The organism is Streptomyces sp. NPDC093586 (assembly GCF_044764905.1).
Classification (GTDB): Bacteria; Actinomycetota; Actinomycetes; order Streptomycetales; family Streptomycetaceae; genus Streptomyces.
This window is the reverse complement of sequence record NZ_JBIWJA010000016.1, coordinates 55,430-166,623: the sequence shown is the minus strand read 5'-3', so window position 1 is coordinate 166,623 and position 111,194 is coordinate 55,430. Positions and strand designations below refer to the sequence as shown.

The window sequence follows — 111,194 nt, the reverse complement described above, 5'->3', positions numbered from 1 at the left end:
GAATCCGCAAAAATCCTGCCGTCCGGCGTGCGGAAATCGTTGCCGCAGCGTCCGGTGTCGCTCTGACCGAAGGACTCGAGTGCATCACCCTGCGGCGGATCGCCGAGGAGCTCGACGTCCGTCCGGGACTGATCAGCCACTACTTCCCGGCGGTGGAGGAGCTGGTGGCCGAGGCCTACGGCGACGCCGTCGGCGGCGAGCTCGACGCCCTCCTCCCGGTCGGCCGGGCCGGCGCCACGCCGACGCGGCACCTGGCGCGCTTCTTCGCCCGGACGAGCGGGGAGACGTTCGACGACCTCAGCCGGCTCTGGCTCAACGCCCGGCACCTCAGCCGCTACCGGCCCGCGCTGCGCGCCCGGGTCGCCGTCCAGGAGGCGGCCTGGCGGGAGCGGCTCGAGGCACTCATCCGCGACGGCGTCGAGCTGGGCGAGTTCCGCACCGAGGATCCGATGGTGGCCGCCATCCAGATCCTGGTCGTCCTCGACGGCCTCGGCATGCTCGTCAACAGCGCCGGCGCCGGCGACGACCCGCCCGTGGTGCGGCGCATGCCCGCCGCCACCGCGGAACGCGAACTCGGCCTGCCTGTCGGCACGCTGGCACCCACCGACGTCAACTGACCCGCCCTCCAAGGAGCCTTTGTGCGCACCTCTCTCATCCTGCTCTCGGCCCGTCTGCTGGACCCGGTCACCGGCGGTCTCCTGCCGCAGACCGCGCTGGCCGCCGCCGGCGGACGCATCACCGCCCTCGGCGACGACCGGGAGATCCGCGCCCTCGCGGACGCCTCGACCACCGTGATCGACCTCGAGGGTGCCGTGGTGACACCCGGTCTGGTCGACGGGCACATCCACCCCGTCTCGGGTGCCGAACTGACCCACGGCCTCGACCTGTCGGCCTGCACCGACCTGGAGCAGGTGCGCGAGGCACTGGCCGGCGCGGTCCGGGACCTCGCCCCCGGTGCGTGGCTCCAGGGCTGGGGCCTGGACCCCAACGTCTTCGCGGAACACCCCGTCGAGACCGCCCCCTTCGACGCCGTGCTCGACGGCGTGCCCGCGTTCCTGCTGCTGTTCGACGCGCACTCCGCGCTGGCCAGCCGGCGCGCGCTGGAACTCGCCGGGGTGGACGGGCCGCGCACCTTCGCGCAGGCCACCGCCGAGGTGGTGTGCGACGCGGACGGCAGGCCCACCGGACTGCTCCTGGAGGACGCCGCCTGTGAGCTCGTGGAGCGCGTCATGCCCCAGCCCACGCGCGAGGAGCGCCGCGACCGGCTCGCCGCCGCCCTGCGCGCCATGGCCGCCACCGGCCTGACGGGCGGCCACGTCATGGACGCGAACGGTGACAGCCTCGCCTTCTTCGCCGAGCTCGACGCGGCCGGGCAGCTGCCGTTGCGACTGCGGGTGGCGCCCTGGTGCCAGCCCGGCATCGACGCGGAGGGCCTGCGCGCGCTCATCGAGGGACAGGGCGCGGGCGGCCGGCTCTGGCGGACCGCGGGCGTCAAGATCTTCATGGACGGGACCGTGGACAACGGCACCGCCTGGCTGGAGCAGCCGGACTGCCACGGCGAGTCGCGGCACGCGTTCTGGCCGGACCCGCAGGAGTACACCCGCGTCGTCGGCGAGCTGCACCGGGCCGGTGTGCCCACGGCCACCCACGCCATCGGCGACGCGGCGGTACGGCATGTCCTCGACGCCGTCGAGAAGGCCCGGGCGGGCGGCGGGAACGGGGTGCGGCACCGGGTCGAGCACATCGAGACCGTCCCCGACGACACCGTGCGCCGGTTCGCCGAGCTCGAGGTGATCGCCTCCATGCAGCCCACCCACTGCTGCGACTTCACCCGGGCCGACCACACCGACAACTGGTCGCGCCGCCTGGGTGAGGAGCGTGCCTCGCGTGCGTGGCGCTGCCGCGACCTGCACGACGCCGGTGCCGTCGTCGTCCTCGGCTCCGACTGGCCCATCGCCCCCTACCCGCCGCTGGGCGTGATGGCGGGCGCCCGCCACCGCCGGCCCACCCGCCATCTCGACCGGGCCCCGCACGGCCCGGAGCAGGCGCTCACGGCCCTGGAGGCGCTGCGGGGCATGACCGTCAACACGGCCTACGCGGCGGGCGAGGAGCACGAGGCCGGACGGATCGCCGTCGGTCACCGCGCCGACCTGACCGTCCTGGCCGCCGACCCGCTGACCGTCGCGGCCACCGAACTGGCCGACGTGCCGGTGCTGCTGACCGTCCTGGACGGCGAGCCGACGCACCGCGCCGCCGGTCTGTGACGCGATCCGGGGATTGGGCCCCTGCCCGGTGCGGGCAGGGGCCTGTTGTCCGGACGCGGTGAGGCAGGGGGTGGGCGGTTGTCACGGCTGCTGGTGGTACAGAACGGCCAAAGCGGCGGACCGGGCCGGTTCGGTGACTGGCTGACCGCGGAGGGGCTGGTGCTGGACGTGGTGCACGCGTACGCCGGGACGCCGCTCCCCGGGCGCCTGGAGCACTCGGGCGTCATGGTCCTGGGCGGCGGTCTCCTGCCCGACGACGACCGGCGCGCCCCCTGGCTGGCGTCCACGCGCGCGCTGGTCGCCGAGGCACTGGAGCGGGACGTCCCCGTGTTCGGGATCTGTCTCGGCGGCCAGCTGCTCGCGCACGTCGCGGGTGGCACGGTACGGGGACGGCACGGCGAGCCGGAGTTCGGCAGCACGCCGCTGCGTCTGCGCCCCGAGGCCGGGACCGATCCGCTGTTCCGGGGACTGCCGGAGCGGGTGAGCGCGATCGAGCGCCATGTGGACGCCGTCACCGCCCTGCCGCCGGGGGCGTCCTGGCTGATGGAGAGCGAGCGGTGCCCGTACCAGGCGTTCCGGATCGGCGACCGGGCGTGGGGGGTGCAGTTCCACCCGGAGGCGGACGCGGACCGGGTGCGGTCGTGGGACCCGGAGCGGCTCCGGGCCCTGGGCCTGGACCCGGCGGACCTGTACCGCCGGGCGGAACACGACGACCGGACGGCCACGACGGTCTGGCACGAGGTCGCCCGCCGCTTCGCCGCGGTCGTGAAGGAGTGAGACGGCACCCTGGAGCACAGGGCAGGGTCGCGGGGGTATGTCCCGCGGCCGGGCACCGGCCAGGAAATCACGGGACCATGTCCGGGGCGCGGAGGTCGGCCGGACACTCGCGGAGCTACGTCGCGTGAGCGGCAACCGGCCACCGGCACATGGGACGCGCCCCGGATCCCGGTGCCGGCCAGCAGCTCGCCGGCCGTCCGGGGCGGATGCCGGTCAGGAACTCACGGGGAGAGGCCCGGAGGGCGGAGGCGGTCGGACGCGCCGGGTGCGTCCTGGGAACGGTTGCCGGTCACACGCTCATGGGGTGCGTCGCGGGGCCGGACGCCGGTCACGCGCTCGCCGGGTTGCGTCCGGAGTTCGGGAGCCCGTCGGGGAGGGTGCGGCGGAAGGTCTCGGCCACCGCGGTGTTGGCGACCATCACGACCGCCAGGACGACGGCCGCGGTCGGCCGGCCGACCGCGTACACGGCGAGGGCACCGCCGCCGAGCACCACCGCCTTGACGACGAGCACCAGCGGAAGTGCCGGCCGCCACCGTGCCCGGGGCGCGGCGAAGAGCCCCCACAGCACGATCGCCGACGCCGGTGTCCCCACCCCGAGCAGCACACGCACCACGCCTTCGTGTCCCGCTCCGAAGCCCCACCAGCCGAGGGCCGCGAGCACGGCGATCTCCAGGAGGAACGCCAGCACCTCGTTGGCGGTGAACCAGCCCCGCGCGATGGCGACTTGGGCGTTCCTCGCCATGGTGTCCTCCCCCGTGTGCCGGACCTCGGCATGCCACGGCAGGAGCGGGACGTCGGGTGTCTGTGTTCCGAACGCCCGCGCGACGCACCGGTACCGGACAACACCCCCGCGAGCCACTGAAGGCATCGATGTGCCGGTGACGCGTATCACGGCACCGACTTGACGTGGTATACCGGCCCGGCAGCAAACAGGCGAACAACAGGCGCCGTCGTCCGTACCATTTGGGTGTCGACGCAGTCGGCAGCAGTACCGGGCACTCCGCTGCCCGGCGCCGATCGGACATGGCCCGCCATGTCCCACGACTGATGTCCCGTAGTCCTCCCGTGCCTTCACGGCCGCGAATCGAGGAGAGTCACCACCATGTCCGAGAGCACACCGCAGACCGCCACCGAACTCGCGTCGCAGTACAGCGTCCAGGTGACGAGCGACCTGGAGCGCAACGTCAAGGAACAGGAGCGGATCAGCGGGGAGATCGCCGACCTCCAGCAGCAGCTCGCCGCGCTGCAGCACGACCACGCCCTGCTGCTGAACATGCAGCAGGCGCTCGGCATCGCCACGCCACCGGCCCGGCCGGCGACCGACACGGCGTCGGTGCCCGCCCCGCGTGACAGTGCCGCCGCCGAGACGGCCACCGCGGGCAAGCGCACGCGGAGCGGGAAGGCCGCCGCACCCAAGCGCGCGGCCACGAAGTCCGCCGCGAGGTCCGCGGCCGAGCCGGCCACCAAGCCGGCGGCGAAGTCATCCGCGAAGGCGGGCACCAAGCCGACCGCGAAGGCGGTCAGGAAGCCGGCGGCGAAGAAGTCACCGGACCGAAACACCTCGTCCCCGGCCGCCGCCTCGTCCTCCGCGCCCGTGAAGCCGGCCCAGCCCACCCTGGTCGAGCTGGTCCGCAAGCACCTGAGCGAGCAGACGGAACCGCGCTCCGCCGCCGAGATCACCACGGCGCTCGACCAGGCCCACTCCGACCGCACCATCAAGACCACGGTCGTGCGCACCACCCTCGAGGGGCTCGTCGCCAAGAACCAGGCCCAGCGCACCAAGCAGGGCACCTCCGTCTACTACACCGCCTCCGACGCGCCGGAGCCGAAGCAGGACGACGCCGGGACGGAGGTGCGGTCCGACCGGGCCGACGACTGACCCGGCGCCTGGCGGGCCCGGCGGGCCTCGGCGCCCGCTCCGGCGGTGCCGCGGCGCGCGGCCGGGGCGAAACGGGGTGAGGATCGTTGGATGGGTGTTGTCCTGCCGGTGCTCTTCGCACTCGTCGCCGCGTTCAGCAACGCGCTGGCCACCGTGTTGCAACGGCGGGCCGCGCTGAGCGTGCCGCAGTCCCGGGGATTCCGTCCGGGCCTCGTCGTCGACCTGTTGCGGCGGCCGGTGTGGCTCTGCGGCATGCTGGCCGTCGTCGTCGCCGGGGTGGGGCAGGCGGCGGCCCTGGCGACCGGGCCGATGTCACTCGTCCAGCCGTTGTTCGTGCTGGAACTCCCCCTGGCCCTGCTGCTGGCCTCGCTGATGACCGGCCGCCGTCTTCCCTGGGCCATGTGGCTCGCCGTGGGCGGCGTGGTCGTCGGCCTGGGGCTGGCGTTGACGTCGGCCGCGCCGGGCGGCGGCAGCGACGACGTCTCCATGGACCGCTGGGTGCCGACGCTGGGGGCCTGTGCCGGGGCTGCCGTCCTGCTGGCCGCGACCGGGCTGAAGCGGCCCGTCGGCAAGGCCCGCGCCGGCTGCCTCGGCGCGGCCACCGCGGTCTGCTACGCCCTGACCGCCGGGTTGATGAAGGACTCCATGGGCGTCCTGAGCACGGACGGCCTGGCCGGCTTCCTGACCGTGTGGCAGACGTACGCGTTCGCCGCGGCCGGTGTGTGCGCCGTGCTTCTGCTGGAGCACGCCATGCAGGGCGGCCCCCTGGTCGCCTCCCAGCCGGCCCTTACCCTGGGGGACGCGGCGGTGAGCCTGCTGCTCGGCGTCGTCCTGTACCAGGAGGACGTACGCACCGACTGGTGGGTGCTGCCCCAGCTGGCCGGCGTCGCCCTGATCGTCGCCGGCGTCCTCACACTGGCCCGGCGCGGGGTGGATCTGCGTACCGGGCGGTGAGCCGCGGCCCGGCCCCCTCGCCCATGGGTCACCGGCAGAATCCGTAGGCCTGTTCCAGCCAGCGGCGGAGCGCCACGTGCACGCTGCCGGGGAGCTCGCTGAGCTGTTCGATGGCCGCCCGGTCCCCGGCCGAGGGCGCGATGCCCGCCGCGGTCAGGAGGGCGAGCAGGTCCAGGCGACGCAGGTCGACGGGGTCGATGCGGCAGGGGATGCGTTCGGCGGGGTCGGGCGGCTGGAGCAGGAAGTCGTCCTCGGTCTCGCAGGCGCGCGAACGCGTCGGGTCGGCGGCAGTCGGGGCAGTCATCGTGTGCATACCGCGGTCCTCCACTGGATGGGTCGCCGTTCTCGAGGGCATGAGACACCCGGGCGGCGACGCCGGTTGCGGGCCGCCGCGACGACCACACGGTGGATGCAATCGGCGTCTTGTCGCACGAACCGGCCCGGCACGGGCGCCGGCCGCCGGGCGCTGCTCCGTACGAGTGGTGCGTTCGCGAACACGGTCGTACCGTCGGTACGGGGAAAAGCGGAGGCAAGCGACCCCCGAGACGGCCGGGAGCAGACATGGGCAGGAACCCGATGAGAGCAGCGGCCACACTCTGTGCCGCCGCCGCGCTCGCAGTACCCCTCGGTGCCGCTTCGGCCGCCCCGCAGGCGGAGCGGGCCGTGAAGCAGCAGGGTCAGGACCCCGTGGTCGTCGACTGCTCGATGCGGGGCGACGTGCGGCCCGCGGCGTTCGTGCTGGCCTGCGGGGACGGCAACAGCCGTCTGGCCTCGCTGCACTGGGTGCGCTGGGACGCGGGCGCGGCGGTCGGACGGGGGTACAACGCGGTCAACGACTGCAAGCCCTACTGCGCGGCCGGCACGTTCCGCTCGTACCCGGTGACCGTGCGGCTCGACCGGCCGCAGCCCCGGGAGCAGGAGCCGGGCGAGCAGCACTACACCCGGGTGACGCTGACCTACACCGACGGCAGGCCGGACGGGTTCCCGCGCGTGGTGACCTACCCCCTGCCGGGCTGACGGGAGGATTCGGCCCCGGGGGGCATCAGTCCGGGAGCACGAGCCGGCAGGTGTCGCCCGGCTGGAGCTGGAGGGTCCGGTCCGGCAGCCGGACGTCGATCGGCAGCCGGTCCGAGGCCGGGACGGCGATCTCCAGCCGGCCGTGCTCCAGCCGGAGCCGTACGCCCCAGTGGCCCTGGTAGCGGATGCGGAATCCGTACGACGACAGCTCCGGCAGGGGAACCGGGTCCAGCCAGAGGGCGCCGTCGCGGGTCTCCAGTCCGGTCAGGCAGCGCTGGACCAGGTCGAGGGTGCCCGCCATGGCGCCGAGGTGGATGCCCTCGCCGGTGGTGCCGCCCTGCAGGTCGGCGACATCGCCCTTGAGCGCCTCCTGGCAGAAGGTCCACGCCTCGGCGCGGCGGGCGCGGGCCAGGATCCAGCCGTGGACGAGTCCGCTGAGGGTGGAGCCGTGGCTGGTGCGGGCCAGGTAGTGGTCGACGGTGCGCCGCCAGGTGTCGTCGTCCAGGCCGTAGCCCAGCCGGTCGAAGAGCGCGCGGAGTTCGGCCGGGGCGAAAAGGTAGCCGAGCATCAGGACGTCGGCCTGTTTGGACGCCCGATAGTTGTTGACGCTGTCGTCCTCGGCCTCCAGGATGCGGTCCAGTCGCCGAATGTCGTCGTAGCGTCTGCGGTAGTCCTCCCAGTCGAGTTCGGCGAGGTCGCCGTAGCCGTCGAACTGGCTGATGACCCCCTCGTGGAAGGGCACGTGGAGGGTGCGGGAGACGTCCTCCCACTGTTCGAGTTCGCCGCCGTCCAGGCCCGTGCGCTCCACGAGTTCGCGTCGGCGGGGCTCGGGCAGGGAGCGCACCACCTCCAGGGTGCGGGCGAGCACCCAGGAGGCGGTGACGTTGGTGTAGGTGTTGTCGTCGAGGCCCGGTTGCACGGCGCCTGGGTAGGCATCGTGGTATTCGTCGGGGCCGACGACGCCCCGGATGCGGTGCCGCCCCAGGTGGTCGTCCCAGGTGGCGGAGTCCGCCCAGAAGCGCGCGATCTGCAGCAGCATCTCGGCGCCCTTGGTGTGCAGGAACTCGGCGTCGCCGCTGGCCTCGTAGTACTGCCACACGTTGTACGCGATCGCCGAACCCACATGGTGCTGGAGGTGCGAGTGGTCGGGCAGCCAGCGGCCCGAGTGGGGGTTGAGATGGAGCCGCTGGGTCTCCTCGCGGCCGTCGCTGCCGCTCTGCCAGGGGTAGAGGGCGCCGCGCCTGCCGATCGCGCGGGCCGCGGCGCGGGCCCGGTCCAGGCGGCGGTGCCGGTAGTGCAGCAGGGCCCGGGACACCTCGGGGAAGTGCAGGTTGAGGTAGGGCAGGACGAACAGTTCGTCCCAGAAGACGTGCCCCCGGTACGCCTCCCCGTGCAGCCCGCGGGCCGGTACGCCGACGTCGAGGTCGGCGGTGTGCGGGGAGAGGGTCTGCAGGACGTGGAAGAGGTGCAGGCGCAGGATGGCGCCCGCCTCGCCGGGGACCTCCAGTTCGGCGCGGCGCCACAGCTGGCCCCAGGCCGTCCGGTGGGAGACCAGCAGGGCGTCGAAGCCGGGGGCGTCGGCGACCCGGTCCACGGCGGCCTGCACGGGGTCGCTGATCGCGGGGTCGCGTGAGGTGTGCAGGGCGACGACCTTGTCGACGGTGGAGGTGCGGCCCGGTTCCAGGCGCAGGGTGGTGCGCTGGGTGGCCCGCAGGTGTTCCCGGCCGGGGGCGACCGGCGCGGGGGCCGTCGTCCGGGCGGCCATGCCGATCCGGATGTCGGAGGTCCGGGTGCGGCAGCGCAGCCACACGGTGCCGTCGCCGACGCCGCCGGTGTGCACGTGGGTCAGGTGGCGGCCGGCGAGGTCCCGGTAGCGGCGGACGCCGGAGTTGGTGACGTCGCCGTCGAGGGCGGCCTCCACGTCGAGGTCCGTGGCGGCGCCCTCCACGGTGAACTCCGTGCGCAGGGCGGCGAGGTGGGGATCGGCCATGTGCACCAGGCGCAGCTGGCGCACGGTCAGCACACGTCCGTCGCCGAGTCCGAAGCGGGTGCGGCGTTCCAGTACCCCGGAGTCCAGGTGCACGGTCTGCCGGTGGTCCTGCACGGGCGCGGTGTCCGGGGTGAGCCAGTCCCCTCCGGCGGCCCGGAAGGACAGGGGCAGCCAGTTGGGGAGGTTGACCATGTCCTCGTTCTCCACATGCTGCACCTCTCGGCCGGCCACAGCGGAGGTGAGCCGGTTGTAGCAGCCGGCCACGTAGGTGCCCGGGTAGTGCACGTCGTCCGCGGCGCACTCGGGCAGGGCGCCGCGGGTGGCGAAGTAGCCGTTGCCCAGCGTGCACAGGGACTCCCGCAGCCGCTCCTCGGCGGGGTCGTAACGGACGTAGTCCCAGGTGGAGGCGGTCGCGGTCACGGGTTTCCCTTCGCTGGGCGCGGCGGCGGGGCGGCGCGGAGGTCAGCCGTCCCAGGTCCAGTCGGCGACCTCGGGCAGGTCGACGCCGTGTTCCCGGATCCAGTCGTGGTGGCGCAGCCGGGTGTCCTCCATGCGCTGCCGTACGGTCGCCGCGCGCACGGCGAGGCCGGGGACCCGGTCGATGACGTCCATGACGAGTCGGTAGCGGTCCAGGTCGTTGCCGAGGACCATGTCGAAGGGCGTGGTGGTGGTGCCGATCTCCTTGTAGCCGCGCACGTGCAGGTGGGCGTGGCCGGTGCGGCGGTAGGCGAGGCGGTGGATGAGCCAGGGGTAGCCGTGGTACGCGAAGATCACCGGCTTGTCGGCGGTGAACAGGCCGTCGTACTCGAAGTCGCTCATGCCGTGCGGGTGTTCCTCGCTCGGCAGCAGGCGGGCGATGTCGACGACGTTCACGACCCGGACGGCCAGCTCCGGCAGATGGTTCCTCAGCAGCTGGGCGGCGGCCAGCACCTCCTGGGTGGGCACGTCGCCCGCGCAGGCGAGCACCACGTCGGGTTCACGGGTGCCGTCCTCGGTGCCGGCCCAGTCCCAGATGCCGGCGCCGCGGGCGCAGTGGACGCGGGCCTGCTCCATGGTCAGCCAGTCGAAGCAGGGCTGCTTGCCGGCGACGATCACGTTGACGTAGTCGCGGCTGCGCAGGGCGTGGTCGGCGACGGAGAGCAGGGTGTTGGCGTCCGGCGGCAGGTAGACCCGTACGGCTTCGGGGCTCTTGTTGAGGATGTGGTCGACGAAGCCGGGGTCCTGGTGGGAGAAGCCGTTGTGGTCCTGGCGCCACACGTGGGAGGTGAGCAGGTAGTTGAGGGAGGCGATGGGGGCGCGCCAGGGCAGGCGGCGGGTCACCCGCAGCCATTTGACGTGCTGGTTGACCATCGAGTCGACGATGTGGACGAAGGCCTCGTAGCAGGAGAACAGTCCGTGCCGGCCGGTGAGGAGGTAGCCCTCCAGCCAGCCCTGGCAGGTGTGTTCGGACAGGATCTCCATGACGCGGCCGTGCCGGTCGAGGTCCTCGTCGACGGGCAGGATCTGTTCCTGCCAGGCCTTGCCGCTGGCGGTGTAGACGGCCTGGAGGCGGTTGGAGGCGGTCTCGTCGGGGCCGACGAGGCGGAAGTCGCGCCGGCCGGCGGTGGCGGCCATGACGTCCGCCAGCAGGTCGCCGAGGACCCGGGTGGGCTCGTGCATGCCCGCGCCGGGCTTGTCGACGGCGACGGCGTACGTCTCCAGGGGCGGCAGGGGCAGGTCGCGCAGCAGCAGTCCGCCGTTGGCGAAGGGGGTGGCGCCCAGGCGGCGCGGGCCCTCGGGGACGGCGGCGAGGACGGCGGGGCGGGGGGCGCCGCGCTCGTCGAACAGTTCCTCCGGCCGGTAGGAGCGCAGCCACCGCTCCAGCTGACGGAGGTGTTCCGGGTCGGTCCGTACGGCGGCGAGCGGGACCTGGTGGGCGCGCCAGGTGTTCTCCACGGGCAGGCCGTCGACCTCGGCGGGGCCGGTCCAGCCCTTCGGGGTGCGCAGCACGATCATCGGCCAGCGGGGCCGGTCGGTCGCCCCGTCCTCGCGGGCGGCGCGCTGGACGGCGGCGATGCGGTCGAGGCAGGTGTCCATGGCGTGGGCCATCGCCCGGTGGACCGCGGCGGGGTCGTCGCCGGTGACGTGGAGGGGGTCGTGACCGTAGCCGCGCAGGAGTTCGTCGAGTTCGGCCTCGGGGAGGCGGGCCAGGACCGTCGGATTGGCGATCTTGTAGCCGTTGAGGTGGAGGATCGGCAGGACGGCGCCGTCGTGCACCGGGTCGAGGAACTTGTTGGAGTGCCAGGACGTCGCCAGCGGGCCCGTCTCCGCCTCGCCGTCGCCGATCACGCAGGCGACCACCAGGCCGGGGTGGTCGAAGGCGGCGCCGTAGGCGTGCGACAGCGCGTAGCCGAGCTCGCCGCCCTCGTGGATGGAGCCCGGGGTCTCGGGGGCGACGTGGCTCGGCACACCGCCGGGGAACGAGAACTGCCTGAAGAGCCGGGCCATGCCGTCCGCGTCCCGGGTGACGTCCGGATAGGTCTCGGTGTACGAGCCCTCCAGCCAGGAGTTGGCGAGGACGGCGGGTCCGCCGTGGCCGGGTCCCCAGATGCACAGGGCGTCCAGGTCGCGGGCCTTGATCACCCGGTTGAGGTGGGTGTGGACGAGGTTGAGGCCCGGTGAGGTCCCCCAGTGGCCGAGGAGTCGCGGCTTGACGTGCTCCGGGCGCAGCGGCTCGGTCAGCAACGGGTTCGCCATCAGGTAGATCTGGCCGACGGAGAGGTAGTTCGCGGCGCGCCAGTGGGCGTCCAGGGCGGCGAGCTCCTCGTCCGGGAGCGCGGGGGGCGCCTGCTGCGTGTCGACGGACATCGGGGGTCCTTTCCGTGTCGGGACAGCGGTCGGGCCGGGGCTGGTGCGATTCCGGACGGCACGGGTGGTGCCCTGCAATCCCAACCCTGTGCGGGCCGGGCGGGTACCCGGCAGGGCCGTTCGGGTCACGTCGGTCCCCGAACGGGGGCGGCCGGCATGAGAGGGCGCGGGGCCCTGCCGGGGCCCGCCGGCAGGAGAGACGCGGGGCCCGCCGTGGGAGACGTCGCCCGACGGTGGTGGGGATTCGGACCCGGTGCCCCGGCACCTTGCCCCGGCATCCTCGTGAGCGGCGGGCGCGGCGCTTGGCGCGGGCAGTGCGGCCGACCCCGGCGCCGACCCCGGGGTCGGCCGCACTTCCGCCCCCGTCTACCCCAACTTCGCGCCTCTACGCCGGAGTTGTTCGCGGGGTCACCGAGGCCCCGTGACGGAGACACCGGGAGGCGCGCACCCGGTCGGCCGCGACGCGAATTTTGCAGGAAATGCATCTTTGCATACCATGCAACTTATGTCGGGGAAGGATGCCGCCGGGGGCGGTCTGCGGGAGCGGAAGAAGCGGGCCACGCGTGCCGCCCTCGCCGAGGCCGCGGTACGGCTCGCCGCCGAGCACGGGGCGGACAAGGTCACCGTCGAGGCGATCAGCGCCGCGGCCGGGGTGTCCGTGCGGACCTTCTTCAACTACTTCGACTCGCGCGAGGACGCCTTCTTCGTCATCGACGCGGACGCGGGCGCGCGGATGCGGCGCGCCGTCCTCGACGCGCCGGCCGCCCTCTCCCCGCTGGAGGCCCTGCGCGAGGCCATGGCCGCGGAACTGGCCGAGGCGGAGCAACAGCACGAGCTGTGGCGGCTGCACGCCGAGGTGCTGCACGCCTCGCCGCACCTCCTGGCGCGCGGCGTCGGGGCGCACATGGCGGCGGAGGCCGCCCTGGCCGACGCCGTCGCCGCACGACTGCGCGGCGCCCTCGACGACGAGGAGCGGCCCGCGGATCCCGGCCTCTACCCGCGGCTGCTGGCCGCGGTGGCGACCGCCGCGGTGCGGATCAGCGTGGACCACTGGTCGGCCCACCAGCAGGAGGCCCCCTTCCTGGACGTGTTCCACGAGGCGTTCACCCTCCTCGCCGCCGGTCTCCCGGCGCCTCCCGCGTGACCGCCGCGCAGGACGATCGCGACACCCATCCCACCATCACCCGAAAGAGATGCCGTGACCGCACCTCAGGCGCCCGACGACGCGCCTCCCACCTCCATGACCCACCGGCAGATACTCCAGGCCATGTCCGGTCTGATGGCCGGCATGTTCGTCGCGATCCTGGCCGGCACCGTCGTCTCGAACGCGCTGCCCACGATCATCGCCGACCTGGGCGCCAGCCAGTCCTCCTACACCTGGGTCGTCACGGCGGAGCTGCTGGCCATGACGGCGACGGTGCCCCTGTGGGGCAAGCTGTCCGACCTCTTCAACAAGAAGCTGCTGCTCCAGCTCTCGCTGGGCATGTTCGTCGTCGGCTCGCTGCTGGCCGGCTTCTCCCACGGCGTCGGTCTGCTGATCTTCAGCCGGGTCGTGCAGGGCATCGGCGCGGGCGGCCTGACGGCCCTCGCCCAGGTCGTGATGGCCTCCGTCATCCCGCCCCGCCAGCTGGGCAAGTACGCGGGCATCTTCGGTGCCGTCTTCGCCGTGGGCACCGTGGCCGGGCCGCTGGTCGGCGGTGTGCTGGTCGACACCTCGTGGCTGGGCTGGCGCTGGTGCTTCTTCATCGGCGTGCCGTTCGCGCTGCTCGCCATCGCCCTGCTGCAGCGCACGCTGCGGCTGCCGACCACCCGGCGCACGGTGCGGATCGACTGGCTCGGCGCCTTCCTGATCGTCGCCGGTGTCTGCGCGCTGCTCATCTGGGTGACGCTGGCCGGCAACAGGTTCGACTGGGCCTCCTGGCAGACCGGCGCCCTCGCGGGCGGTGGCGTCCTGCTGCTGATCGCCGCGGTCCTCGTCGAGGCCCGCACCGCCGAGCCGGTGATCCCGCTCACCATCTTCCGCAACCGCACGGTGACGCTGACGACCGTCGCCAGCCTCCTGGTCGGTGTCGCCATGTTCGGCGGGACCGTCTTCCTCTCCCAGTACTTCCAGGTCTCCCTGGGCAAGTCGCCGACCGTCGCCGGTCTGATGAGCCTGCCCATGATCCTCGGCCTGCTGGTGTCGTCCACCGTCGCCGGCCAGGTGATCAGCCGGACCGGCAAGTGGAAGCGGTACCTGGTGGCGGGCGCCGTCGTCATGACCGCCGGTCTCGCGCTGCTCTCGACGATCGACGCGGACACGCACTTCGGCCTGCTCAGCCTCTACATGGCGGTCCTGGGCATCGGCGTCGGCATGCTGATGCAGAACCTGGTACTGGCCGCGCAGAACGACGTGCCCGCCGCCGAGCTGGGTGCCGCGACCTCCGTGCTGTCCTTCTTCCGCAGCATGGGCGGCACCATCGGCACCAGCGTCCTCGGCGCGATCCTCGCCAACCGGGTCACCAGCGAGATGACCAAGGGACTCCGGGAGGCCGGCGTGACCGCGTCGACCGGTGAGGGATCGGCCGAGAGCAGCGTGCCGGACATGGCCACGCTGCCCGCCCCGATGCGGTCGGTCGTCGAGCACGCCTACGGTGTCGCCACCGCGGACCTGTTCCTCGTCGCCACGCCGTTCGCCCTGCTCGCGCTGGTCGCCGTCGTGTTCCTGAAGGAGAAGCCGCTGAAGACCACCAGCGGCATGGAACGCCTCGCCGAGGAATCCGGCGAGGCCTCCGCGGCACCGGCCGGCAAGGGACCGGCGGCGCCGGTCGGCTGAGCCGCCGCGGCACCGCGTGACGGAGCCGCTCGCCCCACGGGGCGGGCGGTTTCTTCGTGCGGCCGGGCCCCGCCCTCGCCGAAGCCGTTTGTTAGGCTGGTGGAGACGTTGATCGCGTATCGAGAGGTCCCGGACATGGTGGGTGACGACGACATCTGCGGGTGATACCCCGCACCGACGGCCACAGGCAGGCGCACAGGAGCGCCGCCGCGGTGGCCGCTTCCGTCGTCCCCTCTTCCCTGTCTGTACCGGGCGGGCGTGTCCCTTCCCCGCCCCCTCTCCTCAGCGAGGTCGCTCATGTCCGACGCCGCCGTCATCTGCTCGAACCTCTCCTTCTCCTGGCCCGACGACACCCCCGTCTTCGAGGACCTGTCGTTCACCGTGGGCACGGGCCGCACCGGCCTGGTGGCCCCCAACGGCTCCGGCAAGAGCACCCTGCTGAGGCTGGTCGCCGGCGAGCTGCGGCCCGGTTCCGGCTCCGTGTCCGCCACCGGCACCGTCGGCTACCTGCCGCAGACGCTCCCCCTGACCGGTGGTCTCACGGTGGCGGAGGTGCTGGGGGTCGCTGCCGTGATCCGGGCCATCGACGCCGTCGAGTCCGGGGACGTGGCCGAGGAGCACTTCACGGCCATCGGCGACGACTGGGACATCGAGGAGCGCACCCGTGCCCAGCTCGACCGTCTCGGCCTCGGCGGTCTCGCCCTGGACCGGAGCCTCGACACGCTCAGCGGCGGCCAGATCGTCTCCCTCGGCCTCGCCGCACAGCTGCTGAGGCGGCCCGACGTGTTGCTGCTCGACGAGCCCACCAACAACCTCGACCTGGACGCCCGGCACAAGCTCTACGACGTGCTGTCGGACTACAAGGGCTGTCTGCTGCTGGTCAGCCACGACCGGGCGCTGCTCGACCGCATGGAGCGCATCGCCGAACTCGACCGGGGTGACCTGCGCTTCTACGGCGGCGACTTCACCGCGTACGAGGAGGCGGTGCGGGCCGAGCAGGAGGTCGCCGAGAAGAACGTCCGCAACGCCGAGCAGGAACTCAAGCGGGAGAAGCGGGAGATGCAGCAGGCCCGCGAACGCGCCGAGCGCCGGGCGAGCAACGCCGCCCGCAACCTCAAGAACGCCGGCCTGCCGCGGATCTTCGCGGGCACCATGAAGCGCGGCGCGCAGGAGTCCGCGGGCCGGGCGGGGCAGACCCACGCCGACCGGGTCGGCGAGGCGCGGGCCCGGCTGGACGAGGCGGGTCGTGCGCTCCGCGACGACCAGCGCATCGTCCTCGACCTGCCGGACACCGACGTGCCCGCCGGGCGCACCCTCTTCCTCGGCGAGGGACTGCGGATCCGGCTCGGCGACCGGGACGTGTTCCCCGGCCAGGGCGTCGACCTGACCGTCCGGGGCCCCGAGCGCATCGCGCTGACCGGCCCCAACGGCGCCGGCAAGAGCACGCTGCTGCGCCTGCTGAACGGCGACCTGGAACCCGACGAGGGCACGGTCCGGCGGGCCGACGGGCGCGTCGCGTACCTCTCGCAACGGCTCGACCTGCTGGACGGGGACCGCACGGTCGCCGAGAACTTCGCCGCGTACGCCCCCGGCCGGACCGAGGCCGAGCGGATGAACCTGCTCGCCCGCTTCCTCTTCCGGGGTGCCCGCGCCCATCTGCCCGTCGGCGTGCTGTCCGGCGGCGAGCGGCTGCGGGCCACCCTCGCCTGCGTCCTGTGCGCGGAACCCGCCCCGCACCTGCTGCTCCTGGACGAGCCGACCAACAACCTCGACCTGGTCAGCGCCGAGCAGTTGCGCAGCGCCCTGAACTCCTACCGGGGAGCCTTCGTGGTCGTCAGCCACGACGAGCGGTTCCTGGGCGAGATCGGGGTCGGCCGGTGGCTGCGGCTGGCCGACGGCACCCTGACGGAGACGGCGGCTCCCGAGAGGTGAGCCGCCCCGCGGCGTCTGTTGCGGCCGGGGGGTGCCGGACGGCAGGCTTCGGGGTGTGGCCACTTTGCTGATCGTGCATCACACCCCGTCGCCGAACTGCCAGGCGATGCTCGAAGCCGTCGTCTCCGGGGCGACCGCGCCGGAGATCGAGGGCGTCCGGGTCGTCCGGCGGGCGGCACTGGCGGCCACGGCCGTCGACGTGCTGGAGGCGGACGGGTACCTGCTGGGCACCCCGGCCAACCTGGGCTACATGTCCGGTGCCCTGAAGCACTTCTTCGACCAGGTCTACTACCCGTGCCTGGACGGGACGCGGGGCCGGCCCTTCGGCTACTACGTGCACGGCGGCAGCGACACCACCGGCGCGGTGCGCGGCATCGAGTCGGTGACGACCGGCCTCGGCTGGCAGCGCGCCGCCCCGGCGGTGACGGTGGCCGGCGAACCCGCCAAGGCGGACCTGGAGGCCTGCTGGGAGCTGGGGGCCGCGCTCGCCGCCGGGCTGACGGACTGACCGTCCGCGCGGACGGGGACGGCTCGTTCCGTTCCCGTCCGCGCGGACGGGGACGGCTCGTTCCGTTCCCTCGTCGTACGTCTTCCCGTCATCGGCGGGGCCCCGGGGCGTCAGAAACCACGATCAAGATCATCGGGTGCGTTTCGTTGTCATGTCTTCGACTTGAGGAGCAACTGCATGACCAGGCACCACCTCGGCCGACCGGCCGCCTGCGCCCTCGCCGCGGCCGTCACCTTCCTGTCGGCGGCACCCGCCGTGGCGGACAGTGACGACGCGCTGCCGACCGTACGGCCTCGGGTCGAGACGGCTCCGCTGTACGACGACGAGGCCGGCGGGAACGCCGACGCGGACGACCCGGCCATCTGGCGCAACCCCGCCGACCCCGACCGCAGCCTCGTCGTCGCGACGGCGAAGGAGGGCGGACTGCGCGTCTACGACCTGGACGCCAAGCTGGTGCAGTCGGTGGCCGCTCCCGCGGCCCCGGGTGCCGACGACGCGCCCGGCCGCTTCAACAACGTCGACCTGGTGCAGGGCGTGCGGCTGTCCACCGGCCGGGCGGACCTCGCGGTCACCACCGACCGGGGAAACGACCGCCTGCGCGTCTACCGCATCGACCCGGCCGCCCCCGACCGTCCCCTCACGGACGTCACCGACCCGGCCGCCAAGCCGGTCTTCTCCGCCGACCAGGCCGAGATCAACGACCAGCGCACCGCGTACGGCCTGGCCACCTGGACCGACAAGGCCACCCAGCGCTCCTACGCGCTGGTCAGCCAGCGGGAACGCACCCGGCTCGCCCTGCTGGAGCTCACCCCGACGGCGGACGGACACGTCGGCTACCGCCCGGTGCGCACCCTGGACCTGCCCGCGTCCTTCCGCCTTCCGAACGGCAAGAACTGGTCTCCCTGCGCCGAGCCCGGCGAACTGCCCCAGGTGGAGGGCATGGTCGTCGACCCGGCCGACGGCACGCTGTACGCCGGTCAGGAGGACGTCGGCATCTGGCGTCTGCGCGCCGACCTCACCGGCACGCCCCAGCTGGTGGACAAGGTGCGCGAGTACGGCGTCCCGGGCACGTACGACGAGGCCACCGAGGAGTGCGTCGCCGGCACCGACCCCGGATACGGCGGCGACCGGCTGACCGCGGACGTGGAGGGACTGACGCTCCTGCAGGAGTCCGACGGCGACGGGTACCTGCTGGCCTCCAGCCAGGGCGACAACACCTTCGCCGCGTACGACCGCGAGCAGGACGACGACAACGAGTACGAGGGCGGGTTCCGCGTCGGCGCCGCCTCGGACCGGCTGGACGGCTCCGAGGAGTGCGACGGGGCGGCGGTGCTGAACCAGCCGCTGGGCCGCCGCTACCCCGAGGGTCTGCTCGTCGTGCAGGACGGCCATGACGCTCCGGACGACGGCGACCGTGACGCCACCAACTTCAAGTTCGTCGACCTGGGTGACGTCAAGGACGCGCTCGACGACTGATCGACGCCCGTCCGGTCCCGGCGCCGGCTGGGACCGGACGGTTTCGTCAGGGGGGTGACACCGGGTGCGCCGCCCAGTGCGGAGCAGCGGGCGTCCGGCGGCGAAGGGGGCGTCCCGGCCGCGGTGGACCGGAGCCCGAGGCCAGGGCCCGTCTCGGCGAGCCGCCCCGCGCCCTGCGGCTCGGACGTCTTCCCGTCCTGCGGTCCGTCCGCGCCGCCGCTCGGCGCGTCCCGCGTCGCGGCCTCGGTCCGCCGCACCGGTCCCCCGGCGCCGTCGACGGCGGTCCGGCCGGACCGCTCGCGACCGCCCGGGATCACGCCCCGGAGGTGCCCGGCCTCGTCCCGCCGGAAGGGCGGGCGCGGGATGTGGGCCCGTGGTGCGGTCCGGGGTCCTGTTAGGCGGCGGCGAGAGGGGAACCCGGGGCCCGTCGTGACCGTCGTGCGCCACCGCGCCCCTACCGAGGGAGTTCCGGGATGCAGTCACTGATCAAGGGCCTGGTCGCCGGCGCGGCGGGAACCGTCGCGCTGAACCTCACCACGTACGGCGACATGCTGCTGCGCGGCCGGGGTTCCAGCGACATGCCGGCCGAGGTCGCGGACCGGGTCGCCGACCGGGTCGGGCTGGTGCTCGGCGACGAGGAGACGAAGCCCCACCGCGAACAGGCCGTCGGTGCCCTGCTCGGTTACGTCACCGGTCTCGGGGTCGGCGCGGCCTACGGGGTGCTGCGCGGCCGGCGCGGACCGCTGCCGGACTGGGTGGCCGGGCCGGTGCTCGGTGCCGCGGCCATGGTCGGCAGCGACGTACCGGCCGCCGCGCTCGGCGTGACCGACCCGAAGCAGTGGGACCGGACGTCGTGGGTGTCGGACATCGTGCCGCACGTCGTGTACGGCTTCACCACGGCGTCGGTGTACCAGGCCCTGCACTGAAAAGGAGGTCCGGTGGACCCGGTGGACCCCATGGACATGGACAACGGCAGGCCGCTCGCCCTCGTCACCGGGGCGTCCAGCGGCATCGGGTACGAGCTCGCCCGGCTGTTCGCGGAACACGGTCACGACCTGGTGGTCAACGCCGAGGACGACCGGCTCGAACACGCCGCCCGGCGGCTGCGGGAGACCGGCGCCCGGGTACGGGCCGTCCGCGCGGACCTGAGGGACCCCGGCGACGTCGACCGGCTGGTCGCGTCCACCACCGGCCTGGTGGTGGACGTGGCGGCCCTCAACGCGGGCGTGGGGCGGGGCGGCGCGTTCGTGGACACCGACCCGGCCGACGACCAGTCCGTGATCGACCTCAACGTGTCCTCGACGGTGCGGCTCGCCAAGCCCCTGCTGCGGGACATGGTGGCACGCGGCGTGGGCCGGCTGATGTTCACCTCGTCCATCGCCGCGACGATGCCGGGAGCCTTCCAGCCGGTCTACAACGCGTCCAAGGCCTTCGTGCAGTCCTTCGCCCAGGCGCTGCAGGAGGAGGTCGAGGACACCGGCGTCACGGTCACCTCCTTCATGCCGGGACCGACGGACACCGACTTCTTCCGGCGGGCCGGAATGGAGGACACCAGGATCGGCACCATGGACAAGGTCGATCCCGCCGAGGTCGCCCGGCAGGCGTTCGACGCCGTCATGAAGGGCCGCGGGAAACTGGTCACCGGCTCGGCGATGACCAGGGCGCAGGGCGTCGCCGACAAGGTCCTGCCGGACCGCGTCAAGGCCGCGGTGCACCGCAGGATGGCGGCGCCGGGAACGGCGCCAGACGACGGCTCCCGGTAGGAACCGGGGCCGGCGCACGGCCCCTCGCACGTGCGCCCGGTCCGCCCGGCCGGGGGCACGAGGCGCAGTCACCACGCCCGTGGACGCCTTGTCGGCGGAAACCCGGTGAGAACACACGGATGGGAGCCCGGCAAGCTCGTCGACGGCCGGTGCCTCAAGGGCACCGGCACCTACTCGTTCGGCATCCGTCCGGACCTGTCGGTCGAGACGGGCACCGATCGACTTCTCCCGCTCCCCCGTCGTGCGCACGAACGCGTTCTCCAGGTCGATGCCGTAGTGGTCGACCGGGCCCACGAGGGCGGTGGGCTGCGCCCGGGGCAGCAGGTGGCGACCATGGCGGGCGGCATGGGCCGGTCCTTCGACGGCACGTGTCCGCAGGTTGCCGCCCGCTTTGCCCGCTTCGAGGAAAGGATGGGGACGTACCGCTACGACCGTGCGGCGTGCCGTCCGCGTCCTTGGCCGGCGCTCCTGCCCGCCATCCCCCGGGGAAGGAACCACTCATGCGGGGAAGGAACCACTCATGAACGGAACGACCCTGCAGACGTTCGCCGCCGAGTGCGCGGAGGAACTTCCCGGAGCCCGGCTGGAGCATCCCTTCGGCCCGGATCAGGAGGTGTTCGAGGTACGCGGCAAGGTGTTCATGCCGATGACCAGCGTGCCGGGCAAACCGGTCGTGATCCTGAAGTCGGAGCCGGGTGAGGCTGAGGCCCTGCGCGAGACGCATGCGGACGTCTCCCACGGCTACCACATGAACAAGAAGCACTGGATCACGCTTGAGGCGGGCACCTCGATCGACGAGAAGCTGGTCGAGGAGCTCGGCACCGAGTCCTGCCGTCTCGCGGTCGGCGACCTTCCCCGGTCGAACCAGCCGGTCGATCCGGAAACGTACGGCACCCGCGCCCGGGCTGCGCGACGATGACGATCACCGGAAAGCGGCTCCAGGATGTCGCGCGCAGCACCGCGAGGAAACTGCCCGGCGTCAGCAACGGCCGCCCGTTCACCGAGAAGCTGGATGTCTACAAAGTGGCGGGGAAGGTCTTCCTGATCGTCACGGACGACCCCGACGAGCAGATCATCACCGTCAAGGCCGAGCCCGACCGCGCGCGCTCCCTGCGACAGGAGCACGATTGCGTCGCTCCCGGACGGTACCTCGACAAACGGCACTGGATCTCCGTGAGCGCGGGTCAGGACATCACCACGGGGACGGTGGAGGACCTCGTCGGCTATTCCTACGACCTCGTCCTGGAATCGGTGCCGCGCAAGCGGTGGCCCCGGGGGACTGGACAGTAGCCGGCACGGCCGGACACCGCCCGGAACGCGCGGGAAGAGGTGACCCTGCACACCATGTCGGTGAGGAGTGGCGCGCGTTCGTCACGCGTGAGGTCCACACCGGGAAGTTTCCACCGAAAGTGCCGCCGCTCCTGACCACCGCCATCGGTCGGACCGGTATGGGGAAGTCAGGCAGGCCGCCGCTGTGGTCCACGTCCAGGTGGGGCAGGATGATGTGACGCACGTCGGACGGTGCATGGCCGAGCCTGGCGATCTGCCGGACGGCCGTCTCCTCCTCGTCGAGCACGGGTGGTGCGATCTCGGCCCGCTCGGCGCCGAGCGTGCCGCCCGGGTCCCGGACGTCGCCGAGGCCCAGTCCGGTCTCGACCAGGACCAAGCCGTCGGCGTCGGTCTCGACCAGCAGGCGGTGGTTCACGGCAGGTGTGGGCTGCGGGCCGTCGTAGGCGGCTTCGATCGTCCGAACCGATCCGCAGTTCAGGTGATGGGCCTTCACGACGACTGGGCTGCGACTTGAACCGCGATTCACGTCAAGGAAGCGTCGATGGACGAATCGCTGCTGGACATCGCCGAGGTCGCACACCGCTCCGGGCTGACGGCCTCGGCCCTGCGGTTCTACGAGAAGAAGGGCCTGACCGCCCCGGCGGGCCGCAACGGCCTCCGCCGTACCTACCACCCGGACATCCTGGAACGCCCGGGGCTGATCACGTGCGCGCGCAGCGCCGGATTCCCGGCCGCCGAGATCGGTCGGTTTCTTACGGCGCGGCCGTCCGACGCGGACCTGCGTTTCCGTACGGCCGCCAAGGCGCGTGACCCCGACGAGCGGACCGGCCGCCTCACGCGGCTCCGCGACAGCCTCCGGCACGCGGCGGTCTGCGACCACGAGCCGATCGTCGACTGCCCCGACTTCAAGCGGGCCGTCGGCAATGTGTCCGCATCGGCACTTACGCCGGACGAGCCCTCCTGAAGGGAGTTCGCCCATCGGTTCTGGACCGAGAACCGTCTCTGACATGTCCTCAACGGCAATGACCTGTCCGGACTCGAGTCCCAGGAACACGACTGCTTGCGTCACTACGCGCCGCCCGGGAGCCGACAGCTTCTGCCCGGCTCGCTTCGGCACCCTCGCGACCAGGGCGTCCGCGCGGAACTTCCCGGCGCCGGGGCTCCACCCGCGCGGACCGGCCCGCCGTCCGGCCCATCAGGACCTCGAACGCCTCCTGCCGGTGGGCAGGGTCTGCGCTGTGCCCTGCGGCCAGCCCATCAGCAAGATCACGCTCTACGGCTGGACCTCCAGGTCACGCTGATACCAGGTGCCCGCCTTACCGCCGAGATCGGCCGGGGCGGCCGGGCCGACCGGGACGAACCCGGCCTTGGTCAACACCTTCTGGGACGCGGCGTTGTCGTGGGAGGCAGCCGCCCTCAGTGTGCGCAGCCCGTGCCGCGCCACCGCGATCCGGCACAGCTCCAGGACAAACCGGGTCGCCACGCCGTGGCCGGCGACCTGCTGCGCGACCCGGTAGCCGAGTCCGGCGGTGCCGTCCTCGAGGTCGTACAGATTGAACCGGCCCAGAACCGAGTCGTCATCAGCGACGAGCACGTAGAAGGCGCAGATACCGGCCTCCTGCTCGGCCAGCAAGGCGCTGTACCGGTCGGTGAACCGGTCGAAGAACTCGTCGCCGCGGTCGGGGACCGAGGCGGCGAAGTAGGCGCGGTTCGCCAGCTCGAACGCCAGAACCGCCGGGGCATGGTCGGCATGCAGCCGTTTCAAATCGGGCACCGCCCGACTCTATTCGGATGGTGCGCTGAGGCCACCTGAATTTCCGCCGGCGGCAGACAGCCCCGAGACCAGGGCACACAACGGTCTCCGGCTGGAGGATCATCCGTGCAGGGCATGCCGGGGCGAAGACCGCCGAGATGACGTCCGCCGGCGCGGACCGGGCCCAAGACGTGATCCGCACCTTCGACACCGACGGCTTCGACTCGCTCCGTCCGAAGTACGAGGACGGCCGGCCGAGAACCTCCGGCCTCCCGGAGCGCCGGGAGATCAAGAAGATCGCAAGTCCAGGCCGGCCGAGCACGACCTGCCGTTTCGACCTGGAGCCTGGCCAAGCCGGCCGGCTCCCCGGCCGCCGAGGGGTGGTCGACGACATCAGCCACGAGGGCCTGCGGCTCCTGACTGAACCGCGTCGAGGCCCGGTTCGCCACCCTGCGCTGTTCCGCACCGGACGGCACCGGCCGTGCCGGCCACAAGGAGCAGGGCAGCATGATCCGCCGCTGCCTCACCTGGCGGAACAGACATGCCGCCGACGAACGGCTCCGCGAGGTGGTCAACAGGGCGGACGATGCCTGACACGGCATCAGTGATCATCGTCGGCGACGGTGTGCGGGGCGCGGACTCCACCCCGGTCGAGTGCAGACCGTCGAGCGTGTATTGGCCTGCAGCGTCGTTTACTCGACTGACGGGTGGCTGCCCGTCGAGCGCGGTGTGGCACCGGTGGTAGTTGTAGGTGCGGAGGAAGTCCGCCAGGGCTTCAGTGCGCTCGGTGTTGCTGGAGCAGGGGCGTACGTCAGCTCCGTTCGTCGAGGAGGGGGCGATGTGGCCGCTCCGCTTTTCCGTTCGTCCGTGGCCGGTATGGCCGGGTGCGTTTGTGGATGACGCCGGCCGCGCTCAGCGTCCGGGCGAACAGTCCGGACCGGTGGCAAGAGCCGTTGATCCGTGAGAACACGCTCGACGGTGATGCCGTGCGCGGTGCAGAAGGCGTTCGCTCGGCGCCAGAAAGCGGCGGCGGTCTCCTTGCGTTCGTCCGTGAGGACCTCGCTGTGGGCAAGCCGGGAGTGGTCGTCGATGGCGGTGTGGATGAAGCTGTGACCGATCACGGGGCTGCCACTCTTGCGCGCACCGGTGGTGGCCTGCCGAGGTCGGGCCAGTTGGCGCTGTCGAGGTCGGCCTGCACGGTCCGTACGCGCCCCTCGACCCCGCGGGCGCACGCCTTCTCGCACAGGAGCTGAAGGTGCCCGGCCGAGGTGTCGACGGCGGTGACGTGTGCGTCGGGGAAGCGTTCGAGGAGCGCGAAGGCGCCCGCGCCGGTGCCGCAGCCCGGGTCCACGATCTGGCGCGGCTCACTCTTCAGCGGCAGCCAGGCGGTGATCGACGCTATGTGCGCGGCGAGCATCTCGGCATCCAGATCGAGGATCTCCGCCTGGTCGGCAACACCATGCTCGTGGTGGCCATCATGACCGTGGTCGGGGTGGTGGCCGCCTTCGCCGCGGTGGAGGGTGTGCTGGTGCGCTTGGGTCATGGCCTCACCGCAAACCGGCCATGCGTTTGCCGCGCGAGTACTTGCGAAACGCGCGAGAAGGTGGCTTGCCGCGCTGCCCGCCACGCAAGATCGCCCACCCCGCCGGGGGTCTCGGCCGGCGACAGCCCGCTATTCGCAGGGGCCCTGGACGCCTCCGAAGTCGGCTTCGGCGCCGACGTCTTTCTGGTGGCCGCGGCGGGCGTCGCGGTCGAAGATGCCCATGATCTCGCACGGTCCGCCCTCGGCGCCGATGGCGTGCGGCATCATGGTGGGGAACTCGGCGGCCTGGTTGGTCTCGATGCGAAAGCGCCGGTGGCCGAGCATGAGGATGGCGGTGCCGGACAGCACGACGAGCCATTCGCGGCCGGGGTGGGCGCGCATGCGGGCCGGGCTGTCGGGCGGCGGGTCGGTCATCCGCTGTCGCATCACACTCATGCCGGGGTCGCCCTTTACGGGCCAGCGCATCAGTCCGTGAGCGCCGTCGATCATCGGGCTGATGACGACGTCGTCGGCGGCGTTCTCCACGAGCTGGTCCAACGTGGTGTCCAGTGCGCGGGCGAGGGTGACCAGCTGATCCAGGGCGAGGCGGCGCTGACCGTTCTCGATGCGGCTCAGCGAGGACTGGCTGAGGTGGGCGCGGGAGGCCAGTTCCTCCAGGGACCAGCCCTGCGCGACGCGCAGCGCGCGGATCCGTTTGCGTACGAGGCTGTCCAGCTGCCCATCTTCTTGCGTCATAGGCAACATGGTATGCCCTTGATGCAAAGCGGGCTTAACGTCGGACACCGATGGTCCGGCACGGGGCCAGGTACGACGAAGGGGCACGACATGTCTGCGCAGACCTCCTCCTACGAGAGCGACGCACTGCCCACCGAGACCGTGGATGCGGTGGTGATCGGCGGCGGCGCCGCGGGGCTGAACGGCGCGCTGATACTGGCCCGCTCCCGCCGCCCGTTCGTCGTGATCGACAGCGGCACCCCGCGCAACGCCCCCGCCACCGCCGTGCACGGCTTCATCGTCCTCGACGGTGCCCCGCCCCCCGAGATCCTCAAGCGCGGACGCCGACAGGTACGCGAGTACGGCGGCCGGATCGTCTTCGGGGAAGTGGCCGCGGCCGAACCTGCCGCCCCCTCGGCGGACGGTGACCTGCGGTTCGCCATCACCCTGGCCGAGGGCCGCACGCTGACGGCGCGCCGGGTACTGGTGGCCACCGGCCTGCGCGACGTGCTGCCCGAGGTGCCCGGCCTGGCCGAGCACTGGGGCCGCAGCGTGGTGCACTGCCCCTACTGCCACGGTTATGAGGTGCGCGACGAGCGCATCGGCATCCTCGCCACCGGCCCGGCCTCCGTCCACCACGCCTGGCTGTTCCGCCAACTGACCGACGACCTCGTCTACTTCACCCGCGGCACCGAACTGGACGCGGACACCCGCGCCCGCTTCGCCGCCCGCAACATCCGCATCGTCGAGACCGACGTCAAGGAAGTCGTCAATGGCGACGACGCCCTCGCAGGCGTCCGCCTGACCGACGACACCTTCGTGGAGCGGCGGGTCCTGGCTGTCGCCACGCGGACGCAGGCCCGCACCGAGGGCCTGGACGGCCTGGAGCTGCCCATGGAGGACCTGCCCGACGACATGGGCCGCCGCTTCGCCTCCGCCATGGCCGGCACCACCGAGATCCCGGGCGTGTGGGTGGCCGGCAACGCCACCGGCCTCACCGCCCGGGTCGGCGCCTCCGCCGCGGCCGGCGCCCTGGCCGGCGCCCACATCAACGCCCTGCTGGCCACCGCGGACACCGACGCCGTGCTCGCCGCCACGCAGAAGGCCACCGGCTGACACACGAGCTCCGCTGTCGAAGCACCGCGCGACCGCCACCCGGCAGCCGCGCGGTGAGCAAGTCCCCATCTCATCACCTTGGCGACCGGCCCTGTCCCGGCGCTGATCCTGCATGCCCTTTTGGAGGGAAACCATGAGTACCAATCAGCCTCCCCAGGCAACAGACACGCGAGGAGAGGGAACGCCGGATGCGCGTCAGCTGCGCTCGATCCTGATCGCTGTCTCGATCGCGCTGATGGCTGTCATCGCCTCGGTGTCCGGGCTGAACGTCGCCCAGACCCACATGGCGGTCGAGTGGGGCGCCTCGCAGACCACCGTCCTGTGGATCATCAACATCTACACCCTCGCCCTGGCCGCACTGCTGCTGCCGCTCGGTGCGCTCGGTGACCGTCTGGGCCGCAAGCCCATGCTGATCACCGGACTGGTCGTCTTCGGTGCCGCCAGCGTCGTCGCCGGCCTGGCCCCGTCGGCCGCGGTGATGATCGGCGCCCGCGTGGCCGCAGGCGTCAGCGCCGCCATGATCATGCCGGTCACCCTGGCCGTCATCACCTCCACCTTCCCCGTGGCAGAGCGCGGCAAGGCGATCGGCGTGTGGACCGGTGTCGCCGGAGGCGGCGGCGTCCTGGGCATGTTCCTGTCCGCCCTGCTGGTCGACGTCGCCGACTGGCGCTGGCTGTTCGTCCTGCCCGTGGTCCTGGTCGCCGTCGCGCTGGCGATGACGCTGAAGTCGGTGCCCAACTCCCGCGAACGCTCGGCCCATTCCTTCGACACCATCGGTGCACTCGTCTCCACGCTCGCCGTGATCGGTCTCATCTTCGTCCTGCAGGAAGGCCCCGAGCGCGGCTGGACCGACTCCGTCACCCTGATCAGCCTGGCCGTCGGCGTCGTCGCCGCCGTCGCGTTCGTGGCCTGGGAGCTGCGCCGCCGCGACGCCTCACTGCTGGACGTACGCCTGTTCCGCGAGCGTGGTCTGGCCTCCGGCTCGATCACCCTGCTGGTCGTCTTCGGTGTCCAGGCCGGTATCGCCGTCGTTCTCTTCCCGTTCTTCCAGGCCGTGCTGGGCTGGTCCGGTCTGCTGTCCACGGTGGCGATGATGCCGATGGCCGTCATGATGATGACGACCTCGAACCTGGCCCCCAAGATGGCCGCCAAGATCGGCGCCCGCTCCACCATGACCGTGGGCGTCGCACTGGCCACCCTCGGCCTCGCGCTGATGGCGCTGTTCGTGTCCGTCGACGGCGGCTACCTGTCCATCCTGGCCGGCATGCTCGCCATGGGCATCGGCATGGGTCTGTCGATGACACCCTCCACCGAGGCCATCACCAGCTCCCTGCCCCGTGCCGAGCAAGGCGTCGCCTCCGCGCTCAACGACGTCACCCGCGAGTTCGGCACCGCCCTCGGTGTCGCCTTGCTCGGCGCGCTCCTGGCCACCGGCTACCGCAATGCCATCGACACAAAGCTCGACAGCATCCCCACCGGTGCCGCGGACACCGCGCGCGAAGGCATCGCCAACGCCATCGAGGTCGCACCCAAGACCGGCGGCCACGCCCAGGACCTGATCCACGCCGCACAGCAGTCCTTCGTCGACGGCTGGCAGCGGGCCATGTGGATCGGCACCGCCGTGATGGGTCTCCTACTGGTCTACGTCGCCCTGCGCGGCCCGAAGCACATCACCCCCGCCGAAGCCGACGAGGAGGCGCCCTTGCAGGCTGGGGCCGCGGAGAGCGTCGCCGCCCGCTGACCTCGCAGGACCTGCCTTGCAGACGGCGTACGAACGCCGTCACGTGGCAGCCGGCCGTCGGGCGTACTTCGAGGTCGCAGTGTGCCCGACGGCCCACGCAGCCCCCGGGCGCAACCCATCACCCCCATCACATGCAGGAGAAGCACTCATGAGCACCGTCGAGCTGACCGCGGACAACTTCAACGAGGTCATCTCCGGAAACGACTGTGCGATCATCGATTTCCGGGCCGAATGGTGCGGCCCGCGCCGCAAGTTCGGACCCGTCTTCGAGCGAGTCCCGGACAAGCACGAGGGCGTCATATCCGCCAAGGTCGACACCGAGGCACAGCGAGAACCGGCGCAGGCATGCGCGATCACGTCGATCCCCACGTTCATGATCGTTCGCGAGCGGGTCGCCATCTTCCGTCAGGCCGGCGCCCTGCCGGAGGCTGGACTCGACGACCTCATCGACCAGGCCCGCCGCCTCGTCATGGACAAAGTGCGCGCTTCCAGCACCACAGCAGACACGATTCAGTAGCGCACCATCCCAGGCCATCAGAACCTGCTCCGTGCCAACAAGGCTTGTGGTCGGTACCGCAGGCCGCGGTCATGGTGAACCTCCACCCGGGCGAAACGGGCGCCCAGGACGACGACATGGCGGCCGCCGTCCAGACGGCGATCTGCGAGGGCCGCTCTTCGAGTGCGCGCTGACGGGCTCGTGCACGGCAGGCCTCGGGACGCCGAGAACTTCGGTGTGGCCCGGGTTCACGTCTGCCGCGCCGGGTGCAGGTCCACGGCCTGCTGGTGGGACAGCTGATCGACGGCGGTATGTCCTCGGCGGTCCCGCCGGTCAGCCCCGCTCGCCCAGAACGAGCGCCTCGACCTGCTCCGTCGGCTCCTCACCGACGACGCCCTCGGCTACCGCCAGGTCACCACAGCCCGCCTCACGCCCGAGGCCGGAGGCGCCTGGAGCCGCTGTGCCCCGGCGACCACACCATCACCAACGGGTCGGGTTCCACGGGAACCGGCGGCGGTCGGATACGAGAGCCCACCGGTATCGGCCCCGAGGGACCCTTGTCGGTGGCTCTCACGGGGTGGAACGATGAGGTCGGCACCGGCTCGGCCCATTGGAGGGACCCCGTGACCAACGGACAGCAGCGGTCGCCTGCCGCCACCGTGTTCGACGCGCTGGGCGCCGATTACGAGAAGGCGTTCGCCGGGTCGCCGGCACACCGCCGGTCGCTGGAGTGGCTGCTCGGGCGGCTGGCGCCGGGCAGCCGGGTGCTGGACGTGGGCAGCGGGACCGGGCGGCCCACGGCCGACACCCTCGCGGGCGCCGGTCACCGGGTCGTGGGCGTCGACGTCTCCCCCGTCATGGTGGACCTGGCGATGCGGCAGGTGCCGGCCGCCTCCTTCCGGTGCGCCGACATCCGTGACGTACCGCTCGCGGACGGTTCGTTCGACGCGGTCTGCGTGTACTTCGCGCTGCTCCAGCTGGACCGGCGGGAGCAGACGGACGTCGTGCGGCGCCTCGCGCGGGCGCTGACCCCGGCGGGGCACATGGTCCTGGCCACCGTTCCGCTGGACGTGGAGGGCGTCGACGCCGCCTTCATGGGGCAGCCCGTGCGCGTGACCAGCTTCAGCGCGCCGGGTTTCGTCGCCGTGGCCGAGGGCGCGGGCCTGGAGGTCCTGGAGCGTCAGGAGCTGCTGTTCACCCCGGCCCACCCGGACGCCGGACCCGAACCGCACCTCTTCCTGCACTGCCGGCGCCGGACCGCCGTGACGCCCGACGTCTGATCCCCACGCCGTCGGCGCCTCCTGGCGTCACCCCGCGGTGAGCGCGGGCCCACCCGTGCCCGGATGGGGTAACTGCGGACGCGCGGACCGGGACCCGCGGCCAGAGTGGGCTGCATGACAGAACCTGGCGATCGGCGGCGCGGCACGACGTCCACGGCCACGCGCGAGCGGGCCGTGCGGGGCGCCCGGGACGCCGCCCAGCGCGCCGCGGACTCCCTGTCCGAGCTGATCCGGCACCGCCTGGAGGGGGTCTCCGCGGTGTGCCGGAGCGAGGACGACGGCTGGATCGTCAACGTGGACGTGCTGGAGGTGGCGCGCATCCCGGACACCACCAGCCTGCTCGCCACCTACGAGGTCGAACTGGACGCGGCGGGCGAGCTGCTGCGGTACCGCCGGGTCGCCCGCTACCGGCGCGGTGCCCAGGACCAGTGACCGGGCCCGTGAGCCCGCCCCCGGAAGGACCACCGCATGATCACCTATGACGACGAGGTCGTCTGCGCGCCCCGCGCCGGAACGCTCTACGACGTCCTGGAACTCATCCTCGACCGCGGGATGGTGATCGACGTCTTCGTGCGCGTCTCCCTGGTCGGCATCGAGATCCTCAAGGTGGACGCCCGCATCGTGGTCGCGAGCGTCGACACGTACCTGCGGTTCGCGGAGGCCTGCAACCGCCTGGACCTGGAGCACGACGCACGGTCCAAGACCGTCCCCGAGCTGTTCGGCGGGCCGGTCTCCAAGACCGTCGGCAGGGCGGCCGCCAAGCGGGGCACGCGCTCCCTGACCGACAAGGTGCGGGACATCCTCACGCCCGAGGAACCGGAGCCGGAGGAGGAAAAGGAGGAGCCCCTCCCCCGCCGCGCCGGCTCCCCCGGCAGCGAGCGCGAGACGCAGCGGCCCCGGAGCCGTCCGGCGGGGCGTTCCCGCGGTGACGACGACCGCCCGCGCAGCCGACCGCGCCGACGCACGGGAACGGAGGAGGAATGACCGTGTCCGCCACACCCCCCGCCCCCACCACCGCCGTCGCGGAGGCCGGGGCGGCCCTGTACGTCTACGGCATCGCCCCCGCCGGGGTCCGCACGCCCGGCTCCCCGGGGGTCGGCGGTGCCCCGGTACGGCTGCTCACCGAGTCCGGCCTGTGCGCGGCGGTCTCGGCCACGCCCCCGCGACTGCGGCCCCGGCGCCGCGACCTGATGGCCCATCAGGCGGTGCTGGACGAACTGGCCGCGCAGGGACCCCTGCTGCCCATGCGGTTCGCGGTCCTCAGTCCCCGTCCGGACGTCCTGCTCTGCCGGCTGCGCTCCGATGCCGCCCGCCTGACACGGCAGCTCGACGGCGTCCGGGGGTGCGTCGAGCTCAACGTCAAGGGGACGGTCGTACCCGATGGCTTCGCCGACCTGGTGCGCCGGGACGAGAAGCTGCGGGCCCTGGCGCTGCGGACGCGGCGCCGACCGGACTACGAGGCCAACGTCCGGCTCGGCGAGGCGATCGCCCGGGCCGTCCGCCGCGAGGCACGGCACGCGGCCCAGGAGGTCCTCGACCGGCTGGCCCCGCTCGCCGTGCGCACCGTGAAAGGCCCGACCGACGACGAGCGGGTGCTGAGCGCGTCGTTCCTGCTGCGCTCCGCCGACGAACCCCGGTTCCGGCAGGCGGTGGACGCGTGCGCCCGTGACCGCGGGGACCGTCTGGCGCTCAGTGTGACCGGGCCCCTGCCCTGCTACAGCTTCGTCGACCCGGCTCCCGCGCCGGCCGGGCGGTGACGCGGTGGGCATCGTGAGCGGTCTCCTGCTGCTGCCCCTGGCCCCGGTGCGGGGCACGGCGTGGATCGCCGACCACCTGCTCCAGGAAGCCCGGCGCCAGACCCATGACCCGCGCGCCGTCCAGGCCCGTCTGGCCGCGCTCAACCGGGCCCTGGACGAGGGCGCCATCGACGAGGCGGCCTTCGAACGGGAGGAGGAGCGCCTGCTCACCCTCCTCGACCGCCCGGTCCGGCCCACCGGCCGCACCACCACCACGGATCCAGCGCAGGGAAGGCACGTATGAGCGACAGCAGGGCGGCCCTGGCGGCGGCCATGGCGGGCGGATATCTCCTCGGCCGTACACGGAAGGCCAAGCTGGCCTTCGCGGTCGGCTCCTACCTGGCGGGCCGGCGCCTCGGGCTCTCCCCCGCCCAGGTGCTGTCCCAGGGGCTGGGCAGACTGCAGCTGACACCGCAGTTCCAGGAGTTGTCGGACCAGGTGCGCGGCGAGCTGCTGACCGCCGGACGCGTGGCCGTCACCGCGGCGGCGAACCGCCGGCTCACCGGCCTCGCGGACACGCTCCGCGACCGCACCGACGCGCTCACCGGCGCGGGCCGGCGGGACGACCGGGACGAGGAACCGGACGACGAGTACGACGACGCGCCGGACGAGGCCGGCTACTTCGACGACGAGGAACGGGAGGAGGACCGCGAGCCCGCCCCCGCACCACCGCGGAAGGCGCCCCCGCGCACGGCCGCGTCCGGCGGGAAACCACCGGCGAAGAAGACGACCGCGAAGAAGACGACCGCGAAGAAGACCGCCGTGAAGAAGACGGCCCCGGAGAAGACCGCCGCCAAGAAGGCCGTACCGTCGGGGGACCGGCGGGGAGGTGGCCGAGGATGAGCCCCACCGGACAGGGGAACGGCGCCCCGTCCCCCCTGGGCGACGTGAAGGACGCTCTCGGCGGCTACCTCTCCGCCGCCGGGCACAGCCTCGCGGGCAGGGCGGGTGAGCGGATCGGAGGTCTGACCGACCGCCTGACCGACTCCGCGGGCGGCGGCCCTGGCTCGGGCGGGCGCGGCTCGGGAGGGCGCGGGCGCGGGTCCCGGGGCAGCGTCAAGGCGACGCACATCATGGAGACCGTCGACATCGGCGTCCCCCTGCGCACCGTCTACGACCAGTGGACCCGGCTCCAGGACTTCAGCTCCTTCACCAAGGGCGTCCGCAGCGTCAGCCCCCATGACGAGGTCACCTCCGACTGGAACGTCAAGGTGGGTCCTTCCAGCCGCAGTTGGAAGGCGACCGTGCAGGAGCAGGTCCCCGACGAACGGATCGTGTGGACCTCCGAGGGGGCCAAGGGCAGCACACGCGGCGCGGTCACCTTCCACGAGCTGGCGCCCCGGCTGACCCGCGTCGTCGTGGTCGTCGAGTACTACCCGGCGGGTTTCTTCGAGAAGACCGGCAACCTCTGGCGCGCCCAGGGGCGCCGGTTGCGGCTGGACCTGAAGCACTTCGCGCGGCACGTGACCCTCATGGGAGACGAGGAGGTGGAGGGCTGGCGCGGTGAGATCCGCGACGGCGAGGTCGTCCGGAGTCACGAGGAGGCGCTGGAGGAGGAGAACTCCGGCGGCGCCGAGCACGACGACACCGAGTACGAGGACGACGAGGGCGGTCCCGGCCCCGACTACGAGGACGAAGAAGAAGACGAGGACGGTGCCGAGTACGAGGACGAGGAAGGTGAGGACGACGAGGAGACCGAGGACGACGAGGACGACGAGGACGCGTACGACGACGACGAACGTGCCCGCCCGTATCGCTGACGCCGTGGGGAGTACGCAGTGACAGACGTCGACCGCGGATACCCGGGACCGGACACGCAGCTCGGTGCCCCCGCCACCGGCAGCCTCGCGGACCTGCTGGAGCGGGTCCTCGACAAGGGCATCGTCATCGCCGGAGACATCAAGATCGACCTGCTCGACATCGAGCTGCTCACCATCCGACTGCGGCTGTTCATCGCCTCGGTGGACACCGCGAAGAAGGCGGGCATCGACTGGTGGGAGACCGACCCGGCGCTGTCGTCCCGGGCCGCGCGCGACGCGCTCGCCGAGGAGAACGCGCGGTTGCGGACCCGGCTCGACGCGCTGGAGGAGGCCGTCGGGGAGACGACGGGAGCCGTCCGGTGAGCGGGCACCCCACCGGCCCCGCGGACGCCGGCCTGGTCTACGCGTTCGCCGTCACCCGCACCCCGCCGGACGCCGCCGGACTGGCCGCGGCGACCGGTCACGAGGAGGGCGGTCCGCTGCGCGTGCTGCGCACGGCCGGCCTGTGCCTGCTCGTCCAGGACGTGCCCGCGGCGCTGTTCGACGACGAGGCGCTGGCGGAGCGGCTGGGCCGGCCCGAGGACCTGGAACGGTGCGCCCGCGCCCACCACCGGGGCGTCGAGGCGGCGGGCGGGCGGGGCCGCTCCGTCGTTCCGCTGCCGCTGGCGACCCTGTACCGCGGCGACGGGAGCGCGCGGCAGGCGGTCGCCTCCCGTGCGGCGGCGCTGGGCGCACTGCTCGACCGCCTCCAGGACCGTACGGAATGGGCGGTGAAGGTGCACGCGGCGGAGCCCGCGCCGCGGACCGGCCCGCGGACCGGCGCCGACACGGGAGGACGTGCCTACCTGAGCCGGGCCAGCGCACGGCGGCGCGAGGGGCGGGACGCGCACGCGAGGGCCCTGGCCGAGGCGGAGGCCGTCGACGCGGAACTGCGGCGGTACGCCGTCGCGGCGACCCGGCACCGCCCGCAGAGCGAGCGGCTGACCGGCCGGCGCACCCCGCAACTGCTGAACTGCGCCTACCTCGTGGAGGACGCGGAGAGCGCCGCCTTCACCCGGACGCTGGCCGGACTCACCACGGACCGTCCGTATCCCGCCGTCGAGGTCAGCGCCTCGGGCCCGTGGATCCCGTACTCCTTCGCCCGCTGGGACGGGGAACCGGACCGGGACCTTCGGGAGCACACGGGGCGGGAGGTGCGCTCATGACCGCCGCGGACCCCCGCGCGCCGGGCCCGGCGCCCGTGCCCTGGGACGGGCCCGAGCCGTACGCGCCGGTCGGGGTGCCCCTGGTCGACCTGCTGGACCGCGTGCTGGCGACCGGTGTCGTCGTCAGCGGGGACCTGGTCCTGGCCATCGCCGACGTGCCGTTGGTGCGGATCTCCCTGCACGCCCTGCTGTCGTCGGTGAACGAGCGCGTGCCCGCCCCGTGGCCGGACAGCGGGCCGCTGTGACCGCGCCCCGCGCCCACTCCCTCGACCTGGACCCCGAGCGCGTCACGAACGACCTGGCCGCCCTGGTGCTCACCGTCGTCGAGCTGCTGCGGCAGCTCATGGAGCGCCAGGCCGTGCGCCGCTTCGACGAGGGCACGCTGAGCGCGGAGCAGGAGGAACGGCTCGGCACCGCGCTCCTGCTGCTCGACCGGCGCATGGACGACCTGTGCGCGCAGCACGGCCTGAGCCGCGCCGACCTCAACCTCGACCTGGGGCCGCTGGGCCGGCTGCTCGCGGACCCCGAGCCGTGACATCACGTACAGCACGTACCCCATGAGGCACGTACGCCCGACACGAGCGATCGTTATGATGGCGCCGAATCGCTCAAACGAACATCTGCGGGTGGGGAGTGCTCATGCGGGAGCCGGTCGATGTCAGGCGTCAGCGGATCCTGGCGGCGGTCCAGGCGCGCGGTACCGCGCGGGTGCGCGACCTCGCCGACGAGTTGCAGGTCTCGGTGGTGACGGTCCGCCGGGACGTGGAGGAGCTGACGCGGGAGGGCAGACTGCGCCGCGGACACGGCGTCGTCCGCTCGACGCTGCCCACCCCCGAGGTGCCGGCCGGCACCGTCGCCGACGGTGACCGGGTGGCCGTGGTCGTGCCGGAGCGGCACTCGTACCTGACCGAGACGCTGCACGGCGCCCGCACGGTGCTGGAGGAGGCGGGCGTGCGCCTCGCGCTGCACATCGCGCCCCAGGCCGTCGGCGCCGAGCGCCCGCTGGTCGAGCGGGCCCTCGAGGACGGCGCCCGGGGGCTGCTGCTCGCGCCGCGGTGGAGCAGCCTGGCCGCCGAGGAGGCCGACCACGGGTGGCTGGCCGCACTGGACGTGCCGACGGTGCTGATGGAGCGGCGGCCGCGGCGCGGCAGCGCACCGCACGTGCTGGACTCGGTGTGCTCGGACCACTGGTACGGGGCGCATCTGGCCGTGGAGCACCTGGTGGGGCTCGGGCACCGGCGCATCGTGTTCGCGACCCGGGACGACAGTCCGACGGCGCGCACCCTGCGGGCCGCGTTCGCCGAGATCGCCGGGGCGCATCCGCTGGTGGAGCGGTGGGCGTGGGCGCTGAGCACACCGGAGTCGGGGGCGGAGGGGCCGTACTCGGCGGGCGAGACGGCCGATCTGCCGGTGGTGCTGCGCGGGACGGGGGCGACCGCGGTCGTGCTGCACGGCGACGTGGACGCGCTGATGATCGTGCAGCGGCTGGCGGACGACGCGGTGCGGGTGCCGCAGGACTGCTCGGTCGTGGCGTACGACGATGTGGTCGCGGGTCTCGCCACGCCTCCGCTGACGGCCGTGTCCCCGCCCCGTGCGGAGGTCGGCCGGGTGGCCGCCGAGCTGCTCCTGGAGCGGCTGCGGGAGGGCGGGCGGCCCGCGCGGCGCGTCGAGCTGCTGCCCCGGCTGATGGTGCGGGGTTCGACCCGGCGGGCGTCGACGGACGCCGACGGAATGAGCGTTTGAGCGTTTTATTTTCTTCTGATCGATCTATTGACCGTTTGTGCTGGCCCGGTCCAGGATTCCCGTGTCCCCAACAGCCGTGTCCACAGCCGCGGACACGCAGGAGCCGTGGGAGCCGCCATGCCCGGACGACCCAGTCGTCGCTCCGTGCTCGCCGCGATGGCCGCCGTACCCCTGACAGGAGCCGCAAGCGCCTGCACCGGGGGGAACGGTGCCTCGTCGGCCCGCACGGGCACCACCACGCGCATCACCTTCTGGTCCGCCCTGCGCGGCAGCCAGCAGGTGGTCGACGCCTTCAACCGCACGCACCGGACCATCCGGGTGGAGTTCCAGCAGATCCCCTCCGGGGGGCAGGGCGGCTACGCCAAGCTGAGCAACGCCGCCCGCGCCGGCAACGCGCCCGACGTCGCCACCATCGAGTATCCGCAGGTCCCGGGGTACGCCATCGACGGCGTCGCCCGCGACATCACCGACCTCGTCAGCGACCGCCTGCGCCGCAGGCTGCTGCCGCAGGCACTCGGGCTGACCACCTTCGAGGGCCGGGTGTTCGGCGTGCCGCTGGACGTCGAGCCCATGGTGATGCACTACCGCGCCGACCTGTTCGAGCGGTACGGACTCCGGGTGGCGCGCACCTGGGACGAGTTCGCCGAGCAGGCGGCGACCGTGCGCCGCAAGGCGCCGGACCGGCGGCTGGTGCTCTTCCCGACCGACGGGATGACCCAGTTCGCCGCGTACGCCTGGCAGGCGGGTGCCCGGTGGTTCGACACCTCGAAGGGCGCCTGGAACGTCTCCCTCGCCGACGCGCCGTCCCGGCGGGTCGCGGACTACTGGCAGCGGCTCATCGACCGGGACGACGTCTTCGTGAACGCCGTCGAGAGCAGGCAGGCCGACGCACAGCTCGGCAACGGACTGGTGCTCACCCGGCTCACCGGCGCCTGGGACGCCGGAGCGCAGATGAACGCGCGGCCGGGACAGAAAGGCCGGTGGCGGATCGCGCCGCTGCCGCAGTGGGACACCACCGCCCCCTCCGTCGGGACGCACGGCGGCTCGACCTTCGCCGTGACCAAGGACAGCCGCAGTCCCGAGGCCGCCATGGAGTTCATCGAGTGGCAGGTCTCCCACCCCGACGCCCTGCGCGCCCGCCTGTCCAGCGGGACCAGCAGCCAGTACCCGGCCGCCCCCGGTCTGGTGGCGGTGGGACGGGAGGCCTTCGACCGGACCTACTACGGCGGACAGGACATCTACGGCCTGTTCGAGCAGGAGGCCCACAAGATCGGCGAGGGCTGGCTGTGGGGGCCTCGGATGAGCGCCACCCAGAAGGTCATGCAGGACTCCTTCGCCCGCGTCGGCGCCGGCCAGGGCTCGCTCGTCGACTCGCTGCGCACCGCCCAGGAGGGCACCATGCCCGACCTCAAGGCCCTCGGCCTGTCCACCACCCAGCACAGCACCTGAGCCGACGAAAGGCAGGTGACACCCCATGACCACGACCACCCGTCCCCGGGTGCCGGCCGGCACCGCGCGCGCCGGCGGCCCGGCCCCCTCCACCACGGGCACGCGCGCCCGCAGGGCGGCCGGACGCCGCCGGCTGACCGCGTGCGCCGTCCTCATGACGCCGTTCTTCGCCCTGCTGGTCACCGTCTTCCTGATCCCCGTCGGCACGGCCGTCTACCTCAGCTTCTTCAGCGACGACCAGCCCGGCCTCGGCTTCGGCCCCGAGCGCACCGTCTTCGTCGGCCTGCGCAGCTACGCCGCCGTCCTGACCGACCCCACCTTCCTCGGCGGGCTCGGCACGGTCGCGCTGTACTGCCTGATCTACATCCCCCTCATGGTCGCCGGCGCGCTCGCCCTCGCCCTGCTGCTCGACTCGGGCGTGGTGCGGCTGCGTGCCTTCGCCCAGCTGGGCCTGTTCCTGCCGCACGCCGTGCCCGGCATCATCGCGGCCCTGATCTGGCTGTACCTGTACACGCCGGGCATCAGCCCGGTGATCGACCTGTTCGCCCGAGCCGACATCACGATCGACTTCCTCGGCATCCACACGGTGGTCCCGTCCATCGTCAACATCGCCCTGTGGAGCAACCTCGGCTACAACATGGTGGTCTTCTACGCCGCCCTGCAGGCCGTGCCCCGCGAGGTGATCGAGGCGTCGGTGGTCGACGGCGCCGGGCCGGTGCGCACGGCGCTCCAGGTGAAGACGCCGCTGGTGCGCGCCTCGATCGTCATGGTCGCCATCTTCACCCTGATCTGGGCGCTCCAGCTGTTCACCGAACCCATGCTGCTCAGCCAGTCCTCCCCCATGATCAGCTCCCGGTTCTCGCCGAGCATGTACATCTACGACGCGGCGTTCACCCGCAACAACTACAGCCTGGCGGCGGCCGCCTCGGTCGTTCTGCTCGTCTGCACCATCGCCCTGTCCTACGGCGTCACCCGCTTCACCAGCCGCGCCGAGACCGCCGAGGAGGCCCGGTGAGCGCCACCGACAGCTCCCTGCTCCGCCCGGGACTGCTGGGCCGTGCGACCGTCAACGTGGTCGTCGCGGTCTCCGTCCTCTACACCCTGCTGCCCGTGCTGTGGCTGGTGCTCGCCACCACCAAGAACCGGGACGCCCTGTTCAGCAGCGACCTGCTGTCGCTGAGCGACTTCTCCTTCGCGCGGAACCTGCGGGACCTGTTCGCCATGGACGGCGGGCTCTACGGCCGCTGGTACCTCAACAGCCTGCTCTACGCCGTCCTCGGCGCCGCGGTGGGCGCGCTGCTGAGCGTCGCCTGCGGCTACGCCTTCGACAAGTACCCCTTCCGCCACAAGGAGAAGCTGTTCGGCCTGGTGCTGGCGGCGGTCATGGTGCCGCAGACCGTCCTCGCGCTGCCGCTGTATCTGATGGCGTCCGCGGCCGGCCTGGTCAACACCTTCTGGGCGGTGTTCGTCCCGGTGCTGTTCAACCCGTTCGGCGTCTACCTCGGCCGCATCTTCAGCCGGGGCTACGTGCCCGACGAGGTGCTGGAGGCCGCGCGCGTGGACGGCGCGGGCGAACTGACCACGTACGTGCGGGTGTCGCTGCGGATGCTCGGCCCCGGCCTGGTCACCGTGTTCCTCTTCCAGCTCACCGCGATCTGGAACAACTTCTTCCTGCCCATGGTGATGCTGTCCGACCAGGACCTGTACCCCGTCAGCCTCGGCCTGTACCAGTGGAACAGTGCGGCGTCCGTCTCGCCGGAGTACTACCCGGTGGTCATCATGGGGTCGCTGCTGGCCGTCCTTCCGCTGATCCTCGCCTTCGTCCTGCTCCAGCGCTTCTGGCGGAGCGGGCTGACCGCCGGAGCCGTCAAGTGACCTCGCACGCCCCCGACGTCCCCGGGCCGGGGGCCCGGCCCCGTGCCGTCGTGGCCATGTCCCAGGACGCCGCCGCGGCCGTCCTCGACCCCGAGTCGCTGGCCGCCTTCCGCCGGGTGTGCGACCTCGCCCCGCTGCCCGCGCTGGACGATCTGTCCACCCCGCGCGCCCGGTCGCTCCTGGCCGACGCCGACCTGCTGATCACCGGCTGGGGCTGTCCACCGCTGGACGCGGAAGTGCTGCGGGCGGCGCCGCGGTTGCGGGCCGTGGTGCACACGGCGGGCAGCGTCCGCGGTCATGTCACCGACGCGTGCTGGGAGCGCGGCGTCGAGGTCTCCTCGGCCGCCGCGGCCAACGCCCTGCCCGTGGCCGAGTACACCCTCGGCATGATCCTGCTCACCGGCAAGCGGGTCCTGGAGCGGGCTCGCGACTACCGGCTGTCCCGCTCCCGCGCCAACTGGCTGCGCACCCCGCGCTCCGTCGGCAACTACCGCCGCACGGTCGGCATCCTGTCGGCGTCGCTGATCGGCCGCCGGGTCGTCGAACTGCTGCGCCCGCACGACGTCGACGTCCTGCTGCACGACCCGTACGTCGACGACGCGGACGCCGCCCGGCTCGGTGTCGAACGCGTCGGGCTGCCCGAGCTGTTCGCGCGCTGCGACACCGTCAGCGTGCACACGCCGCTGCTGCCCGAGACCCGTGGCCTGGTCGGCCGTGCGCTCATCGACGCGATGCCGGCCGGGGGCGTGCTGATCAACACCTCGCGCGGCGCGGTCGTCGACCAGGACGCGCTGACCGACGCCGTCCTGGCGGGCCGGATCCGGGCCGTGCTGGACGTCACCGACCCCGAGGTGCTGCCGCCGGACCACCCGCTGTGGGACTGCGAGAACGCGCTGCTCACCCCGCACCTCGCCGGTTCCGAGGGCAACGAGTGGCGGCGCCTGGCCGACCTCGCCCTCGCCGAGACCGCCCGCTGGGCGTCCGGTGCCGGTTTCCTCCATCCCGTACGACGCGAAAGGCTGGCGTTCCTGGCATGAGCATCCCGTTCGAACTGCCCACCGAGGACCGGGCGCTGAGCCCGTTCACGGGGTACACCCGCGCCCACTGGGAGGCCGTCGCGGACGGGCTGCTGCGGGCGGCGTGGCGCTGGAGCACGCCGGGCCGCGCCCTGCTCGACCTGCCGGGCCGCCCCTCGCGCTCGGGGGTGCGCTCCGACGGGCTGGAGGGCTTCGCGCGGACGTTCCTCGCGGCGGCCTTCCGGGTCGCCGGAGCGGGCGGCGACGATCCGCACGGCTGGCTGGAGCGCTACGCGCGCGGCCTGGAATCGGGCACCCGCACGCCGGGCCGCGACGACACCGAGTCCTGGCCGCTGATCCTCGACCACGACGTGCAGGGTCAGCCGATGGTCGAGTCGGCGTCGGTCGCGCTCGGGCTGAGGCTGACCGCGCCCTGGCTGTGGAAGAACCTCGACGCCGGGGTGCAGGACCGGGTGGAGGAGTGGCTGCGCGGGGCGCTGCGGCACGTTCCGGCGCCGAACAACTGGTACCTGTTCCCGTACACGGTCGCCGGGTTCCTGGAGTCGGTCGGCCGCGGCGACGCGGAGACGGCGGCGGCACGGCGGCGGGCGCTGGAGCTGCTGGAGGGCTGGTACCGGGGCGAGGGCTGGTACGCCGACGGCGACGGACGCGCCTTCGACCACTACAACGGCTGGGCGCTGCACCTGTACCCGGTGCTCGACGCCCACCTCGGCGGCGACGGCGATCTCGCCGCGCGGTACGGCGAGCGGCTGCGCGCGCACCTGGAGGGTTTCGGGCTGATGTTCGGCGCGGACGGGGCGCCGCTGCACTTCGGCCGGTCGCTGTCGTACCGCTTCGCCGCGTCGTCGGCGGTGAGTCTCGGCGCGCTGACCGGGCACACGCCGCTGACGCCGGGCGCCTCGCGGCGGCTGGCCAGCGGCAGCCTGCGGTACTTCCTGGAGCGCGGTGCGCTGACCGGTGACGGGCTGCTGAGCCTCGGCTGGCACGGGCCGCACGAGGCGACGCTCCAGCCGTACTCCGGTCCGGCCTCGCCCTATTGGGCGTCCAAGGCGTTCGTGTCGCTCCTCGCGCCCGCCGGACATCCGCTGTGGACGGCCACCGAGGAACCCGCGCCGGTCGAGGAGGCCGACCGGGTGCTGGCCCTGCCCGCGCCCGGGCTGCTGGTGCAGTCGACGCACGGCGACGGGATCGTACGGCTGCACAACCACGGCAGCGACCACGTCCGGCCGCACGAGGGCGAGTCGGCCGCCGAGGACGACCCGCACTACGGCCGGCAGGCGTACTCGACCCGGACCGGCCCGACGGCACTCGGCAACGTCGCGGACAACCACCTGTCGGTGGAGGTGAACGGCCGGCGCAGTGTGCGCCGCCGGATCCACCCCCTCGGCGCGGGGCACGGCGACGGCTGGGGCTGGGCGGCGTCCTGGCACCGGCCGGTCTTCGCCGGCGGGCCCCCGATGGTGCCGGGACTGCGGGTGGAGAGCGTGACTGTGGCGCGGGGGCCGTACGAGCTGCGGGTGCACCGGGTGACGGGCGCCCCGGCCGGGGCCCGCCTCACCCACACCGGATGGGCCACCGGCCCCGACGAGCCGCTGGTCTCGGCGCTGCACGGCCTGCACGGCTGGGACGCCGGGCCGGAGACCGTCCGCGCCCCGCAGGGCACCGCCTACACGCCGTGGGCCGAGATGCCCCGGCTGTCCGGCGCCGCGGGCGGCACCTCGCTGCACGTCTGCCTGGCCGCGCTCACCGGTGAACCGGGCCCCGGGCCACTGGCGGACGCCGTCACCCAGACCGTGGCCGACGACGGCGGTGTCGAGGTGGTCTGGGCGGACGGCGGCGTGCGTACGCGGGTCTCGTTCGAGCCGGTGCGGGTCACGCACGGGTGAGCCGTGCGGCGTCCGGGAGGCCCCCGGCCGGCGCGATGCCGGCCGGGGGCCTCCCTCGTGCGCCCGCCTCCGGTGGCGTGCCGCCCCGGGGGCGGTGACGCTGGTACGGCCACCGGTGAGAAGGAGTCCCCATGCCCAAGGCGTCGCACGCCGTGCCCGGGCCGCCTGGTCGTGTCCGTGCCGTGCGCCGCCCCGGTGGAGTCCGCCGAAGTCCGCGCCGCGCGCCGTCCGGGCGGGGTGACGACGGCCGAGCGCATCGGGTGCGGCGCGGCGGTCGTCGTCCCGGCGGGCGGGACTTCGGCGTCCTGCCGCCATCGCGCATGTCTTGAGTCCCGGTGGCCGGGTACGCGGTCACGGCCCACGACAGTCGGTGCTCGAAGACGACCGGCCGCGTGAAGCGGCCCGCCCAGAACGGAGAAAAGGCTGATGAGCGACCCCAATCCCCTCAAGCGGGTAGCCCGCAAGGTCACCGAGAGCCTGCAGGGAGAGGGCGGTGGACCGGCGGACGGGGTGCCCGGCAAGCCCGGCCCCGAGTCGCCGCCGGTCGCCGAACCCACCACGCCCCGCGACCCGCTGCCCCCGAAGCCGGACCAGAGCGGTCCGGACACGGTGTCGCCGACCGGGCAGCCCACCGGCGCCGACCAGGCCCGGGTCGCCCAGTCCGGGAGCTACCTGACGAACGCGCAGGGCACGCGGCTGTACGACACGGACCACTCGCTGAAGGCCGGACCGCGCGGGCCGGTGCTGCTGCAGGACCACCACCTGCGCGAGAAGGTCATGCACTTCGACCACGAGCGCATCCCGGAGCGTGTGGTGCACGCGCGCGGCGCGGGCGCGCACGGGATCTTCCAGAGCTACGGCACGGCGGCCTCCGTGACCAAGGCGGGCTTCCTCGCCGCGGACGTGGAGACGCCGGTGTTCACGCGGTTCTCCACGGTGGTCGGTTCGCGGGGGTCGTCGGACACCGTGCGCGACACCCGCGGTTTCGCGACGAAGTTCTACACCAGCGAGGGCGTCTTCGACCTGGTCGGCAACAACATCCCGGTGTTCTTCATCCAGGACGCCATCAAGTTCCCGGACGTCGTGCACGCCGCGAAGCCGCACCCGGACCGGGAGATCCCGCAGGCGCAGAGCGCGCACGACACCTTCTGGGACTTCGTCTCGCTGCACACCGAGGCGACCCACCACACCATCTTCTTCATGGGCGACCGCGGCATCCCGCGCTCCTACCGGATGATGGAGGGCTTCGGCGTCCACACCTTCCGGCTGGTCAACGCGGCCGGTGAGACGACGCTGGCCAAGTTCCACTGGAAGCCCAAACTGGGCGTGCACTCCCTGGTGTGGGACGAGGCGCAGATCATCAACGGCGTCGACCCGGACTTCCACCGCCGCGACCTCGCCGACGCCATCGAGGCGGGCGCCTACCCGCAGTGGGAGCTGGGCATCCAGACGTTCCCCGACACCCCGGAGCAGACCTTCGAGGGCATCGACCTGCTGGACCCGACGAACCTCGTGCCCGAGGAACTCGCCCCGGTGCAGCCGGTGGGGCTGCTGACCCTGAACCGCAATCCGTCCAACTTCTTCGCCGAGACGGAGCAGGTCGCCTTCCACGTCGGTCACCTGGTGCCGGGCATCGACGTCACCGACGACCCGCTGCTCGCCGGGCGGCTGTTCTCCTACCTGGACACGCAGATCACGCGGCTGGGCGGCCCCAACTTCCCGCAGCTGCCGATCAACCGCCCGCAGGCGCCGGTCAACGACATGCTGCGCGACGGCATGCACCAGACGGCGGTGCACCGGGGCGTGGCACCCTACCGCCCCAACTCCCTGGACGGCGGCTGCCCGTTCACCGCCGGCGCGGACATGGGCGCGTACGTCGAGGCGCCGGTCCGGATCCCGGAGGCGTCGAAGGTGCGCGAGGCGCCGGAGTCGTTCGCGGACCACTTCAGCCAGCCGCGCCGGTTCTGGCTGAGCATGAGCCCGGTGGAGCGCGAGCACATCATCGGCGCCTACACCTTCGAGCTGGGCAAGTGCTACGAGCAGTCCATCAGGGAGCGGACGCTCCAGGTGCTGGCCAACATCGACCCCGAGCTGTGCGCGGGCGTCGCCGAGGGCCTCGGCCTGCCCGCCCCGCAGCCGACGGTGCCCCTGGCCGACGTCGAGCCGAGCCCGGCGCTGTCCCAGGTCGGAAAGACGTGGCCGGTCGAGGGCCGGGTCGTCGGCATCGTGACCAGCGGGGCCGACCTGGAGGGCGTGAACGCCGTGCGGGAGGCGGTACTGGCGGCCGGGATGGTGCCGCTCGTGGTGGCGCCGACCGGCGGCACCCTCGGTTCGGGCGAGGCGGCGCTGACGGTCCAGCGCAGCTACGTCACCGCGCGGTCCGTGGAGTTCGACGCCGTCCTCGTCGCGGGGACGCCCGCGATGGGCGGCGACGCGTACACGCCGCGGGACTACAAGGCGGCGCCGGCGCCCACGGGGCCGGGGTCGATCGACCCGCGGGTGAGCCTGTTGCTGTCGGAGGCGTTCCGGCACGGCAAGGCGATCGGTGTCTGGGCCGGCGGCGAGGCCGCCCTCGACGCGTCGGGCGTGCCGGCCGACGCCGCGGGCGTGGTCGTCGCCGAGTCGGGCACCGCCGCCCTGGAGCAGGTGACGCGGCTGCTGGGCTCCCACCGGGTGTGGGAACGCTTCACCACTCCCCGGGGCTGATCCGCACGCCAGGGGGGCCGGCCGCCGACACCGGCGGTCGGCCCCCCTGGCGTGGTCAGCGCAGGACGCGCAGTGCCCCGGGGAGCACCCTGGCCGTGACGGGGACGACGGCGTCCACCTCGCCGTCGGCGCCGTAGGGTATGGGCCGGTCGGCCTCGATCCGGACCTCCTTCCCGCGCAGGACGCGTACCTGGGGGCGGTGGACGTGGGCGCCGGTGGTGAGGTCGTTCATCAGGGCGAAGAACAGCCGCCGCGGCGCGTGCCGGATCATCACGACCTCCAGCAGGCCGTCGTCCACCCGGGCGGCGGGGGCGATGAGGCGGTCGGAGCCGTAGTAGCCGGAGTTGGCGGCCACCACGGTGTAGCCGGTGAAGGCGTGCTCCCGGCCGTCGACGGTGACCCGGTAGCGGGTGGGGCGCCAGGTGGTGACGGCGCGCAGGGCGCCCGCGTAGTAGGAGGCGGTGCCGCGCAGCAGGCGCGCGTGGTTGGCGTGCCGGTTGGCGAGCGCGTCGACCCCCGCGTAGACGCTGCCGAGCACGACGGTGCGGTCGTGGACGGCGGAGGTGACCTCGATGGTGTCGACGGGGCGCGGCTCGCCGCGCAGCAGCAGCCCGGCGAGGGCTTCGGGCTCGGTGGGCAGGCGCAGCGCGCGGGCGAAGTCGTTGCCGCGGCCGGCCGGGACGAGGCCCAGCACGGCGCCGGTGCCGCTGAGGGCGCCGCCGATGCCGCCGGCCATCCCGTCCCCGCCGACGGCGAGCACCACCCGGCCCCGCCGCCCGGCCTCCCGGGCGATGTCCCGGGCGTGGGCGAGGCTGCGGCTGTACTCGGTCTCCAGCCCGGCGCCCGCCTCCCGCAGCAGCCGGGCCACCGCGAGCAGCGCGGCGGCGGAGCCGGCGCCGCCCGCGGTGGGGTTGACGACGGCGGTGAACTGTCGCATCGGTGTGCCTCCGGGCTGACGGGTGGTGCCGGACTGTTGTCTCGGGGGGCGCGTCCCACGGGCGTGCCTACGGGCCGGGCGGCGGGCCGGCCGGGCTCAGTCGGCGGGCAGGAGGACACCCGGGTTGAGCAGTCCGGCCGGGTCCAGGCGCCGCTTGACGGCGCGCAGGGCCTCGATGCCGAGGGGGCCCGCCTCCCTCAGGTACCAGTCGCGGTGGTCGGTGCCGACCGCGTGGTGGTGGGTGATGGTGCCGCCGGCGGCGAGGATCGCCTCGTTGGCGGCGTGCTTGGCGCGGGTCCAGTGGGCCACGGCGTCGTCGCCCTGGGCCGAGACGACGGTGAAGTACAGGGAGGCGCCGTTCTCGTAGACGTGCGAGATGTGGCACATGACCAGCGGCGGGGTGCCGGCCTCGGTGAGCGTCGTGGTGAGCGCGTCGCGGACGGCCGTGTACAGCCCGGGGATCCGGGACCAGTAGGCCGCCGTCTCCAGGGTCTCGGCGAGCGCCCCGGCGTCCAGCAGGGAGTCGCGCAGGTAGGGCGCGGAGTACCGGCCGTGCGCCCACCGCTCCCCCGGTTCCCCGCCGGCGAACGTGCCGCCGTGCTCGGCGAGTACGGCCGCCGCCGCATCCCGGCGGTGCGCGGTGTCCTCCTCCGTGCCCTCGAAGCCGACGATCGCGAGGCATCCGGCGTTCTGTTCGGCGAGGGAGGCGCCGATGGCGTCGGGCTGGGCGAGGCCGATCAGGGTCTCGGTCTCGTCGGACAGCCGCAGCACCGTCGGGCGCGGACCGTCCTGGGCGAGGCGGCGCAGGGCGGCGGCGCCCTCGTCGAAGGAGGTGAAGCGCCAGCCCTCGTAGCGGCGGACGTCCGGCACCGGCCGGATCCGCACGGTCACGGAGGTGATGACGCCGAACGCGCCCTCCGAGCCCAGCACGAGCTGGCGCAGGTCGGGGCCGGCCGCGGAGCGGGGGGCGCGGCCCGTGTCGAGGGTGCCCTCGGGGGTGGCGAGGGTCAGGCCCAGCACCATGTCGTCGAAGCGTCCGTACCCGGCGGAGGCCTGTCCGCTGGAACGGGTCGCGGCGAAGCCGCCGATGGTGGCCCATTCGTAGGACTGGGGGAAGTGACCGAGGGTGTGGCCGTGCTCCACGAGCAGGGCCTCGGCCTCGGGGGCGCGCAGGCCGGGCTGCAGCGTGGCGGTGCGGGAGACCGGGTCGAGGCCGAGCAGGCGGTTCATGTGCCGCAGGTCGAGGGCGACGAAGGGGCCCGGCCGGCCGGGGGCGAGACCGCCGACGACGGAGGTGCCGCCACCGAACGGGACGAGCGCCAGACCGTGGTCTGCGCAGACCCGCATGACCGCGAGCACCTCGTCGTGGCTGCCGGGCAGGACGACGGCGGCCGGGGTGTCGCGGACGTCGCCCCTGCGCATGCGCAGCAGGTCGGGCGTGGACTTGCCGCGGGTGTGCCGGACACGGGTCTCGGCGTCCGTGCGCACCCGGTCGGCGCGGTCGCCGACGGCGGCCAGCAGCGCCTGGCGGGCCGGGTCGTCCAGAGCGGCGGGGACGTCGATCTCCTCCAGGCGGACGGGCGCACTGCCGCTCTCCTCGACGCCGAGCAGATCGCGCAGCAGCCCGGTCACGGTGTCGGGCAGCGGCGTCGCGCGGGCCGGGTCGCCCCAGCCGTTCCACAGCATGTCCATCGCCTGTCGTCCTCACCGGTCGATGCGGGGGATGCCGCCCGTGCGGCCTCACTGGCGTTACACTGTTACACATGACGCCCAATCGTCACAACCACTCGAGCCGGCCGAACTCCTCGGACAACGACACGGTGCTCGACGCCGTACGCGACTGCGTCCTGGCCGTCGGCGTCCGCCGTACGACCATGACCGACGTGGCCCGCCGCGCCGGCGTCTCCCGGATGACGCTCTACCGGCGCTGGCCCGACGTGCGGTCCCTGGTCGGCGACCTGATGACCCGGGAGTGGATCGCCGTCGCCACCGGGGCCGTCCCCGAGCCGGGGCCCGGGCTGGAGACCCGCTCACGCATCGTCGAGGGGCTGGTGACGGGGGTGGCGGCGTTCCGCGCCCACCCGCTCTTCCGCAAGATCGTCGACGTCGATCCCGAGCTGCTGCTGCCCTATGTGCTGGACCGGCGCGGGGCGAGCCAGGAGGCCCTGCTGGAGCTGCTGGCCGCCGCGCTGCGGGAGGGGCACGCCGACGGGTCGGTGCGCGCGGCGCCCCCCGAGCGGCAGGCGCGGTCCGTGCTGCTGGTCGTGCAGTCCTACGCCCTGTCCCTGCGGACCATGACCGACGAGGACGACCCCGACCTGACCGCCGCGGCCTTCCTCGCGGAGCTGCGGACCATCCTCGAGAGGACCCTCACGCCATGAGCCCCGACGGCAGCCCCGACGGTGCCGCCCTGTCCGCCGCGCGGCGCTCGCGGGAACTGGCCGGCACGGTCGGCGGCCCGGTCGTCGACGTCCTGGTCGTCGGCCTCGGCGCGACCGGCGCCGGCGCCGCCCTGGACGCCGCCGCCCGGGGCCTGAGCGTCGTCGCCGTGGACGCCCACGACCTGGCCTTCGGCACCTCCCGGTGGAGCTCGAAGCTCATCCACGGCGGTCTGCGCTACCTCGCCTCCGCCCAGCTCGACGTCGCCCACGAGAGCGCGGTGGAGCGCGGCGTGCTGATGGAGCGCACCGCCCCGCACCTGGTGCGCGCCCAGCCGTTCGTGCTGCCGCTGACGCCGCTGGTCTCCCGCGCCCAGGCCACGCTGGCCCGGGCGGGGTTCCGGGCCGGCGACACGCTGCGGCTGGCCGCGCGTACGGCCCGGGCGACGCTGCCCGCGCCGCGCCGGCTGTCCGCCGTGGAGACCCGCCACCTGGCCCCGGCGCTGCGCTCCGCCGGGCTGCGCGGCGGCCTGCTGTCCTGGGACGGCCGGCTCACCGACGACGCCCGGCTGGTGACCGCCCTGGCCCGCACCGCCGCCGCGCACGGCGCCCGGATCCTGACCCGGGTGCGGGCACTGGAGCTCACCTCGTCCGGCGCCCGGATACGGGACGAGGTCACCGGCGAGGAGGGCGGGATCCGCGCCCGGGCGGTGATCAACGCCTCCGGGGTGTGGGCCGGCGACCTCGTGGACGGCGTCCGGATCCGGCCCTCCCGCGGCACCCACCTGGTGCTGCGCTCGGAGGCCCTCGGCCCGCTGCCCGCGGGACTGCACGTCCCGGTCCCCGGGGAGACCAACCGCTTCGTCCTCGTCCTGCCCCAGGGCGACGGCCGGGTCTACGTCGGGCTGACCGACGAGCCCGTGGACGGCCCGGTCCCGGACGTCCCCGAGGTGCCGGAGGCGGACATCGGCTTCCTGCTCGACGTGCTCGGCTCGGTCCTGGACGTGCCCGTGCGCCGCGAGGACGTGGCCGGCGCCTTCGCGGGCCTGCGTCCCCTGCTGGACACCACCCCGCGGGACCGGCCCGGCGCCGGGGCCCGGACCGCGGACGTCTCCCGCCGGCACGCCGTGCTCACCTCGCCGGAGGGGGTGGTCACCGTGGTCGGCGGCAAGCTCACCACGTACCGGCGCATGGCCGAGGACGCTGTGGACGCCGCCGTCGCCGCCCGCCGCCTCTCCGCCGGGCCCTCCCTCACCGCCGCGCTGCCGCTGGTCGGCGCCGCCGCGCCGCACGTCCTCGCCGCGCTGCGGGCGCCGCGCCGCCTGGTGCGGCTCTACGGCACGGAGGCACCGGCCGTGCGGGCCCTGGCCGACCGGGACCCCCGGCTCGGCGAGCGCGTGCTGCCCGGCCACCCCGTCACCGGGGCGGAACTGGTGTGGGCCCTGCGGCACGAGGGGGCCCTCGACGAGGCCGACCTGCTGGACCGGCGCACCCGCATCGGGCTGGTGCCCGCGGACCGGGCCGCGGCACTGCCCGCCGTACGCGACCTCGTCGGCGAGGCCGCGGCCCGCCGGAGCTGACGCGGGCCGCAGGCCCGGAGGCTCGCCCCGGCCCGGACGTCGAAGCCCGGCCGGGCCCGGGGCACGGACACAGGCGGCCACAGGGCGCGTGGCCGCCTGTCCCATGATGTGCGTCAGGTCCCCGGCCGCCCGTCCTGGACGGCCTCGCGGACCTCCTCCTCGAGCTTGTGCCGGGACTGTCCCTCCTCCTTCACGTACTCCGTCATGGCGGTCTGCGCGTCCCGGTCCAGGTCGCGCCATGCCCGTACGGCGGTCTCGTACGTGTGCGACTGCCGTCGGGTCCACTCGTGCTGCGTAGGAGGCCCGTACGAGTCGCGCAGCTCCTCGACCCGGTGGTGTGCCTGGTCCGCCGCGTGGCGCTTCTGCACGAGCTCTTCGAATGTGTGATCCACCACATCTCGACGGTAGTCAGAGGACGGCCATCGCGCGCGTCGAGCCGCCACGGCCGGCCCGGCCCCCTTCCGGTCTGCGCAAGTGGCCCACACGGATCCCGAAGAGCCTTAACATCAAGGCCACCAACGACGGCCGGGCACATGCGAGAAGCGAGGGAAGCGTGGCGGACACCGAGGGAGCGGCAGTACCCGAGCGGCTGCTGATCACCCGTACCACCACGGGCGGCGGCGTCAGCATCGTCACCCTCGCCGGAGAAGTCGACCTCGACGGCAGCAGTCAGCTCCGCGACGTCCTGCTGTCCTGCGTCCGGACGACGCCGGGCACGGTGGTCGACCTCTCGGAGGTCGCCTTCCTGGACTCCAGCGGCATCAACGTGCTGATCTCCACCCACCAGGCCGCCGAGTCCCACGGCGTCTTCTTCCGGCTCGCCGCACCCCAGCAGGCCGTCCTGCGCGTCCTGCAACTCGTCGGGGTGGACACGCTCATCGCCTGTCATCCCACCGTCGAGCAGGCCCTGGCCGGCTGAGGGCCACGCGTCCGGTCCGCCGGCGTCGGCGGGTCATCGCAGGGGCAGACGCACGAAGACGGTCTTGCCGGTCGCGTGCGGCTTGGTGATGACCTCGTCGCACAGACGCGTCACTATCTCCAGGCCGTGCCGGCCGACGCGCAGGGGATCGCTCGGCAGGAACGTGGGGAAGCCCTCCCCCGTGTCCGACACCGCGATCTCCACGCCGTCCCCCACCAGTGTCAGCATCAGCCGGCACGGGCCCGGCGCGTGCCGGAGCGCGTTCGTCACCAGTTCGCTGGCGACCAGACGGGCGGCGTCCAGGAAGGTGTCGGCGGTTTTCACACCGGCCTCGCCGAGTCGCGCGACGAAGCCCTGGACGACGTCGCGGGAGGCCGGGATCATCGCGGATCCGCCACTGAACTCCACCACGGCGGACATGGCAGGGGCGTCCGCGGCATCGGGTCCGTGCGCCGGAGTCATACAGAGCCTCACCGTCCGGTCCGGGGCCGAGGAGGAGGAGCGAAGGCCCGCGCTGATTCACGATACGCACCGAACCGGCGCCGTCCCCTCCTTTGACCCAACTTCCGCCGGACGCACCCCGTTGAGGGCGGACCGCGCGGCCCGCGGCCCACCGCGGAACGCGGTCCGCGGTCCGCGGTGGGCCGCGGAACGGCGTTGCCCCGGCCCTCGACGGACAGTGGGACCGACCGTGTGACCGCCGGGTCGGCCATGGGCCACGCACAGGTGGGGATCCCTGCCCCGGTGTGAGTGCGCGGCGGGCCCGCGGCCCGCCCCCTTTCTCCGTTCTCCGCGTCCCCGCTCCAGGCGCCCGCACGCCGGGCGCCGCGCCACCGGACCCGAGCCCCGGAGGGTTCCGGCACAGGTCCGACGCCCATCGGTACCTCCGCGCCGGGCGCCCGCCACCGCTCGTGCGCCACCCGGACGGGCGCACCCTGGTACGGGGCCTTCCCCGTGGGGCGGTGCCGGGCGTGGGTCCACGGATCCACCACCCGCCGGGTCCGGCTCGGCCCGGCGCCGTCCGCCTCGACGACATCGTCCTGTTGCTCGCCGCCCGGCCGCCCGGCCTCCCGGCCGCGGAAGCCCCCCGGTGAGGGCGGGGCCCGCAGCCGTCCCTCCGGATGTCCCTCGCCTCCGGCGGCCCGGCAGTGTAGACATGGGCACATGGTCCGACTGATGGGTCGATCGGGAGAGCGGTCGCCCCGTCGTCCCATCGGTTCGCTCGCCCGGCAGCGAGACGCGGACCGGTCACGGCGGGCAGCGGCGGCGGGACGGCGGGGCCGGGTCGCGGCTCTGCGGTCGATGCTGTCCGGACGCAGCGTCGCCGGACAGGTCTTCGTCCTGAACGTGGTCATCGTGCTGCTGCTCGTGGTGGTGGCGGTGGTCTCGCTCGTCCTCCAGGTACAGCACGACAGCACGGTGGAGGCGCGTAACCGGTCGGTCGCCGTGGCCGCGACGTTCGCGAACTCCCCCGGCATCCTCGAGGCGTTGCGCAGCCCCGATCCCACGGCGGTGCTCCAGCCCCGGGCCGAGGCTGCGCGCAAGGCGACGGGCGTCGACTTCATCGTCGTCATGAACACCGACGGCATCCGCTACACCCACCCGATACCCGACCGCATCGGCAAGAAGTTCGTGGGGAACACCGCCCCCGCGCTGGCCGGGCGGACCGTGACCGAGGAGATCGACGGCACCATAGGCCGGCTGGTCCAGGCCGTGGTGCCGGTCGAGGCGCCGGGCGGAAAGGTCGTCGGCCTGGTCTCGGCAGGCATCACGACGGAGAACGTGGGCGGCGTCGCCGACCGGCAGCTGCCGATGGTGCTGATCGCCGCGGGCGTCGGACTCGCCCTGGCGACGGCGGGCACGGCGCTGGTCAGCCGGCGGCTGCTGCGGCAGACGCACGGCCTGGGCCCGCACGAGATGACCCGGATGTACGAACACCACGACGCGGTCCTGCACTCCGTGCGCGAGGGCGTGCTCATCGTCGGCGGCGAGGGCAGGCTGCTGCTTGCCAACGACGAGGCGCACCGCCTGCTCGACCTGCCCGCCGACGCCGAGGGCCGACACGTCCTGGACCTCGGGCTGCCCGAGGACACGGCACGGCTGCTGGACTCCGGGCGGGTCGCCACGGACGAGGTGCACCTGGTCAAGGACCGGCTGCTGGCGGTCAACCTGCGGCCCACGGACGAGCGGGGCGGTCCGCCCGGCAGCGTCGCCACCCTGCGCGACTCCACGGAGCTGCGGGCCCTGTCCGGTCGTGCCGAGACCGCCCGGGAGCGGCTGGACATGCTGTACGACGCCGGGGTGGGCATCGGCACCAGCCTGGACGTCACCCGGACCGCCGAGGAACTGGCGGCACTGGCCGCGCCCCGGTTCGCGGACCACGCCACCGTGGACCTGTTCGACGCGGTGCTGAGCGGCGGCCGGCCGGAGGCGGTGACTCCGCTGCGCCGGACCGCGCTCAGCGGCGCCGACGAGGACGTACCGCTCTACCCGGTGGGCCGGCAGATCCACTTCGTGGCCACGTCCCCGCAGGGCCGGGCCCTGAGCACCGGCCGCCCGGTCCTGGAACCGGACCTCCGTCGCGCCCAGGGGTGGCACGCGCAGGACCCTGAACGCACCACCCGGGTGCTGGAACACGGCATCCACTCGCTGATCACCGTGCCGCTGCGCGCGGGTGCCCTGGTGCTCGGACTGGTCACCTTCTGGCGCTGCCGCCGGCCCGACGCGTTCGACGGGGACGACCTGGCCCTCGCCGAGGAGCTGGTCGCGCGCGCCGCGGTCTCCATCGACAACGCGCGCCGCTACACGCGCGAGCACGGCATGGCGGTGACGCTCCAGCGGAGCCTGCTGCCCCGCAGGATGCCCGAGCAGAACGCCCTGGACGTCGCCCACCGCTATCTGCCCGCGCAGGCGGGGGTGGGCGGGGACTGGTTCGACGTGCTGCCGCTGTCCGGGGCCCGGGTCGCGCTCGTGGTGGGCGACGTCGTCGGCCACGGACTGCACGCCGCGGCCACCATGGGACGGCTGCGGACGGCGGTGCACAACTTCTCCACGCTGGACCTGCCGCCCGACGAACTGCTCACCCTGCTGGACGAGCTGGTCGCCCGCATCGACCAGGACGAGACCGCCGAGGACGGCAGCGCCCCGGTCACCGGCGCGACCTGCCTCTACGCGGTCTACGACCCGGTCGCCGGCTCCTGTGCGGTCGCCCGGGCCGGTCATCCGCCGCCCGCTCTCGTCCACCCGGACGGCCGCGTGGAGTTTCCCGAGGTGCCCGCCGGTCCCCCGCTGGGCCTGGGCGGTCTGCCGTTCGAGACGGCCGAGCTGCGCCTGGCGGAGGGCAGCCGGATCGTGCTGTACACCGACGGGCTCGTGGAGGACCGGGAGCACGACATCGACGTCGGCCTCGAACAGCTGCGCAGGGCACTGGAGATCGCGGGTGAGACGCCGGAGGAGACCTGCAGTGCCGTCCTCGACGCCCGGCTCCCGGACCGGCCGGGCGACGACATCGCCCTGCTCGTGGCACGGACCCGCGTACTGGGCCCGGACCGGGTCGCCGAGTGGCGGGTGCCGAACGACCCGGCCGCCGTCGGCGACGTGCGTGCGCAGGTCACGCGGCGGCTGGCGGAGTGGGGACTGGACGAGCTGGCGTTCACGACGGAGCTGATCCTGAGCGAGCTGGTCACCAACGCGATCCGGTACGGCGGTGAGACCGTCCACGTACGGGTGCTGCGCGACCGTAGTCTGATCTGCGAGGTGTTCGACAGCAGCAGCACCTCACCGCACCTGCGCTACGCGGCGATGACCGACGAGGGCGGGCGCGGTCTGTTCCTCGTGGCACAGCTGGCCGAGCGGTGGGGCACCCGTTACACGCCGGACGGCAAGGTCATCTGGGCGGAGCAGCCGGTGTCCTGACGGGGCCGGCCGCCGTCCGTCGGTCCGAACACCAGGAGAATCCGTGAACGACCCGTCCCCCGATCCGGCGCGCCCCCGGGGCGTCCTGCGCCGCGTCCTGCGCGCCCTGACCTCCGCGTCGTCGGCGACGGCGCTCCCCGTGCCTCGGCCGTCGCGTGCGGCGCCCGGGCGTCCGGCGGGGCTCGGCGACCCGGCGAAGAAGGAGATCGCCATGCGTCTGGTGTCGAGCGCCGAGAACTCCTCGCTCGACTGGAAGGCGCAGTACGCGTACATCGAGGACATCGGTGACGGCCGCGGGTACACCGCGGGCATCATCGGCTTCTGCTCCGGCACCGGCGACATGCTCGACCTGGTGCGGCTCTACACCGACCGCAGGCCGGACAACCCGCTCGCCCGGTACCTGCCCGCGCTGTGCGCGGTGAACGGCACCGACTCGCACGCGGGCCTGGACCCGGACTTCCCCGGCGACTGGCGCCGGGCCGCCCGTGACCGGGAGTTCTGCCGGGCACAGGACGACGAACGCGACCGCGTGTACTTCGGCCCGGCCGTCCGGCGGGCCGTGGAGGACGGGCTGCGGACGCTCGGCCAGTTCGCGTACTACGACGCGATGGTGATGCACGGCGGCGGCGACGACCGCGCCGGCTTCCCCGCGATCCGCGAGCGGGCCCTGCGCCAGGCCCGGCCCCCGGCCCTCGGCGGCGACGAGGTGACCTACCTGCACGCCTTCCTCGACGCGCGGGTGTGGGCGATGAGGCAGGAGGCGGCGCACAGCGACACCAGCCGGGTCGACACGGCGCAGCGCGTCTTCCTGCGCGCGGGCAATCTCGACCTCGATCCGCCGCTGCACTGGCGGGTGTACGGCGACAGCTACCGCATCGACTGACCGGAGACTGACCGGACCGGGCACCGCGACGGGCCGCGAAGGGGGCCGTACGCCCTCCTCCGCGGCCCGTGTGATTGCCGCTCCGCCGCTGCCGGATCAGTCCCGGAAGATGTCCTTGCCCTTTTCCTTGGCCTGGCGTGCGTCGCCCTTCGCCTGCTCGGCGCGGCCCTCGGCCGTCATCCTCTCGTTGCCGACGGCACGGCCCGCCGCCTCCTTCGCCTTCCCCTTGGCCTGTTCCAGCTTGGACTTGGACTTCTCATTGCCGGCCACGGCTGTTCTCCTCACGGCGTCGGGTTCGATGTCCTGTCCTGCGGGTCACCCGCCGCGACGGCGTCAAACCCGGCGACCGGAACCCGGGGGCGGCCGACGGGCTGATCAGGAGTCCGCCGGGTAGAAGGACGGCGTACGGACAACGACACGGCAGAGCCGTCGACCCGGAGGATGTCATGGCCGGAATGCTGGACCGGATCAAGGAGTTCGCGCGCAGCCCGCAGGGCCGCCGTGCGGCGGAGCAGGTGCGCCGCGCCGCCTCGGACCCCCGGCGCCGCGCGCAGGCGCAGGAGATGCTGCGGAAGTTCGGCAAGCGCCGCTGAGGCCGGTCCCTCAGCCCCGCCCCGCGTGGGTGCGGCGGTGGGACGTCCTGGGCGGGCGGCGGTCGCGGCCTGCGCGGTCCCGGCGCCGGTCGAGGACGGCGACGGTCAGCGCGCACAGCATGGCGGCGACGCCGGAGCCGACCGACAGGGCCATGGCCCGGTGGTGGTCGCCGTGGGTGGCGTTCAGCGTCAGGTAGAACAGCCCGGGCAGCGCGGCGGTGCCCACGGCGGCGCCGAGGCGCTGTCCGGTCTGCAGGGCGCCGCCGGCGGCGCCCGCCATCCGCACCGGCACGTCCCGCAGCGTCATCGTGATGTTCGGGGAGATCACGCAGCCGCTGCCGAGCCCGCCCACCAGCAGCGCCGGGGCCGCGAACCAGGCGGCGCGGCCGGACGGCGCGAGCCACAGCACCAGCGCGGTCGTGCCGAGCCCGGCCATGACGGCGACGAGTCCCCAGACGGTCAGCAGCCGTCCCAGCCGCTCCACCAGCCGGCCCGCGACGGCCGCCGCGGCGGCGGAGCCCACGGCGAACGGGGTCACGGCCAGGCCGGACATGAGGGGGGAGAAGCCCAGCCCGTTCTGGAAGAAGAGCGCGAACACGAGCCACACCCCGCTGAACCCGACGAAGTACAGGGCGCCCAGGCCCGCGCCGGTGGCGTAGCCGCGGGTCTCGGTGAGCAGCGCCGGGTCCAGCAGGGGTGCCCCGCCGCGGCGGGCGACGCGGCGTTCCCACCGGGCGAACCCGAACAGGATCAGCAGCCCCGCCGGGAACAGCCACCACGTACGGCGCACCCCGCCCGCCTCGGCGAGCACCAGCGGCAGCATCACGGCGAGGATCCCGGCGCCCAGGAGCACGACGCCCACCGGGTCCAGGCGGCCCCGGCCGCCTGGGGCGACCCGTGGCAGCAGGCGCAGGCCGAGCAGGAAGGCGACCACGCCGACGGGCACGTTCACGTAGAAGATCCACCGCCAGCCCCCGGGACCGGCCAGCGCGAGGATCGCGCCGCCGACGACCGGTCCCACGGCGCTGGAGACCCCCACCGTGGCGCCGAAGAGGCCGAACGCGCGTCCGCGTTCCGCGCCGCGGAAGAGCTGCTGGATCAGCGCCGAGTTCTGCGGCGCGAGACTGCCCGCGGCGACACCCTGGGCGAGCCGGGCGGCCACCAGCAGCCCGATGCCGGGTGCGGCCCCCGCCGCGGCGCTGAACACCACGAAGGCGGCGAGGGCGGCGAGGAAGACGCGGCGCCTGCCGAACGCGTCGCCGACCCGGCCGGCCGTGACCAGGGTCAGGGCGAACGCGAGGGCGTAGCCGGAGACGACCCACTGCACGGACGCCGCGGAGGCGTGCAGTTCCCGCTGCAGGGACGGCAGGGCGACGGCGACGATCGTCACGTCCAGCAGGCTCATGAAACCGGCGACCAGCGTCACCCACAGGGCCCGCCACCGGTTCGGTTCCGGGCGGTCGTCCGGACGGTGCACGGGGGCTCCCCTCACGCGGTGGGCGGGGACGCGTACGCCGCGTCCCACGCCTGCGTCACCCGTGCCCGGGGATTCAAACCCGGGCCGCAAAGCCGGACCATGGGATCCCATAAGCCGCCCTTATGACCTCATAGACCGGACCCGCGTACCGACTTAGGCTTGCCTTAGCTTAGGCTTCCCCGAGAGTCGATCTGTCACCGCTCGAAGGGAACCTGAACATGCCCCGCCCTCTGCGGGTAGCCATCGTCGGATCCGGCCCGGCCGGGATCTACGCCGCCGACGCCCTGCTCAAGTCCGAGGTGGCCGCCGATCCCGGTGTGTCCATCGACATCTTCGAGCGCATGCCCGCCCCGTTCGGGCTCATCCGCTACGGCGTCGCGCCCGACCACCCGCGGATCAAGGGCATCATCACCGCCCTGCACCAGGTGCTCGACAAACCGCAGATCCGCCTCTTCGGCAACGTGGACTACCCGACCGACATCGGTCTGGACGACCTGCGCACGTTCTACGACGGCGTGATCTTCGCCACGGGCGCCACGGCCGACCGGGCGCTGTCCATACCCGGCATCGACCTCGACGGCTCCTACGGCGCCGCCGACTTCGTGTCCTGGTACGACGGCCATCCGGACGTGCCGCGCACCTGGCCGCTGGAGGCGGAGAAGGTCGCCGTCCTCGGTGTCGGCAACGTGGCCCTCGACGTGGCCCGCATCCTCGCCAAGACGGCCGACGAGCTGCTGCCGACCGAGATCCCGCCGAACGTCTACGAGGGTCTCAAGGCCAACAAGGCCCTGGAGATCCACGTCTTCGGACGGCGCGGCCCGGCGCAGGCGAAGTTCAGCCCGATGGAGCTGCGGGAGCTGGACCACTCCCCGAACATCGAGGTCATCGTCGACCCCGAGGACATCGACTACGACGACGGCTCGATCGCGACCCGGCGCGGCAACAAGCAGGCCGACATGGTCGCCAAGACCCTGGAGAACTGGGCGATCCGCGACGTCGGCGACCGGCCGCACAAGCTGTACCTGCACTTCTTCGAGTCGCCCGCCGAGATCCTCGGTGAGGACGGCAAGGTCGTCGGCCTGCGCACCGAGCGCACCGCGCTGGACGGCACCGGCAACGTCAAGGGCACCGGCGAGTTCAAGGACTGGGACGTCCAGGCGGTCTACCGGGCCGTCGGCTACCTGTCCGACCGGCTGCCCAAGCTGCCCTGGGACCTCGACTCCGGCACGGTCCCGGACGAGGGCGGGCGCGTCGTCCAGGAGACCGGCGAGCACCTGCGGTCGACGTACGTCACCGGCTGGATCCGGCGCGGTCCGATCGGCCTGATCGGCCACACCAAGGGCGACGCCAACGAGACGGTGTCGAACCTGCTGGACGACTACGCGAACGGCCGCCTGCACACCCCCGCCTCTCCCGGCCCGGAGGCCGTGGACGCGTACCTCGCCGAGCGGAACGTCCGCTTCACCACGTGGGAGGGCTGGTACAAGCTCGACGCCGCGGAGAAGGCGCTGGGCGAGCCGCAGGGACGCGAGCGCGTGAAGCTCGTCGAACGCGAGGACATGCTCCGGGAGAGCGGCGCCTGAGCCTCGGACACCCGGGCGCGGGGGGGGGGGGGGCCCCCCCCCCCCCCCCCCCCCCCCCCCCCCGCGGGGGGGGGGGGGGGGGGGGGGGGGGGGGGGGGGGGCGCCCCCCGGCGCCCGGGGGGCGGGTCTCGCCCCCCCCCGCCGCGCCCCGGGGGGGGCGCCGCGGCCCCGCCCCCCCCCCGGGGCGGGCCCGCCGGCCCCCCCCCCCCCCCCCCCCCCCCCCCACTGCCGTGCTGTCGTGCTGTCGTGCTGTCGTGCCGGAAGGGGGTCAGACCTCCAGTTCACCCTCGATGCGGCGCAGCTGGTGGCGGGCCATCGCCAGGTTGGCGCGGCTGCCGTCGAGGACGAGGTAGAGGAACAGCCCGTTGCCGCCGCGGCCCTTGAGCAGGCGGATGAGGTGGTACTGGGTGCTCAGGGTGATCAGGATGTCCTCGATCTCCTCCTTCAGACCGAGCAGTTCCATCGTGCGCAGTTTGGCCCGTACGACGTCGGTGTTGCCGGCGGCGGCGACCTCCAGGTTGAAGTCCTTGGTCCCGCCCAGCGTGCCGAGCGCCATGCCGCTGGTGTAGTCGACCAGCGCGGCGGCGGTCGCTCCGTCGATGGAGCTCAGGCATTCCTTGAGCGCGGTCTCCAGGTTGGCCATGCGTGGGTTTCCTTCCGTACGTGATCGGTGGGCACCTGACGGTGGGTCAGGTGGGCCGGCGGTGACCGCCGGCCTGGGGACGCGGTGGGTGTGCGGGCCGTTGCGGGGTGCGCACCGGCAGGGTGCCGATCGGCCGCGCCGGGTCGGCGGGCGCCGTCGCGGTGTGCTCACCCGGTGCCGGCCGGTCGCCGGGCACCGTGCGGTCGTGGCCGATGCGGGCGGCGACCAGGTCGCCGATACGGGCGCCGCTGCGCCGGCCCTCCAGGTGCAGCCGGCCCACGTTGACGCGGCCGTCGGCGAGCAGGGTGAGCACGGCGGCCGGGCCGGCCGCGTAGGTGGCGACGTAGCCGTCGGCCCCGCGCAGCAGCAGTTCGCGGAAGCCGCCGCGTGCGGTGGCCTCGGCCATGCGGTGGGCGACGCCGAGCGCGGCGGCGGTGAGCGCGGCGAGTCCCTCGGGTTCGGTGCCCGGCGCGTCGTGGGCCAGCACGAGCCCGTCGACGGTGGCCGCGAGCGATCCGGTCAGCTGGGGCACGCGGTTGCGCAGGCGGTGCAGTTCGTCCAGGACGTCGCTCTCGACGGCCATGATGAGCAGTCTCCTTTCGGCACGCCGACGGCGCGCGCGGATCACAGGGCCTCCAGGGCGTCTCGGAGCCGTCGCAGCAGTGCCGTGTCCGGGTCGTCCCACGCGGCCGGACACGCCTCCTGGCCCACCGCTGCCGGGGCGGGAACGGTCGGGGCGGCGGTGACGAGTCCGTCGGCGGCCAGGCGGCGCAGTTCGACGAGGGTGTGGTAGGTGCGGCAGGCGAGGGACGCGGCGATGTCCGCGGCGGTGCGCACGCCGTCGACCTGGGCCAGGGTCCGGCCGCGCCGGGCCGGCAGGTCGCGGGCGTCGGCGCCGGGCACCCGGGTGAGCGGCACGACGTCGATGCCTGCATCCGGCCAGATGCGCTCCAGCAGGGCGCGGCGGCGTCCCGACTCCCGTAGGACGGTGTCCACGGGCACGGACCGCACCGCGCCGAGCCAGTGCAGGGCGCCGGGCCGGAAGCGCCGCGGGCGCGTGTCGTGGGTGAGGACGAAGTAGGCGGCGTCGAAGAGCGCGCCCAGGTGGCAGACCTCCAGGGCGCCGGCGGCGAGCCGGCCGCTGTCCACCAGCCGGTGCCCCACCCGGTGGTGGACGCCGCCGGCGTCGACCGCCTCCCACCAGGTGTCCGGCGGGACGGCACCGCTGCGGGTGAGCAGCGCGCCGAGGTCCGGGGTGAGGGCCGACTCCACGTGCACGACGCGGCCTCCGGAGAGGTGGACGATGCCGCGTTCGCCCGACAGGGCGCCGGTCGCGCCCTCGGCCGCCAGGGTGCCGAGTGCCTCGGACATCGTGCCGTGCGCGGCCCAGGCCGTCGTCGCCGCGGTCATCCGAGCACCAGGCGGTCCGCCATCTCGGCCAGCCGGATGCGGGCCAGGGCCAGGTTTCCGTCGTTGCGATCCAGCCAGAGATGGAGGAAGACGGTGCTGTCGAAGGGTGTGCTGACGAACCTGAGCAGGTGGTAGGAGTCGGCCGTCGTGACGATCATGTCCTCGACGGGCGTCTCCGTCTCCGGCGCGGCGGTCTCGCCGGCCGGTGCCAGGGACCCGCTCTCCGCGACGTGCCTGGCGAGTTCGGCCGTCTCCGCGGCCGTGGCCTCCGGGTCGCCGCCCGGCGCGTCACCCACCGCGCCGAGGGCGAGCCCGCTGATCCAGTCGACCAGCGAAGCGCCCCGCGCGCCGGGCAGCCGCATGGCTTCCAGCAGACTCTCGTCGATTCCGGGCACGCCGGATCCCCTCCCCCTGCACGGCTGTACCGCGAACGTGACGCCGAGACTACGGAAGGTGCACGCATCCGGTGAGCGCTTTGGCATTTTCCAGAGGAACGTGCCCGCGGTGCGGCATACTGCGGTGTTTCGGCCGCGCGAGGCCCGGGAGGGCGGGGGCGCGGACAGGCCCGCGCCCCGGTGCGGACGGCGGACGGGACCTGTCCGCGCGGACCGGGACGCGGGCGGCCCGTACTCCTCGGCCACGCGTGAGCGCCGCCGCCCCGGGTGCGCGCCGCACACCCGGTGCGGGCTCCCGCACACCGGCGCGAACGGGTGCGCACAGGCGTGGACACGCCGGTACGGGCAACCCGGCGGGCATGGCCGAACAGCCCCCTCCCCACGACGGAAAGCACACACCGGACGACCGGGACCGCCCGGCGGACGGCAAGGCGCCCGAGGACTACGGTCCCGGCGCCTCCACCGAGCGGGCCGCTCCCGACTCCCCCACGGAACTGCCGAAGCGCTCCTGGTCGGCGCTGTTGCGGCGCGTGCTGGCCGAGTTCAAGGACGACGAGCTCACCGACCGCGCCGCCGCCCTGACCTACTACGGGATCCTGGCACTGTTCCCGGCCCTGCTGGTGCTGGTCTCCCTGCTCGGGATCGCCGGGCGGTCGGCCACCCAGGAGGTGCTGGACAACATCCAGAAACTCGCGCCCGGGTCCGCGCGCGACGTCATCACCGACGCGGTCAAGCAGTTGCAGTCCAAGGCCGGTCTGGGATCCGTGCTGGCGGTCGTCGGCGTGCTCGGCGCCGTCTGGTCGGCGTCCGGCTACGTGGCCGCGTTCATCCGCGCGGCGAACGCCGTCTACGACGTGCCGGAGGGCCGGCCGGTGTGGAAGGTGCTGCCGCTGCGGGTGATCCTGACGGTCGTGCTGCTCGTGCTCGCCGTGGTCAGCGCGCTCATCGTCGTCTTCACGGGCAGCCTCGCCCGGCAGGCGGGCACCGCGCTCGGCATGGGCGACACCGCGATGACGGTGTGGTCGATCGCCAAGTGGCCCGTGCTGGTCCTGCTCGTCACGGTCATGATCGCGGTCCTGTACTGGGCCACCCCGAACGCCAAGGTGCGGGGCTTCAGGTGGATCACCCCGGGCAGCCTCGTCGCCCTGCTGATCTGGATGGTGGCCTCCGCCGGCTTCGCCTTCTACGTGGCGAACTTCGGCTCGTACAACAAGACGTACGGCACGCTGGCGGGCGTCATCATCTTCCTGGTCTGGCTGTGGGTGACGAACCTGGCGATCCTCCTGGGTCTGGAGTTCGACGCCGAGCTGGCCCGGCAGCGCGTCATCGACGGCGGCCACCCGCCCGAGGACGAGCCGTACGTCGAACCGCGCGACACCCGGACCTGGGACGCCGCGGACCGGCGGCGCGCGGCGTCACCGGACGAGTGAGGCCACATGGCCCGGCCCCTCACGGGTACGCGGACGCCATGACTGACGGCAAGACTCCAGAACCCCGGGAACCCCAGGACACGGCCCGGGCCGAGCGGACCGAGGAGGAGCGCGCCGCGGCCCGCCCCTTCGACTACCCGTACCCGGAGCGGCGCGCGGGCGTGCGCGCCACCCGGCACATCAGCCGCGAGCAGGCCGACGCCGACAGCGTCCCCGGTGTGCCGGGCGGCTACGGCACCACGGGCGGCGGGCAGCCCGGCGGCCGGAGCACGCCCCGGCACGGTGACGACACGGCGGACGAGTCCGGTGTCACGGACATCGTCGGCGGACGCGAGCCGCACCCCGACCGTCCGAACCTCAGCGGTGGCGCCGACCGGGAGTAGCGCCCGCGGGCACCGCCTCCGTCCCGTCCGGCGCCCGGGCTACGGGAGGATCGAGTCGACGTATCCCCCGTCGACGCGCACCGCGGCGCCGGTCGTGGCGGACGCCTGCGCCGAGCTCAGGTAGACCACCAGGTCGGCGATCTCCTCGGGCTCGATCAGCCGCTGGAGCAGCGACTGCGGGCGGTGCTCGCGCATGAAGACGCGCTGCGCCTCCTCCCAGGGCAGGTCGCGGTCGACCAGCTGGTACACGAAGTCCTCGACGCCCTCGGTGCGGGTCGGACCGGCGATGACGGAGTTCACCGTGACGCCGCTGCCGGCCGCCTCCTTGGCGAACCCGCGGCTCACCGCGAGCAGGGCCGTCTTGGAGACGCCGTAGTGGATCATCTCGGCCGGGATCACCACGGCCGAGTCACTCGCGATGTACAGCACGCGGCCCCAGCCCCGTTCCCTCATTCGGGGGAGGTGGGCGCGCGTCAGCCTGATCCCCGCGAGGACGTTGATCTCGAAGTAGCGGCGCCACTCGTCGTCGCTGATCTCCAGCGCGGGTACGGCGCCGAAGATGCCGAGGTTGTTGACCAGGATGTCCACGTCGGGCAGCGTCCGGACGGCCCGGTCCGCGCCCTCCTCGGTGCCGAGGTCGGCGGCGACGGCCACGAACTCGCCGTCGGGCACCGCGGCCCTCAGTTCGTCGACGCTCGCCGCCAGCCGGGCGGCGTCGCGTCCGTTGACGCCCACCGTGGCGCCGGCCCGGGCCAGCTGGGCGGCGATCGCCGCACCGATGCCCTGTGAAGAGCCGGTCACCAACGCGGTCCGCCCGTCGAGGTCGATGTTCATCGGGTCTCGCTCCCTGTCGTGCCGTACGGTCTTCCTGCCGTCCTTTCGCCCAGCCTCGCGCACGATCCGCCGCCGGCACCCGCGGACCTCGCCGGGCGCGGCGCGCGGCACGCCCGGTCGGCGGACCCCGGGTGCTCCCGGGCGGCCCGCGGCGACGATACTGGCCTTCCGCCCGTACCTCCGCCTCACAGATGGACTCATGCCGACCTCTCCCAGCGCCCGCCCCACGACTCCACCCACGGTGTGGCCGGCTCGCGGCCGCCACGTCGGATCCGCCGCGGAGGACACCGTCCGGCGCACCCTGCGACGGAACAAGGACGGTCACGTCCTCGACGACTTCCAGGAGCTGCCCGACGAGCGGGCCGGGGACGGCGCACCCGGCGCGCGGATCTTCGAGGCGCGCTGGAGGGCCGGCGGCGCCGTCACCGTGCGCGCCCGGCTGATGCTGGCGCCCCGCTCGGCGGGCGGACAGGAATGGACGCTGCTGGCGGAGGCCGAGGAGGCCTGGGACCCCGCCTGGCCGTCACCGGCGACCATGTTCTGGCCCGATGATCCCGACGTCACCTGGGACCGCGACATCGCCACCGGTCTGCGGCTGCGCGGGATCAACACGCTGCCGGACGACGACAAGGCCGTACGGCGGGTGATCAAGGAGGCCGGGCGCGGTGCGTGGAACATCCACGTCGTCGTGCACGAGGCGATGACGCCCGACCACCGCGGCCGGGTGCCGCTGGCGGGGCGGCTGCCCGCGAGCCTGCGTCACCGCGTGGTCGAGCACCGCGCGGCACCGCAGCAGCTGCGGGTCGTGAACTGGGCCCTGGAGGACTTCGACGTCCAGGTGCCGCGCGGCGGCGCGGTGATCCTGCCCGGCACCCCGCCCCCGGCCGACTACGACGCCCAGGCCTTCTCCGTCCGCACCGTCTTCCTGGACGGCACCGAGCCCACCGAGCTCATCGCGGCGGTGACGGCCTTCGCGGCGCTGCCCCGGCCGCTCGTGGACGGCGCCGAGGAGGCGCTCAGGACGCTGCGGGAGGACTGGCGGCTGCTGACGCTGGAGGAGGAACTGGCCCGCGAGCGCAAGCTGGTGGCCATGTACGCCGAGGCGCTGGAGGCGATGACGCAGTCCCGCGACCTGTACCGGGAGGCGGCCGAACGCGCGGCCGAGGCGCTGGCGGCGTACCGGGAGTCCGCCGGCTCGGCCCCGGCCCTGCCGTCCCCGTCCGCGGCCCCGGTGCCGTCCCCGCTGCGGGGACTGACCCGCGCGCTGGAACGGTTCAGGCTCCCCGGCAGGACGCCCCGGCCCACGCCGGGGCCGGCCACCGCCGGGACGGACGAGGCGAACGAGGCGGGCAGGGCGGACGAGGCCGGCGGGCCCGGCGGTCCGACCGGGACGGACGAGGCCGGCGAGGCGGGCGGATCGAGCAAGGCGGGCGGAGACGGCGGGGCGGTGACCGACGGCGGCCGGTGAGGGGGTCCTCACGTGTCAGTCGGCGTGACGTGGATACGCGGTCTGCACAGCAGCACGGCCCGTCCCGGAAGGTCATCGACGCCATGGACAGCCAGTACCGGAGCGCCTCCCCCGCTTCCCGCACGTCCGGGTCACCCCGCTCGGACACCACCCTGCGGGTCAACGGCAAACCCCACACCCTCTCCGTCGACCACCGACGCGTCCTGCTGGACCTCCTGCGGGAGGATCTCGGGCTGACGGGCGCCAAGAAGGGCTGCGACCACGGGCAGTGCGGCGCCTGCACCGTCCTGGTGGACGGCCGGCGCGTCAACAGCTGCCTCCAGCTGGCCGTCGCCCTGGACGGCCGCGAGGTCACCACCGTCGAGGGCCTCGCCGGGGACGGCGAGGAGCTGCATCCGCTCCAGCGCGCGTTCCTGGAGCGCGACGCCTTCCAGTGCGGCTACTGCACCCCCGGCCAGATCTGCTCCGCGGTCGGCGCGCTCGCCGAGGCCGAGGCCGGTCACCCCTCCCACGTCACCGACCCGGCGACCCCCTCCGGCGAGCCCGTGCCGCTGGACCGGGACGAGATCCGGGAGCGGCTCAGCGGCAACCTGTGCCGGTGCGGGGCGTATCCGCGCATCGCCGACGCGGTCGAGGACGTGATCCCGTGAAGCCCTTCGCCTACGTGCGGGCGGGCAGCGTCGAGGAGGCCACCGACGCGTTCGCCGCCCACCCCGGCGCCCGCTACCTGGGCGGCGGCACCAATCTGGTCGACCTCATGAAGCTCGGCGTCGAGACGCCCGCCGCGCTCGTCGACGTCACCCGGCTGCCGCTGGACGCGGTGGAGGAACTGCCCGACGGTTCGCTGCGGGTCGGCGCGATGGTGCGCAACAGCGACCTCGCCGCCCACCCCGCCGTCCGCGACCGCTGGCCCGCCCTGTCCCAGGCCCTGCTGTCGGGTGCCTCGGGGCAGCTGCGCAACGCCGCGACCACGGGCGGCAATCTGCTGCAGCGCACCCGCTGCCCCTACTTCCAGGACCTGTCCAAGCCCTGCAACAAGCGTGAGCCCGGCACCGGCTGCGGCGCGCTGGCGGGGGTGCACCGCGACCACGCGGTGCTCGGGCACTCCGAGCTGTGCATCGCCACCCACCCCTCGGACATGGCGGTGGCGCTGGCCGCCCTCGACGCGCGCGTGGAGCTGTACGGCACCGAGGGCGCCCGGAGCGTGTCCGCCGCCGAGTTCCACCGACTGCCCGGCGAGCACCCCGAGCGGGACACCGAGATCCGCCCCGGCGAGCTGATCACCGGCGTGGTCCTGCCCGCCGCGACGGCCGGGCTGCCGTCGGCCTACCGCAAGGCCCGGGACCGGGCGTCGTACGCCTTCGCGCTGGCCTCCGTCGCCGTCGTGCTGCACATGAGGGACGGTGTGGTGGACCGGGCCGGCATCGCGTTCGGCGCGCTCGCGCACCGGCCCTGGCGGGCCCGGCGGGCCGAGGAGGCGCTGCTCGGCGCGGCGCCCACGACGGCCGCGTTCGAACACGCCGTCGACCTGGAGCTGCAGGCGGCCGAGCCGCTGCGGGACAACGCCTACAAGGTGCCGCTGGCCCGTCGGCTCGCCCTGGACGTACTGGGCCGGCTGGCGCCGCCCGCCACCACCTGACACCGGCGTCCACGAGGAGGACTCCATGACCGGCACCGAGACCGTCCTGGGCGCTCCCGCCGAGCGCCGGGAGGGGCGGGAGAAGGTCACCGGCACCGCCCGGTACGCCGCCGAGTACGACTTCCCGGGCCGCGCGCAGGCCTGGCCCGTGCCGGCGACGGTCGCGCGCGGCCGGGTGACCGGCGTGGACCCGGCACCCGCGCTCGCGCTGCCGGGCGTGCTCGCGGTGCTCACGCACGAGAACGCGCCCCGGCTGGGAGAGCCCGACGACCCCACGCTCGCCCTGCTGCAGAACCCGCACGTGCCGCACCGGGGCTGGTTCGTGGGCCTGGTGGTGGGCGAGACGCTGGAGGCGGCCCGGGAAGGCGCCGCCGCCGTCCGCGTCACCTACGAGGCGGAGGGCCACGACGTGACGCTCACCGCCGACCACCCCGGGGGGTACGTCCCCGAGACCGCCAACGGAGGCTTCCCGGCCGTCACCGAGCACGGCGACCCCGACGGCGCCTTCGCCTCCTCGTCGGCCGTGGTCGACGTCGAGTACCGGGTGCCGCCGCTGCACAACCACCCGATGGAGCCGCACGGCAGCACGGCGGCGTGGGACGGCGAGCGGCTGACCGTGCACTCCTCCAGCCAGGGCGGCACCGCCGTACAGAAGGAACTCGCCCGGCTGTTCGGACTGACCGAGGACCGGATCACGGTCCTCGCCGAGCACGTGGGCGGCGGTTTCGGCTCCAAGGGCACGCCCCGTCCCGACGTGGTCCTGGCCGTGATGGCGGCACTGCACACCGGCCGGCCCGTCACCGTGGCCCTGCCGCGCCGCTACCTGCCCGCCGCCGTCGGCCACCGCGCGCCGACCCTGCACCGGCTGCGCCTGGGCGCCGACGCCGAGGGGCGGCTCACGTCGCTCTCCCACGAGGTGACGACGCACACCTCGCGGGTGAAGGAGTTCGTGGAGCAGGCGGCGGTCCCCGCACGCGTCATGTACGGCGCCCCCGCCCTGCGCACGCTGCACCGCGTGGTGCCGCTGGACGTGCCCACGCCGTCCTGGATGCGTGCCCCGGGCGAGTGCCCCGGCATGTACGCGCTGGAGTCCGCGGTGGACGAACTCGCCGTCGAACTCGGCGTCGACCCGGTGGAGCTGCGGATCCGCAACGAGCCGGAGACCGAGCCGGACAGCGGCAAGCCCTTCAGCAGCAGGCATCTCGTGGACTGTCTGCGCGAGGGCGCGCGCCGCTTCGGGTGGGCGGAGCGCGATCCGCGCCCGGGGTCCCGCGCCGAGGGCCCCCTGCTGGTGGGCAGCGGGGTGGCCGCCGCCACGTATCCGGTGATGGCCTCGCCCTGCCGCGCCGAGGCCCGGGCGCTGCCCGACGGCGGCTTCCTGGTGCGGGTCAACGCGACGGACATCGGCACCGGGGCCCGGACGGTGTGCGCGCAGATCGCGGCCGACGCCCTCGGCGTCCCCCTGGACCGGGTCCGCATCGAGGTGGCGAACAGCGACTTCGGGTTCGCGCCGATGGCGGGCGGCTCGTCCGGCACCGCCTCCTGGGGCTGGGCGGTGCACGAGGCGTGCGTCCGGCTGGCCGACCGCCTGGCCGGCCCCGTCGGACCGCTGCCCGACGAGGGCATCGCGGTCGAGGCCGACACCTCCGGCACCGCCGACGCCGAGAGCGCCTACGCGCGGCACGCGTTCGGCGCGCACTTCGCCGAGGTCACCGTCGACACGGTCACCGGGGAGGTGCGGGTGCGGCGGATGCTGGGTGTCTTCGCCGCCGGGCACATCCTCAACGCCCGTACGGCGCGCTCGCAGTTCGTCGGCGGGATGACGATGGGTCTGGGCATGGCGCTGACCGAGGACAGTACGGTGGACCCGGCGTTCGGCGACTTCACCGAGTCCGACCTGGCGTCGTACCACGTGCCCGCGCACGCCGACGTCGCGTCCGTGGAGGCGTACTGGGTGGACGAGGAGGACACTCACCTCAACCCGATGGGCAGCAAGGGGATCGGTGAGATCGGCATCGTCGGTTCGGCGGCGGCCGTCGGCAACGCGGTCCACCACGCCACCGGCATCCGCTTCCGGGAGCTCCCGCTCACCCCCGACCGGGTGCTCTCCGGGCTGCTCGAGCACGAGCACCCCGCGGGCATGCTGGGGGTGTGACGGCGGCCCGGCGCGGTCCGCGCGGGTGTGCGGCGCGGACCGCGGCGGGCCGGGCGGACGGTCAGTCCGCGGCGCGGCGCGCCGCGGTGACCGGGCGGGCCGGCCGGGCCCTGGTGGGTGCCTGCGAGGCGACCCGTACGCACAGGGCCGTCAGCGCGACCAGCGACGTCAGTACGGCGACCCCCACGGCGGTCCAGGTGGGCGCGAGGGTGAGGTCGACGGTCCGGGACACCTCCGCCGAGGGAGTCACGGTGCCGTAGAGCTTGGCCGCGGCGAGCGCCGCCGGCAGCACGACCGCCACGGCGAGCACCGGCACGGCGGCGCGCACGGTCAGGAGCAGGGCGACGACCAGGCAGAGCGCCGACGTCCCGAGCGCGAACGCGTAGCCGCGGACGGACGCGTCGTTCTGGTGCAGCGGGAAGTAGGCCACGCCGCAGCCGGCGAGCGCGGCGACGGTGAGCCATGTCGGCCACTGCGCCCGCCGGGCGGCCCGCCGGGCCGCGGGTCCGCGGTCGCGCGGGGCGCCCTGAGCCCCGCGGTCGCGCGGGGCTCGGCCGCTGGCGCGGGTGCGGTCCCTGCGGGCCGGACGCGGGAAGCGGCGCCGTTCGCGGTGCCGTTCGCGGCCCCGGAGGCCGGCTCCGGCGGGTGCCGCCGGCCCTTCGGGGGGCGTCGGCGCCTCGATCCCGTACGGGTCCTCCGGGGCCGGCTGCGCGAGCCGGGGCTCCGGTCGGCCTGCGTGTGCCTGCTGCTCCTCGGCGAGTCGGCCGATCAGTTCCACCAGTTCCTCCACGGGACGGCCGGTGGCGGCGGCCCGTACCGCCTCCCGTCCGCAGTGCGGCTCCAGGGGGGTGCGGTGGAGCAGGGCCATCAGCCGGGTCACGTCCTCCACCGACCTGTGCTCCGCCGCGGCGCGGATCGCCTCGTCCGCGCTGTCCGGATGGCGGGGCGGCCGGGTCAGCAGGCCGACCAGCCGGGTGACGTCCTCCACCGACCGGTCGACGCCCACCGCGCGGAGCGCGTCGCCCGTGGCCCGCGCGTACTGGGGGGACCGCTCCAGCATCGTGATGAGGTCGACGACCTCTTCCAGCGGCCGGTCCGCCACGGCGGCGCGCACCAGGTCGCCGACGGGGTCGCCGTACGACCGCGCCACGTCGTGGTGGCCGGGGAGTTCGTGGCCGGCGGGTCCATGGACAGCGGGGGCCTCGGCGAGGAGCTCCTCGTCCGTGAAGAGGTCCTCGTCGTCCGGTCCGGGAACCGGCCCGTGGGCCTGCTCGTGCGGGGCCGGCCGCCGGGCGTCGGCCGGCCGGCCCCCGCGTGCGCGCGGGGCGGGTTCCCGCGGCACCGGTTCCCGTGGGACGGGCGAGCGGGCGGCCGAGGGCCGGACCGTGGCGGCCTCGGCGTCGGACCGCGCGCTCGCGGTCCGGACCGTGTGCGTGCCGGTGACCGCGGTCGTCTCCGCGGCCGGCGAGGCCGCGGCGGGTATGTCGTACTCGGGCGTACGGGATGATGAGGAGCCGGTGGTCATGGTCTTCTCCGTGGGATGGGGTGCGGCCGCCCTGCGTCCCCGACGTGCGACACGCGATGTGTGGTGCCCATTACTAGGCGCGTCCACCGCACGCTGCCACTCGGGCGGTCCGCGGGGATGAGGGATACGGCGCACAGCCTTATCGCCGCGTCGAGCGGGAATCCGACGGACAAGGCATGTGCCGCGAGGCAGGAGGAGGGGCGGGGTGGACACGACCACAGTGGTGATCGCCGCGACGGTGTCGCTCGCGGCGGTCGTGCTCTGCGTGGCCGTCGGGGTCCTGGTACGGCTGGTCCGTACCCGACGGGCCCTCAGGAGGGCCGGACTGCCCGTCGGGCCCCGGTGGGTCTTCTGGGGCGCCGTCCTCTACTTCGTGCTGCCGGCGGACCTCGTGCCCGATCCGGTGTACCTGGACGACATCGGCGTCCTGCTCCTCGCTCTGCGCTCCCTGCGCGGCTCCCCCGGCGCGCGGGAACGGGACGCGAGCCCGCCCCGCGACTACGCCGCGTAAGGAAACCATTCACTCGTTCGATTCGTATAAGTCTCTGGAAGCCGAAGGAAGTCGGCGGACCAGGCGACGGCGCACAGGGACCATCGCTTGATCGGCGCAGCACCGACCAGGGAGAGACGATGCAACCGTTCGCGCTCGACTACGCACGTCCCGCAGTGGAGCGGGAAGTCACCACTCCCTACGTCTACGACTCCGGGCTGCAGTTGAACGTGCTCCTCGACGGGCGGGTGGCCGCCGGCGACCACGCGCTGCTGAGAGAACTGGGGACCACGACCTCCACGGCGGGGTCGAAGACTCACTTCGACGACTGAACGCGGGCCGCCGAGAATGACCGTGCTGATCCTGACCTGTGAAGAGGACGTCACGGCGGACATGGTGGTCGTGCACCTGAACGCGTCGGGAGTGCCGGTGGTCCGTCTGGACCCCGCCGACCTGACCCACTCCGTCGCGCTCTCCGGTGAGTTCGCGCACGGCTCCTTCCGCGGCCATCTGTCGTCGGGGGGCCGTCTGGTGAGCATCGGCGGACTGCGGTCCGTCTGGGTGCGCAGGCCGGGTGGTGCGGCCACGCGGGCCGCCCGGCCCTCGGCTTGGCTGACCGAGGAGTCCGCGCAGGCGCTCTACGGCATGCTCCGCGGCTGCGGGGCACGGTGGATGAACCAGCCCGACGCGGCCCACCGGGCCCGGTACAAGCCCTGGCAGCTGCGTCTCGCCCAGGAGTGCGGTCTGCCCGTGCCGGCCACGCTGATCACGACGTTCCCGCGGGCGGCGCGCGAGTTCGCCGAGCGGTACCCGGATCTCGTGGTCAAGCCGGTCTCCGGCGCGCATCCGCAGGATCCGCCGTTGGCGGTGCCGACCAGCCGGGTCCCGCCCGAGGCGGACTTCTCCGCCGTCGCCCACGGCCCGACGCTGCTGCAACGCCGGGTCGCCAAGCGTGCCGACGTCCGCCTCACCGTGGTCGGCGACCGGCTGCTCGCGGCCCGCAGGACGGCCCTCACCGGCCGGGACCCGGAGGAGGTGGACGTCCGTTTCTCCTCGTCCGGTGAGCCGTGGCGACCGGCTCAGGTGCCGCAGCGCGTCGCCGAGGCCGTCCTGGCCTACATGCGGGGGGCGCGTCTGGCGTACGGGGCCTTCGACTTCGCCGAGGACGGGGACGGCACCTGGTGGTTCCTGGAGTGCAACCAGTCGGGTCAGTTCGGTTTCGTCGAGGTGGACACGGGCCAGCCGATCGCCCGCACCATCGCCGAGTGGCTGGCCCGGCCCGGCGGCACGGAACAGGCGGCGGACGGGGCGGATCCGGCGGTCGTGGGATGAGCCCCGTCAGTGCGGGCGCGGGCCGGGCAGGAGCGCGGTGCGCTGCCAGCCGGCTCCCGGGGACGGAGTGCGCTCCGCGCCGGGCAGGTGACCGGGCGAACGCAGGGGGCGCATGACGACCTCCAGTTCCCTGTTCACTCGCTCGGCCTCCCGGCGCACCTGCGTGGGGACGTCACCGCATTCGGCGACGAGTCGGTCGTAGATGGGGGAATCCTGGAACACCCGTCAACGTGCCTTTCGTGTGGTCCGCCCCCGCACGGAGGCGCGACTGTGCAGTCTAGGCGCCCGGACGGGCGGTGGTGCGTTTTCCCCCGAGGAGGCACCGGGGGCTCGGGCGGCCGTCATCGGTTCCGGAGCGGGCCGGCGCGGCCGGGGGGGGGCGCCCGTCGTCCCGGCCGCTCACGCGGCGGGGCCCGTCCCTCCTGCCGGAGGGACGGGCCCCGTGCACGGCGGTGTCACACGGCCAGCGACAGGCCGCTCTCCCCGTCCGGGTCCGCCGTCCGGACGGCGTCCGGTGTCCGCCCCTTGGCGAGCAGCGCGTCCGCCTTGGCCACCGCGTCGTGGATGCCGGTCGTCGCCATCATCACGCACAGCGTGTAGCTGACGTCCGCCAGCTCGCGCGCCGTCGCCGGCCGCTCCCTCTCCGCCTGAGCGATCCGCAGTGACGCGTACCGCGTCAGCAACTCCCTGACGACCTTCGGGTCCGGTTCCAGCACGAAGCGCCCCTCTCTCGATTTTCGCTGCGTATGCCCGAACCCTGACGAAACATTCACCCCATGACCGACCCCGCTCGCAGTTGACGAAATTCTTTCGATTCATGTCCGGCCGACGCTCCCACACGTCGTAAAAACGGTGGAAAAGGTACAGACTTCCGGGAGGGTGGTCAGGCGGCCTGACCACTGTGCAGAGCCGTGTACGCCCCTCCCCTGCGCAGGAGTTCCTCGTGGGTCCCGGTTTCCAGGATGCGGCCCTCCCCCATCACCACGATCCGGTCAGCGCCCCGCACGGTGGACAACCGGTGCGCCACGACGAAGGTGGTGCGTCCGCTCAGCAGCCGGGCGAGGGCCTGCTGGACGAGCGCCTCCGACCGGGTGTCCAGGGCGGAGGTGGCCTCGTCCAGGACGAGCACCCTGGGGTCGCGGATCAGGGCCCGCGCGATGGCCAGGCGCTGGCGCTGCCCGCCGGACAGCCGGGCACCGTGCTCCCCGACCAGGGTGTCCAGGCCCTGCGGCAGCCGCTCGACGAACTCCAGCGCGTTGGCGTCGCGCAGCGCCGCGCGCACCGTCTCCTCGTCGGCGTCGTCCATGCCGTAGGCGACGTTCTCCCGGACCGTGCCGTCGAAGAGGATCGACTCCTGCGGCACCACCGAGACGAAGCGCCGGTAGGTGCGCAGGTCCAGGGTGTTCATGTCGGCGCCGTCGAGCAGCAGCCGGCCGCTGGTGGGGCGCAGGAAGCCGATCACCAGATTGAGCACCGTGGACTTGCCCGCGCCGGACGCACCGACCAGCGCGACGGTCTCGCCGGGGGCGACCGCGAGGGTGAAGTCGCTCACGGCGGGCCGCCCGTCGCTCTCGTAGACGTGGCCGACGTTCTCGAAGGTGACGGCCCCGCGCAGGGAGGTGAGCTCCGCCTTGCCCTCGTTGTCCTCCAGTTCGGGTGCCTGGAGCACCTCGCCGACCGAACGGACGGACTCCAGGCCCTTGGTGATGACCGGGGCCAGTCCCGCCAGCGTCGTCGTGGAGTTGGTCAGCGTGGTCAGGAAGGCGCTGAGCATGACGACGTCGCCGGCGCTCACGCCCCACACGTCGTAGTACGAGATCAGCGCCGCGCCCGCGAGGACCACGACGCCGACGACGTTGAGCACGACCCAGGACAGCGAGCCGAAGCGGCCGTTGACGAGGTCCAGACGCATCCCGGAGGTGAGCAGCCGGTCCAGGGTGCCGTCCATACGGCGCAGCGCCTTGCCCTCCAGTCCGTGGGCGCGGGTGACCGGGATGAGCCGGGTCATCTCCGTGACGCGGGAGGAGAGGGTCTCCACCTCGTGCCGGAAGTGCTCGTTGTGGGCGCGCAGCCGGGCGCGCAGGCGCGCGACGAGGAGGGAGGCGGCGGGCACGACGACGAGGAAGACGGGCAGGAACTCCGGTGTGCGGACGGCGATGATGACGAGGCCGCCGGTGAGGACGGTGAGCGCGCCGAGGCCGGTCTCGGCGGTCTGCTGCACCATCTGCTCCACGGTCTCCACGTCCCGTACGACCTTGGCCTGCAGGACGCCGGCGCTGACGCGCGAGTGGTAGCCGATGGAGAGCTGCTGCATGCGCGTGCACAGTGCGGAGCGCAGGGCGGTGCCCATCCGGCGGACGCTGCCGTACAGGAGGCGGACGTACAGCAGGTGCAGCGGGTAGTTGACCACCAGGATGAACATGATGATCCCGGTGCTGGTCCACAGGGTGCCGATCGGCCGGTGCTGGACGACGGTGTCGATGATGGACGCGGTGATGAGGGGGAGCAGCCAGACGGGACTGTGCTTGACGGTGAACACGGCGACCGCCCCGGCCAGTCGGCGGCGATCGGCGCGCAGCAGGTAGACGAGTGTGCGTATCGGGTGCTCGCCCCGGTAGCGGTGGTCGAGCGGCATTTCCAACGACGACGCCATCGGCGTGGTCCTCCTGGTGACCGAGGGGGAGGGGCAAGCGCTTTCTCGCCTCGCGCTTTCTTACCCCTTCGGCCAGGACCGCGCCACATCGTTCCGTACGCCGGGCATCGCGTGGGTCCGGAGAGACCCGCGCCTTCTCCCCCGTGGAGGGCGCGGGTCTCAGTCTTCGAGGGTGCGGGCCAGTTCGGTGGTGGCCCGCGTGATCTCGCTGTCGTCCTCGGCCAGCAGCCGCTCCAGCTCGTCCCGCCGGGCGCGGACGGCCTGGCGTGCGGCGCGCTCCCACGCCACCGGGTTCTCCCGGCGGTTGAGGAGCTTGGGATAGGCGGTGGCGGTGGTCTCCCACTGCCGGGCGTCGGCGATGTTCTTGAGCAACTCGATGATCTGCGCCCGGCAGTTCACCTGGGGCCACTGGGCCAGTTCCCAGAGGAAGGGCACGGTCGCGGCGGTGGCCTGTTCGACCACGAAGCCGTACTGGCAGATCCGCTTGCGCAGTTCGGCGAGGGCGGTCCGGGCGGTCTCGGCGTCACCCCGGGCGACCTGGTCGAGCAGCCGGGGGACGGCCGCGGCGGAGCCGGTGGAGTCCTGGATCTCGCTCCAGGGCACCCGGTCCAGACCGGCGAGGAGGGGCGCGGTACGGAGCGGACCGGCCGACGACGTGTGCCGTTCGGTGCGCCGGGTGATCGGCCGAGGTGTCGGAGCGCTGCGCATGGTGTGGGGCCCTTCCGCGGCAGTCGGGTCAGATGAGGGGGCTGGTCGGCAACGTGGCCCAGACGGCCTTGCCCGCCGGAGGTCTCGGGGTCCAGCCCCACTCCTCCGCCAGGGCGTCGACGATGCCCAGGTCGCGTCCGTGTTCGCGCAGGTCGCGGTCGTCGGGTGAGGTGCGTACGGGCGCGTCGTCCCCGGAGTCGGAGACGCCCAGCGTCAGACGGCCGCGGTCCAGGGCGAGTGCCGGCCTGATCTCCGGCCGGCCCGTCGCGGCCGACGGCACCGCGTGCGCCACGGCGTCGGCGGCGAGTTCGGTGACCATGAGGGACGCGTCGTCACCGTGGTGGCCGAAGGACCAGCGGCACAGCGTGTCCCGGGTGAACACCCGGGCACGGGCGAGGCCCTCCCCGCTGCAGGCGATGCGCAGCACCGCGGGCGCGGGACGGACGGGCGGTGTCGCACGGGGGCGGGAGGACGGTCGCTCGGCGGGGCGGACGGCCGTTCGCGCCGTGCGCGGGAGCCCGCCGGACCGGCTCGCCGCGCCCGCCTCCGGCACGGGTCCGCCGGACGATCGGAGCGTTAAGTGCGCAGGTGACGACACGGCATCTCCCTGATGCGACGTCAATACAGGGCGTCGACCGAGGGGTTGACGCCACGGCTATTATCCACGCAGACAGCGCTCGCGTGCAATTGCACGAGAAATTGCGCGGAAAAAATCGGGTGGGAGCACGTGAGGGCCGACGTGACGCGGCCCGCTCCCCCGGACGGCAAGGAGATTGCGGTGCCATCAGTACGGAACGGAGTGCGCGCCAGTTCGCTGGACGCCTGCTGGAAGAAGAGCCGGCACAGCAACGCCGAGGGCAACTGCGTGGAGGTCGCCCTCGTGGACGGGGGCATCGCGATGCGCAACTCCCGTGATCCGGACGGCCCCGCGCTCGTCTACACCTCCGCGGAGGTCGCCGCCTTCCTGGCCGGCGCGAAGGACGGCGAGTTCGACCACCTACTGTGACCGGCCACCTTCCGTGACGGCGCTCGGGGAGTGGTCGCCGCAGCGCACGCCGACGGTGAAGCGGAGGCCAACTACCCGATTATCACGGGCTCATGCGCTGGAGGCCGGAAGGATGAGATAGTGTGTTCATCAAGTCTGCCGGTCTGCTGGGAGTCAGGATGTCCGCCGCGTCGCCCCGCGTCTCCCGTCTCGAACCTTACCTGGACCGGACCGAACCGGCCCCCACTCTGCTGAAGATGCTCGTCGGGGTGCAGCTGGCGGGGTACCGCGAGGACGCCGGTCTGTCCCAGGACCAGGCGGCGCGGGAGCTGCGGTTCAGCCCGGCGAAGCTGTCGCGCATCGAGTCGGGCAAGGGCCGCAGGCCTCCGACGGAGAACGACGTCCGCGCGCTGCTGAAGCTCTACGGCACCGACCCCTACGAGGCCTCCGTGCTGCTGAAGCTGTTGCAGCGCGCCGGCGAGCCGGGCTGGTGGCAGCGGTACGACAAGCGTCTGATGCCCGAGTGGTTCGACCGCCTGGTCGGCCTCCAGGAGGCCGCGGCGACCATCCGCACCTTCGAGATCCAGTACGTTCCCGGACTGCTCCAGACCCCGGCCTACACCCGTGCCGTCGTCGAGCGCGGCCTGCCGAACGCCCCGGCCGCCGAGGTCCAGCGGCGTGTCGAACTGCGGACGCGCAGGGCCGAGTTGTTGCACCGCGCGAACGCGCCGCAGATGTGGGCGATCATCGACGAGTCGGTGCTGCTCCGTGTGCTGGGCAGTCGCGACGTCATGCGGGAGCAGCTCGAGCACCTGGTCACGATGGCCGGGCGGCCCCATGTGACCCTGCAGATCGTGCCGTTGGACGTGACCAACGCGTCGGCGCCCGCGATCCCGGTGACGTATCTGCGCTTCGGCGGCAGTGACCTGCCCGACGTGGTCTACCTGGAGCACATCAGGAGCGCCAATTTCCTCGAGGACCGCGACGAGACCGAGGAGTACCGGGTCGCCCTGGACCGCCTGGCCGACGAGGCGCTGACTCCGCGCGAGTCCCTGGAGATGCTGCGCGAGACGGTGTCGGGTCGTTACGCCGCGAAGTGAGCGGGCGAGAGCGGGTGCGGTGACCGCAGGGCTCGGGGAACTCGGCAGCGAGCGGGCCGTGCGCCGCGTTTCCGCCGCCGCGCACGGCCCGGTGTTCCGTGTCGGCTAGCGGATGCGGCCCAGGCCGCCGAACTCGATCCACTCGTCGGTGAGCTGCCGGGGAACCACCTCACTGTCCGGACGCCAGGTGGAGACCTCCACCAGGCCCGGCTCCAGGATGTCCATGCCCTCGAACCAGGCCTCCACGTCCTTCGGCTCGCGGACGCGGCCCCAGTGTCCCTGCGTGGCCTGGTCCATGAACTCCGTGACGAACTTCCGCACTTCGGCGTCCTCGCTGACCAGCTGGCACATCACGGCGTAGCTGCCGGGCACGAGCCGCTCGGTCACACGGCGGACCACGGCCATCGGCCCGTCGGTCTCGCTGTCCGGGATGCAGTGGAAGACCGAGTTGAACAGCACCGCCACCGGCTGCGAGAAGTCGATCAGGCGCTGCGTCTCCGGGTGGGAGAAGATCTCCTCGGTCGAGCGCATGTCGGCGTGTATGACCGCGGTGCGGTCGTTCTGGTCGAGCAGCGCCCGGCCGTGGACCAGCACCATCGGGTCGTTGTCGACGTAGACGACCCGCGAATCGGGGTCGACGCGCTGCGCGACCTGGTGCACGTTGTCCTGCGTGGGCAGGCCGGACCCGTGGTCGAGGAACTGCCGGATGCCGTAGTCCTCGGCGAGGACCCTGACGACGCGCTGCAGGAAACGCCGGTTGTTCAGGGCCAGTCGGCGCGTGCTGGGGACGACCTTGTCGAGTTCCGCCACCGCCGACCGGTCGGCCGCGTAGTTGTCCTTGCCGCCCAGGTAGTAGTCGTACATGCGTGCGGCCGTTGGCACGTTGGCGTCGATCTTCGTGGACAGCTGCTTGTCGGCTTGCATCGTTCCCCCAGCTCCGTACCGCGCCAACTGCACTGGCATGACAGAGAGTACATCCTAGAGACCCGGTGGTCAGGCGAACCAGATGTCGGACCGAGGGGCCGCCAAGAGGGCGCCTGACGACGGCCCTTGACGGCCTCTCCCCCGCGTCAGCCGCGTGCGGCCAGGTACGCGTCGACGCCGGCTGCCCGGTGGGCCTCCTCGACGCCGACCAGGCCGCCGACGGCCTTGGCGTCGGGCTTCAGCACATAGGTGGAGCGGCTCGCGGGTGCGGAGACGTCCGTGAAGTCCTGCGGGGTGCCGAGGCCGGTGTCGGCGTCGTGCTGCGAGCGGTGCGCCTTGACCACGTCCTCACGGGTGAGGCTGCCGCCCTCGCAGGCCTTCTTCAGGTCCGCGCCGATCAGCTGGGCGGCGTTGTACCCGGAGAGCACACCCGAGTCGACCGGGGAGCCCGGGTACTTCTTCCCGTAGGAGGCGACCATCTTCCGGACGCCCGGCAGGTCCGAGCTGGTGGCCGGTGCCGCGCTGACCACGTGCACCATGGCCTCCAGCGCCTTCGCCGCGGGCGTCTTCATCAGCTGCGGGGCGTACCCCGGGGCACTGCTGACGATCGGCACGGTCAGCCCCTTGGAGGCGGCCACGCCGGCGAGGGATGCGGTCTGGGCGGGGCCGGCGCTGATCAGGACGGCCTTCACCCCCGCCTTGCCCAGCGCCGAAACCTGCGCGGACAGGTCGGTGTCGGTGGCCTTGATCTTCTGGCCGACGACCTTCATCCCGGTCTTCTCGGCGGCCCACGTCGAGCCCTCCAGCGCGTTGGCGCCGTAGTCGCCCTCGAAGTAGACGTGGCCGATGGTGTCGCCCTCGGCGATCTTCTTGGTGCGCGTCAGGAAGTCGACGGCGGCGATCATGTCGATGTCGTAGGTGGTGCCGAGGACCTGGACGGAGTCCTTGCCGAGCAGGGAGGCGGCCCAGGCCTGCGGGAAGGTCAGCACGTGGTCGCGTTCGATGTCGTCGAGCAGGGCGGCGACCACCGGGGAGCCGATGACCTGGGGCAGGGCGACGACGTCCGGGGAGATGTCGGCGTAGGCGGTGACCGCCTTCTGCACGTCGTAGCCGTGGTCCTTGACGACGATCTCCACCTTGCGCCCGCAGATGCCGCCCGCGGCGTTGGTCTCGTCGGCCCACATCTGCTGGGCCTGCACGATGCTCTTGCCGAGGGTGGCGTAGGGGCCGGTCAGGTCGGTGAGGGCACCCAGTTTGATGGCCTTGTCGCTGACTCCGGGACCGGCCTTGACGCCGTCGGCCCCGTCGCCGGTGCTCTTGCCGTCCGCCTTGGAGCTGCAGGCGGTGCCCGCGAGGAGCACGGCGGCCAGGGCCGCGGCCAGGGCGGCGGTCCGGGTGGTGCGGTGCCTGGGGTGCGTGACGTTCACGGGGTGTGCTCCTTGGCTCGTGCGGTGGTGGCGGAGGTGGTCCGGGGCGTGGGCCCGGTGTCGGGCGGGCCGGTGACGGAGGGCCGTCGGCGCAGGCGGGCGCGGGTCCGGCGGGCCAGGCCGTGGAGGCCGTCGGGGGCGTGGAGGAGGATCACGACGATCGCCGCGCCGTAGAGGTAGCGGGCGGCCTCGGTGGGTCCGATCGTGCCGTCGCCGGAGCCGGGGGCCGCGACCAGGGGCAGCTGGTCGGCGTAGCGCGTCATCAGCAGGGGCAGCGCGGTGACGAAGACGGCCCCGGCGGTGGCCCCGGCGACGGAACCCAGGCCGCCGATGACGATCATGGCGAGGTAGTCGACGGAAAGGGCGAGGGAGAAGTAGTCGGGCACGACGCGGCGGAAGGAGAGGGCGAGCAGCACGCCGGCGAGGCCCGCGTACATCGAGGAGACGACGAACGCCGCCGAGCGGTACCTCGCCACGTGGACGCCCATCACGGACGCCGCCGTCTCGCTGTCGCGCAGCGCCACCAGGGCGCGCCCGGGGCGGCCGCGCAGCAGCCCGCGCGCGGTGAACCAGGTGACGGCGAACAGGGCGAGGCCCAGGTACCAGAGCCGTTCCTCGGCGCCGAACGGCACGCCCAGGACCGTCAGTTCGGGGCCGGACCCGTCGAACGTGAACCCGCCGAGCTCCAGCGGCGGCACCGACCGGCCGTTGAAGCCGCCGGTGACGGAGTCCGCGGTGAGCAGGACGTGGTGGCCGAGGAAGACGAGGGCGAGGGTGGCCACGCCCAGGTAGATGCCCTTCACCCGGGCGGCGACGGGGCTGAACAGCCCGCCCGCGACCCCGGCGAGCAGGACCGCGAGGACCGCGGCGAGCGCCGGCGGCAGCCCCGGCCCGGGCTCGCCCGCCAGCCACACGTAGCCGTAGGCGCCGACGGCGAGGAAGAAGGCGTGCCCGAGGGAGAGTTGTCCCGCGGTGCCGCTGAGCAGGCCGAGTCCCACGGCACCGATGGCCGCGGCCATCGAGAACAGGCCGATACGCAGCCAGAAGGCGTCCAGGTAGAAGGGCAGGGCGCACAGGAGGAGGGCGGGCAGCAGGAATCCGCCGCGATCGAGGAGGGCGCCCGCCTTGCGGAGGTCAGACACGGGCCGCTCCCTTCGCCGCGAACAGTCCCGCCGGGCGGATCAGGAGGACCAGCACCATCACGGCGTACGGTGCGACGTCGCCGAAGCCCTCGCCGAGGACGTGCAGATCGGACTGGTAGCCGGCGACGAACGCCTCGGTGAGGCCGATCAGCATGCTGCCGACCAGGGCGCCGACCGGGGAGGCCATGCCGCCGAGGATGGCGGCCGGGAAGGCCTTCAGGGCGATCTGCCCGGTGGTGCGTTCCAGGCCCGGCGCCGGGAAGGCGACGAGGAAGACCGCGGCGAGCGCGGCGAGGCCGCCTGCCAGGCACCAGGCGACGGTGCGGATCCGGGTCAGCCGTACGCCCATGAGGGCGGCGGCCTCGGCGTCCTCGGCGGCCGCGCGCAGGGCGAGGCCCCAGGGGGTGAACCGGAAGAGGGCGAAGGCGCCGGCGATGGCCACGGCGGACACCAGGATCGCGGCGAGGCGGCTGTCCGCGACGGTCACCGGTCCCAGGTCGGTCACCGCGTCGCCCCAGGGGTCTCCGAGGGGCAGCAGGTCGCCGCCGATGCGCCGGGCCAGGTCGGTGACCAGGACGATGTCGATGCCGATGGTCACGATCGTCTGCACATGGGCGCCGTGGGCGTCCTGCTCCCCGCGCTGGAGGAGCAGGCGGTCGAGCGCGCCGGCCACGGCGGCCGTGGCGACGACGGCGAGAGCCAGCGCGCCGGCGAAGCCGAGGTTGTCGTGGAGGACGGCGACGAGGTAGCCGCCGAGCAGGAGCAGGGAGCCGTGGGCGAAGTTGAGGACGCCCGAGGCCTTGAAGATGGTGACGAAGCCGAGGGCGATCAGGGCGTAGACCGAGCCGAGGGCGAGGCCGTTCAGGAGGTTGTCGAGGAAGCCGCTCATGCCACGTCCTCCCCGGTGGTGTCGGTGCCCAGGTAGGCGCGCAGCACCTCGGGGTCGCGGCGGACCTCGTCGGGGGTGCCGTGGGCGATGGCCCTGCCGAAGTCGAGGACGGTGACGTCGTCGGCGAGCCGCATGACCAGGCCCATGTCGTGCTCCACCAGGACGACGGACAGGCCGAGTTCGGCGCGGACCTCCCGGACGACCTCGGTCATGCGGACGCGTTCGGCGGCGTTCATGCCGGCCACGGGTTCGTCGAGCAGCAGCACACGGGGCTCCAGGCAGAGGGCGCGGGCGAGTTCGACCCGCTTGCGGTCGCCGTAGGAGAGCAGGGCGACGGGTGAGTCGAAGTGGGCTCCGAGCCCGGTGAGTTCGGCGATCTCCCGGGCCTTGGCGAGGTGTTCGCGCTGTTCGCGCACGGCGCGCGGCAGGCGCAGGGCGCTGGCGGCGAAGCCGGCGCGGGTCAGGGCGTGGCGGCCGAGCATCAGGTTGTCGGCGACGGTGCCCTGGGTGGTGACGATGTTCTGGAAGGTGCGGGCCACGCCGAGGGCGGCGATCTTGTGCGGGGCGAGCCGGGTCAGCTCGGCGTCGCCGAGCCGTACGGTGCCGGCGGCGGGCCGGTACAGACCCGACAGGACGTTGAAACAGGTGGACTTGCCGGCGCCGTTGGGTCCGATGACGGCGTGCACGGTGCCCGGGGCGATCGTGAAGGACACGTCGTCGAGGGCGGTGAGTCCGGCGAAGCGCACGGTGACGCCGCGGACCTCGAGCGCGGGGGGCGCGGTGGTGCGGGTGGTCACGCGGCCCCCTGGTCGTCGGTGGTCTCGCCCAGGTACAGGCGGCGTACGGCGTCGGTCCGCGCGAGTTCGGCGGCCGGGCCGGACAGGCGGATCTCGCCGACCTCCAGGACGTGGGCGTGGCCGGCGAGGGAGAGTGCCATGCCGGCGTTCTGCTCGACCAGGAGGACTGCGGTGCCCTGGGTGTTGATCTCGCGGACCACCTCGGCGATCCGGTCCACCATGAGCGGGGCGAGTCCGAGGGAGGGTTCGTCGAGGAGGAGCAGGCGGGGGGCCGCCATCAGGGCGCGTCCGATGGCCAGCATCTGCTGCTCGCCGCCGGACAGCAGGCCCGCGGCCTGGCGGGTGCGTTCGGCGAGCCGGGGGAAGAGGGCGAAGACGCGGTCCCGGGCCTCGCGGACCTGGGCCGGGGCGCGCCGGGAGAGGCCGAGGCCGCCGGCCCGCAGGTTCTCGTCGACGGTGAGTCCGGCGAACACCCGCCTGCCCTCGGGCACCTGCACCACTCCGGCGCGCACGGCGGCGACCGGGTCGCGGCCGTCGAGGGTCGTGTCGCCGTAGCGGACCCGGCCGGCCGTGATCGCGCCGCGGTGCAGGCGCAGGGTGCCCGAGACGGCGCGGAGCAAGGTCGTCTTGCCGGCGCCGTTGGCGCCGAGCAGGGCGACGACGCCGCCGTGCGGGACGGTCAGGGACACGGAACGGAGAGCGGACAGGGCGCGGCCGTACGTCACGTCGAGGCTCTCGACGCGCAGGGCGGGCTCACCGTCCGGTGGTGCTGCGGGCATCGCGGCTCCTGAGGACCGGGCCGGGAGGGGCACGGTGACGGGGAAGGGGGGCTCACCACAGCACGGAGGGCGGGGGGCGTACAGGGGGTGGGCGGTGGGTCGATGCGGCGTCCCAGTGTGGGGGCGGGGAGTCTGTGCGAATGCCCAGGGGCGGGCGGGTGGGCGGGTGGGTCACGTGGCCCGGCGCCACGGGGTGCCGCTGCGCCCACCCGTGCCGCCCCTGGGGGTACCTCCCAGGCCGTTCAGGCACTGGGGGCGGCACGACTGCCCGCAGCTGGGGCGGTACGGCTGCGGGCAGTCACGTCGGTCGGTCAGGCCGGGAGGAGGCGGTGGGCTGTCAGGGACAGCGTGATTTCGACCAGGTCGGCGGGGCGGGACAGGGAACGGCCCGTCAGTTGTTCGCAGCGGCGCAGGCGGTTGAGGACGGTGTTGCGGTGGCAGTAGAGGCGTTCGCCGGCCCGCTGCGCCGAGCCGTCGCAGTCGAGCCACGTCGTCAGGGTGTCCAGCAGGACGTCCCGGTCGGCGGGTTCCAGCCGCAGCAGCGGGCCGAGCACCCTGTCGGCGAGGGCCCGGCCGAGGTCGGGGCCCGACACGACCAGGGCGGCGGGGAGGTGCTCGGTCAGCCGGACGGTGCCGCCGTCCGCGGGGCAGATGCGCAGGGCGGTGTCGGCGAGCCCGCGCGCCTCGCCGACGGCGGCCAGTCCCTCGACGGGGCTGCCGACGCCGATCCGCAGACCCGGGACGGCGTCTCCCGGTACCGGCGGCTCGTCGTCCCCGGCACCGAGCAGCACGATGCCGTAGTCCACCTCCGCCCCGGTGTGCCAGTGGACGCGCGTCCCGTCCGGTACGACGGCGGCACGGGCGGCGGCGGAGCGTGCGGGGTGCACGCCGGTGACGGCGACGACGACGTACCGGCCCTGTTCCGGCAGGTCCAGCGCCTGCGCCGCCTCGGGCAGGTCGGCGATGCGGCTGGTGCCGTCGAGCAGACCGGCCGCCAGCAGCCGGGCCCGGTTCTCGCGGCGGCGGCTCAGCTGCCACTCGGTCTGCCGGTAGGCGTCCGCGACGAGGGTGCAGTGCTCGTCGACGAAGTTCCACACGTCGGCGGCCACGTGCACCAGCAGCCGCACGTCCTCGGATGCGGTGCGGGAGGTCTCCTCGACCAGCCGCTGCCACACCAGGGACCCGCCGAGGCGGAAGGCGTGCAGCAGGGCGTCCAGCGGCAGCCCCTGTTCGGCGCGGGTGGTGCCGATCCGCCAGGAGCAGCGGCGGGCCGCGTCCCGGGCGCCGCGCGGGTCGAGCAGCGAGGCCACGCCGTGCCGCAGCGAGCGGTGCGCCTCCTGCCAGGTCGCGCTGGGGTCCTTCGCCAGAACGGCGCGGTACGCCGGCTCCAGCTCCCGCAGCAGCGACACCAGCCGGTCGGTCAGCTCCGGCAGGTCGTCGAGCAGCCCGCGGGCCGCCCGGTGCAGGACCCGCAGGGCGTCGGCGTCCATGAGCGAGGCGACGCCCGGTGTCCGGGGGCGCGGAACGGGCGTCAGTGCGGCGGTGCGGATCGCTGCTCGTGACCGTACGGCGTGTTGCATCGCGGTCCTCCCCGGGCCAGGGCTCACGGGGGAGACCACGGCGGGCCGTCCGCCCGCGCCCGGCCTGCCCCCTGACTCGTCCTGCCCCGAAGGATGGCATACCGTCCGGTCGGTCCCTAGGGTTGTGCACCGGTCTTTTCGGCCCGTTCCCCCTGTTCCGCCTGTTCGACCACGCGCGCCAGCTCCAGCCGGGACCGTACGCCGAGGGCCGCGAAGACCTTGCGGAGGTGGTAGTCGACGGTGCGGGTGCTCACCGCGAGGGTCAGCGCGACCTCCCGGTTGGTGGCGCCCTCGGCGACGTGCCGGGCGATGCGCAGTTGCTGCGGCGTCAGCCGGGTGAGGGCGCCGGCGCCCGCGAAGGCGCGCGAGGCGGCCCCGAGCGCCCGCAGTTCGCCGCGTGCCTGCTCGGCCCAGACACCGGCGCCGCACCGTTCGAAGCCGGCCAGCGCGGCGCCGAGGCGGTCGCGGGCCTCGCGCGGCCGGCGCCGGCGGCGCAGCCACTTGCCGTACAGCAGCGCGGTGCGGGCCCGTTCGAAGTCGCCGCCCGCCTCGTCGTGCCGGGCGAGCGCGCACACGTACAGCGCGTCGGTGTCCTCCGGCGGAGCCAGCAGGGCGTGGCAGCGGGCCAGTTGGGCGGCGGCCTGCGGATCGGCGCCGAAGGCCGCCCAGCCGGCGAAGTCCGCCAGGAGCGTCCGGGCGTCCTCGTGCCGGCCGGCGAGGACGGCGGCCTCCACGAAGCAGGGCACGGCGAGCCGCCACACCGCGAAGTGCCCGCGCCGGGGCCCGGGGAGGACCAGGAGGCCGAGCCGGTCGGCGGCGTCGAAGGGACGGCCGCGCCCGAGGTCGGCCCGGGCCGCCGCCCACTCCGCCAGGGTGGCCGCCTGGGCCAGTCCGTGCCGGCGGGCGGTGGCCAGCGCGGCCGCCACGTGCCGGGCGACGACGTCGGGCTCGTCCTCGATCGACGCCGCGAGGGCCAGTACCGCCCGGTGCTGGGCCGCCGTGTTGCGCTGTCCGGCCCGCAGCGCGGTGCGCAGGCCCTCCTCGGCGTGGGCGCGGGCCTGCGGGTGCCGACCGGCGCGCAGCTCGGCGTAGGCGAGGTACTCCAGTGCCCGCGGGAGCAGGGCGTCCGACCCTAGGTGGCGCGCGGCGGCGAGGGCCCGCGCGCCGGCCCGGCGGGCGGCGTCCACCTCGCCCAGCAGCAGCGCTGCCGCCGCGGCCCGCAGCAGGGCCTCGGGGCTCTCCTCGGTCCCGGCGCGTTCCACGACGCGTCCGAGCGGTGCCGCCGCGCGGTCCAGCCGCCCTTCGAGCAGCGCCCGCATGCCGACACGGTGGTCGTGCACGAGGTCGGCGGGCGGAACGGCGGCGGACGCGTGCGGCTGCCCGGCGTCGCCTGGGCCGGGGGTCCGGTCGGGTGGCTGCGGGCCGAGGGCGGCCAGGCACGCCGGCAGGTCTCCGGCCGCCCAGGCCGCGTCGGCGGCGGACAGGGCGGCGGCCGCTGCCTGACCGGGGGCCTCGGCGGCGAGCAGGGACGCGGCCAGCAGCAGGGACTGGTGCGCGTCGCCGACGGGGCCGTCCCGCAGTTCCGTCAGCCCGCGCACCAGCTCGGCCCGGCCCCGCACCCCGGCGGGCGCGGCGCACTCCCGCGCCGTGGTGAGCAGCGGACGCGCACGGTCCGGCCGGCCGGCGAGCAACTCCTGTTCGGCCGCGGCCGTGTACCGCTCCGCCCGGGTCGGGCCGTCGGCCGACAGCTCGGCGGCGCGGGCGTACGCCGTCGCGCGCAGCCGGTGCGGCGCGGCGGGCTCGTCGGCCGCCCGGGCCGCGAGCCGGTCCGCGAGGGCCGGCTCGGGAGCCGCGCCGGTCAGGGACCAGGCGTGGTGCAGCAGCGCGGGGAGCCGCCGGCCTGCGGCCTCCAGGACGTCGGCCAGCGCGCGGTGGGCCGCGCGGCGGCGGTCCGGTGCGGCGGTGGCGTGGACGGTGCGGGCGACCAGCGGGCTGTGGAAACGGAGCCGTCCCTCGGCGTGCGCGAGGAGTCCGGGCACCGGTTCCGGGCACGACGCGGGCGCTGCGGCCGGACGCAGGCGCCGTACGGCGGCCAGGACGAGGCCGGCGTCGACGTCCGGGGCCTCCGACGCCCGTGCGGCCGCCGCCACCGTCAGCAGCAGGTCCCGCACGTCCGGCGGCAGCCCGGTCAGGGCCGCGCCCGCCACGCCCGCCAGGGTGCCGGCGTCCGCCAGGGGCCTGGGCAGCGGCCGGTGCCCGCGCAGTTCGGCGGGCGACAGGCGGCGGACCAGGGCGAGCAGCAGGCCCGGGTTGCCCTCCGCCTCGGCCAGCAGTTCCGCGCGCACGGCCGGGTCGGCGGTGCCGTCGGTCGCGTCGTCGAGCAGGGCGTCGGCCTGCGGCGGCGTCAGCGGGTCCAGGCGCAGGGCGGGCAGATGGGCGTACTCGGGGTCGACGGCGCGGTGTCCGGCCACGGACAGGAGCAGGCCGACCCGGTCCGCCGGGTGCAGGTGCTCCGCCGCGCGGCCGAGGGCGGCCCGGGCCGGCGGGCCCCACCGATGCGCGTCGTCCACGCACACGAGCAGCGGGCCGTCACCGGCCGCCGTCCGCAGGGTGGTGAGCAGGTCCTCGGCCGGCGCGGGTGCGCACCGGTCCGTCGGGGCGCCGAGGCGCAGTACGGGACCGGCCGTGAAGGACCGGGCGGCCCACTGGAGGAGGGTGGTGCGGCCGAGCCCGGGTTCCCCGGTCACCACCAGGTGGCCGCCGCGGGCGGCCAGGCCCTCCAACAGCTCCCCCACCACGCGTCGTTGCGCGCCGCGGCCGTGGATCCGCACGGCCGTGCGTACGGTCGTCTCTCCGGTCATTCCCGGGAGGTTACGCGCGCGTAACCAGAGGCGGAAGGCACCGGTCCACGCCCGCCGCGCGCCGGTTCGGCCAGGTGTCGGCCGCCCCACCAGCGGTTCCTTCACGATGTGCGCGGGACAGCGCTGTGCGGGTGCCCAGGGCGCACGGCCCGCGGCCGTGCGGCGGCACAGCGCACCGGCGGCGGCCGCCGTACGCGCGACCGCCGCCGGACCGTGCCGTGGAGCATCAGGAGCCGTGCGGGCAGTTGCCCCGGTACTCCTCGATGGTCAGGCTGGGCCGCGGCAGCGGGCACAGGAACTGCTCGTAGCGGGTGTCGTTGTCGATGAACCGCTTGAGCCAGGAAATGCTGTACTTCGCGATCGTCGTGTTCGACGTGTTCGGCGAGAAGTGGGTCGCGCCGTTCAGCTCCAGGTACGCGCGGTCCGTGGTGGACGGCAGGCTGGAGTAGAAGGGCTCGGAGTGGGAGGCGACCGGTGCGACGGTGTCGCCGTCGGCGCCCACGATCAGGGTCGGGGTGGTGACCTCGGGCCAGGTCTTGTCGAGGTTCCAGGGGGTGAGGGGGATCGCGGCCTGGAGCGAGGGCCGGGACTTGGCGGCCTCGAGCGTGCCGCCGCCGCCCATCGAGTGGCCCATCACGCCGAGCCGGCTGCTGTCGATCCGTCCGCGCACGGAACTGCGCTCGGTGAGGTAGTCCAGGGCGGCGAGCAACTGCCGTCCCCGGGAGTCGGGCTGGTCCATGGTGGTGAGGGTGTCGATGGTGAGGACGACGAAGCCCTGCGAGGCCAGGCGCGGACCGAGCCAGGCGATGGAGGACTGGTACGCGGTGAAGCCGGGCGAGATGACGACGGCGCCGAACGTGCCGTCACTGGTGCTGGTCGGGTAGTAGATCGTGCCGCCGCCGAAGCCGGTGACGGCGAGTGGGGAGACGCTCGTCTCCGACACGGCGTAGGGGCCGCGCAGCGCCTCGATGCTGGAGGTGGTCGGCGCCGGGCCGCGCTCGTACGGGTTGTCGGCGGCGTGGGCGCCCGGGCCGGTGAGGGTGCTGAGCGCGACGACGGCGGCGAGTGCCGCCGTGACACCGGCCAGCCGCCGGCGCGCGCCGCGGGGGGCGGCGTGGGTGTGGGGGTTCTGCTGCACGAGGAGTCGTCCTCTCTGTCGTGGCGGGTCGCCCGGCCGGTGGTCGCACACGGTCCCGGACACGTGGGGTCGCTGTCCCGGGACATCCGCCGGTCGGACCTCGCCGATGAACTGCTGTGCCACTGTCGACGGGCGGGGCGCTCGGGGGATCGGCAGAATCACCGGTCTCGTGGGACGCGGGCGAGGAGGGCGCCACCGGTACGGGCTCGGGTGCTTCGATGTGTCGCGCGGCGGCCGGTGCGCCCTCGGCGGCCGGACCGGGTGCCGCGGTGTCAGAGGACACCGGCCGGCTCGGCGGGTGCGTCGTGTCCCCCGGCCGAGGACTTGCGGGGGCACCCGGGGCGTGTGTCACGCTCGGTGCCGGCCGGCCGGCGGTGGTCCCCGGCCTGCGTCGGTCAGGCAGCGTGGAGAGGCGGCGGCATGCGCATCGGACTGCTCGGTACCGGTCCCTGGGCGGAGATGACGCACGCGCCCGCCCTGGACCGGCACGACGACGTGGACTTCGTGGGCGTGTGGGGACGCCGGCCGAAGGCCGCCGAGGAGTTGGCGGAACGGCACGGCACGCGCGCCTACGACGACGTCGACGCCCTGTTCGCCGACGTGGAGGCCGTCGCCGTGGCACTGCCGCCGGCCGTGCAGGCCGAGCTCGCGGTGCGCGCGGCGCGTGCCGGGCGTCATCTGCTGCTGGACAAGCCGCTCGCGACGACGGTCGCGCAGGGGCGGGCGGTGGCCGAAGCGGTGCGGGAGGCCGGTGTCGCCTCCGTCGTCTTCTTCACGGCCCGGTTCCAGCCCGGGACCGAGGCGTGGATCACCGAACAGGCCGAGGCGGGTGACTGGTTCACGGCGCGGGCGCAGTGGCTCGGCGCGGTGTTCGGCGGCGACAGCCCGTTCGCGCGCTCGCCGTGGCGCCGCGAGAAGGGCGCTCTGTGGGACGTCGGCCCGCACGCCCTGTCCGTGCTGCTGCCGGTCCTGGGGGACGTACGGCGGGTGGCGGCGGCCGTGCCCGGTCCCGGCGACACCGTCCAGCTGGTCCTCGACCATGCCGGCGGGACGTCCAGCACACTCACACTCAGCCTGACGGCACCGCCCGCCGCGGCGGGCGCCGCGGTGGAGCTGCGGGGCGGTACCGGGGTGACGCTGATGCCGGAGAGCCCGGAGGGCCCGGTGCCCGCGCTCCGACGGGCCGTGGACGCCCTCCTGGCCGCCGCGCGGACCGGGCGCCCGCATCCGTGCGACGCCGTGTTCGGTCTCCGGGTGACGGAGATCCTCGCCGAGGCGGAAGCGCTGCTCGGCGACGGAGGGTGACGGCGGTCAGCCGTCGCCGCCCCTGTCCCCGAAGGACCCGAAGCTCCCGAACGGTTCCTCGCTCCACCGGAACCAGGCCCGGTCCCCGTCGATGTGCAGAAGGAACTCGGCCACCGGACCGTCGGGCGAGACCAGCGACACGCGCGCTCCGATCTCGTCGCAGGTGGCCTCCCACTCGTCCCCATGCCCGTCGTCGTCCCGCTCGGCGAGGGCGAGTTCGCGGACGAACAGGTCCCGGACGGCGTCGTACGCCGGTCCTGGGGTGAACCTGCCGGAGAGCCAGGGGAAGTCCGCGTCCTCGATGAGGATCTCCCCGACCCGCGCCTTCGCGTCCGTCCGGCCACGCACGTGCCAGACCTCGCCCTCGAACCCCACGTCGCCTCCGCCGTCCGTCCCGGTGACCGCCTCGCCGGCCAGCATGCCACCGGACGCCGACACCGACGCCGACACCGGCACCGGCACCGGCACCGGCACCGGCACCGGCACTGGCACTGGCACTGGGCGGGAGCGTGCCCGGCCCGGCCCGGCCCGGGGCACCGGGCCACCGGGCCACCGGGGCCATGGGGGGGGCGACCGGTCAGGCCACCGGCCGGATGCGCCCGGCCGTCCGCTCCCCGAGCGCGGCCGCCAGCCGGTCGCGGACCTCGGTCTGGGCGGCGATGCGTTCGTCGAGGACCGCGAGCCGTTCCCGTGCCACCCGCAGGCCCTTGTCCGAGGGCGGTGCCGCGGCCACGTCGCCGTCCAGGCACGGCAGGAACACGCGCACGTCGTCCAGGGTGAGTCCGACGGACAGCAGGTGGCGGATGTTGCGCACCCGCACCACTACGCCCTCGTCGTAGACGCGGTAGCCGTTGGACGCCCGCTCGGAGGAGATCAGCCCGGCCTGCTCGTAGTGTCTCAGCGCACGGGCGGTCGTCCCCGTCGCCCTGGCCAGCTCACCGATCCGCACCCGTCGCACCTCCCGGAGCACTCCTATCACGCCACGACCGCCCCGCCGTCGACCGGGAGCACGACCCCGGTGACGAACGACGCGGCCGGGGCGGCGAGTCGGGTGATCGCCCAGGCCACCTCCTCGGGCCTGCCGATCCGGCCCAGCGGGGTGTGTGCCAGCTGCCACTGCCGCACCGCGGCCATGCGCTCCGGCGTCAGTCCCTGGTGCTCGCCGATGGGGGTGTCGACGGCGCCGGGGGCGACGGCCACCACGCGGATGCCGCGAGGGGCCAGTTCGACCGCCCAACTGCGCGTCAGCAGTTCGAGGGCGGTCTTGGTGGCGGCGTAGACCGAGCTGCCCGGCCAGGCCCGCTGCCCCACCGACGTACTGACGTTGACGATCACGCCGCCCGACGCCTCCAGAGACGGCAGCGCAGCCTGGGCGAGCAGCACGGGGGCGACGAGGTTCGTGTCGAGCTGATCGGTGATCACCTCCCGGCCCAGCGTGCCGAGGGCTCCGCCGCGCACGATGGCGGCGTTGTTGACCAGCACGTCCAGCCGACCGTACGCCCCCAGCACCTCCCGTACGATCCGCTCGGGCTCCCCGTCGCCGGTGATGTCGGCGGGCAGCGGCGTGATCCGGCCGTCCGCCGCGGCGGTCTCCTCCAGTGGTCCACGTCGCCGGCCGACCACGACCACGCGGGCGCCCTCACCGGCGAAGGCCCGCGCGGTGGCCCGCCCGATCCCGGTACCGGCCCCGGTGACGACGACGACCCTGCTGCTCTGCGATGCGGTGATCTCCACGCGGGCCATCGTGCGACCTTGCCGCCGGTGTCAAGGTCAAGCATGCCGGGACGATGATGTCCGTATCCGTGGGATACATGGCCCCGTGGACATGGCGAGCGCGCCCCCGGCGAAGAACACTGGTGCTGTGCCGACCCGGCACGGCATCCGGAGAAGAACGAGGTGACACGTCATGACCACGGACACGACCCGCACTGCGGGAATTTCCGTGCCCGACACCAAGCTGGCCCGCGAGGCGACGGAGCTGGTCCGCGACAGCACGAGTGAGCTGATCTACCACCACTCCCGCCGCGTGTACTTCTTCGGCAGCCTCCAGGGCCGCAACCGGGACCTCAGCTTCGACCCGGAGCTGCTGTACGTCGGAGCCATGTTCCACGACCTCGGCCTGAACGAGCAGTTCCGCGCCGGCGGGCGCCGCTTCGAGGTCGACAGCGCCGACGAGGCCCGTCGCTTCCTGCAGTCGCACGGCGTGCCCGAGGACAGCGTGCGGCGGGTGTGGACGGCCATCGCCCTGCACACCACCCCCGGCATCCCCGAGTTCATGGAGCCGGAGGTCGCACTGGTCACCGCGGGCGTCGAGTACGACGTCCTCGGCATCGGATACGCGGACGTCCCCGAAGCGGACCGCCGGGACGTCGTCGCCCTGCATCCCCGCCCCGACTTCAAGCGGCGCATCCTCGCCGCGTTCACCGACGGTGTCCGCCCCCGGCCACAGACGACTTTCGGCAACGTCAAGGCCGATGTGCTCGAGCACTACGTGCCCGGGTTCCAGCGGGGGGACTTCGTGCGCACCGTCCTCGACTCTCCGTGGGCGGAGTAGCACGGCCGGACGGCGGGGACGTCGTCGTGATCGTGGCCTTCGACCGGGTGCAGCTCCTGGACGTCGCCGGGCCCCTGGAGGTCTTCACGACGGCCAACCGCTCCGGCGCCCGTTACGACGTACGGGTCGTCTCCCCGGACGGCCACGACGTCGTCACGTCCTGCGGGCTGCGGATCGGTGTCGACACCTCCCTGGAGGAGCTGCCCGGGAGCCCGCACACGCTGGTCGTTCCCGGCCGCAGGGACTGGCGGAGCGCCACGGCCGAACCCGGTCTCGTCCCGCTCGTGGCCGCGCTCGCCGCGCGCACGCGCAGGGTGACCTCGGTCTGCGCGGGTGCCTTCGTGCTCGCGCACACCGGGATCCTGGACGGGCGGCGTGCCACCACCCACTGGGAACTGGCGCCCCAGCTGGCCGCCGCCTACCCCGGGGTGCGGGTGGAACCCGATCTGGTGTTCGTGCGCGACCGGCACCTCGTCACCTCGGCGGGCGTCACGGCGGGCATCGACATGGCGCTCGCCCTGGTCGAGGAGGACCACGGCGCCGACGTCGCCAGGGACGTGGCGCGTCAGCTCGTCGTCTTCATGGCCCGCCCCGGCGGTCAGTCGCAGTTCAGCGTCCGCATGACTCCGCCGAGCCGGCATCCGCTGGTGCGCCGGGTGATGGACGAGGTCACCGCGGACCCGTCGGTCCCCGCCGGCGTCGCCGCGCTCGCCGCGGGCGTGGGCATCAGCACCCGGCACCTGACCCGCCTGTTCCGCCAGGAGACGGGCATGACGCCCGGGCAGTACGTCGACGCCGTCCGCCTGGAGGCCGCCAAGGTCCTGCTGTCCTCGGGCACCGCCCCGGTGGAGGAGGTCGCGCGGCACGCCGGCTTCGGATCCTCGGAGACCATGCGGCGTCTGTTCCAGAACACCCTCGGGGTCTCTCCCACGGTGTACCGGGCCCGGTTCCGGACCACCGCGGTGAGCGCCTGACCGGTTCGGCGTCGGGGCGGGTCCGGGCGCGCCGGTGCCGGTCGGCCGGGCGGTCCTCGCGTTCAGTCCTCCGCGACGCGGATGACCGTGCGGCCGGGGACGCGCTCGCGCCGGGCGAAGGCGGCGGCTGCCTCGGCCAGCGGCCGGACCGCGCCGATCCGTACCCGGAGCCTGCCGTCCCGCACCCGCTGGGCGAGATCGGCCAGGCGTGCGCGGTCGGGTTCCACGACGAAGAAGACCACTCGTCCGTCCTGGGGGCGCACGGTGGGCGGCCGGGCGATGGTGACGAGCGTGCCGCCGGGCCGCACGAGGGCGGCCGAGCGGTCGAGGACGCCACCGCCGATCACGTCGAACACGACGTCGGCCCGGCCTGCGTCCTCCCACCCGTCGGCCTCCAGATCGAGGAACGCGTGCGCGCCCAGGCCGAGGACGGTGTCCCGGTCGGCGAAGCGACCCGTGCCCACCACGCGGGCTCCCGCGTCGTGGGCGAGCTGGACGGCGATCGAGCCGACCGCGCCGGCGGCGCCGTGGATCAGGACGGTCTGTCCGGTGGTGAGCCGGCCGTGGTCGAACAGGCCCTGCCAGGCGGTCAGTCCGGAGATCGGCAGCGCGGCCGCCACCGTGTGGTCGACGTCGGCGGGGAGCGGGGCGAGGTTGCGGGCCTCCACGGCCACGTACTCGGCGAGCGAGCCGTCGCGGGCCCAGTCGGTCGGTCCGAAGACCCGCTGGCCGATGGTGAGGCCGGTCGTTCCGTAGCCGAGTTCCGTCACCACGCCCGAGACCTCGTGCCCGGGCACGCTCGGGGTGCGGTCGCGGCCCGCGCGGTCGGTCCAGGTCGCGGGCCAGTCGAGTTCTCCCCGGGTGAAGCCCGCGGCGTGCACGCGCACGACGACGTCGTTCTCGGCGGCGTGGGGACGGGGCAGGTCCTCGAGGCTCAGCCCCGTGACGCCGGCCTCGCGGTCCCGGACAGTAATGGCTTGCACAGGCGTTCCCTTCTGGGTGTGTATGACACCGTTTCAGTCGGTGCGATCTTGCGGCGGTCCGGGGTGATGACCGCCGCGCCTGTCGAGCGGTTGGCGCCGAAAGTCCTGTGGGAGTTGTCCCAGCGGGTGGTCCCGCCGGCTCCTGGACGCCCGCGGGGCGGAGGACACCGTCGACGGGGGAACCGCGAGATGTCTGCCGCGATCGTCTTCGTGGCCACCGCGGGCCGCATCGGGAACCGGCTGCCACCGAGCTTCGGACGGTCGGGCGTGACCGCCTTTCGCCGGTTCACCGAGTGGACCCAGGCCCGGGTGTGGGGCGAGCCCCCGGGGCGAGGGGGGTCACCGGGGCCAAGGAGCGTCCATGACGCGCTGCACCATGGACGTACGGCGGAAACCGGGGACGAAGTGTTCCAGGACGTCCGCGTTGACGGTTCCGTAGGTGGTGTCCGGGCGATATGCGAGGCCGTCGACGAATACCCGCAGGAATTCCTTCTTGAAATCACCGCGAGGGTGTGCGGCGACGATCTCGTCCACCCGGCCGCCGTCCAGTCCGCCGAGTCCCCAGCCGATCGCGTCGGTCAGCACGCCGTGGTTCGTGGCGGCGACCTCGGGCTCCATCCGACCGGGGATCCCCGGTGTCGTGTGCAGGGCGATCGCCCTCCAGACCACCTCGGCGGCGTCCTCGGAGAACCCGCGGTCGAGCAGGAATCTCCGTGCGTGGTCGGCACCGTCCAGCTCGAAACGCTGCTGCGTGCCGGAGAACGGGACCAGCAGACCCGCGTCGTGGAACATCGCCGAGACGTAGAGCAACTCGGGATCGGGCTGCAGGTCCATTTCGCCCGCGTGGAGGGAAGCGAAGAGGAAAACCCGCCGGGAGTGGTGGAAGATCAGGGGATTCGTCCTCTCCCGGAGGAATTCCGTGGCCTCCGTGACGGCCGGGGTACCGGGTATTTCCACCCCTGCGATGGTGTCGGTCATGATCTCCTCGCCTTCCGCCGCGATGTGCTGTGAGTGGACCGTGCGTCCGTTCTCCACCAAGCCGGCCACGCGGCCCCCGGCGCCGCCTCGGTCCGACCGTGAACCACTCGAATCCGGTCACTCCAGGATGGGCCTGCGAACCCCGGCACGCATCGGGTGGCGACCCTCGTCCACGACGGGGTCGAACTCCTGGACGCCGTCGGCCCCGCCGAGGTCTTCGGCGAAGCGAATCCGCTCGGTGCCGACCACCGCATCGTCCTGGTACCGGCGTCGGGTGCCGGCGTGACCTCCTCGACCGGGATGCGGATCGCCGTGGTCGGCGGTGCCGCCGCGGAACCGGCCACCGACATGTTCCTGGTGCCGGGCGGAGACGACTGCCCAGGACCTCCGCCACTCGCGTCCCAGCCGGAGCCGCCGGGGATCCGGCGGCCCGGTGCGTCGAGTCGGTCCGCTTCGACAACGAGCAGTCCCTGCTCGACCAGGGGCACACGCCACACGAACGGTCTCCCTGGCCGGTTTCCCGGGTTACGAGAACCTGCGCCACGCCTTCGCACGCGAGTCGTCGATCAGCCCGGCCGCCCACCGGCGCCGGTTCGCGACCGCCCGCCGGGAGCAGGCCGAACAGCGTCCGACGCACCGGCACCGGCACCGGCACCGGCACGGGTGCGTCTCGGTCACCGCCCTGGGCACGCCACCCGGACCCGGGCGGAGCCACCCCAAGGGGCATACCACACGCAGCAGTTGGCGCGTGTCCGGACTGTTGGCCCCGGTGGGGCTTCTGCGTACCATCGGGCCACGGCCTGAGAGCGCTCTCAGAGCTGTTCAGATTGTCATGCCCCGATCATGCAGGAGACCCCCCACATGACTCCTCGTCATCACCGCCCCCTCGGTCGCCGCAAGCTGCTCACCGCGTTCGGCGGCGCGGTCGTGGCCGCGCCCGCCGTGGCCGCCGTCGCCCCCCAGGCCCTCGCCGGCACCGGCACCGGCGCGGACAGCGACGCGTCCGCGCCCGAAGCCGGCGGCGCCCTGCCGCTGACGATCGTCAACAGCACCGGTTCCTTCGGCAACGCCGACGTCCACGTCTACATCGTCGGCAACCAGGACGGCCGCCAGGTGCGCGTCGCCCCCGACGGCACCGCCGTGCCCGTGGCCCTGTCGGACAACGGGGCCGACGGCTACACCGACTACGCGATCGGTCTGGCCGACAGCGGCGCGACAACGCTGTCACTGCCGTACCTCTCCGGCCGGATCTACGTGTCGCTCGGCGCGAAGCTGAAGTTCAAGGCGGTTACCGACGGCAACGGCAACCCCGCACTGCGGTACCCGGCGGGCTGGGTCGCCTCCGACCCCGACTACGGGGTGCTGCACGACTGCGCCGAGTTCACGTACAACCCGGCCGGGATGTTCTGCAACACCACCATGGTCGACATGTTCAGCGTGCCGCTCAGTATCCGGCTGACCGGGGCGAAGGAACAGATCACGGGCACCCTGCGCCCCGGCGGGCGGGCAGCCGTCTTCGAGGCGGTGCGGCAGGTGCCGGAGTTCGCCCCGCTGGTCGTGGACGACCGCCGCGTGATCGCCCCGGGGCACGGCCTGGACGCCGGTCTGTTCCCCGAGGACTACCTCGCCCCGTACATCGACGAGGTGTGGAGCGCCTACACCGGCAGGGACCTCACGGTCACCACGAACGCCGGGACCTTCACGGGCCGGGTGCGCGGTGACCGGCTGACCTTCGACGGGCCCGCCCAGGTGTCCTTCGCCCGGCCGTCCACCCGGGACGTGCTGTTCTGCGACGGCGCCCTCGCCGCGCCCAACGACGGCACGACCGGTCCAGTCGCCGCGGTCCTCGGTGCCGGGTTCAACCGCTCCACCCTGCTGTCCTCGGCCGCCCAGCCGACGACGGACGCCGCGTCGTTCTACCGGACCGCCCTGACCAACCACTACGCCAGGGCGGTGCACGCGGCCACGCAGGACGGCAAGGCGTACGGCTTCGCCTTCGACGACGTGGCCGACTTCGCCTCCTACGTGCAGGACACCGCGCCCACCGGCATACGGCTCACCCTCACGGCGTTCTAGTGCCGCGGCAGGCGACGTTCGCCCCGTCGCGACGCCCGGCACGCTCCCCCGGAGGGGGTGCCTCCGCTCGCCGCACCGGACGAACGCTCGCCGCACCGGACGAAAGCCCGAGTACGTGCAGTACGAGGGCACGCCGGGAGCACGCACCGGACGCCGCTCCTCACCGGGCGAACGTCGCCTGCCGCGGCACCAGGCGCGCTTCCCGGCGTGCGCCGGGAAGCGCGCCGTAGGAGCGTGATGATGTGCGAAAGATGCTCGCCGTGCCGCCGCGCCGGAGTGATGACCGGCGCGGCTGGCTGCGGGGGGCTCCGCCGCCCGGCTGGGTGCGGGCGCTGCCGCTCGCCCTGGTCGTGGCGGTCTGCGCGGCGACGCTCCTCAGCGACCGCCCTCTCGACATCGGTTTCCTGCTGGGTGCCATCCCGCCGCTGGCCGTGCTGTCGTACAGCCCGCTGGCGACCGCCGCGCTGGGCTGTGTGGTGGTCGCCCTGCTGAGCACCCCGGCCTTCCGCCTCGACCGGCCGGGCGGCACCGATCTGCTGACCGTCGTCTTCGTCTCCCTGCTCAGCGTGTTCGTGTCCTTCGTGCGCAGTCGCCGCGACGCCCAGCTGGACCTGACGCGCACGGTCGCCGAGGCCGCCCAGCGCGCCGTCGCGCCCCCGCTGCCCGAGCGGGTCGGGGCGGTGCGCTGTACGGGGCTGTACCGGGCGGCGCAGCGCGGGACGCTGGTCGGCGGGGACTTCTTCGACGTGCGGGACGGTCCCTTCGGCGTCCGGGCCGTGATGGGCGACGTGCGGGGACACGGCCTGGCGGCGGTCTCGACGGTCGCCTCGCTGCTGGGGGCGTTCCGGGAGGCGGTGCTCGACCAGCCCGACCTGGTGTCGGTCGCCGCCCGGCTCGACCGCAGGCTGCTGGTGGACTCGGCCGACGTGCGGCACGCCGAGCTGTTCGCGACGGCCGCGCTGCTGGAGTTCTCCGCCGACGTCCGGGAGGTGCGCGTCGTCGTCTGCGGCAGTCCGCCGCCCCTCCTGCTGCGCGGCACGAGGGCCACGGAGCTGGAGGTCTCACCGTGGACACCGCTCGGGCTCGGGCTGGCGGACGCCGGCGCGATGGAGGCGAGCACGGTCTCGCTGTGCCCCGGTGACCGGCTCTTCCTCGCGTCCGACGGGGTCCTCGAGGCCAGGGACGGCGGCGGTGCGTTCTACCCGCTGGCCGACCGGCTGACCACGCTCGCCGCCGGGGAGCCCGCCGCGCTCGCCGAGCGCGTCTGGGCGGATCTGGTGGGCTTCTGCCCGGACGTGGACGACGACGTCACGATACTCGTCCTCACCCCTTCTCCCCCGTCGGCGGGCTGAGGCCCCGCTCGTCCTCCCCCTCGGCGCCGGTGCGGCTGTCCGTCACGCGCCCGCCCTTTCCGCCGGGCGGATCCGCTCGATGCGTCCCGTGGGACGCCGTGTCGCCGAATGCGGCACGTCGGGGCCGGTCCTCCGGATGCGCGGACCCCCGGGGCATTGAATGGTGTTATCGGGATAGTCGGGACCGATAGCCAGAGCACCACAAGGGCACCGGCACCGAAGCAGCGATCCGGACCGAGGAGCAGTCATATGACCACATCAGAGCCCGATGCCTCCCGGTCGTCCGAAGTCCGCGCGAACGAGGACCTCACCACTCCGGACGACCGGCTCCACGCCCGCACCGGCACCGAGGTGTCCCCCGAGGACATCGTTCTCGCGGCCGGCCGGGACCTCACCCCGAAGAACCTCGAGTGGGCCAGGAACAAGCTGACCGATGAGGGCCCCGCCGCCCTCGACAAACTGCTGCCCTGACCGAACCGCCGTGAGGGGACCGCCCGGCACCCGGCCGGGCGGTCCCCTCACGAGGGTCTAGCGTTCCTCGCGGTCCGGCAGCGCCGTCTCGTCCTCCACGACGTGCATGGCGGCCTCCTCGGCACCGGCGGCTCCCCCGTCGACGCCCACGTCCTCGGCGACCGTCTCCTTGGTCGTGTCGGTGCGCACGCCCTCGTCGGGGGCGACCAGGCGGCCGGAGCGCTCGGTGCCCGCCTCGGGGTCGACCGGCTCGCCCTCTCCGCCGGGCTCGTCGCCCACACCGTCCCCGTCGGGCGCGGACACGTCGGGCACCTCCTGGGACAGCCGCTCGTCCAGGGTCTCGCCGTCGTGCTGCTCGGCGGCCGTGGTGCCGTGCTTGGTCACGCCCAGGGGCTTCTCCGGCGGGGAGTAGCCCTCGTCGAGGGTCTCGTCGTAGTCCCGCTCGTCGACGGCGTCCTGGAGGTCGAGGGGCGCGGCGTCCTCCTGCTCCTCGTTGCTCCCGGTGGGCTGGTAGACGTCGTCGGCCATCGGGTCCGTGCCCATCGCTGCCTCCCTTGCGCGCTGCGTCGGCTCGGTCGTGTCGGTGTCCGGTTCGCGTTTCCCGATTCGCGATCTCTAACCCGGGGGAGCGACGCGGATGTCCAGGCCGCCGATGCGGTACGGGGTCCAGGAGCGGGCGTAGGCGGGCGGGGTGCCGCCCGGTGCGGTGAGGGAGGCGACGGGGATCCGGCGGGCCGTGTCCAGGATCTCGGCGACCGTGGTGTTCTCGTTGTTGCCGCTGGTGGCGCCGGAGGAGCAACCGGTGTAGTAGCCGATCGGGACGGCCTCGTGACCGGTGAGCAGACAGGGCGGGCGGACGCCGAGGCGGTGCAGGGTGTCCGCCGTGCGGGCCCAGTCCTCGCGGCTCTGGGCGGTGCGGTCCACGAGATACACGAGGACGACGAGCTGCACCGCGAGGTGTCCGGCCAGGGCGAGGGCGACCAGCGGGGCGCCCACCGGCCGCCACCGGCCGCGGGGGGTGCGGGCCAGGTGCCACAGCGCGTCGGCGACGGGGACGGCCAGCAGGGCGTAGGCGGGCTGCAGGAAGCGGGGCGCCGCGTATCCGATCATGAACAGGTACGGCAGGGCGGCGGTGGCGGCGCAGGCGAGCGGGACGAGCGTACGGGCGGTGCGCCGGGCCCGGACCGCGACGGCCAGGGCGAGGAGGGCGAGGACCGGCAGCAGGAGCCACCACAGGGTGATGGGCGGGGGCGGGATCGATCCGGTGCACGGGCGGCACAGCGCGCGTCCGCCCAGGCTGCGCAGCTGGTCGTCGACGGCTGACTGCAGGCCGAGGCCGCCCTGGATGCGGGAGGCCTCCGCCAGCCGCTCCCCCAGGCCGCCGTACCGGGCGTACGCCTCGATCACCCACTCCACTCCCCCGGCCGCGAGGCCGCCCACGAGGGCGAGCAGCGTCCGCAGGTGCCGGCGCACCAGGGCGAGGAACAGCAGGGGAAGGGTCACCCATACGGCGTCGGTGGGCCGCATCCACGCCATGAGGGCGGCGCCGGCCACCACTCCCCACAGCACCGCCCGGCCCGGCCCGTCCCGCCGGGCCCGCAGGAAGCAGCCGACGCAGATCAGCGTGCCGACGGCGACCCAGTAGTTGGGCATGGCCTGCGGGCCGTAGAAGAGGGTCACCCACAGGCCGGTGAGGAGGGCGCCGCCGGTGGCCAGGACGCGGACCGGGAAAAGGCCCCGCCAGGCCCGCATGCCCAGGTACAGGCCGGCCCCGGAGAGCACGGCGAGGTAGACACGCAGCAGTCCGGTGGACGAGGACCAGGAGGCGACGGGCGCCACCAGCAGGGAGACGCCGCGGGCGCGCGGGGCGCTGAAGAAGGCGGCCGGGTGGTGCGTGGTGACCTGGCTGACGTAGACGGTCTCGTCCCAGCCGAGACCCAGGCCGGGCCGTACGAGCAGCAGTTGGACCAGGGTGAAGGCGGCGGCCACCGCGGCGAGCGGGGCGTCGCCGCCCGGGCGCCGGGTGGTGCCGGACGCCGTCGGCCCGTGTCGCCGTCCGCCGGTGAGCAGGGCGCTCGCGCCGCCGGCCATCGCGCTCCCCTCACCCCCGCCGCCCGCGGGGACGCTCGCACCTCGCCTCCCACCGCCACGGCGGGAGCCCGGCGACCCGGAATCCGAGGTCAAGCTAACCCGCGCGCCGCGGACGCGCAGGGCGGAATGCGGAATACGGCCGGGTCGGGCCGGTCCGTCCCGTCCCGCGCGTCCGGTCCGGTCAGCGGGCGTTCGGACGGCGGTGCGGGGGCTGCTCGGGGGTCGGGCGCCGTTTGGGCGCGGGAACGGCGCGGGTGACGGGGCCGTCCCCGTTCATGAGCACCGGGCTCCCGTGGTGGTGGATCGTCAGGGGATCGCCCGCCAGCAGCGTGTACGTCGCCTTGTCGCCCTCGATCTCCACGCTCACGCACCGGCCGCGGAACTGGAGCCGGAAGGCCAGCCGGCTGAACTTCTCGGGCAGCCTCGGAGAGAACCGGAGGCTCTCGCCGTCGCGGCGGGTACCGCCGAAGCCGGCGACCAGCGCCATCCACGTCCCGGCCAGGGAGGCGATGTGCAGTCCGTCGCGGGTGTTGTGCTCCAGGTCCGCCAGGTCCATCAGGGCGGCCTCGGCGGCGTAGTCGTAGGCCAGGCGCAGATGTCCGGTCTGGGCGGCGACGACGGCCTGGCAGCACGCCGACAGGGAGGAGTCGCGCACGGTCAGCGGCTCGTAGTAGGCGAAGTTGCGGGCCATCTGGTCCTCGTCGCAGTGCGCGTCGAACCAGCTGCCGCAGGTGTACATCGCGAGGACCAGGTCGGACTGTTTGACGACCTGTTTGCGGTAGAGGTCGAAGTAGGGGAAGTGCAGCATCAGCGGGTACTGGTCGGCGCGGGTGCCGGCGAAGTCCCAGCGCTGGTGGCGGGTGAAGCCGGCGTCCTGCTCGTGCACGCGCAGCTCCTCGTTGTACGGGATGTGCACGGCCTCGGCGGCGTCCCGCCAGGCGGCGCTCTCCTCCTCGTCGACGCCGAGCCGGGACGCCCGGTCGGGGTGGCGTTCGCAGGCGTCGGCGGCGTTGAGGAGGTTCGAGCGCGCCATGAGGTTGGTGTACACGTTGTCGTCGGCGATGGCGCTGTACTCGTCGGGGCCGGTGACGCCGTCGATGTGGAAGACGCCGTGGTGGTCGTGGTGGCCGAGGGAGCGCCACAGCCGGGCGGTCTCCACCAGGAGTTCCAGGCCCGTGTCCCGTTCGAAGTCGCTGTCGCCGGTCGCCGCCACGTACCGCACCACCGCGTGCGCGATGTCGGCGCCCACGTGGAAGGCAGCCGTGCCGGCCGGCCAGTACGCGGAGCCCTCCGAGCCGTCGATGGTCCGCCACGGGAACGCGGCGCCGCGCAGCCCCAGTTGCGCGGCGCGTTCCCGGGCGGCGGGCAGGGTGTCCTGTCGCCAGCGCAGCGCCTCGGCGACGGCCCTGGGCTCGGTGTAGGTCAGCACGGGCAGGACGAACATCTCGGTGTCCCAGAAGGCGTGTCCGTCGTACCCGGATCCGGTCAGGCCCTTGGCCGGGATCGCCCGCTGCTCGGCGCGGGCACCGGCCTGCAGCACGTGGAACAGGGCGAAGCGGACGGCCTGCTGGATCTCCTCGTCGCCGTGCACCTCGACGTCCGCCCGGGCCCAGAAGTCGTCGAGGTAGGCCCGCTGTTCGGCCACCAGCCCGTCCCAGCCGCTCTGCGCGGCGGCGGCCAGCGCCGCCTCGACCTGGTCGCTCATCGCGGGCCGGGAGCGGGCGCTGGACCAGCCGTGGGCGACCGTCTTCTGCACGCGCAGCCGCTGTCCCGGCTCCAGGGCGGAGGTGATGGTCAGGCGGGCCACGTCCACGTTGCTCTCGCTGCTGGTGGCGGTCTGCTCGGGGCCGTCGACGACGTGGTCGGCGGCCACGGCGACCCTGAGGCCGCTGCGCCGGGTGCGGTGGACCAGGCGCAGCCGGGGGCCGAGCGCCAGGTCCTCCTCCGGTTCGAGCGGGGACTTCAGCGCCTTGGCCGTGCGCGGGTCGCCGTCCGGGTCGGGCAGGCTCTCGTTGGCGACGAGTTCGGACTGGATGACCACGCGGATGCGGCTGTCGACGGGTTCCACCTCGTACTCGACGGCGGCGATGGCCCGCTGGGTGAGGGAGACCAGCCGGGTGGAGCGCACCCGGATGGTCGAGCCGGCCGGCGAGGTCCACTCGCAGATCCGCTCCAGCACCCCGCGCCGCAGGTCCAGGGTGCGTTCGTGTTTGACGAGCCGTCCGTAGCGCAGGTCGAAGGGCTCGTCGTCGACCAGCAGGCGCAGCAGCTTGCCGTTGGTGACGTTGATGACGGTCTGCCCGGACTCGGGGTAGCCGTAGCCGGCCTCGGCGTAGGGCAGGGGGTGGAGTTCGTAGACGCCGTTGAGGTAGCTGCCGGGCAGGCCGTGCGGTTCTCCCTCGTCGAGGTTGCCGCGCCAGCCGATGTGCCCGTTGGAGAGGGCGAAGACGGACTCGCTCTGGGCGAGGAGGTCGAGGTTGAGTTCGGTCTCGCGCACGGACCAGGGCTCGACCGCGTAGGTCCGGTTGGTGATCACGCCTGGCCCCCCAGCTCGGCGAGGTCCTTGACGACGCGGTCGGCGCCGTGGGCGTACAGGGCGTCGGTCTGGCCGACGCGGTCGACGCCGACGACGTAGCCGAAGCGGCCGGAACGGCCGGCGTCCATGCCGGCGAGGGCGTCCTCGAAGACGGCGGCGCGGGACGGCTCGACGCCGAGGTCGCGGGCGGCGGCCAGGAAGGTGTCGGGGTGGGGTTTGCCCGGCAGTTTCCGCTCGCGCGCCACCACGCCGTCGATCCGTACGTCGAACAGGTGCTCGGCGTGGATGGAGCGCAGGACGTCCACGGTGTTGGCGCTGGAGGAGACGATCGCGGTGGCGAGCCCGGCCGAGCGGACGGCGTCGATGTAGCGCAGTGTGCCGTCGTACGCCTCGACGCCCTCGGTGCGGATCTTCTCCAGGACCAGTTCGTTCTTGCGGTTGCCGACCCCGTTGATCGTCCGCGCGTCGGGCGGGTCGTCCAAAGACCCCTCGGGGAGGTCGATGCCGCGGGAGGCGAGGAAGCTGCGCACTCCGTCCGCGCGGGGGCGGCCGTCGACGTACTCGTCGTAGTCGGAGTCGGTGAACGGGCGGAAGTCCGCGCCGTCCCGCTCGCGCAGGAAGGCGTCGAACGTCTCCTTCCAGGCGGCGGCGTGCACCACCGCCGTCCGGGTGACGACCCCGTCGAGGTCGAAGAGGCAGGCCTGGATGTCGTCGGGAAGTCCGAGCTGCGTCGTCATACCCGACACAGTTCCCCGCCGGGGCGCATCCCATCGGGTGGTACGTGCCACAAGACGGCCGGCGGTCGGGAGGAGGGACCGCCCACCCGGCGGCGGGCCGCCGGGTGGCACACTCTGCGGTGTGCCGCTGACCTTCGACGATCTGCTCATCCGGGCCCGTTCCCTCCCGCGCGGCGGACGGCGCGCGATCCTCGGCGTCGCCGGGAGTCCCGGCGCCGGGAAGTCGACGCTCGCCGAGGCCCTGGTGCGGGAGCTGAACAAGACGGACGGGACGTGGGCCGCGCACGTCCCCATGGACGGTTTCCACCTCGCCGACGCCGAGCTGGACCGGCTCGGCCGCCGGGACCGCAAGGGCGCGCCGGACACCTTCGACGCGGCCGGGTACGCGGCCCTGCTGCGCCGGCTGCGCGAGGAGCCGGCCGACGACGGAGGCGACGCGACGGGCGTGGGAAACGTGAGGGGTGTGGAGGACGTGGGGGACACGGTCTACGCGCCCGGTTTCGAGCGGGTGCTGGAGCAGCCGATCGCCGGGGCCGTCCCGGTGCCGCCGTCGGCCCGGCTGGTCGTGACGGAGGGCAACTACCTTCTGCTGGGCACCGGCGCGTGGGCGCGGGTGCGGTCCTGGCTCGACGAGGTGTGGTTCTGCGAGGTGCCCGAGACGGAGCGGGTCCGCCGACTGGTGGCCCGGCACGAGGAGTTCGGCAAGTCCCACGAGGACGCGGTGGCTTGGGTCCTCGGCACCGACCAGCGCAACGCCGACCTGGTGGCCGCGACCCGCGACCGCGCCGACCTCGTCGTCCCGAAGACGGCACTGCCCCGTGGGGGCCCGCCGCGCTGAACTCCGCCGCGCACCGCCCCGTCATGAGCGAGCGGGTCCGGTCGGTCCGCAAGAGCGGCGGAGTGCCCTCCCCCCACGGCATCGGGGCCGCCGGTCCGCGACCGGTGCCCGCGCGGGGGCGCGCGGGCCGCTGATCGTGTCCGCCTCCGCGGCGGCCGGGGCGACGGGACGGCCGGCCGCACCGGCCGGCGGCAGCCGGTCCGTCGACGACGTCGGTCACTCGATCACGGCCCACCGCCGCCGAGGCGGGGGAGACGCGTGAGGCGCGCCGTCAGGACGCCGCGTTCGGGAACCGCTCGGCGCTGACGTGCGGCAGCACGCCGCTCGCCACGCGATAGCGGCCGTTGGGCACGTCGGCGGACTTGCCGACGTGCACCGCCAGCGGGCCCGCCCACTCGTACCCGCGCCGCTCGGCGTGCCGGACCAGGCTGTCGGTGAGCACCTGGCCCACCCGGCCGCCACGGCGCGTCAGTTCCTCGTGGACGGCCTCGGCGAGCTCGACGTCGTAGGCGTTGGGGACCATGACCCGGCCTTCGGCGCAGACCACGGCGTTGCTGTCGCACTCGGTGCGCAGGGCGTCGAGGAGCTCGACGGGTTCCTTGTCGAGCACCCGCGCCCACAGCGCTTCCCATCGGTCTTCCAGGGCCTTCTCCAGCGCGCTGATGGCGCCCATGCGGTGTCACCTGCCGGTGTTCGGGGTCGGATGTTCTCGGGTCCGGGTGCCGTGGGGCGCCCGGTCGGCGCGCGGTTACGGCGCGGTCATTCCTCGTCGTAGTCGTCGGGCCGCACGTGGGCCTCCTCCAGGGCCTCGCGCATGGTCCGGCCGGTGCCGCCGGGCGGACGCGGGGTGTTCTCCTCGCGCTGCTCCAGGACGTCGTCGGTGGTGTCGGTCTTCGGCCGGTTCTCTTCCGGGACGGTCATGACGGGGGCTCCTCGTCGCTGGTGCGGGTTCTTCCGTGGCGGCGGGTTCCCGCCCGGCACGGTGCTATCCCCCCACGGGGCGACACGCCTCCCGCGCGCGTCCCGGGACGCCTCCCCCGCCGGGGCGTCGCACCGGTCCGCGCGGGACGGACCACCCGGCCGCTCGGAGCCCCGGCCGCCCTGGACGACGCCCTGGCGGGCACGGCCGGTGGGCTATGTTGACCTTCGTGGGAGACAAAGGAGGCGCGCCCGTGCCATCGCCGCAGCAGGCACGCGCACAGGCATCGGCGATCACCTCGGGGCGGACGGCCCCGGAAACGGAGGTCTCCCCCACGTCCCGGCTGAGGGCGTTGTTCGACCGTCCCCGTCTCTCCCCGGGCCAGCGGCGCATCGCCCAGTACCTGATCGAGAACCTCACCGAGGCGGCGTTCCTGTCGATCACGGACCTCGCCGACCGGGTCGGCGTGAGCCAGCCGTCGGTGACACGGTTCGCGTCGGCGGTCGGCTTCAGCGGCTACCCGGCGCTGCGGGAGCGGCTGCAGTCGATCGCGCTGGGCAGCCGCGGCGGCGGCGCGGCCGAGGAGAACGGCGGCAACGAACTGCAGGCGGCCGTCGACGCCGAGATCGAGAACCTGGAGAACCTGCGGCGCGACTTCGCCGACCCCGGGCAGGTGGTCGAGACCGGCCGGAAACTGGCCGCGTCGGCGCCGCTGACCGTGCTCGGGCTGCGGATCTCCGTGTCGCTCGCCGAGTACTTCGCCTACGCCGCCCGCCGCGTCCACCCCGACGTCCGGCTGGTCACCCGTGGCGGCAGCGTCGCCTACGACGCCCTGTTGCAGTCCCGGGAGGCGGGCGGTACCTGGGTGCTGGCCTTCTCCCTGCCCCGGCACGCCCGGGAGACCCTGGGCGCCGTCCGGGTGGCCCGCGACGCCGGGCTGAGGGTGGCGCTGATCACCGACCTGGCGCTCGGCCCGGTGGCCGACGAGGCCGACGTCACCTTCGCCACCGGCACCGGGTCCCGGCTGGTCTTCGACTCGTACGCGGCGCCGGGCGTGATGTGCGCTGCGCTGCTCCAGGCCATGACCGACGCCGATCCGGAACGGACCCAGGCCCGGCTGGAGAAGTACGAGCAGATCGCGGAGCAGCACCAGTTCTTCCTGCGGGACTGAGCCGCCCGCCGGGCGCGCGGGCCCGGGCCTCTCGTCGAAGCAGGCATGAATGTTTTCATACGTCTTGCAAAGCGGATCGCATATATAAATACTGCTCACGGATCGCGACCCGGACGTCCGGACCGCGTCCGCATCTGCGCGAACACCCCGGCCGCCGACTCCTACCCGCTCCGGCGCGCTCCGAGGTGTTCGGCCGGGCACCGCCTGCGCGAGCGCCCGCGGCGGTCCCGGTCATCCCCTGGGCCGGGGCCGTCCCCCCACCCGTCGCAGCACCCCGTCGGCGCCGCACACCCGGAAGCGATGATCATGCCCCTGACGACCACACGTCTCAGCCAGGACTGGCCGTGCCAGGTCAAGAACCCCGGCAGCTACGACTGGGAGCGCTCGGCGGCCAAGTGGCTGCGCGAGCTGGTGCCGGCCCGCTACGCCGGCTATCCGGCGCTGATCCGGCACCCCGTCCTGCTCGCCCGCCACGCGCAGATCCAGGTGCAGCACGAGATCCGGGTGGCCCGGACCGCGCTGCGGACCGCCCGGGCCGACCTGCCGCGACTCGGCCTGCACGAATCGGTCATCGAGCACACGATCAAGCTGTACGCGGCGGAGCTCCGGCAGCTCCAGCACATCGCGCGCAGCGTGCGCGCGGTCACCGAGGCCCTGGTCGAACGGAGTACGGCCGGGCGCTGACCCGCGCCCCGGTGGCACGGAACGGTCGCCCGGAGGGTGCGTCCCGGGCCGGCCGGCGGACGTCCGCACCCCGCCGCGGAGCCGGTGGGACAATCGCCTGCCGACGAGCCGTGATCGAAGCCCCTTCCATGTGCCATGCTCGTCCCGTGACGAGCGAGCACGCCACGCCGACGGATTCCGGCGCCGCGCCCGACCTGGCCACACTGGCCCGGGTCGTCGCCAGACAGCGTGCGGAGATCGACCGGCTGCGCGACCTTGCCACGACGGCGGCCGTCGTGGAGCGGGCGAAGGGCGCCGTGATGGCGCTCACCGGAGGCTCCGCCGAAGCGGCGCGCGAGACGCTGGTCCAGCGTGCGAAGGCGGAGCGGCGCACGCTGCTGGAGGAGTGCTGGATCACGCTCGGCACTCTGGCCCCGCCGTCCGGCGCGGACCGTGCTCCGGGGCTCGCCGGAGCGCCGGCCCCCGACCCGGCCGGTTCCGACGGCACGGCCGTACCGCCCGCCCCGCTCCTTGCCGACGAGTGCCTCTCGGACGGCTGCCTCCCGGACGCCGCCTCGGCCGCTCTGGCCGGCCTCGCCGAGGCCCTGGCACACGTCGGCTCCCCGCGGGAACTCGTCCGCTGCCTCCGGGAGCGGCTCGTGCCCGGCCTCGGCGCGGACGCGGTGGTGCTCTACGCCCGGCTGCCCTCGGGCGGCCTGGAACTGGTGGGCCACGCCGGGATCGACGACGCACCGGCCGCCCGGTGGCAGCAGGTGTCACCGTTGAGCGGGATCCCCGCGCTGGAGGCCCTGCGCACCGGTGAACCGCGCTGGCTGGACGACGCCGGACGGGCCGGCGGACGATGGCCGCCGACCGGTGAACCGTCCGGGCGCGAAGGATCGCAGGCCTGGTTGCCGGTGTCGCCGGGGGCGTCGGCCGAGGCGTGCCTCGGGGTGCTGCGCCACGACGACAGGCCCTTCAC

Annotated in this window: 110 protein-coding genes and 3 pseudogenes (2 of these 113 running past the window's edge); 67 read left to right on the top strand and 46 right to left on the bottom strand. The window is 73.7% G+C overall.

The window, feature by feature from the left end:
* From ACIRFH_RS19105 to ACIRFH_RS19095, 3 genes are all read left to right on the top strand, one after another.
* Window positions 1–617, top strand: the 3' portion of a protein-coding gene (locus tag ACIRFH_RS19105; RefSeq protein WP_403521997.1) for a TetR/AcrR family transcriptional regulator. The gene continues 25 nt to the left of window position 1, outside the view; 617 of the gene's 642 nt are visible here — the last part of the coding sequence; its start codon lies off the left edge, out of view; its stop codon occupies window positions 615–617.
* 21 nt (window positions 618–638) lie between these two features.
* Window positions 639–2,264 carry an amidohydrolase gene (locus ACIRFH_RS19100; RefSeq protein ID WP_403521995.1) on the top strand — a complete coding sequence of 542 codons (1,626 nt, stop codon included), beginning with the start codon at window positions 639–641 and terminating at the stop codon, window positions 2,262–2,264.
* Window positions 2,265–2,342: 78 nt separating this feature from the next.
* Complete coding sequence (locus ACIRFH_RS19095) at window positions 2,343–3,041, top strand: type 1 glutamine amidotransferase (RefSeq protein ID WP_403521993.1); 699 nt, start codon at window positions 2,343–2,345, stop codon at window positions 3,039–3,041.
* 328 nt (window positions 3,042–3,369) lie between these two features.
* Here the strand turns inward: ACIRFH_RS19095 and ACIRFH_RS19090 are convergent, their stop codons facing one another.
* Window positions 3,370–3,783, bottom strand: a complete 414-nt coding sequence (locus ACIRFH_RS19090) for a YrdB family protein (RefSeq protein WP_403521991.1) — start codon at window positions 3,781–3,783, stop codon at window positions 3,370–3,372.
* A gap of 360 nt (window positions 3,784–4,143) precedes the next feature.
* On the opposite strand from ACIRFH_RS19090, the gene ACIRFH_RS19085 reads away from it, so the two are divergent.
* Complete coding sequence (locus tag ACIRFH_RS19085) at window positions 4,144–4,920, top strand: hypothetical protein (protein ID WP_403521989.1); 777 nt, start codon at window positions 4,144–4,146, stop codon at window positions 4,918–4,920.
* A 90-nt stretch (window positions 4,921–5,010) separates the two neighbouring features.
* Window positions 5,011–5,874 carry a DMT family transporter gene (locus tag ACIRFH_RS19080; protein WP_403521987.1) on the top strand — a complete coding sequence of 288 codons (864 nt, stop codon included), beginning with the start codon at window positions 5,011–5,013 and terminating at the stop codon, window positions 5,872–5,874.
* Between the two features lie 28 nt (window positions 5,875–5,902).
* On the opposite strand, the gene ACIRFH_RS19075 is transcribed toward ACIRFH_RS19080, so the two are convergent.
* Entirely contained in the window at window positions 5,903–6,187 is a 285-nt protein-coding gene (locus tag ACIRFH_RS19075; RefSeq protein WP_403521985.1) for a hypothetical protein, read from the bottom strand.
* Window positions 6,188–6,435: 248 nt separating this feature from the next.
* Here ACIRFH_RS19075 and ACIRFH_RS19070 point away from each other — a divergent pair, with 248 nt between their 5' ends.
* Window positions 6,436–6,891: a hypothetical protein gene (locus ACIRFH_RS19070; protein WP_403521983.1), complete on the top strand. Its 456-nt coding sequence runs from the start codon at window positions 6,436–6,438 to the stop codon at window positions 6,889–6,891.
* Window positions 6,892–6,916: 25 nt separating this feature from the next.
* Here the strand turns inward: ACIRFH_RS19070 and ACIRFH_RS19065 are convergent, their stop codons facing one another.
* Both ACIRFH_RS19065 and ACIRFH_RS19060 read right to left on the bottom strand, forming a co-directional pair.
* Entirely contained in the window at window positions 6,917–9,301 is a 2,385-nt protein-coding gene (locus ACIRFH_RS19065; RefSeq protein WP_403521981.1) for a glycoside hydrolase family 65 protein, read from the bottom strand.
* Between the two features lie 42 nt (window positions 9,302–9,343).
* On the bottom strand, window positions 9,344–11,728 hold the full coding sequence (locus tag ACIRFH_RS19060; protein WP_403521979.1) for a phosphoketolase: 2,385 nt from the start codon (window positions 11,726–11,728) through the stop codon (window positions 9,344–9,346).
* A 496-nt stretch (window positions 11,729–12,224) separates the two neighbouring features.
* Between ACIRFH_RS19060 and ACIRFH_RS19055 the strand changes: the two genes are divergently transcribed.
* The 11 genes from ACIRFH_RS19055 to ACIRFH_RS19005 all read left to right on the top strand — a co-directional run bounded on the left by ACIRFH_RS19055 (window position 12,225) and on the right by ACIRFH_RS19005 (window position 22,476).
* Entirely contained in the window at window positions 12,225–12,872 is a 648-nt protein-coding gene (locus tag ACIRFH_RS19055) for a TetR/AcrR family transcriptional regulator (protein ID WP_403521977.1), read from the top strand.
* Window positions 12,873–12,926: 54 nt separating this feature from the next.
* Window positions 12,927–14,543, top strand: a complete 1,617-nt coding sequence (locus ACIRFH_RS19050; RefSeq protein ID WP_403521975.1) for an MDR family MFS transporter — start codon at window positions 12,927–12,929, stop codon at window positions 14,541–14,543.
* 297 nt (window positions 14,544–14,840) lie between these two features.
* On the top strand, window positions 14,841–16,475 hold the full coding sequence (abc-f, locus tag ACIRFH_RS19045; RefSeq protein ID WP_403521973.1) for a ribosomal protection-like ABC-F family protein: 1,635 nt from the start codon (window positions 14,841–14,843) through the stop codon (window positions 16,473–16,475).
* Window positions 16,476–16,530: 55 nt separating this feature from the next.
* Window positions 16,531–16,983 carry a flavodoxin family protein gene (locus ACIRFH_RS19040; protein WP_403521971.1) on the top strand — a complete coding sequence of 151 codons (453 nt, stop codon included), beginning with the start codon at window positions 16,531–16,533 and terminating at the stop codon, window positions 16,981–16,983.
* 177 nt (window positions 16,984–17,160) lie between these two features.
* A complete protein-coding gene (locus ACIRFH_RS19035; protein WP_403521969.1) occupies window positions 17,161–18,459 on the top strand; it encodes a phytase in 1,299 nt (432 codons plus the stop codon).
* A 473-nt stretch (window positions 18,460–18,932) separates the two neighbouring features.
* Window positions 18,933–19,385 (top strand): hypothetical protein, encoded by a 453-nt coding sequence (locus tag ACIRFH_RS19030; protein ID WP_403521967.1) that lies wholly within the window; start codon window positions 18,933–18,935, stop codon window positions 19,383–19,385.
* Window positions 19,386–19,421: 36 nt separating this feature from the next.
* On the top strand, window positions 19,422–20,222 hold the full coding sequence (locus tag ACIRFH_RS19025) for an SDR family NAD(P)-dependent oxidoreductase (RefSeq protein WP_403522025.1): 801 nt from the start codon (window positions 19,422–19,424) through the stop codon (window positions 20,220–20,222).
* Window positions 20,223–20,742: 520 nt separating this feature from the next.
* Window positions 20,743–21,141, top strand: a complete 399-nt coding sequence (locus tag ACIRFH_RS19020; RefSeq protein ID WP_403521965.1) for an MmcQ/YjbR family DNA-binding protein — start codon at window positions 20,743–20,745, stop codon at window positions 21,139–21,141.
* Window positions 21,138–21,512, top strand: coding sequence for an MmcQ/YjbR family DNA-binding protein (locus tag ACIRFH_RS19015; protein ID WP_403521963.1), 375 nt, complete (start codon window positions 21,138–21,140; stop codon window positions 21,510–21,512). Before ACIRFH_RS19020 ends, ACIRFH_RS19015 begins: the two co-directional genes overlap by 4 nt.
* A gap of 235 nt (window positions 21,513–21,747) precedes the next feature.
* Window positions 21,748–22,026 carry a hypothetical protein gene (locus ACIRFH_RS19010; protein WP_403521961.1) on the top strand — a complete coding sequence of 93 codons (279 nt, stop codon included), beginning with the start codon at window positions 21,748–21,750 and terminating at the stop codon, window positions 22,024–22,026.
* A 27-nt stretch (window positions 22,027–22,053) separates the two neighbouring features.
* Entirely contained in the window at window positions 22,054–22,476 is a 423-nt protein-coding gene (locus tag ACIRFH_RS19005; RefSeq protein WP_403521959.1) for a MerR family transcriptional regulator, read from the top strand.
* A gap of 309 nt (window positions 22,477–22,785) precedes the next feature.
* Here the strand turns inward: ACIRFH_RS19005 and ACIRFH_RS19000 are convergent, their stop codons facing one another.
* The 4 genes and pseudogenes from ACIRFH_RS19000 to ACIRFH_RS18985 all read right to left on the bottom strand — a co-directional run bounded on the left by ACIRFH_RS19000 (window position 22,786) and on the right by ACIRFH_RS18985 (window position 25,543).
* On the bottom strand, window positions 22,786–23,286 hold the full coding sequence (locus tag ACIRFH_RS19000; RefSeq protein WP_403521957.1) for a GNAT family N-acetyltransferase: 501 nt from the start codon (window positions 23,284–23,286) through the stop codon (window positions 22,786–22,788).
* A gap of 651 nt (window positions 23,287–23,937) precedes the next feature.
* A pseudogene (locus tag ACIRFH_RS18995) lies at window positions 23,938–24,551 on the bottom strand (integrase core domain-containing protein); the annotation flags it as partial.
* Window positions 24,488–24,682, bottom strand: a pseudogene (locus tag ACIRFH_RS18990) (class I SAM-dependent methyltransferase); the annotation flags it as partial. The pseudogenes ACIRFH_RS18995 and ACIRFH_RS18990, both read right to left, overlap by 64 nt.
* Before the next feature lie 255 nt (window positions 24,683–24,937).
* Window positions 24,938–25,543 carry a helix-turn-helix domain-containing protein gene (locus tag ACIRFH_RS18985; protein WP_403521955.1) on the bottom strand — a complete coding sequence of 202 codons (606 nt, stop codon included), beginning with the start codon at window positions 25,541–25,543 and terminating at the stop codon, window positions 24,938–24,940.
* A 90-nt stretch (window positions 25,544–25,633) separates the two neighbouring features.
* On the opposite strand from ACIRFH_RS18985, the gene ACIRFH_RS18980 reads away from it, so the two are divergent.
* The 21 genes from ACIRFH_RS18980 (at window position 25,634) to ACIRFH_RS18880 (ending at window position 45,612) form a co-directional block, all read left to right on the top strand.
* Window positions 25,634–26,638, top strand: coding sequence for an NAD(P)/FAD-dependent oxidoreductase (locus ACIRFH_RS18980; protein WP_403521953.1), 1,005 nt, complete (start codon window positions 25,634–25,636; stop codon window positions 26,636–26,638).
* Window positions 26,639–26,771: 133 nt separating this feature from the next.
* Window positions 26,772–28,379: an MFS transporter gene (locus ACIRFH_RS18975; protein WP_403521951.1), complete on the top strand. Its 1,608-nt coding sequence runs from the start codon at window positions 26,772–26,774 to the stop codon at window positions 28,377–28,379.
* Window positions 28,380–28,527: 148 nt separating this feature from the next.
* The gene (locus ACIRFH_RS18970; RefSeq protein ID WP_403521950.1) at window positions 28,528–28,896 is read left to right on the top strand and encodes a thioredoxin family protein; all 369 of its coding nucleotides are present in this window, start codon (window positions 28,528–28,530) and stop codon (window positions 28,894–28,896) included.
* A gap of 602 nt (window positions 28,897–29,498) precedes the next feature.
* Complete coding sequence (locus tag ACIRFH_RS18965) at window positions 29,499–30,155, top strand: class I SAM-dependent methyltransferase (RefSeq protein WP_403521948.1); 657 nt, start codon at window positions 29,499–29,501, stop codon at window positions 30,153–30,155.
* A 114-nt stretch (window positions 30,156–30,269) separates the two neighbouring features.
* Window positions 30,270–30,587, top strand: coding sequence for a gas vesicle protein GvpO (gvpO, locus tag ACIRFH_RS18960; RefSeq protein WP_403521946.1), 318 nt, complete (start codon window positions 30,270–30,272; stop codon window positions 30,585–30,587).
* A gap of 36 nt (window positions 30,588–30,623) precedes the next feature.
* Entirely contained in the window at window positions 30,624–31,139 is a 516-nt protein-coding gene (locus ACIRFH_RS18955; protein ID WP_403521944.1) for a gas vesicle structural protein GvpA, read from the top strand.
* Window positions 31,136–31,912: a GvpL/GvpF family gas vesicle protein gene (locus ACIRFH_RS18950; protein WP_403521943.1), complete on the top strand. Its 777-nt coding sequence runs from the start codon at window positions 31,136–31,138 to the stop codon at window positions 31,910–31,912. Before ACIRFH_RS18955 ends, ACIRFH_RS18950 begins: the two co-directional genes overlap by 4 nt.
* A gap of 4 nt (window positions 31,913–31,916) precedes the next feature.
* A complete protein-coding gene (locus ACIRFH_RS18945) occupies window positions 31,917–32,195 on the top strand; it encodes a gas vesicle protein GvpG (RefSeq protein WP_403521941.1) in 279 nt (92 codons plus the stop codon).
* A complete protein-coding gene (locus ACIRFH_RS18940) occupies window positions 32,192–32,794 on the top strand; it encodes a hypothetical protein (protein ID WP_403521939.1) in 603 nt (200 codons plus the stop codon). The genes ACIRFH_RS18945 and ACIRFH_RS18940 overlap by 4 nt, the downstream gene beginning before the upstream one ends.
* The gene (locus ACIRFH_RS18935) at window positions 32,791–33,711 is read left to right on the top strand and encodes an SRPBCC family protein (protein WP_403521937.1); all 921 of its coding nucleotides are present in this window, start codon (window positions 32,791–32,793) and stop codon (window positions 33,709–33,711) included. The genes ACIRFH_RS18940 and ACIRFH_RS18935 overlap by 4 nt, the downstream gene beginning before the upstream one ends.
* A gap of 18 nt (window positions 33,712–33,729) precedes the next feature.
* Window positions 33,730–34,074 carry a gas vesicle protein gene (locus ACIRFH_RS18930; protein WP_403521936.1) on the top strand — a complete coding sequence of 115 codons (345 nt, stop codon included), beginning with the start codon at window positions 33,730–33,732 and terminating at the stop codon, window positions 34,072–34,074.
* On the top strand, window positions 34,071–34,916 hold the full coding sequence (locus tag ACIRFH_RS18925) for a GvpL/GvpF family gas vesicle protein (protein WP_403521934.1): 846 nt from the start codon (window positions 34,071–34,073) through the stop codon (window positions 34,914–34,916). Before ACIRFH_RS18930 ends, ACIRFH_RS18925 begins: the two co-directional genes overlap by 4 nt.
* Window positions 34,913–35,161 (top strand): gas vesicle protein, encoded by a 249-nt coding sequence (locus ACIRFH_RS18920; RefSeq protein ID WP_403521932.1) that lies wholly within the window; start codon window positions 34,913–34,915, stop codon window positions 35,159–35,161. Before ACIRFH_RS18925 ends, ACIRFH_RS18920 begins: the two co-directional genes overlap by 4 nt.
* Window positions 35,158–35,451 (top strand): gas vesicle protein K, encoded by a 294-nt coding sequence (locus tag ACIRFH_RS18915; RefSeq protein WP_403521930.1) that lies wholly within the window; start codon window positions 35,158–35,160, stop codon window positions 35,449–35,451. Before ACIRFH_RS18920 ends, ACIRFH_RS18915 begins: the two co-directional genes overlap by 4 nt.
* Before the next feature lie 104 nt (window positions 35,452–35,555).
* Window positions 35,556–36,659 carry a substrate-binding domain-containing protein gene (locus tag ACIRFH_RS18910; protein ID WP_403521928.1) on the top strand — a complete coding sequence of 368 codons (1,104 nt, stop codon included), beginning with the start codon at window positions 35,556–35,558 and terminating at the stop codon, window positions 36,657–36,659.
* Between the two features lie 117 nt (window positions 36,660–36,776).
* The gene (locus ACIRFH_RS18905; protein WP_403521926.1) at window positions 36,777–38,108 is read left to right on the top strand and encodes an ABC transporter substrate-binding protein; all 1,332 of its coding nucleotides are present in this window, start codon (window positions 36,777–36,779) and stop codon (window positions 38,106–38,108) included.
* Between the two features lie 25 nt (window positions 38,109–38,133).
* Window positions 38,134–39,123 (top strand): carbohydrate ABC transporter permease, encoded by a 990-nt coding sequence (locus ACIRFH_RS18900; RefSeq protein ID WP_403521925.1) that lies wholly within the window; start codon window positions 38,134–38,136, stop codon window positions 39,121–39,123.
* Window positions 39,120–39,983, top strand: a complete 864-nt coding sequence (locus ACIRFH_RS18895) for a carbohydrate ABC transporter permease (RefSeq protein ID WP_403521923.1) — start codon at window positions 39,120–39,122, stop codon at window positions 39,981–39,983. Before ACIRFH_RS18900 ends, ACIRFH_RS18895 begins: the two co-directional genes overlap by 4 nt.
* Window positions 39,980–41,020 (top strand): hydroxyacid dehydrogenase, encoded by a 1,041-nt coding sequence (locus tag ACIRFH_RS18890; protein WP_403521921.1) that lies wholly within the window; start codon window positions 39,980–39,982, stop codon window positions 41,018–41,020. The genes ACIRFH_RS18895 and ACIRFH_RS18890 overlap by 4 nt, the downstream gene beginning before the upstream one ends.
* Complete coding sequence (locus ACIRFH_RS18885; RefSeq protein WP_403521919.1) at window positions 41,017–42,906, top strand: DUF2264 domain-containing protein; 1,890 nt, start codon at window positions 41,017–41,019, stop codon at window positions 42,904–42,906. Before ACIRFH_RS18890 ends, ACIRFH_RS18885 begins: the two co-directional genes overlap by 4 nt.
* A gap of 426 nt (window positions 42,907–43,332) precedes the next feature.
* Complete coding sequence (locus tag ACIRFH_RS18880; RefSeq protein ID WP_403521917.1) at window positions 43,333–45,612, top strand: catalase; 2,280 nt, start codon at window positions 43,333–43,335, stop codon at window positions 45,610–45,612.
* A gap of 55 nt (window positions 45,613–45,667) precedes the next feature.
* Here ACIRFH_RS18880 and ACIRFH_RS18875 read toward each other — a convergent pair whose 3' ends face one another.
* Window positions 45,668–46,549: a diacylglycerol kinase family protein gene (locus ACIRFH_RS18875; RefSeq protein WP_403521915.1), complete on the bottom strand. Its 882-nt coding sequence runs from the start codon at window positions 46,547–46,549 to the stop codon at window positions 45,668–45,670.
* A 96-nt stretch (window positions 46,550–46,645) separates the two neighbouring features.
* On the bottom strand, window positions 46,646–48,241 hold the full coding sequence (locus tag ACIRFH_RS18870) for an FAD-binding oxidoreductase (protein WP_403521914.1): 1,596 nt from the start codon (window positions 48,239–48,241) through the stop codon (window positions 46,646–46,648).
* A 71-nt stretch (window positions 48,242–48,312) separates the two neighbouring features.
* On the opposite strand from ACIRFH_RS18870, the gene ACIRFH_RS18865 reads away from it, so the two are divergent.
* Together ACIRFH_RS18865 and ACIRFH_RS18860 are read left to right on the top strand one after the other, a co-directional pair.
* Complete coding sequence (locus tag ACIRFH_RS18865; RefSeq protein WP_403521912.1) at window positions 48,313–48,930, top strand: TetR/AcrR family transcriptional regulator; 618 nt, start codon at window positions 48,313–48,315, stop codon at window positions 48,928–48,930.
* Complete coding sequence (locus tag ACIRFH_RS18860; RefSeq protein WP_403521910.1) at window positions 48,927–50,507, top strand: glycerol-3-phosphate dehydrogenase/oxidase; 1,581 nt, start codon at window positions 48,927–48,929, stop codon at window positions 50,505–50,507. Before ACIRFH_RS18865 ends, ACIRFH_RS18860 begins: the two co-directional genes overlap by 4 nt.
* Before the next feature lie 113 nt (window positions 50,508–50,620).
* Here the strand turns inward: ACIRFH_RS18860 and ACIRFH_RS18855 are convergent, their stop codons facing one another.
* The gene (locus ACIRFH_RS18855; protein WP_403522023.1) at window positions 50,621–50,899 is read right to left on the bottom strand and encodes a hypothetical protein; all 279 of its coding nucleotides are present in this window, start codon (window positions 50,897–50,899) and stop codon (window positions 50,621–50,623) included.
* 161 nt (window positions 50,900–51,060) lie between these two features.
* On the opposite strand from ACIRFH_RS18855, the gene ACIRFH_RS18850 reads away from it, so the two are divergent.
* Complete coding sequence (locus tag ACIRFH_RS18850) at window positions 51,061–51,426, top strand: STAS domain-containing protein (protein WP_403521908.1); 366 nt, start codon at window positions 51,061–51,063, stop codon at window positions 51,424–51,426.
* Window positions 51,427–51,459: 33 nt separating this feature from the next.
* Here ACIRFH_RS18850 and ACIRFH_RS18845 read toward each other — a convergent pair whose 3' ends face one another.
* The gene (locus ACIRFH_RS18845; protein ID WP_403521906.1) at window positions 51,460–51,846 is read right to left on the bottom strand and encodes an ATP-binding protein; all 387 of its coding nucleotides are present in this window, start codon (window positions 51,844–51,846) and stop codon (window positions 51,460–51,462) included.
* 882 nt (window positions 51,847–52,728) lie between these two features.
* On the opposite strand from ACIRFH_RS18845, the gene ACIRFH_RS18840 reads away from it, so the two are divergent.
* Window positions 52,729–55,341: a SpoIIE family protein phosphatase gene (locus ACIRFH_RS18840; RefSeq protein WP_403521904.1), complete on the top strand. Its 2,613-nt coding sequence runs from the start codon at window positions 52,729–52,731 to the stop codon at window positions 55,339–55,341.
* A 43-nt stretch (window positions 55,342–55,384) separates the two neighbouring features.
* Window positions 55,385–56,224, top strand: a complete 840-nt coding sequence (locus ACIRFH_RS18835; RefSeq protein ID WP_403521902.1) for a chitosanase — start codon at window positions 55,385–55,387, stop codon at window positions 56,222–56,224.
* Window positions 56,225–56,320: 96 nt separating this feature from the next.
* On the opposite strand, the gene ACIRFH_RS18830 is transcribed toward ACIRFH_RS18835, so the two are convergent.
* Window positions 56,321–56,494, bottom strand: coding sequence for a CsbD family protein (locus tag ACIRFH_RS18830; protein ID WP_403521900.1), 174 nt, complete (start codon window positions 56,492–56,494; stop codon window positions 56,321–56,323).
* Between the two features lie 176 nt (window positions 56,495–56,670).
* On the opposite strand from ACIRFH_RS18830, the gene ACIRFH_RS18825 reads away from it, so the two are divergent.
* Window positions 56,671–56,817 carry a hypothetical protein gene (locus tag ACIRFH_RS18825; protein WP_403521898.1) on the top strand — a complete coding sequence of 49 codons (147 nt, stop codon included), beginning with the start codon at window positions 56,671–56,673 and terminating at the stop codon, window positions 56,815–56,817.
* Between the two features lie 10 nt (window positions 56,818–56,827).
* Here the strand turns inward: ACIRFH_RS18825 and ACIRFH_RS18820 are convergent, their stop codons facing one another.
* Complete coding sequence (locus tag ACIRFH_RS18820; protein WP_403521896.1) at window positions 56,828–58,294, bottom strand: MFS transporter; 1,467 nt, start codon at window positions 58,292–58,294, stop codon at window positions 56,828–56,830.
* A gap of 218 nt (window positions 58,295–58,512) precedes the next feature.
* Between ACIRFH_RS18820 and ACIRFH_RS18815 the strand changes: the two genes are divergently transcribed.
* A complete protein-coding gene (locus ACIRFH_RS18815; protein WP_403521894.1) occupies window positions 58,513–59,877 on the top strand; it encodes an FAD-dependent oxidoreductase in 1,365 nt (454 codons plus the stop codon).
* A gap of 268 nt (window positions 59,878–60,145) precedes the next feature.
* Here ACIRFH_RS18815 and ACIRFH_RS18810 read toward each other — a convergent pair whose 3' ends face one another.
* The 4 genes from ACIRFH_RS18810 to ACIRFH_RS18795 are packed head-to-tail and all read right to left on the bottom strand — an operon-like array spanning window position 60,146 to window position 62,325.
* Window positions 60,146–60,520: a hypothetical protein gene (locus ACIRFH_RS18810; protein ID WP_403521892.1), complete on the bottom strand. Its 375-nt coding sequence runs from the start codon at window positions 60,518–60,520 to the stop codon at window positions 60,146–60,148.
* A gap of 46 nt (window positions 60,521–60,566) precedes the next feature.
* Window positions 60,567–61,103, bottom strand: coding sequence for a roadblock/LC7 domain-containing protein (locus ACIRFH_RS18805; RefSeq protein WP_403521891.1), 537 nt, complete (start codon window positions 61,101–61,103; stop codon window positions 60,567–60,569).
* Window positions 61,104–61,144: 41 nt separating this feature from the next.
* Window positions 61,145–61,930 carry a hypothetical protein gene (locus ACIRFH_RS18800; protein WP_403521889.1) on the bottom strand — a complete coding sequence of 262 codons (786 nt, stop codon included), beginning with the start codon at window positions 61,928–61,930 and terminating at the stop codon, window positions 61,145–61,147.
* Complete coding sequence (locus tag ACIRFH_RS18795; RefSeq protein WP_403521887.1) at window positions 61,927–62,325, bottom strand: hypothetical protein; 399 nt, start codon at window positions 62,323–62,325, stop codon at window positions 61,927–61,929. Before ACIRFH_RS18795 ends, ACIRFH_RS18800 begins: the two co-directional genes overlap by 4 nt.
* A 359-nt stretch (window positions 62,326–62,684) precedes the next feature.
* Between ACIRFH_RS18795 and ACIRFH_RS18790 the strand changes: the two genes are divergently transcribed.
* Together ACIRFH_RS18790 and ACIRFH_RS18785 are read left to right on the top strand one after the other, a co-directional pair.
* Window positions 62,685–63,755: a YihY/virulence factor BrkB family protein gene (locus ACIRFH_RS18790; protein WP_403521885.1), complete on the top strand. Its 1,071-nt coding sequence runs from the start codon at window positions 62,685–62,687 to the stop codon at window positions 63,753–63,755.
* 38 nt (window positions 63,756–63,793) lie between these two features.
* Window positions 63,794–64,138: a hypothetical protein gene (locus ACIRFH_RS18785; RefSeq protein ID WP_403521883.1), complete on the top strand. Its 345-nt coding sequence runs from the start codon at window positions 63,794–63,796 to the stop codon at window positions 64,136–64,138.
* A 39-nt stretch (window positions 64,139–64,177) separates the two neighbouring features.
* On the opposite strand, the gene ACIRFH_RS18780 is transcribed toward ACIRFH_RS18785, so the two are convergent.
* Window positions 64,178–64,972: an SDR family NAD(P)-dependent oxidoreductase gene (locus tag ACIRFH_RS18780; RefSeq protein WP_403521881.1), complete on the bottom strand. Its 795-nt coding sequence runs from the start codon at window positions 64,970–64,972 to the stop codon at window positions 64,178–64,180.
* Window positions 64,973–65,171: 199 nt separating this feature from the next.
* Between ACIRFH_RS18780 and ACIRFH_RS18775 the strand changes: the two genes are divergently transcribed.
* The 4 genes from ACIRFH_RS18775 (at window position 65,172) to ACIRFH_RS18760 (ending at window position 70,234) form a co-directional block, all read left to right on the top strand.
* Window positions 65,172–66,440, top strand: a complete 1,269-nt coding sequence (locus ACIRFH_RS18775; protein WP_403521879.1) for a hypothetical protein — start codon at window positions 65,172–65,174, stop codon at window positions 66,438–66,440.
* A gap of 83 nt (window positions 66,441–66,523) precedes the next feature.
* Window positions 66,524–67,090: a (2Fe-2S)-binding protein gene (locus ACIRFH_RS18770; protein ID WP_403521877.1), complete on the top strand. Its 567-nt coding sequence runs from the start codon at window positions 66,524–66,526 to the stop codon at window positions 67,088–67,090.
* Window positions 67,087–68,079, top strand: coding sequence for an FAD binding domain-containing protein (locus ACIRFH_RS18765; protein ID WP_403521875.1), 993 nt, complete (start codon window positions 67,087–67,089; stop codon window positions 68,077–68,079). The genes ACIRFH_RS18770 and ACIRFH_RS18765 overlap by 4 nt, the downstream gene beginning before the upstream one ends.
* 25 nt (window positions 68,080–68,104) lie before the next feature.
* Window positions 68,105–70,234, top strand: a complete 2,130-nt coding sequence (locus ACIRFH_RS18760; protein WP_403521873.1) for a xanthine dehydrogenase family protein molybdopterin-binding subunit — start codon at window positions 68,105–68,107, stop codon at window positions 70,232–70,234.
* A 61-nt stretch (window positions 70,235–70,295) separates the two neighbouring features.
* Here the strand turns inward: ACIRFH_RS18760 and ACIRFH_RS18755 are convergent, their stop codons facing one another.
* Complete coding sequence (locus ACIRFH_RS18755) at window positions 70,296–71,759, bottom strand: hypothetical protein (protein ID WP_403521871.1); 1,464 nt, start codon at window positions 71,757–71,759, stop codon at window positions 70,296–70,298.
* Between the two features lie 205 nt (window positions 71,760–71,964).
* On the opposite strand from ACIRFH_RS18755, the gene ACIRFH_RS18750 reads away from it, so the two are divergent.
* The 3 genes from ACIRFH_RS18750 (at window position 71,965) to tgmB (ending at window position 73,581) form a co-directional block, all read left to right on the top strand.
* Complete coding sequence (locus ACIRFH_RS18750; protein WP_403521869.1) at window positions 71,965–72,270, top strand: YkvA family protein; 306 nt, start codon at window positions 71,965–71,967, stop codon at window positions 72,268–72,270.
* A 119-nt stretch (window positions 72,271–72,389) separates the two neighbouring features.
* A complete protein-coding gene (gene tgmA, locus ACIRFH_RS18745) occupies window positions 72,390–72,581 on the top strand; it encodes a putative ATP-grasp-modified RiPP (RefSeq protein WP_403521867.1) in 192 nt (63 codons plus the stop codon).
* A gap of 16 nt (window positions 72,582–72,597) precedes the next feature.
* Window positions 72,598–73,581: an ATP-grasp ribosomal peptide maturase gene (gene tgmB / locus ACIRFH_RS18740; RefSeq protein WP_403521865.1), complete on the top strand. Its 984-nt coding sequence runs from the start codon at window positions 72,598–72,600 to the stop codon at window positions 73,579–73,581.
* A gap of 6 nt (window positions 73,582–73,587) precedes the next feature.
* Here tgmB and ACIRFH_RS18735 read toward each other — a convergent pair whose 3' ends face one another.
* From ACIRFH_RS18735 to ACIRFH_RS18715, 5 genes are all read right to left on the bottom strand, one after another.
* On the bottom strand, window positions 73,588–73,803 hold the full coding sequence (locus ACIRFH_RS18735; RefSeq protein ID WP_077797245.1) for a hypothetical protein: 216 nt from the start codon (window positions 73,801–73,803) through the stop codon (window positions 73,588–73,590).
* Between the two features lie 233 nt (window positions 73,804–74,036).
* Window positions 74,037–74,297, bottom strand: coding sequence for a DUF5133 domain-containing protein (locus tag ACIRFH_RS18730; RefSeq protein WP_403521863.1), 261 nt, complete (start codon window positions 74,295–74,297; stop codon window positions 74,037–74,039).
* Window positions 74,298–74,464: 167 nt separating this feature from the next.
* Complete coding sequence (locus ACIRFH_RS18725; RefSeq protein WP_403521861.1) at window positions 74,465–76,234, bottom strand: ABC transporter ATP-binding protein; 1,770 nt, start codon at window positions 76,232–76,234, stop codon at window positions 74,465–74,467.
* A 159-nt stretch (window positions 76,235–76,393) separates the two neighbouring features.
* Window positions 76,394–76,942 (bottom strand): hypothetical protein, encoded by a 549-nt coding sequence (locus ACIRFH_RS18720; RefSeq protein WP_403521859.1) that lies wholly within the window; start codon window positions 76,940–76,942, stop codon window positions 76,394–76,396.
* Between the two features lie 28 nt (window positions 76,943–76,970).
* The gene (locus tag ACIRFH_RS18715; protein ID WP_403521857.1) at window positions 76,971–77,369 is read right to left on the bottom strand and encodes an ATP-binding protein; all 399 of its coding nucleotides are present in this window, start codon (window positions 77,367–77,369) and stop codon (window positions 76,971–76,973) included.
* Between the two features lie 351 nt (window positions 77,370–77,720).
* Here ACIRFH_RS18715 and ACIRFH_RS18710 point away from each other — a divergent pair, with 351 nt between their 5' ends.
* Complete coding sequence (locus ACIRFH_RS18710; protein WP_403521856.1) at window positions 77,721–77,948, top strand: DUF397 domain-containing protein; 228 nt, start codon at window positions 77,721–77,723, stop codon at window positions 77,946–77,948.
* Between the two features lie 158 nt (window positions 77,949–78,106).
* Window positions 78,107–79,027 carry a helix-turn-helix domain-containing protein gene (locus ACIRFH_RS18705; protein WP_403522021.1) on the top strand — a complete coding sequence of 307 codons (921 nt, stop codon included), beginning with the start codon at window positions 78,107–78,109 and terminating at the stop codon, window positions 79,025–79,027.
* Window positions 79,028–79,132: 105 nt separating this feature from the next.
* Here the strand turns inward: ACIRFH_RS18705 and ACIRFH_RS18700 are convergent, their stop codons facing one another.
* From ACIRFH_RS18700 to ACIRFH_RS18660, 9 genes are all read right to left on the bottom strand, one after another.
* Window positions 79,133–79,951: an SAM-dependent methyltransferase gene (locus tag ACIRFH_RS18700; protein WP_403521854.1), complete on the bottom strand. Its 819-nt coding sequence runs from the start codon at window positions 79,949–79,951 to the stop codon at window positions 79,133–79,135.
* Between the two features lie 146 nt (window positions 79,952–80,097).
* On the bottom strand, window positions 80,098–81,378 hold the full coding sequence (locus tag ACIRFH_RS18695; RefSeq protein WP_403521852.1) for an ABC transporter substrate-binding protein: 1,281 nt from the start codon (window positions 81,376–81,378) through the stop codon (window positions 80,098–80,100).
* Complete coding sequence (locus ACIRFH_RS18690) at window positions 81,375–82,520, bottom strand: branched-chain amino acid ABC transporter permease (protein WP_403521850.1); 1,146 nt, start codon at window positions 82,518–82,520, stop codon at window positions 81,375–81,377. Before ACIRFH_RS18690 ends, ACIRFH_RS18695 begins: the two co-directional genes overlap by 4 nt.
* Window positions 82,513–83,409, bottom strand: a complete 897-nt coding sequence (locus ACIRFH_RS18685) for a branched-chain amino acid ABC transporter permease (RefSeq protein WP_403521848.1) — start codon at window positions 83,407–83,409, stop codon at window positions 82,513–82,515. Before ACIRFH_RS18685 ends, ACIRFH_RS18690 begins: the two co-directional genes overlap by 8 nt.
* The gene (locus ACIRFH_RS18680; RefSeq protein ID WP_403521847.1) at window positions 83,406–84,206 is read right to left on the bottom strand and encodes an ABC transporter ATP-binding protein; all 801 of its coding nucleotides are present in this window, start codon (window positions 84,204–84,206) and stop codon (window positions 83,406–83,408) included. The genes ACIRFH_RS18685 and ACIRFH_RS18680 overlap by 4 nt, the downstream gene beginning before the upstream one ends.
* Window positions 84,203–84,985, bottom strand: a complete 783-nt coding sequence (locus ACIRFH_RS18675; protein WP_403521845.1) for an ABC transporter ATP-binding protein — start codon at window positions 84,983–84,985, stop codon at window positions 84,203–84,205. The genes ACIRFH_RS18680 and ACIRFH_RS18675 overlap by 4 nt, the downstream gene beginning before the upstream one ends.
* Window positions 84,986–85,296: 311 nt before the next feature.
* A complete protein-coding gene (locus ACIRFH_RS18670) occupies window positions 85,297–86,565 on the bottom strand; it encodes a PucR family transcriptional regulator (RefSeq protein ID WP_403521843.1) in 1,269 nt (422 codons plus the stop codon).
* Window positions 86,566–86,681: 116 nt separating this feature from the next.
* Window positions 86,682–89,426 carry a LuxR C-terminal-related transcriptional regulator gene (locus tag ACIRFH_RS18665; RefSeq protein ID WP_403521841.1) on the bottom strand — a complete coding sequence of 915 codons (2,745 nt, stop codon included), beginning with the start codon at window positions 89,424–89,426 and terminating at the stop codon, window positions 86,682–86,684.
* Between the two features lie 226 nt (window positions 89,427–89,652).
* The gene (locus ACIRFH_RS18660; RefSeq protein WP_403521839.1) at window positions 89,653–90,564 is read right to left on the bottom strand and encodes an alpha/beta hydrolase family protein; all 912 of its coding nucleotides are present in this window, start codon (window positions 90,562–90,564) and stop codon (window positions 89,653–89,655) included.
* 420 nt (window positions 90,565–90,984) lie between these two features.
* Between ACIRFH_RS18660 and ACIRFH_RS18655 the strand changes: the two genes are divergently transcribed.
* Complete coding sequence (locus ACIRFH_RS18655) at window positions 90,985–91,869, top strand: Gfo/Idh/MocA family protein (RefSeq protein ID WP_403521837.1); 885 nt, start codon at window positions 90,985–90,987, stop codon at window positions 91,867–91,869.
* A gap of 6 nt (window positions 91,870–91,875) precedes the next feature.
* Here ACIRFH_RS18655 and ACIRFH_RS18650 read toward each other — a convergent pair whose 3' ends face one another.
* From ACIRFH_RS18650 to ACIRFH_RS18640, 3 genes are all read right to left on the bottom strand, one after another.
* Complete coding sequence (locus ACIRFH_RS18650; protein WP_403522019.1) at window positions 91,876–92,244, bottom strand: hypothetical protein; 369 nt, start codon at window positions 92,242–92,244, stop codon at window positions 91,876–91,878.
* Between the two features lie 202 nt (window positions 92,245–92,446).
* Window positions 92,447–92,818: a MerR family transcriptional regulator gene (locus ACIRFH_RS18645; protein WP_403522017.1), complete on the bottom strand. Its 372-nt coding sequence runs from the start codon at window positions 92,816–92,818 to the stop codon at window positions 92,447–92,449.
* A 26-nt stretch (window positions 92,819–92,844) separates the two neighbouring features.
* Entirely contained in the window at window positions 92,845–93,603 is a 759-nt protein-coding gene (locus ACIRFH_RS18640; protein ID WP_403521835.1) for an SDR family NAD(P)-dependent oxidoreductase, read from the bottom strand.
* A 172-nt stretch (window positions 93,604–93,775) separates the two neighbouring features.
* Here ACIRFH_RS18640 and ACIRFH_RS18635 point away from each other — a divergent pair, with 172 nt between their 5' ends.
* Together ACIRFH_RS18635 and ACIRFH_RS18630 are read left to right on the top strand one after the other, a co-directional pair.
* Window positions 93,776–94,423 (top strand): HD domain-containing protein, encoded by a 648-nt coding sequence (locus ACIRFH_RS18635; protein ID WP_403521833.1) that lies wholly within the window; start codon window positions 93,776–93,778, stop codon window positions 94,421–94,423.
* Window positions 94,411–95,397 carry a GlxA family transcriptional regulator gene (locus ACIRFH_RS18630; RefSeq protein WP_403521831.1) on the top strand — a complete coding sequence of 329 codons (987 nt, stop codon included), beginning with the start codon at window positions 94,411–94,413 and terminating at the stop codon, window positions 95,395–95,397. The genes ACIRFH_RS18635 and ACIRFH_RS18630 overlap by 13 nt, the downstream gene beginning before the upstream one ends.
* A gap of 62 nt (window positions 95,398–95,459) precedes the next feature.
* Here the strand turns inward: ACIRFH_RS18630 and ACIRFH_RS18625 are convergent, their stop codons facing one another.
* The gene (locus ACIRFH_RS18625; RefSeq protein ID WP_403521829.1) at window positions 95,460–96,380 is read right to left on the bottom strand and encodes an NADP-dependent oxidoreductase; all 921 of its coding nucleotides are present in this window, start codon (window positions 96,378–96,380) and stop codon (window positions 95,460–95,462) included.
* Window positions 96,381–96,446: 66 nt separating this feature from the next.
* On the opposite strand from ACIRFH_RS18625, the pseudogene ACIRFH_RS18620 reads away from it, so the two are divergent.
* Window positions 96,447–96,701 (top strand): annotated as a pseudogene (locus ACIRFH_RS18620) (transposase); the annotation flags it as partial.
* Window positions 96,702–96,719: 18 nt separating this feature from the next.
* Here the strand turns inward: ACIRFH_RS18620 and ACIRFH_RS18615 are convergent.
* Entirely contained in the window at window positions 96,720–97,358 is a 639-nt protein-coding gene (locus tag ACIRFH_RS18615; RefSeq protein ID WP_403521827.1) for an HD domain-containing protein, read from the bottom strand.
* A 117-nt stretch (window positions 97,359–97,475) separates the two neighbouring features.
* Window positions 97,476–97,607 carry a hypothetical protein gene (locus ACIRFH_RS18610; protein WP_403521825.1) on the bottom strand — a complete coding sequence of 44 codons (132 nt, stop codon included), beginning with the start codon at window positions 97,605–97,607 and terminating at the stop codon, window positions 97,476–97,478.
* A 612-nt stretch (window positions 97,608–98,219) separates the two neighbouring features.
* Here ACIRFH_RS18610 and ACIRFH_RS18605 point away from each other — a divergent pair.
* The 3 genes from ACIRFH_RS18605 (at window position 98,220) to ACIRFH_RS18595 (ending at window position 101,257) form a co-directional block, all read left to right on the top strand.
* Complete coding sequence (locus ACIRFH_RS18605) at window positions 98,220–99,434, top strand: glycoside hydrolase family 64 protein (RefSeq protein WP_403521823.1); 1,215 nt, start codon at window positions 98,220–98,222, stop codon at window positions 99,432–99,434.
* A 251-nt stretch (window positions 99,435–99,685) separates the two neighbouring features.
* Window positions 99,686–100,786: a PP2C family protein-serine/threonine phosphatase gene (locus tag ACIRFH_RS18600; RefSeq protein WP_403522015.1), complete on the top strand. Its 1,101-nt coding sequence runs from the start codon at window positions 99,686–99,688 to the stop codon at window positions 100,784–100,786.
* A 249-nt stretch (window positions 100,787–101,035) separates the two neighbouring features.
* Window positions 101,036–101,257 (top strand): hypothetical protein, encoded by a 222-nt coding sequence (locus tag ACIRFH_RS18595; protein ID WP_403521821.1) that lies wholly within the window; start codon window positions 101,036–101,038, stop codon window positions 101,255–101,257.
* 57 nt (window positions 101,258–101,314) lie between these two features.
* Here the strand turns inward: ACIRFH_RS18595 and ACIRFH_RS18590 are convergent, their stop codons facing one another.
* The 4 genes from ACIRFH_RS18590 to ACIRFH_RS18575 all read right to left on the bottom strand — a co-directional run bounded on the left by ACIRFH_RS18590 (window position 101,315) and on the right by ACIRFH_RS18575 (window position 106,621).
* Window positions 101,315–101,800 carry a DUF5709 domain-containing protein gene (locus tag ACIRFH_RS18590; RefSeq protein ID WP_403521820.1) on the bottom strand — a complete coding sequence of 162 codons (486 nt, stop codon included), beginning with the start codon at window positions 101,798–101,800 and terminating at the stop codon, window positions 101,315–101,317.
* A gap of 72 nt (window positions 101,801–101,872) precedes the next feature.
* The gene (locus ACIRFH_RS18585; protein WP_403521818.1) at window positions 101,873–103,348 is read right to left on the bottom strand and encodes a hypothetical protein; all 1,476 of its coding nucleotides are present in this window, start codon (window positions 103,346–103,348) and stop codon (window positions 101,873–101,875) included.
* Between the two features lie 181 nt (window positions 103,349–103,529).
* On the bottom strand, window positions 103,530–105,884 hold the full coding sequence (locus tag ACIRFH_RS18580; RefSeq protein ID WP_403521816.1) for a glycoside hydrolase family 65 protein: 2,355 nt from the start codon (window positions 105,882–105,884) through the stop codon (window positions 103,530–103,532).
* Window positions 105,881–106,621: a beta-phosphoglucomutase family hydrolase gene (locus tag ACIRFH_RS18575; RefSeq protein ID WP_403521814.1), complete on the bottom strand. Its 741-nt coding sequence runs from the start codon at window positions 106,619–106,621 to the stop codon at window positions 105,881–105,883. Before ACIRFH_RS18575 ends, ACIRFH_RS18580 begins: the two co-directional genes overlap by 4 nt.
* A 121-nt stretch (window positions 106,622–106,742) precedes the next feature.
* Between ACIRFH_RS18575 and ACIRFH_RS18570 the strand changes: the two genes are divergently transcribed.
* Complete coding sequence (locus ACIRFH_RS18570) at window positions 106,743–107,459, top strand: nucleoside/nucleotide kinase family protein (protein ID WP_403521812.1); 717 nt, start codon at window positions 106,743–106,745, stop codon at window positions 107,457–107,459.
* Between the two features lie 271 nt (window positions 107,460–107,730).
* Here ACIRFH_RS18570 and ACIRFH_RS18565 read toward each other — a convergent pair whose 3' ends face one another.
* Window positions 107,731–108,132, bottom strand: coding sequence for a DUF3662 domain-containing protein (locus tag ACIRFH_RS18565; protein ID WP_403521810.1), 402 nt, complete (start codon window positions 108,130–108,132; stop codon window positions 107,731–107,733).
* Between the two features lie 86 nt (window positions 108,133–108,218).
* The gene (locus ACIRFH_RS18560; RefSeq protein ID WP_403521808.1) at window positions 108,219–108,380 is read right to left on the bottom strand and encodes a hypothetical protein; all 162 of its coding nucleotides are present in this window, start codon (window positions 108,378–108,380) and stop codon (window positions 108,219–108,221) included.
* A 251-nt stretch (window positions 108,381–108,631) separates the two neighbouring features.
* On the opposite strand from ACIRFH_RS18560, the gene ACIRFH_RS18555 reads away from it, so the two are divergent.
* From ACIRFH_RS18555 to ACIRFH_RS18545, 3 genes are all read left to right on the top strand, one after another.
* Window positions 108,632–109,549 carry a MurR/RpiR family transcriptional regulator gene (locus tag ACIRFH_RS18555; RefSeq protein ID WP_403521806.1) on the top strand — a complete coding sequence of 306 codons (918 nt, stop codon included), beginning with the start codon at window positions 108,632–108,634 and terminating at the stop codon, window positions 109,547–109,549.
* A gap of 300 nt (window positions 109,550–109,849) precedes the next feature.
* Window positions 109,850–110,233 carry a hypothetical protein gene (locus ACIRFH_RS18550; protein WP_403521804.1) on the top strand — a complete coding sequence of 128 codons (384 nt, stop codon included), beginning with the start codon at window positions 109,850–109,852 and terminating at the stop codon, window positions 110,231–110,233.
* Between the two features lie 128 nt (window positions 110,234–110,361).
* Window positions 110,362–111,194: the start of a SpoIIE family protein phosphatase gene (locus ACIRFH_RS18545; RefSeq protein ID WP_403522013.1), read on the top strand. The gene runs 1,660 nt beyond the window's last position; 833 of the gene's 2,493 nt are visible here — the first part of the coding sequence; its start codon is at window positions 110,362–110,364; its stop codon lies off the right edge, out of view.

Bases quoted from the DNA above. Each gene is read 5' to 3' on its own strand.
- ACIRFH_RS18565 (WP_403521810.1), bottom strand. From the start codon at position 108,132: ATGGGCGCCATCAGCGCGCTGGAGAAGGCCCTGGAAGACCGATGGGAA.
- ACIRFH_RS18755 (WP_403521871.1), bottom strand. From the start codon at position 71,759: ATGACCACCGGCTCCTCATCATCCCGTACGCCCGAGTACGACATACCC.
- ACIRFH_RS18635 (WP_403521833.1), top strand. From the start codon at position 93,776: ATGACCACGGACACGACCCGCACTGCGGGAATTTCCGTGCCCGACACC.
- ACIRFH_RS18575 (WP_403521814.1), bottom strand. From the start codon at position 106,621: ATGACGACGCAGCTCGGACTTCCCGACGACATCCAGGCCTGCCTCTTC.
- ACIRFH_RS18615 (WP_403521827.1), bottom strand. From the start codon at position 97,358: ATGACCGACACCATCGCAGGGGTGGAAATACCCGGTACCCCGGCCGTC.
- ACIRFH_RS18940 (WP_403521939.1), top strand. From the start codon at position 32,192: ATGAGCGACAGCAGGGCGGCCCTGGCGGCGGCCATGGCGGGCGGATAT.
- ACIRFH_RS18780 (WP_403521881.1), bottom strand. From the start codon at position 64,972: ATGAACATCGACCTCGACGGGCGGACCGCGTTGGTGACCGGCTCTTCA.
- ACIRFH_RS18860 (WP_403521910.1), top strand. From the start codon at position 48,927: ATGAGCCCCGACGGCAGCCCCGACGGTGCCGCCCTGTCCGCCGCGCGG.
- ACIRFH_RS18870 (WP_403521914.1), bottom strand. From the start codon at position 48,241: ATGGACATGCTGTGGAACGGCTGGGGCGACCCGGCCCGCGCGACGCCG.
- tgmB (WP_403521865.1), top strand. From the start codon at position 72,598: ATGACCGTGCTGATCCTGACCTGTGAAGAGGACGTCACGGCGGACATG.
- ACIRFH_RS19010 (WP_403521961.1), top strand. From the start codon at position 21,748: ATGGCCGAGCCTGGCGATCTGCCGGACGGCCGTCTCCTCCTCGTCGAG.
- ACIRFH_RS18815 (WP_403521894.1), top strand. From the start codon at position 58,513: ATGCCCCGCCCTCTGCGGGTAGCCATCGTCGGATCCGGCCCGGCCGGG.
- ACIRFH_RS18910 (WP_403521928.1), top strand. From the start codon at position 35,556: ATGCGGGAGCCGGTCGATGTCAGGCGTCAGCGGATCCTGGCGGCGGTC.
- ACIRFH_RS18725 (WP_403521861.1), bottom strand. From the start codon at position 76,234: ATGGCGTCGTCGTTGGAAATGCCGCTCGACCACCGCTACCGGGGCGAG.
- ACIRFH_RS18920 (WP_403521932.1), top strand. From the start codon at position 34,913: ATGACCGCCGCGGACCCCCGCGCGCCGGGCCCGGCGCCCGTGCCCTGG.
- ACIRFH_RS18700 (WP_403521854.1), bottom strand. From the start codon at position 79,951: ATGCAAGCCGACAAGCAGCTGTCCACGAAGATCGACGCCAACGTGCCA.
- ACIRFH_RS19055 (WP_403521977.1), top strand. From the start codon at position 12,225: ATGCAACTTATGTCGGGGAAGGATGCCGCCGGGGGCGGTCTGCGGGAG.
- ACIRFH_RS18970 (WP_403521950.1), top strand. From the start codon at position 28,528: ATGAGCACCGTCGAGCTGACCGCGGACAACTTCAACGAGGTCATCTCC.
- ACIRFH_RS18845 (WP_403521906.1), bottom strand. From the start codon at position 51,846: ATGTCCGCCGTGGTGGAGTTCAGTGGCGGATCCGCGATGATCCCGGCC.
- gvpO (WP_403521946.1), top strand. From the start codon at position 30,270: ATGACAGAACCTGGCGATCGGCGGCGCGGCACGACGTCCACGGCCACG.
- ACIRFH_RS18905 (WP_403521926.1), top strand. From the start codon at position 36,777: ATGCCCGGACGACCCAGTCGTCGCTCCGTGCTCGCCGCGATGGCCGCC.
- ACIRFH_RS18950 (WP_403521943.1), top strand. From the start codon at position 31,136: ATGACCGTGTCCGCCACACCCCCCGCCCCCACCACCGCCGTCGCGGAG.
- ACIRFH_RS18665 (WP_403521841.1), bottom strand. From the start codon at position 89,426: ATGACCGGAGAGACGACCGTACGCACGGCCGTGCGGATCCACGGCCGC.
- ACIRFH_RS18760 (WP_403521873.1), top strand. From the start codon at position 68,105: ATGACCGGCACCGAGACCGTCCTGGGCGCTCCCGCCGAGCGCCGGGAG.
- ACIRFH_RS18600 (WP_403522015.1), top strand. From the start codon at position 99,686: ATGCTCGCCGTGCCGCCGCGCCGGAGTGATGACCGGCGCGGCTGGCTG.
- ACIRFH_RS19075 (WP_403521985.1), bottom strand. From the start codon at position 6,187: ATGCACACGATGACTGCCCCGACTGCCGCCGACCCGACGCGTTCGCGC.
- ACIRFH_RS18775 (WP_403521879.1), top strand. From the start codon at position 65,172: ATGCCGACCTCTCCCAGCGCCCGCCCCACGACTCCACCCACGGTGTGG.
- ACIRFH_RS19030 (WP_403521967.1), top strand. From the start codon at position 18,933: ATGCAGTCACTGATCAAGGGCCTGGTCGCCGGCGCGGCGGGAACCGTC.
- ACIRFH_RS18880 (WP_403521917.1), top strand. From the start codon at position 43,333: ATGAGCGACCCCAATCCCCTCAAGCGGGTAGCCCGCAAGGTCACCGAG.
- ACIRFH_RS18785 (WP_403521883.1), top strand. From the start codon at position 63,794: ATGACTGACGGCAAGACTCCAGAACCCCGGGAACCCCAGGACACGGCC.
- ACIRFH_RS18685 (WP_403521848.1), bottom strand. From the start codon at position 83,409: ATGAGCGGCTTCCTCGACAACCTCCTGAACGGCCTCGCCCTCGGCTCG.
- ACIRFH_RS18595 (WP_403521821.1), top strand. From the start codon at position 101,036: ATGACCACATCAGAGCCCGATGCCTCCCGGTCGTCCGAAGTCCGCGCG.
- ACIRFH_RS19025 (WP_403522025.1), top strand. From the start codon at position 19,422: ATGGACAACGGCAGGCCGCTCGCCCTCGTCACCGGGGCGTCCAGCGGC.
- ACIRFH_RS18770 (WP_403521877.1), top strand. From the start codon at position 66,524: ATGGACAGCCAGTACCGGAGCGCCTCCCCCGCTTCCCGCACGTCCGGG.
- tgmA (WP_403521867.1), top strand. From the start codon at position 72,390: ATGCAACCGTTCGCGCTCGACTACGCACGTCCCGCAGTGGAGCGGGAA.
- ACIRFH_RS18790 (WP_403521885.1), top strand. From the start codon at position 62,685: ATGGCCGAACAGCCCCCTCCCCACGACGGAAAGCACACACCGGACGAC.
- ACIRFH_RS18805 (WP_403521891.1), bottom strand. From the start codon at position 61,103: ATGGCCGTCGAGAGCGACGTCCTGGACGAACTGCACCGCCTGCGCAAC.
- ACIRFH_RS19035 (WP_403521969.1), top strand. From the start codon at position 17,161: ATGACCAGGCACCACCTCGGCCGACCGGCCGCCTGCGCCCTCGCCGCG.
- ACIRFH_RS19060 (WP_403521979.1), bottom strand. From the start codon at position 11,728: ATGTCCGTCGACACGCAGCAGGCGCCCCCCGCGCTCCCGGACGAGGAG.
- ACIRFH_RS18670 (WP_403521843.1), bottom strand. From the start codon at position 86,565: ATGCAACACGCCGTACGGTCACGAGCAGCGATCCGCACCGCCGCACTG.
- ACIRFH_RS18705 (WP_403522021.1), top strand. From the start codon at position 78,107: ATGTCCGCCGCGTCGCCCCGCGTCTCCCGTCTCGAACCTTACCTGGAC.
- ACIRFH_RS19085 (WP_403521989.1), top strand. From the start codon at position 4,144: ATGTCCGAGAGCACACCGCAGACCGCCACCGAACTCGCGTCGCAGTAC.
- ACIRFH_RS19015 (WP_403521963.1), top strand. From the start codon at position 21,138: ATGACGATCACCGGAAAGCGGCTCCAGGATGTCGCGCGCAGCACCGCG.
- ACIRFH_RS18655 (WP_403521837.1), top strand. From the start codon at position 90,985: ATGCGCATCGGACTGCTCGGTACCGGTCCCTGGGCGGAGATGACGCAC.
- ACIRFH_RS18675 (WP_403521845.1), bottom strand. From the start codon at position 84,985: ATGCCCGCAGCACCACCGGACGGTGAGCCCGCCCTGCGCGTCGAGAGC.
- ACIRFH_RS18935 (WP_403521937.1), top strand. From the start codon at position 32,791: ATGAGCCCCACCGGACAGGGGAACGGCGCCCCGTCCCCCCTGGGCGAC.
- ACIRFH_RS18590 (WP_403521820.1), bottom strand. From the start codon at position 101,800: ATGGGCACGGACCCGATGGCCGACGACGTCTACCAGCCCACCGGGAGC.
- ACIRFH_RS18975 (WP_403521951.1), top strand. From the start codon at position 26,772: ATGAGTACCAATCAGCCTCCCCAGGCAACAGACACGCGAGGAGAGGGA.
- ACIRFH_RS18840 (WP_403521904.1), top strand. From the start codon at position 52,729: ATGCTGTCCGGACGCAGCGTCGCCGGACAGGTCTTCGTCCTGAACGTG.
- ACIRFH_RS18800 (WP_403521889.1), bottom strand. From the start codon at position 61,930: ATGACCGCGGCGACGACGGCCTGGGCCGCGCACGGCACGATGTCCGAG.
- abc-f (WP_403521973.1), top strand. From the start codon at position 14,841: ATGTCCGACGCCGCCGTCATCTGCTCGAACCTCTCCTTCTCCTGGCCC.
- ACIRFH_RS19005 (WP_403521959.1), top strand. From the start codon at position 22,054: ATGGACGAATCGCTGCTGGACATCGCCGAGGTCGCACACCGCTCCGGG.
- ACIRFH_RS19020 (WP_403521965.1), top strand. From the start codon at position 20,743: ATGAACGGAACGACCCTGCAGACGTTCGCCGCCGAGTGCGCGGAGGAA.
- ACIRFH_RS18900 (WP_403521925.1), top strand. From the start codon at position 38,134: ATGACCACGACCACCCGTCCCCGGGTGCCGGCCGGCACCGCGCGCGCC.
- ACIRFH_RS18605 (WP_403521823.1), top strand. From the start codon at position 98,220: ATGACTCCTCGTCATCACCGCCCCCTCGGTCGCCGCAAGCTGCTCACC.
- ACIRFH_RS18955 (WP_403521944.1), top strand. From the start codon at position 30,624: ATGATCACCTATGACGACGAGGTCGTCTGCGCGCCCCGCGCCGGAACG.
- ACIRFH_RS18585 (WP_403521818.1), bottom strand. From the start codon at position 103,348: ATGGCCGGCGGCGCGAGCGCCCTGCTCACCGGCGGACGGCGACACGGG.
- ACIRFH_RS18875 (WP_403521915.1), bottom strand. From the start codon at position 46,549: ATGCGACAGTTCACCGCCGTCGTCAACCCCACCGCGGGCGGCGCCGGC.
- ACIRFH_RS18865 (WP_403521912.1), top strand. From the start codon at position 48,313: ATGACGCCCAATCGTCACAACCACTCGAGCCGGCCGAACTCCTCGGAC.
- ACIRFH_RS18720 (WP_403521859.1), bottom strand. From the start codon at position 76,942: ATGCGCAGCGCTCCGACACCTCGGCCGATCACCCGGCGCACCGAACGG.
- ACIRFH_RS19080 (WP_403521987.1), top strand. From the start codon at position 5,011: ATGGGTGTTGTCCTGCCGGTGCTCTTCGCACTCGTCGCCGCGTTCAGC.
- ACIRFH_RS18560 (WP_403521808.1), bottom strand. From the start codon at position 108,380: ATGACCGTCCCGGAAGAGAACCGGCCGAAGACCGACACCACCGACGAC.
- ACIRFH_RS18550 (WP_403521804.1), top strand. From the start codon at position 109,850: ATGATCATGCCCCTGACGACCACACGTCTCAGCCAGGACTGGCCGTGC.
- ACIRFH_RS19090 (WP_403521991.1), bottom strand. From the start codon at position 3,783: ATGGCGAGGAACGCCCAAGTCGCCATCGCGCGGGGCTGGTTCACCGCC.
- ACIRFH_RS19070 (WP_403521983.1), top strand. From the start codon at position 6,436: ATGGGCAGGAACCCGATGAGAGCAGCGGCCACACTCTGTGCCGCCGCC.
- ACIRFH_RS18825 (WP_403521898.1), top strand. From the start codon at position 56,671: ATGGCCGGAATGCTGGACCGGATCAAGGAGTTCGCGCGCAGCCCGCAG.
- ACIRFH_RS18810 (WP_403521892.1), bottom strand. From the start codon at position 60,520: ATGGCCAACCTGGAGACCGCGCTCAAGGAATGCCTGAGCTCCATCGAC.
- ACIRFH_RS18985 (WP_403521955.1), bottom strand. From the start codon at position 25,543: ATGACGCAAGAAGATGGGCAGCTGGACAGCCTCGTACGCAAACGGATC.
- ACIRFH_RS18885 (WP_403521919.1), top strand. From the start codon at position 41,017: ATGAGCATCCCGTTCGAACTGCCCACCGAGGACCGGGCGCTGAGCCCG.
- ACIRFH_RS18980 (WP_403521953.1), top strand. From the start codon at position 25,634: ATGTCTGCGCAGACCTCCTCCTACGAGAGCGACGCACTGCCCACCGAG.